Source organism: Burkholderia sp. NRF60-BP8, from assembly GCF_001522585.2.
GTDB lineage: Bacteria > Pseudomonadota > Gammaproteobacteria > Burkholderiales > Burkholderiaceae > Burkholderia.
Genome location: NZ_CP013372.1, coordinates 55,474 through 170,816 on the forward strand (window position 1 = coordinate 55,474; position 115,343 = coordinate 170,816).

General features: G+C 66.5%; 96 protein-coding genes (2 of these 96 only partly in view). 54 read left to right on the top strand and 42 right to left on the bottom strand.

The features are described 5' to 3' along the window. The 7 genes from WS54_RS00315 to WS54_RS00345 form a co-directional block, all read left to right on the top strand. Window positions 1-397, top strand: the 3' portion of a protein-coding gene (locus WS54_RS00315) for a bifunctional 3-(3-hydroxy-phenyl)propionate/3-hydroxycinnamic acid hydroxylase (RefSeq protein WP_059786341.1). 1,298 nt of this gene lie to the left of the window's left edge; only the last 397 of its 1,695 coding nucleotides appear in the window; its start codon lies off the left edge, out of view; it ends in the stop codon at window positions 395-397. Between the two features lie 7 nt (window positions 398-404). Beyond that, window positions 405-1,475 carry a VOC family protein gene (locus WS54_RS00320; protein ID WP_059503573.1) on the top strand — a complete coding sequence of 357 codons (1,071 nt, stop codon included), beginning with the start codon at window positions 405-407 and terminating at the stop codon, window positions 1,473-1,475. A 36-nt stretch (window positions 1,476-1,511) separates the two neighbouring features. After that, window positions 1,512-2,468, top strand: a complete 957-nt coding sequence (locus WS54_RS00325; protein WP_059503575.1) for a fumarylacetoacetate hydrolase family protein — start codon at window positions 1,512-1,514, stop codon at window positions 2,466-2,468. Further along, complete coding sequence (locus WS54_RS00330; RefSeq protein WP_059786343.1) at window positions 2,465-4,426, top strand: acyl-CoA synthetase; 1,962 nt, start codon at window positions 2,465-2,467, stop codon at window positions 4,424-4,426. The genes WS54_RS00325 and WS54_RS00330 overlap by 4 nt, the downstream gene beginning before the upstream one ends. A 215-nt stretch (window positions 4,427-4,641) precedes the next feature. Next, window positions 4,642-5,367, top strand: a complete 726-nt coding sequence (locus WS54_RS00335) for an OmpW/AlkL family protein (RefSeq protein ID WP_059786345.1) — start codon at window positions 4,642-4,644, stop codon at window positions 5,365-5,367. 403 nt (window positions 5,368-5,770) lie between these two features. Continuing rightward, a complete protein-coding gene (locus WS54_RS00340) occupies window positions 5,771-6,262 on the top strand; it encodes a DUF2844 domain-containing protein (RefSeq protein ID WP_059503581.1) in 492 nt (163 codons plus the stop codon). Between the two features lie 5 nt (window positions 6,263-6,267). Then, entirely contained in the window at window positions 6,268-7,515 is a 1,248-nt protein-coding gene (locus tag WS54_RS00345; RefSeq protein WP_082725202.1) for a DUF3443 domain-containing protein, read from the top strand. 120 nt (window positions 7,516-7,635) lie between these two features. Here WS54_RS00345 and WS54_RS00350 read toward each other — a convergent pair whose 3' ends face one another. The 3 genes from WS54_RS00350 to WS54_RS00360 are packed head-to-tail and all read right to left on the bottom strand — an operon-like array spanning window position 7,636 to window position 10,112. Further along, a complete protein-coding gene (locus WS54_RS00350; protein WP_059786348.1) occupies window positions 7,636-8,376 on the bottom strand; it encodes a polysaccharide deacetylase family protein in 741 nt (246 codons plus the stop codon). Between the two features lie 24 nt (window positions 8,377-8,400). Next, window positions 8,401-8,961, bottom strand: coding sequence for a hypothetical protein (locus tag WS54_RS00355; protein WP_059786608.1), 561 nt, complete (start codon window positions 8,959-8,961; stop codon window positions 8,401-8,403). Next, window positions 8,958-10,112 carry a glycosyltransferase gene (locus WS54_RS00360; protein ID WP_059786350.1) on the bottom strand — a complete coding sequence of 385 codons (1,155 nt, stop codon included), beginning with the start codon at window positions 10,110-10,112 and terminating at the stop codon, window positions 8,958-8,960. Before WS54_RS00360 ends, WS54_RS00355 begins: the two co-directional genes overlap by 4 nt. Before the next feature lie 579 nt (window positions 10,113-10,691). Here WS54_RS00360 and WS54_RS00365 point away from each other — a divergent pair. The 3 genes from WS54_RS00365 to WS54_RS00375 all read left to right on the top strand — a co-directional run bounded on the left by WS54_RS00365 (window position 10,692) and on the right by WS54_RS00375 (window position 17,540). Beyond that, window positions 10,692-11,999, top strand: a complete 1,308-nt coding sequence (locus WS54_RS00365) for a dicarboxylate/amino acid:cation symporter (protein WP_059786353.1) — start codon at window positions 10,692-10,694, stop codon at window positions 11,997-11,999. A gap of 451 nt (window positions 12,000-12,450) precedes the next feature. After that, the gene (locus tag WS54_RS00370) at window positions 12,451-14,385 is read left to right on the top strand and encodes an SMP-30/gluconolactonase/LRE family protein (RefSeq protein WP_059786356.1); all 1,935 of its coding nucleotides are present in this window, start codon (window positions 12,451-12,453) and stop codon (window positions 14,383-14,385) included. A 269-nt stretch (window positions 14,386-14,654) separates the two neighbouring features. Further along, window positions 14,655-17,540: a beta-propeller fold lactonase family protein gene (locus WS54_RS00375; protein WP_059786357.1), complete on the top strand. Its 2,886-nt coding sequence runs from the start codon at window positions 14,655-14,657 to the stop codon at window positions 17,538-17,540. Between the two features lie 111 nt (window positions 17,541-17,651). Here WS54_RS00375 and WS54_RS00380 read toward each other — a convergent pair whose 3' ends face one another. The 10 genes from WS54_RS00380 to WS54_RS00425 all read right to left on the bottom strand — a co-directional run bounded on the left by WS54_RS00380 (window position 17,652) and on the right by WS54_RS00425 (window position 28,287). Then, entirely contained in the window at window positions 17,652-18,089 is a 438-nt protein-coding gene (locus WS54_RS00380; protein ID WP_059786360.1) for a GNAT family N-acetyltransferase, read from the bottom strand. Window positions 18,090-18,131: 42 nt separating this feature from the next. Then, complete coding sequence (locus WS54_RS00385; RefSeq protein ID WP_059786362.1) at window positions 18,132-19,085, bottom strand: hypothetical protein; 954 nt, start codon at window positions 19,083-19,085, stop codon at window positions 18,132-18,134. Window positions 19,086-19,419: 334 nt separating this feature from the next. Continuing rightward, window positions 19,420-20,496, bottom strand: a complete 1,077-nt coding sequence (locus WS54_RS00390) for a MerR family transcriptional regulator (protein ID WP_059786364.1) — start codon at window positions 20,494-20,496, stop codon at window positions 19,420-19,422. 82 nt (window positions 20,497-20,578) lie between these two features. Then, entirely contained in the window at window positions 20,579-22,045 is a 1,467-nt protein-coding gene (gene xylB / locus WS54_RS00395) for a xylulokinase (protein WP_059786367.1), read from the bottom strand. Continuing rightward, window positions 22,042-22,977 carry an AraC family transcriptional regulator gene (locus WS54_RS00400; RefSeq protein WP_034205746.1) on the bottom strand — a complete coding sequence of 312 codons (936 nt, stop codon included), beginning with the start codon at window positions 22,975-22,977 and terminating at the stop codon, window positions 22,042-22,044. Before WS54_RS00400 ends, xylB begins: the two co-directional genes overlap by 4 nt. A gap of 29 nt (window positions 22,978-23,006) precedes the next feature. Further along, window positions 23,007-24,200, bottom strand: coding sequence for an ABC transporter ATP-binding protein (locus WS54_RS00405; protein ID WP_059786368.1), 1,194 nt, complete (start codon window positions 24,198-24,200; stop codon window positions 23,007-23,009). Window positions 24,201-24,203: 3 nt separating this feature from the next. Then, on the bottom strand, window positions 24,204-25,238 hold the full coding sequence (locus WS54_RS00410) for an NAD(P)-dependent alcohol dehydrogenase (protein WP_034205744.1): 1,035 nt from the start codon (window positions 25,236-25,238) through the stop codon (window positions 24,204-24,206). Between the two features lie 10 nt (window positions 25,239-25,248). Next, window positions 25,249-26,091 carry a carbohydrate ABC transporter permease gene (locus tag WS54_RS00415; protein WP_059786371.1) on the bottom strand — a complete coding sequence of 281 codons (843 nt, stop codon included), beginning with the start codon at window positions 26,089-26,091 and terminating at the stop codon, window positions 25,249-25,251. Then, window positions 26,079-27,038 carry a carbohydrate ABC transporter permease gene (locus tag WS54_RS00420; protein ID WP_230624859.1) on the bottom strand — a complete coding sequence of 320 codons (960 nt, stop codon included), beginning with the start codon at window positions 27,036-27,038 and terminating at the stop codon, window positions 26,079-26,081. Before WS54_RS00420 ends, WS54_RS00415 begins: the two co-directional genes overlap by 13 nt. After that, the gene (locus tag WS54_RS00425) at window positions 27,022-28,287 is read right to left on the bottom strand and encodes an ABC transporter substrate-binding protein (protein ID WP_442861315.1); all 1,266 of its coding nucleotides are present in this window, start codon (window positions 28,285-28,287) and stop codon (window positions 27,022-27,024) included. The genes WS54_RS00420 and WS54_RS00425 overlap by 17 nt, the downstream gene beginning before the upstream one ends. A 281-nt stretch (window positions 28,288-28,568) precedes the next feature. Between WS54_RS00425 and WS54_RS00430 the strand changes: the two genes are divergently transcribed. Further along, window positions 28,569-29,255, top strand: a complete 687-nt coding sequence (locus WS54_RS00430; RefSeq protein ID WP_034206285.1) for a hypothetical protein — start codon at window positions 28,569-28,571, stop codon at window positions 29,253-29,255. A 17-nt stretch (window positions 29,256-29,272) separates the two neighbouring features. On the opposite strand, the gene WS54_RS00435 is transcribed toward WS54_RS00430, so the two are convergent. Continuing rightward, on the bottom strand, window positions 29,273-30,358 hold the full coding sequence (locus WS54_RS00435; RefSeq protein ID WP_059786377.1) for an ATP-binding protein: 1,086 nt from the start codon (window positions 30,356-30,358) through the stop codon (window positions 29,273-29,275). Continuing rightward, window positions 30,355-31,092, bottom strand: coding sequence for a response regulator (locus tag WS54_RS00440; protein WP_034205740.1), 738 nt, complete (start codon window positions 31,090-31,092; stop codon window positions 30,355-30,357). Before WS54_RS00440 ends, WS54_RS00435 begins: the two co-directional genes overlap by 4 nt. Window positions 31,093-31,536: 444 nt before the next feature. Between WS54_RS00440 and WS54_RS00445 the strand changes: the two genes are divergently transcribed. From WS54_RS00445 to WS54_RS00535, 19 genes are all read left to right on the top strand, one after another. Further along, on the top strand, window positions 31,537-33,021 hold the full coding sequence (locus WS54_RS00445; RefSeq protein ID WP_059786380.1) for a flavin monoamine oxidase family protein: 1,485 nt from the start codon (window positions 31,537-31,539) through the stop codon (window positions 33,019-33,021). 10 nt (window positions 33,022-33,031) lie between these two features. Beyond that, window positions 33,032-33,691 carry a c-type cytochrome gene (locus WS54_RS00450; protein WP_059786383.1) on the top strand — a complete coding sequence of 220 codons (660 nt, stop codon included), beginning with the start codon at window positions 33,032-33,034 and terminating at the stop codon, window positions 33,689-33,691. A 35-nt stretch (window positions 33,692-33,726) separates the two neighbouring features. Continuing rightward, the gene (locus tag WS54_RS00455; protein ID WP_059786386.1) at window positions 33,727-34,401 is read left to right on the top strand and encodes a hypothetical protein; all 675 of its coding nucleotides are present in this window, start codon (window positions 33,727-33,729) and stop codon (window positions 34,399-34,401) included. A gap of 73 nt (window positions 34,402-34,474) precedes the next feature. Beyond that, window positions 34,475-35,095: a TetR/AcrR family transcriptional regulator gene (locus WS54_RS00460; RefSeq protein ID WP_059786389.1), complete on the top strand. Its 621-nt coding sequence runs from the start codon at window positions 34,475-34,477 to the stop codon at window positions 35,093-35,095. Between the two features lie 243 nt (window positions 35,096-35,338). Then, a complete protein-coding gene (locus WS54_RS00465; RefSeq protein WP_059786393.1) occupies window positions 35,339-36,172 on the top strand; it encodes a phytanoyl-CoA dioxygenase family protein in 834 nt (277 codons plus the stop codon). Window positions 36,173-36,189: 17 nt separating this feature from the next. Further along, a complete protein-coding gene (locus WS54_RS00470; RefSeq protein WP_059786396.1) occupies window positions 36,190-36,603 on the top strand; it encodes a RidA family protein in 414 nt (137 codons plus the stop codon). Between the two features lie 215 nt (window positions 36,604-36,818). Next, the gene (locus WS54_RS00475; RefSeq protein ID WP_034205733.1) at window positions 36,819-38,186 is read left to right on the top strand and encodes a DUF1329 domain-containing protein; all 1,368 of its coding nucleotides are present in this window, start codon (window positions 36,819-36,821) and stop codon (window positions 38,184-38,186) included. Between the two features lie 78 nt (window positions 38,187-38,264). Continuing rightward, window positions 38,265-40,109, top strand: coding sequence for a DUF1302 domain-containing protein (locus WS54_RS00480; protein ID WP_059786398.1), 1,845 nt, complete (start codon window positions 38,265-38,267; stop codon window positions 40,107-40,109). A gap of 68 nt (window positions 40,110-40,177) precedes the next feature. After that, window positions 40,178-42,538 carry an efflux RND transporter permease subunit gene (locus WS54_RS00485; protein ID WP_059786401.1) on the top strand — a complete coding sequence of 787 codons (2,361 nt, stop codon included), beginning with the start codon at window positions 40,178-40,180 and terminating at the stop codon, window positions 42,536-42,538. 31 nt (window positions 42,539-42,569) lie between these two features. Next, window positions 42,570-42,854: a hypothetical protein gene (locus tag WS54_RS00490; protein ID WP_059786403.1), complete on the top strand. Its 285-nt coding sequence runs from the start codon at window positions 42,570-42,572 to the stop codon at window positions 42,852-42,854. 31 nt (window positions 42,855-42,885) lie between these two features. Further along, on the top strand, window positions 42,886-43,854 hold the full coding sequence (locus WS54_RS00495; protein WP_059786405.1) for a WD40/YVTN/BNR-like repeat-containing protein: 969 nt from the start codon (window positions 42,886-42,888) through the stop codon (window positions 43,852-43,854). A 43-nt stretch (window positions 43,855-43,897) separates the two neighbouring features. Next, a complete protein-coding gene (locus tag WS54_RS00500) occupies window positions 43,898-45,376 on the top strand; it encodes a flavin monoamine oxidase family protein (RefSeq protein ID WP_059786408.1) in 1,479 nt (492 codons plus the stop codon). Then, a complete protein-coding gene (locus WS54_RS00505; protein WP_059786409.1) occupies window positions 45,377-46,048 on the top strand; it encodes a c-type cytochrome in 672 nt (223 codons plus the stop codon). A 173-nt stretch (window positions 46,049-46,221) separates the two neighbouring features. After that, the gene (locus WS54_RS00510; protein ID WP_034205726.1) at window positions 46,222-47,352 is read left to right on the top strand and encodes a saccharopine dehydrogenase family protein; all 1,131 of its coding nucleotides are present in this window, start codon (window positions 46,222-46,224) and stop codon (window positions 47,350-47,352) included. A 42-nt stretch (window positions 47,353-47,394) separates the two neighbouring features. After that, complete coding sequence (locus tag WS54_RS00515) at window positions 47,395-48,948, top strand: AMP-binding protein (RefSeq protein WP_059786412.1); 1,554 nt, start codon at window positions 47,395-47,397, stop codon at window positions 48,946-48,948. Window positions 48,949-48,973: 25 nt separating this feature from the next. Continuing rightward, window positions 48,974-50,215 carry a thiolase family protein gene (locus WS54_RS00520; RefSeq protein WP_059786415.1) on the top strand — a complete coding sequence of 414 codons (1,242 nt, stop codon included), beginning with the start codon at window positions 48,974-48,976 and terminating at the stop codon, window positions 50,213-50,215. A gap of 11 nt (window positions 50,216-50,226) precedes the next feature. Then, window positions 50,227-51,711 carry an NAD(P)/FAD-dependent oxidoreductase gene (locus WS54_RS00525; protein ID WP_059786418.1) on the top strand — a complete coding sequence of 495 codons (1,485 nt, stop codon included), beginning with the start codon at window positions 50,227-50,229 and terminating at the stop codon, window positions 51,709-51,711. Between the two features lie 168 nt (window positions 51,712-51,879). Further along, window positions 51,880-52,554 carry a TetR/AcrR family transcriptional regulator gene (locus WS54_RS00530; protein ID WP_179949056.1) on the top strand — a complete coding sequence of 225 codons (675 nt, stop codon included), beginning with the start codon at window positions 51,880-51,882 and terminating at the stop codon, window positions 52,552-52,554. 171 nt (window positions 52,555-52,725) lie between these two features. Next, window positions 52,726-54,015, top strand: coding sequence for an acyl-CoA dehydrogenase family protein (locus WS54_RS00535; RefSeq protein ID WP_034205721.1), 1,290 nt, complete (start codon window positions 52,726-52,728; stop codon window positions 54,013-54,015). A 132-nt stretch (window positions 54,016-54,147) separates the two neighbouring features. On the opposite strand, the gene WS54_RS00540 is transcribed toward WS54_RS00535, so the two are convergent. Continuing rightward, the gene (locus WS54_RS00540) at window positions 54,148-54,303 is read right to left on the bottom strand and encodes a DUF3309 family protein (RefSeq protein ID WP_006483086.1); all 156 of its coding nucleotides are present in this window, start codon (window positions 54,301-54,303) and stop codon (window positions 54,148-54,150) included. 202 nt (window positions 54,304-54,505) lie between these two features. Between WS54_RS00540 and WS54_RS00545 the strand changes: the two genes are divergently transcribed. The 8 genes from WS54_RS00545 (at window position 54,506) to WS54_RS00580 (ending at window position 66,922) form a co-directional block, all read left to right on the top strand. After that, complete coding sequence (locus WS54_RS00545; protein ID WP_059786423.1) at window positions 54,506-55,180, top strand: histidine phosphatase family protein; 675 nt, start codon at window positions 54,506-54,508, stop codon at window positions 55,178-55,180. Between the two features lie 19 nt (window positions 55,181-55,199). After that, on the top strand, window positions 55,200-56,231 hold the full coding sequence (locus WS54_RS00550; RefSeq protein ID WP_059786426.1) for a phosphotransferase: 1,032 nt from the start codon (window positions 55,200-55,202) through the stop codon (window positions 56,229-56,231). Window positions 56,232-56,311: 80 nt separating this feature from the next. After that, on the top strand, window positions 56,312-57,076 hold the full coding sequence (locus WS54_RS00555; RefSeq protein WP_034206284.1) for an SDR family oxidoreductase: 765 nt from the start codon (window positions 56,312-56,314) through the stop codon (window positions 57,074-57,076). Window positions 57,077-57,083: 7 nt separating this feature from the next. After that, window positions 57,084-57,842, top strand: coding sequence for an SDR family NAD(P)-dependent oxidoreductase (locus WS54_RS00560; protein WP_034205718.1), 759 nt, complete (start codon window positions 57,084-57,086; stop codon window positions 57,840-57,842). Window positions 57,843-57,881: 39 nt separating this feature from the next. Further along, window positions 57,882-59,126 carry an acyl-CoA dehydrogenase family protein gene (locus WS54_RS00565; RefSeq protein ID WP_059786429.1) on the top strand — a complete coding sequence of 415 codons (1,245 nt, stop codon included), beginning with the start codon at window positions 57,882-57,884 and terminating at the stop codon, window positions 59,124-59,126. A 61-nt stretch (window positions 59,127-59,187) separates the two neighbouring features. Continuing rightward, entirely contained in the window at window positions 59,188-60,093 is a 906-nt protein-coding gene (locus tag WS54_RS00570) for a LysR family transcriptional regulator (protein ID WP_059786432.1), read from the top strand. A gap of 146 nt (window positions 60,094-60,239) precedes the next feature. Next, window positions 60,240-61,436: a M48 family metalloprotease gene (locus tag WS54_RS00575; protein ID WP_059786434.1), complete on the top strand. Its 1,197-nt coding sequence runs from the start codon at window positions 60,240-60,242 to the stop codon at window positions 61,434-61,436. Further along, entirely contained in the window at window positions 61,433-66,922 is a 5,490-nt protein-coding gene (locus WS54_RS00580; RefSeq protein ID WP_059786436.1) for an AAA domain-containing protein, read from the top strand. The genes WS54_RS00575 and WS54_RS00580 overlap by 4 nt, the downstream gene beginning before the upstream one ends. A 195-nt stretch (window positions 66,923-67,117) precedes the next feature. On the opposite strand, the gene WS54_RS00585 is transcribed toward WS54_RS00580, so the two are convergent. The 4 genes from WS54_RS00585 to WS54_RS00600 all read right to left on the bottom strand — a co-directional run bounded on the left by WS54_RS00585 (window position 67,118) and on the right by WS54_RS00600 (window position 72,407). After that, window positions 67,118-68,245 carry a J domain-containing protein gene (locus WS54_RS00585; protein WP_059786439.1) on the bottom strand — a complete coding sequence of 376 codons (1,128 nt, stop codon included), beginning with the start codon at window positions 68,243-68,245 and terminating at the stop codon, window positions 67,118-67,120. A gap of 87 nt (window positions 68,246-68,332) precedes the next feature. Next, the gene (locus tag WS54_RS00590; RefSeq protein WP_059786441.1) at window positions 68,333-68,650 is read right to left on the bottom strand and encodes a DUF4148 domain-containing protein; all 318 of its coding nucleotides are present in this window, start codon (window positions 68,648-68,650) and stop codon (window positions 68,333-68,335) included. A 210-nt stretch (window positions 68,651-68,860) separates the two neighbouring features. After that, window positions 68,861-71,239 (bottom strand): DNA polymerase II, encoded by a 2,379-nt coding sequence (locus WS54_RS00595; RefSeq protein WP_059786445.1) that lies wholly within the window; start codon window positions 71,237-71,239, stop codon window positions 68,861-68,863. Window positions 71,240-71,423: 184 nt separating this feature from the next. After that, on the bottom strand, window positions 71,424-72,407 hold the full coding sequence (locus WS54_RS00600; protein ID WP_230624855.1) for a LysR family transcriptional regulator: 984 nt from the start codon (window positions 72,405-72,407) through the stop codon (window positions 71,424-71,426). A gap of 100 nt (window positions 72,408-72,507) precedes the next feature. On the opposite strand from WS54_RS00600, the gene WS54_RS00605 reads away from it, so the two are divergent. Further along, window positions 72,508-72,882 (top strand): nuclear transport factor 2 family protein, encoded by a 375-nt coding sequence (locus WS54_RS00605; RefSeq protein ID WP_059786448.1) that lies wholly within the window; start codon window positions 72,508-72,510, stop codon window positions 72,880-72,882. A gap of 164 nt (window positions 72,883-73,046) precedes the next feature. Here the strand turns inward: WS54_RS00605 and kdgT are convergent, their stop codons facing one another. After that, window positions 73,047-74,069, bottom strand: coding sequence for a 2-keto-3-deoxygluconate transporter (kdgT, locus tag WS54_RS00610; RefSeq protein WP_034205709.1), 1,023 nt, complete (start codon window positions 74,067-74,069; stop codon window positions 73,047-73,049). A gap of 280 nt (window positions 74,070-74,349) precedes the next feature. Between kdgT and kduI the strand changes: the two genes are divergently transcribed. The 4 genes from kduI to WS54_RS00630 all read left to right on the top strand — a co-directional run bounded on the left by kduI (window position 74,350) and on the right by WS54_RS00630 (window position 77,363). Then, window positions 74,350-75,186: a 5-dehydro-4-deoxy-D-glucuronate isomerase gene (gene kduI, locus WS54_RS00615; RefSeq protein WP_059786450.1), complete on the top strand. Its 837-nt coding sequence runs from the start codon at window positions 74,350-74,352 to the stop codon at window positions 75,184-75,186. Window positions 75,187-75,190: 4 nt separating this feature from the next. Beyond that, window positions 75,191-75,997, top strand: a complete 807-nt coding sequence (gene kduD, locus WS54_RS00620) for a 2-dehydro-3-deoxy-D-gluconate 5-dehydrogenase KduD (protein ID WP_059786453.1) — start codon at window positions 75,191-75,193, stop codon at window positions 75,995-75,997. A gap of 59 nt (window positions 75,998-76,056) precedes the next feature. After that, complete coding sequence (gene kdgR / locus WS54_RS00625; RefSeq protein ID WP_059786455.1) at window positions 76,057-76,938, top strand: DNA-binding transcriptional regulator KdgR; 882 nt, start codon at window positions 76,057-76,059, stop codon at window positions 76,936-76,938. Between the two features lie 62 nt (window positions 76,939-77,000). Then, a complete protein-coding gene (locus WS54_RS00630) occupies window positions 77,001-77,363 on the top strand; it encodes a hypothetical protein (protein WP_059786610.1) in 363 nt (120 codons plus the stop codon). A gap of 18 nt (window positions 77,364-77,381) precedes the next feature. Here WS54_RS00630 and WS54_RS00635 read toward each other — a convergent pair whose 3' ends face one another. Next, window positions 77,382-78,986, bottom strand: a complete 1,605-nt coding sequence (locus WS54_RS00635) for an EAL domain-containing protein (RefSeq protein ID WP_059786613.1) — start codon at window positions 78,984-78,986, stop codon at window positions 77,382-77,384. Window positions 78,987-79,336: 350 nt separating this feature from the next. Between WS54_RS00635 and WS54_RS00640 the strand changes: the two genes are divergently transcribed. Next, a complete protein-coding gene (locus tag WS54_RS00640; protein WP_236872723.1) occupies window positions 79,337-79,708 on the top strand; it encodes a hypothetical protein in 372 nt (123 codons plus the stop codon). Window positions 79,709-79,730: 22 nt separating this feature from the next. Here WS54_RS00640 and WS54_RS00645 read toward each other — a convergent pair whose 3' ends face one another. The 4 genes from WS54_RS00645 to WS54_RS00660 all read right to left on the bottom strand — a co-directional run bounded on the left by WS54_RS00645 (window position 79,731) and on the right by WS54_RS00660 (window position 84,080). Beyond that, window positions 79,731-80,036 (bottom strand): hypothetical protein, encoded by a 306-nt coding sequence (locus tag WS54_RS00645; RefSeq protein WP_034205704.1) that lies wholly within the window; start codon window positions 80,034-80,036, stop codon window positions 79,731-79,733. Window positions 80,037-80,152: 116 nt separating this feature from the next. After that, window positions 80,153-81,778, bottom strand: coding sequence for a histidine-type phosphatase (locus WS54_RS00650; RefSeq protein WP_059786458.1), 1,626 nt, complete (start codon window positions 81,776-81,778; stop codon window positions 80,153-80,155). A gap of 182 nt (window positions 81,779-81,960) precedes the next feature. After that, window positions 81,961-82,395, bottom strand: a complete 435-nt coding sequence (locus tag WS54_RS00655) for a phosphatase (RefSeq protein ID WP_059786461.1) — start codon at window positions 82,393-82,395, stop codon at window positions 81,961-81,963. Window positions 82,396-82,721: 326 nt separating this feature from the next. Beyond that, window positions 82,722-84,080: an NAD(P)/FAD-dependent oxidoreductase gene (locus WS54_RS00660; RefSeq protein ID WP_059786464.1), complete on the bottom strand. Its 1,359-nt coding sequence runs from the start codon at window positions 84,078-84,080 to the stop codon at window positions 82,722-82,724. A gap of 100 nt (window positions 84,081-84,180) precedes the next feature. Between WS54_RS00660 and WS54_RS00665 the strand changes: the two genes are divergently transcribed. Beyond that, window positions 84,181-85,134 (top strand): LysR family transcriptional regulator, encoded by a 954-nt coding sequence (locus WS54_RS00665; protein ID WP_059786465.1) that lies wholly within the window; start codon window positions 84,181-84,183, stop codon window positions 85,132-85,134. A 46-nt stretch (window positions 85,135-85,180) separates the two neighbouring features. Here WS54_RS00665 and WS54_RS00670 read toward each other — a convergent pair whose 3' ends face one another. Then, on the bottom strand, window positions 85,181-85,375 hold the full coding sequence (locus WS54_RS00670; RefSeq protein WP_059786468.1) for a hypothetical protein: 195 nt from the start codon (window positions 85,373-85,375) through the stop codon (window positions 85,181-85,183). A 192-nt stretch (window positions 85,376-85,567) separates the two neighbouring features. Between WS54_RS00670 and WS54_RS00675 the strand changes: the two genes are divergently transcribed. Further along, window positions 85,568-86,485 carry an AraC family transcriptional regulator gene (locus WS54_RS00675; protein WP_034205698.1) on the top strand — a complete coding sequence of 306 codons (918 nt, stop codon included), beginning with the start codon at window positions 85,568-85,570 and terminating at the stop codon, window positions 86,483-86,485. Window positions 86,486-86,811: 326 nt separating this feature from the next. Further along, the gene (locus WS54_RS00680) at window positions 86,812-87,699 is read left to right on the top strand and encodes an NAD(P)H-binding protein (RefSeq protein ID WP_059786471.1); all 888 of its coding nucleotides are present in this window, start codon (window positions 86,812-86,814) and stop codon (window positions 87,697-87,699) included. A 23-nt stretch (window positions 87,700-87,722) separates the two neighbouring features. On the opposite strand, the gene WS54_RS00685 is transcribed toward WS54_RS00680, so the two are convergent. Then, window positions 87,723-88,925, bottom strand: a complete 1,203-nt coding sequence (locus WS54_RS00685; RefSeq protein ID WP_059786475.1) for a benzoate/H(+) symporter BenE family transporter — start codon at window positions 88,923-88,925, stop codon at window positions 87,723-87,725. Window positions 88,926-89,114: 189 nt separating this feature from the next. Then, window positions 89,115-90,140: a fatty acid desaturase gene (locus tag WS54_RS00690; protein WP_059786478.1), complete on the bottom strand. Its 1,026-nt coding sequence runs from the start codon at window positions 90,138-90,140 to the stop codon at window positions 89,115-89,117. Between the two features lie 244 nt (window positions 90,141-90,384). On the opposite strand from WS54_RS00690, the gene WS54_RS00700 reads away from it, so the two are divergent. Then, window positions 90,385-91,209 carry a phosphate/phosphite/phosphonate ABC transporter substrate-binding protein gene (locus tag WS54_RS00700; protein WP_059786482.1) on the top strand — a complete coding sequence of 275 codons (825 nt, stop codon included), beginning with the start codon at window positions 90,385-90,387 and terminating at the stop codon, window positions 91,207-91,209. 45 nt (window positions 91,210-91,254) lie between these two features. Here the strand turns inward: WS54_RS00700 and dbpA are convergent, their stop codons facing one another. The 7 genes from dbpA to WS54_RS00735 form a co-directional block, all read right to left on the bottom strand. After that, window positions 91,255-92,652 carry an ATP-dependent RNA helicase DbpA gene (gene dbpA / locus WS54_RS00705; RefSeq protein ID WP_059786486.1) on the bottom strand — a complete coding sequence of 466 codons (1,398 nt, stop codon included), beginning with the start codon at window positions 92,650-92,652 and terminating at the stop codon, window positions 91,255-91,257. Continuing rightward, entirely contained in the window at window positions 92,649-92,846 is a 198-nt protein-coding gene (locus WS54_RS00710; RefSeq protein WP_006483193.1) for a hypothetical protein, read from the bottom strand. The genes dbpA and WS54_RS00710 overlap by 4 nt, the downstream gene beginning before the upstream one ends. A 448-nt stretch (window positions 92,847-93,294) precedes the next feature. After that, the gene (gene mqo, locus WS54_RS00715; RefSeq protein WP_059786489.1) at window positions 93,295-94,941 is read right to left on the bottom strand and encodes a malate dehydrogenase (quinone); all 1,647 of its coding nucleotides are present in this window, start codon (window positions 94,939-94,941) and stop codon (window positions 93,295-93,297) included. Between the two features lie 744 nt (window positions 94,942-95,685). Beyond that, window positions 95,686-96,120, bottom strand: coding sequence for a TA system VapC family ribonuclease toxin (locus tag WS54_RS00720; protein WP_218921213.1), 435 nt, complete (start codon window positions 96,118-96,120; stop codon window positions 95,686-95,688). Continuing rightward, window positions 96,117-96,344, bottom strand: a complete 228-nt coding sequence (locus tag WS54_RS00725; RefSeq protein WP_027781942.1) for a DUF2191 domain-containing protein — start codon at window positions 96,342-96,344, stop codon at window positions 96,117-96,119. Before WS54_RS00725 ends, WS54_RS00720 begins: the two co-directional genes overlap by 4 nt. 544 nt (window positions 96,345-96,888) lie before the next feature. Continuing rightward, entirely contained in the window at window positions 96,889-97,311 is a 423-nt protein-coding gene (locus WS54_RS00730; RefSeq protein WP_059503706.1) for an NUDIX hydrolase, read from the bottom strand. A gap of 289 nt (window positions 97,312-97,600) precedes the next feature. Then, on the bottom strand, window positions 97,601-98,470 hold the full coding sequence (locus WS54_RS00735; RefSeq protein WP_059503708.1) for a mechanosensitive ion channel family protein: 870 nt from the start codon (window positions 98,468-98,470) through the stop codon (window positions 97,601-97,603). 303 nt (window positions 98,471-98,773) lie between these two features. On the opposite strand from WS54_RS00735, the gene WS54_RS00740 reads away from it, so the two are divergent. The 4 genes from WS54_RS00740 to WS54_RS00755 all read left to right on the top strand — a co-directional run bounded on the left by WS54_RS00740 (window position 98,774) and on the right by WS54_RS00755 (window position 105,981). Further along, window positions 98,774-100,147, top strand: coding sequence for a M23 family metallopeptidase (locus tag WS54_RS00740; RefSeq protein WP_059786493.1), 1,374 nt, complete (start codon window positions 98,774-98,776; stop codon window positions 100,145-100,147). Window positions 100,148-100,523: 376 nt separating this feature from the next. Continuing rightward, window positions 100,524-101,597 (top strand): catalase family peroxidase, encoded by a 1,074-nt coding sequence (locus WS54_RS00745; RefSeq protein ID WP_059786615.1) that lies wholly within the window; start codon window positions 100,524-100,526, stop codon window positions 101,595-101,597. After that, window positions 101,594-102,160: a cytochrome b gene (locus tag WS54_RS00750; protein WP_059786496.1), complete on the top strand. Its 567-nt coding sequence runs from the start codon at window positions 101,594-101,596 to the stop codon at window positions 102,158-102,160. Before WS54_RS00745 ends, WS54_RS00750 begins: the two co-directional genes overlap by 4 nt. 539 nt (window positions 102,161-102,699) lie before the next feature. Continuing rightward, complete coding sequence (locus tag WS54_RS00755; protein ID WP_059786499.1) at window positions 102,700-105,981, top strand: autotransporter outer membrane beta-barrel domain-containing protein; 3,282 nt, start codon at window positions 102,700-102,702, stop codon at window positions 105,979-105,981. A 211-nt stretch (window positions 105,982-106,192) separates the two neighbouring features. On the opposite strand, the gene WS54_RS33475 is transcribed toward WS54_RS00755, so the two are convergent. The 3 genes from WS54_RS33475 to WS54_RS00775 form a co-directional block, all read right to left on the bottom strand. After that, on the bottom strand, window positions 106,193-106,507 hold the full coding sequence (locus WS54_RS33475; protein ID WP_157692771.1) for a hypothetical protein: 315 nt from the start codon (window positions 106,505-106,507) through the stop codon (window positions 106,193-106,195). Window positions 106,508-106,956: 449 nt separating this feature from the next. Further along, on the bottom strand, window positions 106,957-107,691 hold the full coding sequence (locus WS54_RS00765) for a fucose-binding lectin II (protein ID WP_059786502.1): 735 nt from the start codon (window positions 107,689-107,691) through the stop codon (window positions 106,957-106,959). Between the two features lie 438 nt (window positions 107,692-108,129). Next, complete coding sequence (locus WS54_RS00775) at window positions 108,130-108,519, bottom strand: fucose-binding lectin II (protein ID WP_050017095.1); 390 nt, start codon at window positions 108,517-108,519, stop codon at window positions 108,130-108,132. A gap of 954 nt (window positions 108,520-109,473) precedes the next feature. Here WS54_RS00775 and leuA point away from each other — a divergent pair. After that, window positions 109,474-111,183, top strand: a complete 1,710-nt coding sequence (gene leuA / locus WS54_RS00780) for a 2-isopropylmalate synthase (RefSeq protein ID WP_179955205.1) — start codon at window positions 109,474-109,476, stop codon at window positions 111,181-111,183. A 71-nt stretch (window positions 111,184-111,254) separates the two neighbouring features. Here the strand turns inward: leuA and WS54_RS00785 are convergent, their stop codons facing one another. Continuing rightward, window positions 111,255-111,968 carry an autoinducer binding domain-containing protein gene (locus WS54_RS00785; protein WP_059786508.1) on the bottom strand — a complete coding sequence of 238 codons (714 nt, stop codon included), beginning with the start codon at window positions 111,966-111,968 and terminating at the stop codon, window positions 111,255-111,257. Window positions 111,969-112,163: 195 nt separating this feature from the next. On the opposite strand from WS54_RS00785, the gene WS54_RS00790 reads away from it, so the two are divergent. Further along, entirely contained in the window at window positions 112,164-112,979 is an 816-nt protein-coding gene (locus WS54_RS00790; RefSeq protein WP_059786511.1) for an AraC family transcriptional regulator, read from the top strand. A gap of 27 nt (window positions 112,980-113,006) precedes the next feature. Here WS54_RS00790 and WS54_RS00795 read toward each other — a convergent pair whose 3' ends face one another. Then, window positions 113,007-114,353, bottom strand: a complete 1,347-nt coding sequence (locus WS54_RS00795; protein ID WP_059786513.1) for an aspartate aminotransferase family protein — start codon at window positions 114,351-114,353, stop codon at window positions 113,007-113,009. Between the two features lie 56 nt (window positions 114,354-114,409). Then, window positions 114,410-115,343, bottom strand: partial view of a condensation domain-containing protein gene (locus tag WS54_RS00800; protein ID WP_059786516.1) — the 3' portion only. 428 nt of this gene lie beyond the right edge of the window; only the last 934 of its 1,362 coding nucleotides appear in the window; the start codon falls outside the window, past its right edge; its stop codon occupies window positions 114,410-114,412.

Here is a 115,343-nt window from a genome sequence, read left to right on the forward strand (position 1 = left end):
GGGATGGCTGCGCAGGCACGATGGGACGATCTGCCTGAGCGACGACGTGTTCGGTAGTGGTCTCGCGCTGATCGGATTCGGACGGGATCCAGGCGTCGAACTCGACGCCGGCGCGCGAGCCGCGTTGATCGCGGCGGGCGGTGTCGTGGTGCAGGTCGTGCACCGCGGGCAGCGCCTTCATCGCATCGAGGACGACGGATGGGAGGACCTGGACGGTACGTTCATGCCGGGTGTCGTGCGGTTTGGCTGGGCGGCCGTGATTCGGCCGGACAAAACGGTCCTGCACGAAGGCCCGGTGGCCGACTCGACCCGTCTGGTTCTCGAATCCCTGCGATTGCTTGGTGCTCGCACCTCGTTGTCGTCGCTGTCCGATCACATTGCCCAGCCGATTTCCTGAGGCCCCCATGAAGCTCACGACTGCACAACCCGCACGGAGTCCCCAGCCGACGACGAAGGCTCGGGCGCTTTCCTATTTGATGTTCGAGCGTCCCGATCTCGAACGGGCCGAACGATTTCTCAACGATTTCGGCCTGCGAACGGTATCCCGTGACGGCGAATATCTGTTTCTCCGAGGCACGGCCGCCACACCGTTCTGCTATGTCGTCCGGCAGGCTGAAAAAAATCGTTTCGTCGGCTTCGGGCTTGAAGTTGACGGTATCGACGCACTGCGAAAGCTTGCCGACGTGCCGGGCGCGTCGGATGTGGAGCCGTCGCCGTGGCCCGGAGGCGGCCATCGCGTCACGCTCGTCGATCCGTCGGGTTTTCGTGTCGACGCGGTCGCGGGACAAGCGCGGGCCGGCGCCCTGCCGCACCGGTCGGCGTTAGCGTTCAACTCGCCCGATTCCATCGTTCGCGTGAACGATACCCAGCGTGCGCCGCTGGCGGCGCCGGAAGTGATTCGCCTCGGTCATGTCGTGCTCGAACTCGCCGATTTCCAGGCGACTTGCGCGTGGTACACGTCTCACTTCGGTTTCATCCCGAGCGACGTTCAGGTGTTGCCGGATGGATCGCCCGCCGTCGCGTTCTTGCGGCTCGATCGCGGGGCGACCCCCACGGATCACCATACGCTGGCATTGGCACAGGGATTCGCAGCGCTTTACAGCCACTCGGCATTCGAGCTGGTGGACGCGGACGCCGTCGGGATCGGGCAGCGTGTGTTGAGCGAAAAAGGATGGACGCACGCATGGGGGATGGGTCGTCACATTCTCGGCAGCCAGGTCTTCGACTATTGGCAGGACCCTTGGGGCGACAAGCACGAACACTATTGCGATGGGGACATGTTCACGGCGGACGTGGCGACGGGCATCCACGAAGTCAGCCGTGAAGCGATGTCGCAGTGGGGCCCCCGGATGCCGCGCAGCTTCACCAAACCGAAGATCACCGCCGCAAGCATCGCATCGCTGATCCGAAACCTCCGGGCCAGTCCGGACGTCACGTTTGCGAAGCTGCGCACGCTCGCGAAGCTGTTTGCGTGACCTTCATCTTCACTCAGACCTGTTCGAGGCATCTTCATGGCATTGCACGTCTTGCACTACCGGCATCAGGGGCGCGCCCAATGGGGCGTGGTGAGGCACCACCGGATCACGCCGATACCGGGCGACTACCCGACGACCGGCGAATTCGTGCGAGCACATCGGATCGATGACCTCGCCGCGCTCGACGGAGAAACGATTCGCGAATCGGACGTCGAGTGGCTGTCGCCGGTCACGCGCAATCAACGGTTCGTTTGCCAGGGCGCCAACTATCGCCAGCACATGATCGAGTCCGGCATGAATCCGGATGCGAAGTCATTCAACATGATCTTCACGAAGGCGACGAGCTGCATCGTCGCCGCCGATTCCGACGTCATCCGGCCGCAACATGTGCGGTTTCTGGACTACGAGATCGAACTGGGGCTCGTGCTTCGCCGCGATATCACGTCCCGGCAAGCCATCACGGACACGAACCTGCACGAGTACGTGGCGGGCCTCGTGATCGTCAACGACTATTCCGCACGCGATATCCAGATTCCTCAAATGCAGTTTTACAAGGGAAAAAGCTATCGGACGTTCGGGCCCGTGGGGCCGTATCTGTGCCTGCTGGATTCAAGCGATATCGCGCGGCTGCGCGCGCTGACACTGACGCTGACCGTGAACGGGGAAGTGCGCCAGAGCGATTCGACCGCGAACCTCGTGTATGGTCCGGCCGAAACGCTCACGGAGCTTTCGGGGGTTCAGGATCTGAACGCCGGTGACTTGCTTGCAACGGGCACGCCGTCCGGATGCGCGCTCAGCATTCCGTCGCCGGCGAAGCAACGGGTTGCCGCGTTGCTGCCGGAGCACATGAAGTGGCGGATCTTCGCGAAGGTTCAGGCTGCGCGCCCGCAGTACCTGAAGGCCGGGGATCTGGTCGAGTCGCGGATCCGGAGCAGGGACGGGGCAATCGACCTCGGTGTGCAACGCAACCGAATCGTGGACGAGCTCGCATGAACGCCATCGCAACCGAAGCGGACGTGCTTCGGATCGAAAACCAGGGGCCGCCCGCCGACCTCCCGGCCAGCACTTACGAGATGATCGGCCGTGGTGCGGCGATCGACCCGACCGCGCCGGCCTTGTCATTTTTCCTGCGCGCCGACGATCATCGCAAGCCATTGCGCTGGAACTATGCGGCGCTTCTGCGGGATATCACCCGCGCCGCGAACATGTTTTCACGCCTCGGTATCGATCGCCACTCGGTGGTCGCCTACGTGCTGCCGAATTTGCCGGAAACGCATTTCGTCATCTGGGGAGGCGAAGCGGCCGGGATCGTGTGCGCGATCAATCCGTTGCTGGAGGGGCCGGCGATCGCATCGCTGCTCAAGGCCGCAAACGCAAAGGTGCTGGTGACGCTGGCGCCTTTTCCGGGAACGGATATCTGGTCGAAGATCCAGCCCATCCTGAGCGAGGTGCCATCGCTGCAAAGCCTCGTCCTGATCGATCTGGCCGAGCGTGTGCAGGGGTGGCGCCGAATTGCCGCCCGCGCGATGCAGCGTCGAGAATGCAAACGGTTGCACGGGCGCGCGGGCGTGCGCGGTGCCGTTCCGCGCCACGTCGAGATCCATGACTTCGACAGTGCGATGTCGCGTGAATCCGGCGATTCGCTGCTGAGCCCACGGCGTTTTGAAGCCGACGACATATCGTCTTACTTCTGTACGGGCGGCACGACGGGATTGCCGAAAATCGCGATTCGCCGGCACGGCAACGAGGTGGCCAATGCCTGGAGCGTCGGGCAGGTCGTCGGCGCCGGGATGGGCCCGGGGAAGACCGTGTTCTGCGGACTGCCGCTGTTCCATGTCAATGCCGTGCTGGCAACCGGCCTGGTGCCGTTCTCGCGCGGCGCACATGTGGTGCTGGGTACGCCACAGGGCTATCGCGGCGACGGCGTCGTCAAACGATTCTGGGAAATCGTCGAGCACCACAGGATCAATTTCTTCAGCGCGGTGCCGACCTTGTATTCGGCGTTGCTCGACGTGCCCGTCGACGGCCGGAACATCGACTCGCTGGAATATGGACTTTGCGGTGCCGCGCCGATGCCCGTGGAAGTATTTCGCCTGTTCCAGGATCGCACCGGGGTCCGGATCCTCGAAGGCTACGGGCTCACCGAGGGCGCATGCGTAAGCAGCGTCAATCCGCCAGGCGGCGAACGGCGTCTCGGTTCGATCGGCTTGCGCATCCCCGGCCAAATGATGAAGGCGGTGATACTCGACGACGCCGGCCGCTACGTGCGCGATTGCGTCGAGAACGAAGTCGGTGTGCTGACGATTTCCGGGCCGAACGTGTTCGCGGGCTATCTTCAGGAAGATCAGAACAAGAGCCTGTGGCTCGATCTCGGCGACGGCCGGCAGTGGCTCAACACCGGGGATCTCGCGCGACGCGATGCCCAAGGCTACTTCTGGCTCACGGGCCGCCGCAAGGAGCTCATCATCCGGGGAGGTCACAATATCGATCCGGCGACGATCGAAGAACCGCTGCACCGCCACCCGGCAGTGCAAATCGCTGCGGCAATCGGACGTCCCGACGTGCATGCTGGCGAGCTGCCAGTCGCATACGTGCAGTTGAAAGCCGGCGCAACGGCAACCGAGACGGAGCTCGACACGTTCATACGCAGCATGATCGGCGAGCGCGCCGCGATACCGAAGCGGATTCATATCGTCGATGCGATGCCGCTTACGGCGGTCGGCAAGATCTTCAAGCCCGAACTCAAACGATGGGAGACGTTCGACGCGCTGGTCTCCGCGCTGAAGGATGCCGGCGTCGAGGGTGCGCGGGTGAGCATGGTGGACGACCCGTCGCGCGGGCTCACCCTGCATGTGGCGCTGAGCGATCACGCGCAGATTGCGAAGGCCAATACGGTGATGGGCCGCTTCCCGTTTGCCTTTTCGACTTCTGTCGAACCCGAACATCACTGATTGTCGATTCTCGGAACGTTTGGGGTTGAAGTAAGCAAATAAATTAGGAATTCGAAGTTAAGGAAGAAAGGGATTTTTCTTGACGAAGCAGCCCCCGATGCTTTTGGCCTCGTGTGTCATAAGCGCAGGACCAGCCCGAAAGTCATGCCTGGCGCACGAGGATGAAGACAGGTTTCACGATTCTTGAACACCAACACCAAAATCTGGAGACAAACATGAAACGGATCAGCGCAGGAACCGTCGTACTGGTCGCGGCCATCTCTGGCGCGCATGCCCAATCAGCCGGTCAGTGGGTGGTCAATGCCGGCTGGTCCCATTTTGCGCCGCAGGGGGCGGCGGATCCGCTGACCGTCAATGCGCTTGGCCAGTCACAAGTGATGACCGGCAGCGGTGGGGAGATCGCAAGCGGCGATACGTTCGGAGTGACCGCAACGTACTTCCTGACCGACCATATCGCGGCGACGACAGTCATGGGTTTTCCGCCGACATGGCACTTGAACGGCGCAGGTACGCTCAGCGGTTTCGGCGAGCTGGGGACCGCGCGGGCCTGGAGTCCGGCGATCATCTTCAACTACTACTTCGGCCAACCGAATGCACGGTTCAGGCCGTATCTGGGCGCCGGCGTCACCTACACGTGGTTCAGCAACATCAAGCTCAGCAATCCCGTTTCCACCGGCCAGATCTATTTCTCGCCGACCGTCGGGACCGCGCTCGAGGGACCGACATCCGTGTCGCTCAGTCATTCCTTTGCGCCCGTCGTCAACGGCGGCCTGACCTACAACATCGATTCTCACTGGTCGATCAATGCGTCGGTGGCGTATTCGTGGGTATCGACACGCGCCACGCTCACTACCCGGTCATCCGTCGGCACGGTCACGAGCACCAGCAAATTCCGGGTCAATCCGATCGTGACGTTCCTGTCGGTCGGATACCGCTTCTGAACCGCATTAGCCAGGACACGTCGCACGCATGTTGCAGTCGCCGCCCAGCGCGGCGACGTGACGATCGCCGTCGAGTTTCAGCGGCGCATGGCCCGACCGCGGACGTTTCGTGATCCTTGCTCGCGACATGCGTCGAGTGCGATCGGAATGTTGAGGATTGCTAACCCGAAAGATGAATATGACACCGACGTTAGGAAACGTTGGAGCACGCGCTCTATCGACATAAATGACAAAAGTATCAATATTGAGTTTAATGTCAATAAATGTTGTGGCCGGCCCCTGTGGGGCGCCTGGTTACCGATCGCGGCGACCAAGGCGTCGAGGGTTACTTGATTCCAAGGGAGCGCACTCGCAGCGGAGGCGTCCCGAACCGTCATACGCGGGTGTTGCTTGGGAGGGAAATGTGAAGTCGATTAGCTATGCTTACGCCGCTGCGCTCATCGCGGGATTGGCAACGCCACATGCGCATGCCGAACTGGGCGGCGCACCGATATCGCTGCCCGCCGCCGATCAGGCCGCGAAAGTGCGTGTGATGCGGCCTGCGAATCGAGCGGCCGATGGCCTGACGGCGAATCCAGCCGTTTACATCGTCCGTGAAACTACGCTCGGATCGGGAACCGTGATTCGCGAATACACATCGGGCGACGGAATCGTCTTCGGCATAGCGTGGCAAGGGCCGACGATTCCCGATCTCGCGTCGTTGCTCGGCGGTTATCTTCGCGATTACAGCGCGGGCGTGGAAGCCGCGCATGCACTTCGTGGCTGGCGTACGCCGGTATCTGTTTCGGCGCGCAATCTCGTGATCAAGACAGGAGGGCACATGGGGGCATTTTCCGGGCAAGCCTGGTTGCCGCCCGCGCTTCCGCCCGGCCTGACCGGCAACGATATCCTGTAACTCCCATGAAAATGATCATGAGCATTTTTCGTACGGTCGTCCGGTGGTTCAGCATATTCAGCTTGATGACCGTCTCGGCAGCTTTCCTCGTTGCGTGCGGCGGCGGCGATTCAGGTTCCGACGAAACGGGCGCCAGTAGTTCTGGCGCATCGGACGGCAACACCGGAAATACCGCAATCGTTACGGTTGCGCGAGGCGTTGCACGCGTCGTCAACATTCCGACCGTCAACATCAAGATTTGTGCGCCCGGAACGTCACGCTGCCAGGTGGTGTCCAATGTGCTCGTTGACACCGCATCGTATGGCTTGCGGATCGTACGTAATGCAATTCCAAGCGTTATCGACAGCCTGCCTAAAACGACTACAAACGACGGATCGACGCTTTCCGAATGCGGCAAGTTCGTTTCGAGTTATACGTGGGGCACGGTTCGAACGATTGACCTTTCCATTGGCGATGAACGTGCGAGTTCCTTGCCGGTGCAGATCATCGGCGATCTTGCCACGGACAACGTGCCAAGTTCGTGTACAAACGGGAATGAAGCTGCGAACTCGGCCACGGCTCTTGGTGCAAACGGCATTCTTGGAATTGGTCCGGCGCCCTATGATTGTGGTGCACCCTGTGTGAAGGTCGCGTCGTTGAGCAACTACTACTCGTGCGCGGACGGAAACTCGAGCTGCGTACAAGTCACCGTGCCGCTATCGCAACAGATCAGCAATCCTGTCGGTCAGTTCGCCGCAGACAACAACGGCGTGATTGTAAAAATGCCGCAGATTTCGGAAGACGGTCGGGAAAGCGTGACGGGCTCGTTGATTTTTGGCATCGGCACTCAAGGCAACAATGCATTCGGCGCCACCACGAAGCTGATGTCAACGACGACGGGTGATGTGCCAGGAGCGTTCCTTTCCAGAAAGGTCACCGCGTTCTTCGATACTGGATCAAATGCGAATTTCTTCGATGACTCGGCGCAGATTGCGTGTGCCAAGAACACGCAATTCTACTGCCCGTCAACGACGACCACCTATGCTGCGACTCTGGTTGGGCTCGACGGCACAGTGAGCATGATTTCCCTGTCCGTTGCTAACGCAGATACGTTGTTCTCGAGGAGTTCAACATATGCATTCAATGACGTCGCAGGTCACTTCGGCTCGTCCTCTTGGCTAGATCTCGGGCTGCCATATTTTTACGGTCGAACGATCTATTTTGGCCTGGATCGTTCGGCGGAAGGCGGCTCTGCGCCTTACGTCGCATACTGATGCCTTGAGGCGGGCCGGCAACCCATCAAGATACTTGTCATTGATCTGCAATCGGTTGGAAATTGAGTCGCCGAAGGAGATGGGTATTGGATCGGGGTGACACCGGCTCGTCCAGTCGATCTACTCAAGCGCGCACCCTGTTATTCGCCCCTTCATGCACTTGAACCACAGCCTCACAGCCCCGACCCCGCCCGCCACCGGAATCCGCGGCAACAGAAACGGATCGTCGGCCGCGCCTGCGCATCCGCGCCGGGTCGTCGTCGCATTGTCGTAGCCGGCAGCGATGACCTGATCGCGCACGCGTGCGTCGAGATCGCCGTACGGATAACAGAACGATTCGACGCATTGGCCGCTCAGCATTTCGAGCTGCCGCTTCGATTCGGTCAACTGAAACGCAGAGACAGGTGCAGACACATGCGACAGCGCGACGTGATCGAGCGTGTGCGAGCCGATTTCGTGGCCGTGATCGCGCCACGCGAGCATGTCCGCGCACGTCATCAGCGGCGAGCGCGCGGTCGGGGCGCCCGCGTCCCAGTCGTTCGCGCCGCCGAACCGGCCGGCGACGAAGTAGCAGGTCGCGGTGAAGCCGAGCGCGTCCAGCACGGGCATCGCATGCGTCAGCACGTTGAGAAAGCCGTCGTCGAACGAAATGCCGAAGACCTTGCCCTGCCGCTCCCCGCGCAGGTACGGCTGCAGTTCGCGCACGCTCAGGCCGCGGTAGCCGAGCCGCTTGAACAGCGTCATCTGGCGGCGGAATGCGTCGGGCGCGACGCTCAGGCTGCGCAGCCGGTCGCTCGGCGGCGGCAGCGGGCGGATCTGGTGATACATCAGGATCGGATAGCGTGGGGTGTGCGCAAGCATCGGGCGGATCGCAGGAAAGCGGGGTTACGCGGCCTTGCGGAAAATCCGCAGGGACTTGAAGTCGCCGACCTCGGCGAAATCGGCACGAGCGGCCCATTGCGCGATGATCGGCTCGGCCTTTCGGTAGGCCGACGAGCCCTTGTAGAACAGCAGGTGGCCGTTGGGCGCGGTATGACGTGCGAACAGGTCGAGCACGGCTTCGTCGGTCTTCGCGCCGTAGCGGCTGTTCGCTTCGTCGCGGAACTCGCACGGATGAAACAGCGTGACGGCGTCGAACGTCGGCAGCAGGCTCGAATTGCTCGTATAGATGTCGCCGAAATACGCGAGGTAGGTCTTGCTCACCTCGGGCTGCCGCGTGACGAGATCGACGTACGACTTGTATTCCTTCGGCGATGCCGTCACGCCGAAGACGGTGTTGTTCAGATGCGGCCGCGCGCATTCGACGCCTACGTGGTGGTGGCCGCCGGTACCGAAGTGATAGATGCGGATGCCCTTGAGGCGCACGGATTCCAGCCATTCGACGAAGTGCACGTCGCACGGACATTCCTGCGTGCGCAGGTCCCAGTACTTCTTCCAGATATTCATCGCCATTGCGTGGATCGCAAGGAGGTCGCCCAGCGGTACGGGTTGTGTCGAACCGATTTCTGATAGACGGACAAGGTCGCGTCGACGAACGCGTCGAACGAGAATTCACGCTTGCCTTTCAGCCGCGCGCTGCGCCCCATCGCACGGACGCAGCCGGGTTCCTGCACGATCGCGCGCAGGATCGCTTCGATCGCCGCGGGCTCGCGCGGCGGGACGACCCAACCGTCCACGCCCGGTTCGACGTTCTCGGGCAGCCCGCCCACGCGCGTCACGATCGCGGGGCAGCCGAGCGACATCGCTTCGCGGCACGCGTACGACAGGCTCTCGTGGTACGACAGCACGAACGACACATCGATGATCGAGAACGGCGCCTGCACATCGTCGAGCCGTCCGGTGAACGCGGTGCGCGACGCCATGCCGTGCCGCGCGAGTTGCGCGCGCTGCTCGCCGGACGGTTCCGCGCCGACCAGCAGCACGCGAAACCGCTCGCGCTCGGTTTCGGGCAGGCGGCCGAGCGCGGCGATCAGGTCCATCCAGCCTTTTTCGGGCGCGGTGCCGGCGCTGCTGCCCAGCACGATCGCATCCGCGCCGGCCGCGCCGAACAGCGCGATCTTGCGGCGGCGGATCTCGTCGGCTGCGAGTCGTTCGGCAGCCGGCCGGCGCACGCCGTGCTTGACGACCGTGACGTTGTCGTACGGCGAGCGCAGCGCGAGCATGCTCGCGACGTAGTCGCTGACCGCGATCGTATGGTCGGTCGCCAGCCGCGCGCGCAACTGGTTGCCGAAGCTGTTGGCGCGATAGGTGTTGTGCTTGGTCAGCACGACCGCGGGTCGATACCGGCACGCGAGCAGCGCCAGCATCACCTGCCGGTGATCGGCGGACCCGTTCACGTGGATCACGTCGAAGCGCTCTGCGACGATCAATCGACGCAGCCGCAGGATCTCCCGGCACAGCCGGTTCCAGCGCGGCTTGAATTCCATGTCGAAGATGCCCACGTCGGGGCTGTCCTTCAGCAGTCGCGACAGGCGGCTGCCTTGCGGCGACGCCACGGTCACGCGGTGATGGCGGCTCATCGCGACGGCGAGATCGCGAACGTAGGTGTCCTGGCCGCCGCCATAATCGCCGTGGAAGTTGGTGTACAGAATGTTCATCACGATGCCGCTTTCTCTCCGCCCTTCATTTACAAGGATTACTGATGAAATGAAGGACTCGACCTGATGGAACGGAAGCAATGACGCGAACGCGATGTCGCGTCTCCGGCTCGAGATTGCGTGTCGACGTCAAGACATGGCGTCAACGCCAATCATTTCCAAATATTACAGATCGTTTACGTGACGTAGTGTCGAGGTCTGCGCATCTTTGTGCGAATGTGTCGCGATCGCTGGATCGTGTCGTCTCCTATGTGACGATCTCCGGCGATCGCGACCGGCACGGCGGTCCCGACCGGTACCTTCCCGCAACCCGAATTCCCCGGCATCCGACCGCGCCGAAAGCAGGCCGGACCGGCGACACGATCCTTTTTGCGGCGACACCAGGACGCAAATCAACCGATGTCGCTTTCAGATTTGAAAGCCGGCCCACCATTTGCGTTAGAATGCCCCCCCTTGTCCGCCCAGGCGATCGCCCGAAGCGGACAAGTCGCCCGCTTGGAGACACAGGTTTCGATTCGCAGCCGGACGCGAATGATGGGCCAGCCGTTAGCAACATACGCTTTGTAATTTGGATCACTAATGAAAAAGAAGCACAACATTACCAAGTACATCGTTGTCGCGATGATTCTTGGCATCGCCGTGGGTTACGCCTGCCATAGCGCGTTTCCCGACCCGAAGATGGCGAAGGAGGTCGCCGGTTACGTGTCGTTGCTGTCCGATGTGTTCCTGCGCCTGATCAAGATGATCATCGCGCCGCTGGTATTCGCGACGCTGACCGTCGGCATCGCGCAGATGGGCGACGGCAGCGCGGTGGGCCGCGTGGGCGTCAAGGCGTTCGGCTGGTTCTTCATCGCGTCGTTCACGTCGCTGCTGCTGGGTCTGCTGACCGCGACGCTCCTGCAGCCGGGCAGCCACCTGAGCCTGCCGCTGCCGCCGTCCGATGCGGCGCTCAACCTGAAGACCGGCGCGTTCACGCTGAAGGATTTCGTCGTGCACCTGGTGCCGAAGTCGATCGCCGAAGCGATGGCGAACAACGAAATCCTGCAGATCGTCGTGTTCTCGATCTTCTTCGGCACCGCGCTGTCCGCGCTCGGCGAAGCGGGCAAGCGACTGACCGCCGTGATCGACGATCTCGCGCAGGTGATGCTGAAGGTGACGGGCGCGGTGATGGGGTTCGCGCCGGTCGCGGTGTTCGCCGCGCTGGCGTCGACGATCACGACCGAAGGGCTCGGCATCCTGCTCACGTTCGCGAAGTTCATGGCGAGCTTCTATCTGGCGCTCGCGCTGCTGTGGGCCGTGCTGACGCTGGCCGGCGTGACGTTCCTCGGCAAGCGTGCGTTCACGCTGCTGCGGCTGATCCGCGAGCCGTTCCTGCTGTCGTTCGCGACGGCCAGCTCCGAGGCCGCGTATCCGAAGCTGCTGGACGCGCTCGACCGCTTTGGCGTGAACCGCAAGATCTCGAGCTTCGTGCTGCCGATCGGCTATTCGTTCAACCTCGACGGCTCGATGATGTACTGCACGTTCGCGGTGCTGTTCATCGCGCAGGTGTACGGCATCCATCTGCCGCTCGGCACGCAGATCACGATGCTGCTGATGCTGATGGTGACGTCGAAGGGGATGGCGGGCGTGCCGCGCGCGTCGCTGGTCGTGATCGCGGCGACGCTCAACCAGTTCAACCTGCCCGAAGCCGGATTGCTGCTGATCATGGGCGTCGACATGTTCCTCGACATGGGGCGCTCGGCCACCAACGCCGTCGGCAATTCGATCGCGGCGGCCGTGGTCGCGAAGTGGGAAGGGCAGCTTGGCGAGCCGCGCGACGAGGCGGATTCGGATGGCGACGCCGGGCTCGAGCAGGCGCAAGTGCGGGAGACGGCGACGTCCGCATGATGTCCTCGCCTGGCAACTGATGCGAGCCGGCCGGGATTCGACATGGATTCCGGCCGGCGCGCGACACGCTCCGCCGGTCGTTCCCGCGACCGCATCCGGCGATTCGCCCGATTCGCCGAGTCAACCCTTCGTTCTATCCGCCTTTGCCATATCGATACGTCGCACCGACTCAGCGGCGTTATTCCTGCAGGCAAAAGCCGGATTTTCCCGATCTCGAGTCGTGCCGTAAGTGAACATTCACTGCATCGGCGACACACGCCTGTTCGGGCGGTCCGCAATTTTTTTCGATTTATATGACGTTATGCTCGACGTGGCCGAGTATCGAATGCGTGCCCGATGTAATACCGACCGGGCCGGATGATTCAGCGGAAGTATTTACGTGTGACCGATTTTCAAACCATCCGGCCGCCCCTTCATGTGAATGACGCCACCATTCAGGAGAGCATCCGCCATGGTCGTCCGAAAACCGATTCGGGCCGTACTGCTTGCCGCCGCGATTGCGACGATCGCGCCGGTCGGATATGCGGGCAATACCACCGACTGGATCGCCAACACCTACGGCACGCTCGCCGCCCATGTCGGCAACGTCGCGCGTTCGATGTGGGTCGCGCCCGAAGGCGTGATCTACACGGCGTCGATGTGGGACGAGGATGAAGGCGGCGTCGCGATCTACCAGAACGGCAAGAGCATCGGCTCGATCGGCGCGCATTCGGAATTCCAGGGCAGCGCGATCACCGGCAACGCGACATCGCTGTTCGTCGCGCTGCAGCCCGGCAAGACGTACGGTAGCGGCGCGGTGGGGCGCTACAACCGCGCGACGAAGTATCGGGACCGCGTCATCCAGATCAGCGCGGCGACGAACCAGCCGCGCATCGACGTCGTGACCGGGCTCGCGACGGCCGGCTCGTTGCTCTATGCGAGCGATTTCTACGGCAATCGCGTGCGCGTGTTCACCACCGATGGCGTGTGGCAGCGGGACATCGACGTGTCGGCGCCGGGCGCACTCGCGGTGGACGGCGCAGGCAACGTGTGGGTCGCGCAGAAGAATGCGGGCTCGATCGTCGGCTTCAGCCCGGCCGGCGCGCTGCTGAATACGATCCGGATGCCGGCCGGCTCGCACCCGTCGGCGCTGTATGTCGATGCGGCGGCCGGGCAACTGCTGGTGGGCGACGAAGGCCCCGACCAGAACATCAAGCGTTATTCGATCTCGGGCCGGCCCGCGCTGGCCGGCACGTTCGGCGTACGCGGCGGCTATCTCGACACGACGACGGGCATCAAGGGGCAGGTCGGCCCGCAACGCTTCACGCGCATCGTCGGGATCGGCAAGGATAGCGGCGGCAACCTCTATGTGCTCAACAACCCGTGGGGCGGCAGCTGGGATCTCGGCCGCAACGGCGCGACCGACATTCATGCGTACGGCAGCGGCGGCAATCTGCGCTGGACGCTGCAGTCGCTGAACTTCGAAGGCATCGCCGCGCCGGACCCGGTCACGGACGGCGCGCTGTTTTACGGCAGCACGCACGTATACAGCGGCAGCGCGGGCGGCAAGTTCGTCGCGAACACCGTCGATCCGTTCACGTATCCGTCGGACCCGCGCATCAACATGAGCGATACGCAGCGCGACGAACACTTCGGGTTGCTCACGTCGGTCGGCGCGAACCGGATCCTCGTCGCGGCCGGCCAGAATCCGCCGGTCTTCTACTTCTATCACTTCAACGCGGCGAACGGTTACATCGCGATTCCGGACGGCTCGATTCCGGGCCCGGCGTTCAACACGACGCAGCGCGTGACGGGCGGCTTCAGCCTCGACAGCCAGGGCGGCGTATGGGCCGGCCTCGACAAGACCGGCGCGATCACGCATTACCCGCTGACCGGCTTCGACGCGAACGGCAAGCCGTCGTGGGGGCCGGGCGTCGCGACCCGCATTCCGGCCAGCATCCAGCCGCTCACGCGCATCGTCTATCTCGCGGACAGCGACACGATGGTGCTTGCGCAGGGCGCGCTCGGCAGCAACGACTGGACGTCGATCGGCACGCGCATCGAGGTGTATCACGGCTGGCGCGCGGGCAATACGACGAAGCCGGACCCGGTGATCACGCTGCCGCACAGCGGCGCGAAATCGATCGACGCGGCGGGCAACCACCTGTTCGTCGGCTACTGGTTCAGCAGCAGCGGGCCGCTGTGGCCGAACGTCGACGCGTTCAATCTGACGACCGGCAATCTCGACACGACGCTCATCAACACGAGCCCCGCGACCGTCGACACCAGCAGCGCGATCGATGCGATGTACAGCATCCGCGCATACCGTCGGTCGAACGGCGAGTACGTGGTGATGAAGAACAACGTGAAAGGGAACAGCATCACCGTGTACCGGTGGACGCCGTGACGGGCAAGCGCCGATCTCGGCGGTGACAATACGATGGCTGTCATCGAAACGCCTTTGCTGTAACGATGTGTAATTGTCCGGGCCGCAATGGAACCGGTCACGTGCTTGACATTGGGTGGCGATGTAATTCCCGCACGTCGACGATCGCCGACGCGCCGTATTTCGATCGATAGTACGGGCTCCCGCCGCTGCGCGATACGGCCAGACGACGCCATGGTTATGCCGGACACGTCAGACGATACTCGCCCCCACCAGTACAGAGGATTCCTATGAAAGATATCCAGGTCAAGCGCGCGCTCCGGCTCGGCGCGATCATGTCGGCCGTGCTGTTTGCATCGCAGGCATATGCGGACGGGTTCAACGCCGCCGATGCCGCCCGCGTGCCGAGCGGCCAGTTCGTCACGCCGCTGGCCGTGCGCGGCGCGGTGCGGCAATTTCTGAATCCCGGGCTGACGGCCTATCCGCATTTCGTCGCGGGGGAGGCCGTGCGCTCGCAATTGAGCCCCGACGGCAAGACGCTGGCGATCATCACCGCTGGTCAGAACTCGCTGTACAAGCCGGACGGCTCGGTCGATACCGCAGCGTCGACGCAGTTCATCTTCCTGTACGACGTCGCGGGCGCGAACAAGACGCACCCGGCGCTCAAGCAAGTGCTTCAGCAGACCAACGCGTTCGTCGGCCTGGTGTTTTCGCACGACGGCAGCAAGCTCTATGCGACCGGCGGCAGCGACGATGCGGTTTACGTGTATGCGCAGCACGGCGGCGCGTGGGCGCTGTCGACCACGATCGCGCTCGGCCACGGCGGCAAGGGCGTCGGCATTCGCGTGCAGCCGAACGCAGCCGGTCTCGCGCTGTCGGCCGACGGCAAGACGCTCGTCGTCGCGAACAACTACAACGATTCGATCAGCGTGATCGATACCGCGACCGGTAGCGTGCGCTACGAGCATGACTTGCGTCCGTTCTTCTCCGGCAACGAAGGCCGTAGCGGCGATGCCGGCGGCACGTTCCCGTTCGCGGTCGCGATGAAGGGCAACGGCATCGCATACGTATCGTCGGATCGCGATCGCGAAATCGTCGCGGTCGACGTGTCGTCGCCGTCGCATGGCCGCCTCGTGAAACGCATCAAGCTGGATGGCAACGCGCTCGGCATGACGCTCGACGCGTCGCAGTCGCGGCTGTTCGTCGCGCAGGACAACGCCGACCAGGTCGCGGTGATCGACACCGACAGCAACGCGGTCGTGAACCGGATCGATGCGCGCGCGCCGGCCGGCGTGCTCCCGCACGGCAAGGCGCATACGGGCGCGGCAACGTACGCAGTGACGCTGTCGCGCGACGGTCGCACGCTGTATGCGACCAACGCCGGCGCGAACGAAATCGCCGTCATACCGCTCGTCGGCGAGCGCGCGTATCGCGTCACGGGCTTGATCCCCACCGCGTTCGAGCCGCACGACGTGACGTTCAGCGCCGACGGCACGTGGATGTACGTCGTGAACGGCAAGAGCACGACCGGCCCGAACCCGGATCACCTGTTCGGCGCAACGCCGGCGCAGGCAGCCGCGTCGCACGCGTCGAACGAATATCAGTTCCAGCTCGAGCGCGCGTCGCTCGTGAGCGCGCCGGTGCCGGCGGCCCATGAACTGCCGACGCTCACGCAGCAGGCGGCCCGCAACAACTTCTATCGTCCGGAAGACAACGACCGCGACAACGAAGTGATGGGCTTCTTGCGCCGTCACATCAAGCACGTGATCTACGTCGTCAAGGAAAACCGCACGTTCGACCAGGTGCTCGGCGACATCGGCAACGGCGCCGACGGCGATCCGCGGCTGGCCCAGTTCGGCCGCAACATCACGCCGAACTTCCATCGTCTCGCGAGCCAGTTCGTGACGCTCGACAATTTCATGAACCCGGGCGACGGCAGCATGGACGGCTGGTCGTGGGCGCTGCAGGGGCGCGTCACCAACACGGAGACGATCACCCAGCAGATCAACTACGCGGCGGTCAATCGCGGCCTGTCGTACGAGAGCGAAGGCACCAACCGCAGCGTGCCGGTCAACTGGGAAACGGTGCAGCAGCGCGACGCGGTGGCCGGCCCGGCCGGCACGACGAACTACAGCAACGCGGCGGCGGCCCTGCCGGGCGGTGCGGCGAACCTGCTGCCCGGCACGGGCAACCATGCGTCGTCCGATGCGCCGTTCGGCCGTCAGCGCGGCTACATCTTCGATGCGGTGCTGGCCGGCGGCGGCACCGTCCGCAACTACGGCTTCCTCGTGAACAACGTCGGCAGCATCGGCACGGCCGCGAACCCGATCGTCGATCCGCATGCGGCCGGTGTCGTGCAGGCCGCCGCGCTCGATCCTCGGCTCGCGCCGATGACCGACGTGTACTTCCGCGGCTTCGACCAGACGTATCCGGATCAGTGGCGCCTCAACGAGTGGAAGCGCGAGTTCGACCAGTACGTCGCGAGCGGCAACCTGCCGACGCTGTCGCTGGTGCGTCTGTCGCACGATCACATGGGCGCGTTCGGCACGGCGTTCGCCGGCGTGAATACGCCGGAAACGCAGCAGGCGGACAACGATCTGGCCGTCGGCCGGCTCGTCGAGGCCGTGGCGAAGAGCCCGTATGCGAACGACACGCTGATCGTCGTAACCGAGGACGATGTGCAGGACGGTCCCGATCACGTGGATTCGCACCGCGGGCCCGCGTACATCGTCGGGCCGTATGTGAAGCAGGGCGCGGTGATCCGGACGCGCTACAGCCAGGTCAACGCGCTGCGTACCATCGAGGACGTGCTCGGTACGCAACACATGAACCTGAATACCGCGTATCAGCGACCGATGACCGACGTGTTCGACGTGCATGGCCCGGCGTCGTGGAGCTATACGGCCGTCGCGTCGACGGCGCTGAAGGGCACCGGGTTGCGCGTGGCCGAAGCGGGGGGCGAGAACGCGCTGCAATACGCGGCTGGCCCGGACGTCACGCCGACGCACGACGCCGCGTACTGGGCGAAGGTGACGGCGAAGTTCGACTTCGACGATGCCGACGAAGTGCCGGCGGATCAGTTCAACCGCGTGTTGTGGAAGGGGATGATGGGCGCGCGGCCGTATCCGAAGCTGCGCGGTGTAACGCAGAAGGTCGCGAGCCGCGACGACGATTGATCGTTCGGGCGGTCGAGGTGGAAGCGGGCCCTTCCGTCGGGAGGGCCCGTGTTTTTAGCGAGGCGCGTGGCAACTGAGGATATCGCCGGCTTCTGATGGGGCCGCGCGACGTCACGCGCGCCAGATCATGTTCGCGCTCGTGTCGGTTTCCGATGCGACGCGAAAGCCGAGTCGCTCGTAGAGCCGCCGCGCCGGGTTGCCGTGCAGCACGCTGAGCGCTACCGGCACGCGCGCATGCGCGGCGTCGGTCAGCAGCGCGTGCAATACGGCTTCGCCGATTCCCTGCCGCTGGCGCGCGGGGTGGATCTGGATCTGATGGACGTGCCATTCGCCGACCGCGCGCGTCACCTTCAGCAGGCCGATGGCGTCGGCGCCTTCGCAGACGATCATCGCGTCGTCGAAGTTCGCGCGGATGCGCCGGTCGTGCGCTTCATCGTCGGTCGGCGCGCCGACGCGCTCCAGGTGCTCGGTCATCGTGAGCCGACGGAGCGTCAGCAGGAACGGAAGATCTTCCCGGGAGGCAGTACGCAGATGGATTGCCGGTTTCATGAGTGGTGAGCGGTTGCGTCGCGCGCGAGGCTTCGACGTGGATCACAGGCCCGGCAACGGAATCTGCAGGCCAGCCGGGCGATGTTCGAGGACATCCGTGACCTCGTACTCGGTTTTTGCCCCGTCCGAAGTGTGCCACTGCTGCATACGGACATTGCACAGGAGCACGTCCCCCTTGCTGAAACTGATCTGGCTGTTGTTCACGCGCGACAGGAAGCCGGCATCCGTGATCGTCGCGTGAATCGTCGACGTGCCGTCGTACAGGCGCCATTTGTTGTCGTCCTTGAACGCAAGCGACACGATCGAGAACGCCATCTTGCGATGCTCGTCGAGCAGGAGCGCAGCGGTTGGCTCGGGCGCGTGAAACCATGGCATCTCGTCGCGGGTGACCGTTTCGTACACCTCCGTGTCGGTGCCGGCCGCGAACATCTCGATGCCGTCGCGCGCGAGCGGCGCAAGCACTTGCGCGGTTGCATGGCGAACGCGGACGTCGCGCAGCAGCGTGAGCACGGGCAGGTCGATTTCGAGGGCGTCGCCGTCGACGTGCAGCACCGCGGTGTGGTCCTGCATTCGCACTTGGGTGATCTCGCGCCCACGCAGCCATTTGAGGACCGCGAAAAGCCCGCTCCTCGCTCTTGGCGCGGCGATGCCGAGCGCGGTCAGGATCGTGACCGCGTTGGCGAGTGCCGTGCCTTCGTTGCCGCTCAACAGATCGCGCATGCGGCCGAGCAGGGTGGTCGCGAGCGTGAAATCGATGCCGAAGCTGCCGGTCTTGAAGCTGCCGCGCACGTTCACCTGCGGCCGAACCTGATCGCCGCACAGCGCGCGCGTCGACGCATCGAGCAAATCGCCGAAGGCGAGCAGCGCGGGCGCGAGTTCGCGCACGTCCATCTCTGACGATTCGAGCGCGGGCCCGTCGTAGGTGACGCGAAATCGGCTCATCGCGTCGCAGGGGCCGATATCGGCCGGGCCGGTACTGTTTCCATTTGCGGTCATGTGGCGTGCTGGCAGGAAAGGTGGACGATACCCGAAACGAACGCTTTCGGACGTCCTTCATGTTGAACGCGAATGACCGTTTGCGCGCGATTTTGGCCATCAGGACAAGACGACTTGCCGACGTGTCCCGACAGCGGCCGACAAGCAACGAACTTGTCCGATAGCGTCAATCCGGACGCGAATCCATGTCAGGTTGCTGCGACCATGAATCGGTTTGAAGCGCTGCGCGCGTAGATCGGGGCAATGCAACGCCAATTGAGCGGCGAGCGATTTCTCGCGCTTCGCATCTACCGGCAGGATGCGTACATCTATCGGTTGTCGCGCGCCATCACGTTCACCGATGGGCAGATCGCGAAGTATTCGTTTCCTGCTCCGGACGAAGCATGACGGCGCGCGCTTCCGGCCGCCGCGCAATCCGCTCTCGGACCTCCGGCGCCGCGAGGCACGTGGCCACGGCTTCATACCCCGGCGCACCCGGGTAAGGCGCCACGCGCGCAGGCGGGCTGTGATTGGCCGGGCACAACAGGATGGTTTCGTCGGGGCCGACCGCTGCCAGATCGAGGATCGCCGTCGAGCGGGTCAGCAGGAACAGCGGCCGCATGCCGGCGGCCGCGCGTTCGCGTAGATGCGCGATCAATGCCAGTTGCGTGGCGCGGTCGAGGCCTTGTTCGATCATGTCGACGATCCGCACGCGCGGGCTTTCCGCTTCGAGGCTGACGAGCAGTGCGGTCAGCGCCGCCGACGGCGTCGCGCCGTTGTCGACGAGCAACGCCGACGTGCGGTCGACGCGCGACTTCAGTTCCGGATCGGCGCGCAATGCGTCGGATGCCGCGGCGCAATCGTCGTCCAGCCGATCGAGGCCGACGAACACGGCGCCGGGCAACGCATCGGCCAGCCGAAGCGCGAGCCGCGTCTTGCCGCTCCCCAGCGAACCGATGATGTAGTTCAACGGTCGGATATCGCGACACTCGAACCGTTCGCCGCCCCACGGCCACGGCAGGCTGAACGCGACACCCGCGTCCGTTTCGCCGAGCAGCCGCGTCAGGTCGCCATCGGCCGGCATCCGGCCGCGCGTGAGGTCGGCGCGCATCGCGCGCACGCCGTCGAGCTTGCTCACGAGCGCTCGAATCCCGTGATCGAGCGCCGCTTCGTGAGCAGCCAGCACGGCGTCGAGATGGCGCGCGTCGCCGTCGAGGACGCTCGCCACTTGCGCGAGCCCGAGGCCGAGCTTGCGCAGCGCCGCGATGTCGGCGGCACGCGCGAGATCTTCCGGGCCGTACGCGCGGTATCCGGCCGGCGTGCGTGCTGGCGTAACGAGGCCCTGCCGCTCGTACAGCCGCAGCGCCTTGATCGAGACGCCGAGCCGAGCGGCGGCGGCCGATGCGTTCAAACGGGGTGTGTCCGTACCCATCCGTCACCTCTTTGCCGACGATTCGTTGCGCTCAGCATAAAGGCGATCCCAAGGGTCGGGTCAAGCGCGATCGCGCGAACGTTCAGTCGGCGGCCGCGAACTCGTCCCGCAGCGCGCGATACAACCGCCGATAGCGCGCGAGCCGCCCCGCCAGCAGGTCGGCCGACGCGGCATCGGGCACGACCGTCTCCGCGACGGGCGGCGCGACACAGACGTCCTCCAGCGTGTCGCCCGTCGCCGCGAGACGCGCAAGGCGCGCTGCGCCGAGCGCCGCCCCGACCGCGCCGTCCGCATGGCGCAGCATCGCGAGCCCCGTCGCATTCGCGCACAGCCGCGCCCAGAACGCGCTCTTCGAACCGCCGCCGATGAACGACACCGCGTCGAGCGTCGTGCCGGCCGCGCGCAGCGCGTCGTAGCCGTCGGCCATCGCGAACGCGACGCCCTCCATCACCGCATACGCGAGATCGTCGGCATCGTGCTCGTTCGACAGCCCGAAGAACACGCCACGCGCATGCGCGTCGTTGTGCGGTGTGCGCTCCCCGCCGAGATACGGCAGGAACAGCGGCGCGCGAGCCGGATCGGCGCGTTCGGCGCGCGCCGCCAGCGCGCCGGCGGTCGTGCCCTGCGCGCGCGCGAGCCAGTCGAGGCTCGCGGCGGCCGACAGGATCACGCTCATCTGGTGCCAGCGCCCTTCGACGCAGTGACAGAACGCGTGCACGGCGGCGTCCGGGTTCGGCGCGAAGCGGTCGTTGCCGGCGAACAGCACGCCCGACGTGCCGAGCGACAGGAAGCCGCTGCCGGCGCCCGTGACGCCCATGCCGATCGCGGACGCCGCGTTGTCGCCGGCGCCGCCGGCGATCGTCACGGGCCCGGCGATACCCCACTCGCGCCGCAGCGCGTCGCGCAACTGCGCCGCGGCCGCGTTGCCTTCGACGAGGCGCGGCAACTGTGCGCGCGACAGGTCGGTCGCGGCGAGCATCCGGTCGGACCAGTCGCGGCGCGCACAGTCGAGCCACAGTGTGCCCGACGCGTCGGACAGGTCGGACACGAATTCGCCGGACAGGCGCCAGATCAGGTAGTCCTTCGGCAGCAGCACCTTGTGCACCGCGCGAAACACGGCCGGCTCGTATTTCGCGAGCCACAGCAGCTTCGGCGCGGTGAAGCCGGGCATCGCCATGTTGCCGGTGATCGCGCGCGATTCCGGCACCAGTGCCTCGAGCTCGACGCATTCGGTGCCGGCGCGCGTGTCGTTCCACAGGATCGCGGGGCGCAGCACCTGGTCCGCGCGGTCGATCAGCGTCGCACCGTGCATCTGGCCGGACAGTGCGATGCCGCGCAGCGCGGCGAAGCCGGCCGGGTGCGCGGCGCGTACCGACGCGATCGCGTCGAGCATCGCGTGCCACCACGCCTGCGGGCTTTGTTCGGACCAGTGCGGATGCGGCCGGCTGATCGACAGCGTGGCCGAGCCGGTCGCGAGCGGGACCGATCGGGAATCGGTGAGGAGAACCTTGACCTCGGACGTGCCGAGATCGATGCCGAGATATGTCACGTATGAAGCGTCCTGTCTGGGGCGCGCGGCGGCGCGCGTCGCGGGGGCGGCGCGTCGTCGCGGCCGTGCGGTTCGTTGAGCCGGTGCAGCGCGCGGAACTTCGACGGCGGCACCTGCTTCATCGCGAGAAACTGACGGTTGAAGTTCGACAGGTTGTTGAAGCCAACCCGGTAGCAGATGTCGGTCACCGTCAGGTCGGAAAACATCAGCAGCTCGCAGGCCTCGTTGATGCGCAGCCGGTTCAGGTAGCGCACGAACGACGAGCCGGTGTGACGCCGGAAAAACCGCGTGAAGGTGCTGACGCTCATGCCGGCGAACGCGGCGACGTCGGTTTCGCGCAGCATGCCGGGCAGGTTCTGCTGCAGGTACGACAGCACCTGGTTGATGGTCGACGACATGTAGTGCTGCGCGTCGCTGCGGTAGCCGGGCCCCGCGAGCACGCGCCGCTCGCGGCACGACGACAGCCGGTCGAACAGCGACATCAGGATCTCGACGCGCCGGCAGCCGTGCGCGTTCGCGAGTTCGAGCATCAGCGGCGCGACCTCGATGCCCACGCGGTCGGGAAACTGCACGCCGCGCGCCGCGTCGTCGATCAGGTCGATCACCGGCTGCAATTCGCTGAACGCGCCGACCATCTTCTCGATCGCATCGCGCGAGAACTGCAGCACGACGTCGCGCGACGGCACGCGTTCGCCGTCGGCGAGCTCGCTGACCCAGTTGTGCGGCAGATTCGGCCCGGTGACGATCAGGTTGCCGGGGCCGAAATCGCCGATGTGGTCGCCGACGAACACCTTGCCGCGCGACGCCTGGATCAGATGAATCTCGTACTCCGGATGGAAGTGCCACTTCGCGACCGAATGCGGATAGTCGTGGACCCACGCGCGGAACGATTCGTCGCGGTGGGTGGGAACGATCTCGAGATCCGGGTTCATCGTGTGCTCCGTCGGGGCAGGCCGGCGTGCTACGAACGGGACGTCGACCAGCCCGTCGCGGCAGGCGGCGTGGCGCGCGTCGCGGCCGCCGGCGCCGCCGCGTGCGCGATCGGGTTCGCATCCGGCAGCGCGACGTTGCGCTCGGTGCCGGCGTCGAACAGATGCAGGGCTTCTTCGTCGAAGCGCCACGCTACCACGGCGCCCGGCGCTGGAGCCATCGGGGCCGGCACGAGGGCCGCGCACGGCTGGCCGCGCCAGTCCAGCGTGACGAGCGCCTCGGCGCCGAGCAATTCGACGAGTTCGACCGTGCCGGTCAGCGTGAGCGTACCCGGGGTCGGATCGCCTTCGGAGACGAGCCGCAGGTGGTTCGGGCGAATCGCGGCCTTCACCTGCTGGCCGTCCTGCAGCCGCGCGAAGCGTGAGGACGCGAGCGGCCAGCGCGTGCCGTTGCAGTCGAGCAGCACGGTCGTGCCGACGCGCGCGATCGTGCCGTCCGCGAAGTTCATCGCGGGCGTGCCGACGAACCCGGCCGCGAACACGGTATGCGGCTGGCCGTACAACTCGGCCGGCGTGCCGATCTGCTCGATGCGGCCGCCGCGCATCAGCACGACGCGATCGGCGAGCGTCATCGCTTCGAGTTGGTCGTGCGTGACGTACAGCGTGGTCGTCTTCAACTGCCGATGCAGCCGCTTGATGTCGCCGCGCAACTGCGTGCGCAGCTTCGCGTCGAGATTCGACAACGGCTCGTCGAACAGGAACACGTCGGGCGTCTTGATCATCGCGCGCGCGATCGCCGCGCGCTGCTGCTGGCCGCCCGACATCGCGCGCGGGCGGCGCTCGAGCAGCGCGTCGAGGCTCAGGATGCGCGCGACGTCGCGCACGCGGCGGTCGATCTCGTCGGCCGGCACCTTCAGGCGCCGCAGGCCGAACGCGATGTTGTCGTACACCGTCATGTGCGGATACAGCGCATAGTTCTGGAACACCATCGCGACATTGCGCTCGCGCGGCGGCAGGTCGTTGACGACCGCGTCGCCGATCGCGAGCTCGCCGCCGGTGATCGCCTCGAGGCCCGCGATCATTCGCAACATCGTCGACTTGCCGCAGCCGGACGGGCCGAGCAGCACGATGAATTCGCCGTCGGCGATCTCGAGGTCGAGCGGATGCAGCACGGCGGGGCCGCCGTCGTAGTGCTTCGACAATGCGTGGCAGACGATTCGGGCCATGGCTCAATCCATTTCGATCTGAATCTTGACGTCGCGCGGCTGCCCGCTCGCCGCTTCCTCGAACGCGCGCACGCCTTCGGAAAACGGGAATGTGCGCGAGATGAACGGCTTCACGTCGATCGCGCCGGATGCGATCAGCGCGAGCGCGCGCGGGAAGATGTTCGCGTAGCGGAACACCGATTCGATGCGGCCTTCCTTCGCCTGCAGCGCGACCACGTCGAGCGGCACCGGCGCCACCGGCATCCCGATCAGCACCGCGCAGCCGCCGGGGCAGATCAGATCGACGAGGCCCGCATACGCGTTCGCGCTGCCGCTTGCCTCGAACACGACGTCCGCGCCCCAGCCGCCCGATGCGTCGGCCACCGCGTCGGCGAGCGGCTGCGTGCGCACGTCGACGGTCGTGACGGCCGGATTGCCGGCGAACAGCGCGAGCTTGTCCGGCACGACGTCGGCGAGGATCACGCGCGCGGCGCCGCCGGCAAGTGCGGCGAGCGCCGTCATCGCACCGATCGTGCCGGCGCCGATCACGACCGCGAGGTCGCCCGGTTTCATCGCCGCCTTCTTCGCGGCCTGCAGGCCGATCGACAGCGGCTCGACGATCGCGCCTTCGGCGAACGACACGTTGTCGGGCAGCCGGTACGTGAACGCGGCCGGATGTACGACGAACGGCGTCAGGCAGCCGTGGACCGGCGGCGTCGCCCAGAAGCGCACGTCGGGATCGAGGTTGTAGAGCCCGCGCAGCGTCGCGGGCGAATCGAGGCGCGGCACGCCGGGCTCCATGCACACGCGGTCGCCGACGCGCAGGTGCGTGACGTCGGCGCCGGTCTCGACGACGGTGCCGGATGCTTCGTGACCGAGCACCATCGGCGCATCGACGCGGAACGGGCCGATTCCGCCGTGAACGTAGTAATGCACGTCGCTGCCGCAGACGCCGACCGTATGGACCTTGATCCGGACGTCGCCGGGGCCGACCTCTTGCGGCAGGTCGATGTCGCGCAGCGCGAGCTCGCGCGTGCGTTCGAGTACGAGCGCTTTCAACGTGTTCTCCTTATTTTCCCTTGACGATCGAATTGAGCAGCCGGCTCAGCATGCCGACGAATACGAGCGGCGGCAGCGCGAGCAGCACCGTCGACGCGTTGATCACGCCCCACGGCACTTCCTGGCCGAGCGACGTGAACGCGGACGCGACCACCGGCAGCGTCGCGCTGCGCGACGACGTGAGCGCGAGCGCGATCATCAGTTCGTTCCACACCAGTACGAAGCTGAACACGATGCCGCCGAGCAGCGTGCTCGCGCACACCGGCAGCGCGATATGCCAGAACACCGCGTACGGGCCGTAGCCGTCGAGCGCGGCGGCTTCCTCGATCTCGCGCGGCAGCCGGCGAAAGACGGGAATCGACAGCCACGTGATGGTCGACAGCGTGACGAGCAGGTACGTGACGATCATCGACAGCTTCGTGTCGTACAGCCCGAGATCGACCCAGATCGCGATCAGCGGCAGCGCGACCGCGACGGGCGGCAAAAAGCGCAGCGACAGCAGGAAGAACTGGATGTCGCGCTTGCCGCGCACGGGGTAGCGCGCGATCGCATACGCGGCCGGCACGCCGAGCAGCGCGCCGATCAGCACGGCCGCGCCGACGATCGCGATGCTGTTGCCGAGGCCGATCAATACTTCGGGGCTCGACAGCACCTGTTCGTAGTTCGCGAGCGTCGGCGTGAAGAAGAAGCGCGGCGTCGGCGTGACGATGTCGAGCAGGTGCTTGAGCGAATTGAGCACGGCCCAGAACAGCGGGAACGCGGCGACGATTAGGATCGCGCCGGCGATCGCGACGGTGGACACGGTGGCGGCAGGGCCGCGGCGAGCCATTCGGCGTGCCGTCAGTCGTCCCATTTGTTGACCCTCTTCCAGATGAGCGTGAAGACGAGCGTGGTCGCGACCATCATCAGCACGGCCATGCCCGACGCATACGACACCTTGCCGGCGAGGCCGATGCCCTGCTGGTACGCGTAGAGATCGAGCGTTTCGGTCGCGATGCCGGGGCCGCCCTTGGTCATCACGTAGATCAGGTCGAACGAGCGCAGCGATTCGACCATCTTGATGAACACGAGGCTCACGAGCGGCGCCTTGAGCATCGGCAGCGCGATGTACGCATGCACCTGCCACGTCGTCGCGTAGTCGAGCCGCGCGGCTTCGAGCGGCTCGGGCGGCAGCGTCTCCAGCAGCTTCAGGATCACGACCGCGAAGAACAGTCCCCACTGCCACACGTCGACGAGCGCGACCGCATACAGCGCAAGATGCGGATCGGCGAGAAACGCGGTGTGCTCGACGCCGAGCGTGCCGAGCAGCCAGCTCAGGATCCCGGTGAGCGGCGCGTACATGAACTTCCAGATGAACGCGGCCGACACGCGCGGCAGCAGCACCGGCATGATCAGCACCAGCGACGCGACACGGCGCCAGCGACCGTGCACGCGCTCGAACAGGAACACCGCGAGCGCGATGCCGACCAGCACCGCGCCGGCGACCGTGACGACTTCCCACAGCACCGACACCTCGATCGCGTTCAGGAAGCGCCGGTCCGACGCGAGCCGGACGAAGTTGCGCAGGCCGACGTATTCGCTGTCCGGGTAGCGCAGCACGCGGTTGCGCAACGCGAGGTTGATCGCGGCGATCGTCGGGACGAGGCTCAGGACCGCGAGCAGCGCGAGCGTCGGCGCGAGGAACACCCACGGCAGGCTCGTGCGGTCGCGGCGCGCGCCGGCGCGCCGGGCCGAGGACGGGGAAGGGGCGGGGCGGACGCCGAGCGCGCGTCCGCCGGCGCCGTCATTTGCGAGCGACATGTTCGAGCGCGTCCTTCGCGTACTGGTCCGCGTCGTCGAGCGTGCCGCGGATGTCCGTCTGCGTGCCGGTGAACACCTGTTCGAGCGCGATGCCGAGGTTGTCGCCGATATCCGGCCACTGCGGCGTACGCCAGATCGTCACCTGCGTGACGGGGTTGGTGTCGTTCAGCCCGGCCTGGATCTGCGGCGCGACGTGTTGCTTGAAGTACGGGCTGGCGATCGTGCTCGAGCGGTTGTAGTCGCTGAACACGCCGTTGCGCAGCCGTGCCTGCTCCTGTTCCTTGCTGGTCGCCCATGCGATGAAGCGGCCGGCGGCCATGCGCGTGCAGTCGTCCTTCGCGCCGACGGCCGAGATCGCGAAGCCGTGGCCGTACGCGGCCGACGGCAGCGGCGCGGGCGGCCGCGTGTAGCCGACCTTGCCGGCCACGCTCGACTTGCTCGCGTCTTCCATCCAGTCCGCGAACGGCGTCGACTCGATCATGAACGCGACCTTGCCGGAGCGGAACGCTTCGAGCGCGTTGCTCCAGTCGTAGGTGGCGGCGCCCGGCGGCGCGTACTTGAACAGGTCGCCGTAGAGCTGCGTGGCCTTCACGGCGGCCGGCGAATTGAACGCGGGCTGGCCGCCCTTGTCGGTCCACGCGCCGCCCATGCCGAGCATGAACGGCGACCAGCGCCACACGTTCATCCCCGAGCCGCGCTGGCCGCGCGCGACCCAGCCGTACAGCTTCGGCGGCGCGTTGAGCTTCTTGATCGCGGCGACGAGCTGGTCGAGCGTCTTCGGCACGGGGATGTGCGCGGCGTCGAGCAGGTCGCGGCGGTAGAACAGGAAGTCGCCGCCGCCGATCAGCGGCGCGAAGTACGCGACGCCGTTGTAGCTCGCGACCGCGCAGCGGCCGGGCAGGAAGTCGTCGTAGTCGTATTCCTTCGGGTAGTACTTGAGGAGCGGCACGATCCAGTTGGCCGACGCGAATTCGGCGACGTTCGCCTCGTCGACGTAGTAGATCTGGTAGGAGCCCGCGCCGGTCGACGCGTCGAGCCGCGATTTCGCGCGGCGGTCGTTCTCGCCGAAATAGCTGATCTCGACCTTCGTGCCGCTCTTCTTCTCGTAGTCGGCCAGCGATTTCTCCATCACCGACAGGCCGAGGCTCTTCTGCGCGAGCACCCGAAGGGTCGGCACCTTGCAGACCTGCGCGGCCGCGACGCCCGGCAGACAGGCGCCGAGCAGCACGCCGGCTGCGACGATTCGCATCTTGTTCACCCGTGTCTCCTTGATTCTGCTTGTTCGAATGCCGCCGATGACGGCAGGAACAATGGTGTGACGCGGGCGATGCGATCACCACATCAAAAGAGTTCGCGAACCGATACTTTTTGCTCAGGTTGGGTCGTGCGATGCACAAAATGTGGTGGTCGGGCGGTGGAGCGCCCTTTCGCGCCGCGCCGTGCATCTGGGAGAATGCGGCTGCGGCCGTGCGGATTCACGGCCCGCGTGCCGGCCTCGCCGACACGGTGCGAGATTCGACAGGTGGGAAATTGACCGACAACGACGAACTTTCGCTGCGCCCGGAGAGCCGCTTCTGGCAGCTCGCGCCGGTGAGATGGTGGATCCGCGGGCACGGCCGCGACGGCTATTCGTTCCGCCTGCTGCTGTGCCCGCTCGCGATCGTGTTCGTGCTGGAATTCGTCTGCGTAATGGCCGGCGCGCTGTACACCAGCATCGCGATCAGCGCGGTCGCGACGCTGTTCCTCGGTATCGCCGGTTTCTACGGTGCGCAGCGCGAATGGCTGATGACGTCCGAGACCGCGCGCGCACTCGTGAAGGCGCTCATGAAGAAGGCGGCCGAGCGGCTCGCGTCGCTCGGCGTCGGTGCCACCGTGCTCGCGATCTTCGTCGCCGCGACGTCGCTGTCGCTCGTGATGTCGGGCCAGCCGGTGCTGGACAGCGTGTCGAAGGACGCGGTGTCGATCTTCATCGCGCTGGCGTTCCTGCCCGTGTACGTGTCCGGCGCAGTACGCAAGCTGGCGATCGCGCGGATCGAGGAGCTTGAGGCGTTGCGCCACGCGACCGTCGGCACGCGGCTGACATTCGACCGCGCCGGCGCCGTGCGCGCGGTGATCGTGCAGGGCGCGGCCGGCAAAGGGAGGGTATCGGTGATGGAGTACACGGTGCTCGGCTTTCGCCCACCGCTCGAACAGGTCGGGCGCGAACCGCGCGCATGAGCGGCAAGGCCCGCGCGTCAGGTCGGGAAGCGCTCGCCGTCGGCCGCCGGCACGAGATCGTCGGGCCACTGCACGTCGAACCGCGTGCCGCCCGCGCCGGTCGGCACGCACAGCGCTTCGCCGCGATGCGCATGCGCGATCGCCGCGACGACGGCGAGCCCGAGGCCGGTGCCGCCGGGTTGCGACTCGTCGACGCGCCGGAACGCCTGGAACACGTGCGGCGCGAACTCGGCGGGAATGCCCGGGCCGTCGTCCTCGACGCGCAGCCGGCACATGCCGTTCTCGATGCGCGTCTGGATCCGGATCGCGCCGGGCACCGCATGGCGGCGTGCGTTCTCCAGCAGCGCGAGCAACGCCTGGCGCATGCGGACCGGGTCGCAGCGCATGCGACGCGGGTCGAGATCGAGTTCCGGATGCTGGCCGGCGGCCTGCAGCGCGTGCGCGAACACGTCGACCACGGCGCGCACTTCGGCGGCGAGATCGGTGTCGCGGATCTCGATGCTCAGGTGGCCGCTGTCGGCGAGGCTGACCACGCGCAGATCCTCGATCAGCCGCGTCAGCCCTTCGACCTGCGCGAGCAGGCTGCGGTACAGCGCCTCGCTCGGCGTGAACACGCCTTCGGCAAGCCCCTGCAGCCGGCCGCGCAGCACGGTCACGGGCGTGCGCAGCTCGTGCGCGATCGCCGCGTTCCAGAAGGTTTGCTCGTCGGTCACGCGCTGCAGTTCGCTCGCGAGCGCGTTGAAGTTGTCGGCGAGCAGCGCCGCTTCCTTCAACGAACGGTCGCCGGCGACCGCGCGTGCGCCGAGATCGCCGCGCGCGACGCGGCGGATGCTGTCCGTCACCGAATTCAGCGGCACGAGGATGCGGCGCGACAGATTGATCGCGACGATGACGGCAATCAGCAGGCCGACCAGCGTGGTCGAGATGATCCACACCCACTCCGGCCCGCTCGGGAGCCAGCTCTGCGGCTGGAACGACTCCGGCGAGTACTGGTACAGCAGGTAGTAGAACGCATAGGCCGTCACGACGATCAGCACCGTGATGCCGAAGGCGATCGCGCCCATCGTCAGCGCGATCTGGCGGCTCAGGCCATCGAGTCTCACTCGCCGCTCCACAGTTTGTAGCCGACGCCGCGCACGCTGGCCGGCACGCCCGCGACGCCGAGATCGTCGAGTTTCTTGCGCAGCTTGCTGACGTGGCTGTCGACCGTGCGCTCCAGCGCGTCGCCTTCCGGCAGGCAGGTCGCCATCAGCTCGGCGCGGCTGAACACGCGGCGCGGCGCGCGCGCGAGCTGCGCGAGCAGCTTGAATTCGGTGAGCGTCAGCACGAGCGTGTGGCGCGCGCCGTCGACTTCGACCGTCGCTTCGTGGTGCTCGAGATCGATCTCGAACGGCGCGGCGCGCAGCACGCGCTGCTCTTCCTGGCGCGAGCCGCCCATCGACCGGCGCAGCACCGCCTGGGCGCGCGCGACGACTTCGGCCGGGTTGAACGGCTTGACCACGTAGTCGTCGGCGCCGATGCGCAGCCCGGTCAGCTTGTCGATGTCCTGGTCGAGCGCGGTCAGCATGATGACCGGCGTATCGCCGCGATGGCGGATCTCGGCGAGCACCTTCCAGCCGTCGACGTGCGGCATCTGCACGTCGAGCAGCACGAGGTCGGGCTTCAGCGACAGGTGGAGTTCGAGCGCGCGGCGGCCGTCGGCGGCGTGCACGGTACGCAGGCCGTTGCGCGCGAAATAGGCGGTCAGGATCTCGGCGATCTCGGGTTCGTCCTCGGCGATGAGGACGAGCGCCTGTGCGCGCTGGCCGGCGCCGGGAGATGAAGAAAATTCGGGCATGGCCACTCGTTCGGATCTATCGGGGTTCCATCGAATCGCCATACTACCGCACGGCCCGCGCAACCGAACGGAGACGGGCGAGACCGGGTCGATCGCCGTTGCGTGCGCCGGCTTTCCGCGACCTTTCGGAAGCGCTGCGATGCATTGCCCGACAGGGGAATACCCTGTCTTTTTTTTTCGATCTTGTTTTATGTATCATGACCTAACTTTTGCAACATGTACTAATTAGAGGCGCCGGAAAATCCATATCGGTACGGAGCAGTACGGCGTGTGTCCAGGCAGGAATGCGAACCGGATTCGCGCGCCCCGTCCGAGGGGCGCTCGGGCCGGCGGCAGGTGAAGCGGATCGGGATCGCATCCCGTCGTCAGACTCCGCGCGAACGATGGCCGCTTCCCGGCACGGGGGCCGGCGTTCGCGCCCATTGCAGGCGTCATTTACCGATCATGTCCAGGAAGTCATCCATCAGCGGGTCGGCCGACCTGCAGCGCAGGCAGTGGCTCAAGGTCGCGGGTGCGTCGGTCGCGGCGGGCGGTCTTGCACTCGGCGCCGCGCGGGCGAAGGCCGATTCGGCGCCTGTCGCGGGCCAGGACGGCGACGTCGTCGATGTCGCGATCGTCGGCGCCGGGCTGGCCGGCCTGACGGCCGCGCGCGACCTGCGCTACGCGGGCTGCGAATCCTTCGTCGTGCTGGAGGCGCGCGACCGCGTGGGCGGCCGCACGCTGAACTACGACGTCGGCGGCGGCTTCGTGACCGAAGTCGGCGGCCAGTGGATCGGCCCGGGCCAGACGGCGATCGCCGATCTCGCCCGCGAGCTGGAAGTCGGCACGTTCCCGAGCTACTACGCGGGCAAGACGGTGATCCTCGGCGGCGACGGGCGCGCCGAGATCGACCTGGCTGGCACCTTCGGCACCGACGAGGCCGTCGCGGCGAAGCTCGGCAAGTTGTCGCGCGACGTGCCGTCCGGTGCGCCGTGGACGTCGCCGAAGGTCGGCGAGCTCGACCGGCTGTCGGTCGGCGACTGGCTCGCGACACAGGGCATCAAGGCGGAAGACCGGATGGGCTGGAACGCATCGATCTCGCTGTCGGGCGGCGTCGCGCCGGCGAAGATGGGGCTGCTGCACTTCCTGTCGATGATCAACTCCGCCGATTGCGATTACGCGCAGCTCGACTCGATCAAGCACAGCGCACAGGAAACGCGGTTCGTCGGCGGCTCGCAGCGCCTGAGCATCCGGATGGCGCAGCAACTGGGCGACAAGGTGCGGCTGTCGTCGCCGGTGCGGCGGATCGTCGGCTGGGATCGCGACGTCGTCACGTTGCAGACCGATCGCGGCACGGTGCGCGCGAAAAAGGTCGTGATGGCGCTTCACCCGGCGCTGTGCCACCAGGTGCAGTTCGATCCGCCGTTGCCTGAAAGGCGCCACGCGCTGCAGCGCGCATGGCCGGCCCATTCGCCGGCGCGCAAGACGGCGATGGTCTATCGCCGCCCGTTCTGGCGCGACAAGGGCTTGAACGGCCACATCTTCCAGACCGACGGGCCGATCTTCTGGGCTTACGACAATTCGCCGCCGGGCGGCGAGATCGGCGTGATCAACGCATTCGTCCGGAATGCGCTGATGCCGTCGGATCCGCAGGCCGCGCAGCAGATGCACGTGGATCTCTATGCGCAGGCGTGGGGCGACGAAGCGCGTGCGCCGGTGTCGTACCACGATCGCGACTGGGGGCTCGCCGACCCGTGGACGATCACGTGCGTGTCGGCGATCCCGCCCGGCTTCTGGAGCGCGCACGGCGACGCGCTGCGCGCGCCGTGCGGCAACCTGATCTGGTCGGGCACCGAGACCGCGAACATCTGGGCCGGCTACATGGACGGCGCCGTGCGCGCCGGTCACCAAAGCGCGCTTCAGGCGCTCAATGCGCTGCGTCGTGCTTAGGAGAGCGAAGATGAAGAAACGCATGCTGCTCGTCGCGGCGCTCGTGGCGATCGGTGCATTGCTGGCGCTCTACGGCCCGACGCTGCTCGGCTTCTATCGCCTGCAGCGCCATATCGATACGGCCGCGCAAGCCGATGACGCCGACGGCGGCCCGTGGCCGCGCGTGACCGACGCGTGCATGGGCTGCCACGGCGTGAAGGGCACGTCGCTCAGCCAGGCGTATCCGAGCCTCGCCGGCCAGCCGGCGCAATACGTGGCCGCGCAGCTTCGCGCGTTTGCGGGCGGGCAACGCACGAACCCGACGATGGGCCCGCTCGCGATGACGATGAGCGAGGCCGAGATCACGCGTGTGGCCGGCTATTACGCGAAGCAGGCGCCGCTGGACAACCGCTATTTCAAGCCGAATGCACGACTGCGCACGAAAGGCGAGCAATTGGTAACGGGCGGCGCATGCGCGGCCTGCCACGGTGCGCGGTTGACGGGGCAGGCGCAGTTCCCGCGGCTGGCCGGGCAGGGTTACGACTATCTGCTCGCGCAGCTCGACGCGTTCGCGATGGGCTCGCGCAGCGAGGCGACCGGCACGATGCAGCGCGTCGCGCAGGCGATGTCGGCGGACGATCGGGCGGCGGTGGCGACCTATCTTGCGAGCCTCGCCCCCGCCAGGCAGTGAATCAACGGCAGCAATCGACTTCGGGAGTTCGAACCATGGATCACAGATCACTTGTCCTTTGTCTTGCCAGCGCGACGCTTGCGATGACGACCGGCGTCTACGGCTTCAAGTTCGTGCGCAAGCGCAACTTCCTGCTCGGCTTCGAGTGGTGGATCGTGACGATCTCCGCGTCCAACGCGGTGATCTTCTTCGCGACCGAATCGCCGGTGTCGTACTTCATTTCGCACTTCCTCGACGCGTTCTCGCGCGGGTTCGGGATGCCGGTGATCGCGGTCGCGGGCCTGATGGCCGTCACGCACGGCTACCGGCCGTCGCTGCGGCAGGACGTGACGCTGTTCGTGCTCGCGACGCTCGGGACGGTCGCGCTCGTGGCCGGTGTGTTGCAGCACGCGCTGCCGTACTTCTACGTGGCGATGTGGACGCTGATGTCGATCTATCTCGCCAGCTTCGTGTGGCGGCTCGTGCGTGCCGGCCATACGCTCCATGCGCTGACGACGACGTTCGCGCTCGTCGCGTCGCAGGCGATCGCGTGCATCTACGATTTCTACAAGATTCCCGGCGAGGAAACCAACGTCGTATTCAACTTCTACGTACTGGCGTTGCTGACCTGGTCGTACCTGACCGCCGCGCTCTATCACGCGTATTGCGCACTGGAGCGCGATGCCGGGCCCGGCAACGTGAACGCGAGCGTCCTGTCGTATCCGAAATGAGTCGCGCCATCGCGGAAGCGGACGCGGCTCGCGCCGGTTGCAGGTCCGGCCGCGGCGATCGCGGAGCGCACGGATGGACCGGGTTCGCCTGACCCGCGCCGAGCGGCGCGATGCGACGCGCGAACGCCTGATCGACGCCGCGCGCGCGATCTTCGCGGAGAAGGGGTATGCGGCCGCGAGCGTGGAAGACATTGCCGCGGCGGCCGGGCATACGCGTGGCGCGTTCTACTCGAACTTCCGCGGCAAGGCCGACGCGCTGTTCGAGCTGCTGCAGCGCGATCACGGCGAGGCTGCCGCGGCATTGCAGCGGATCGTCGGTTCGCATGACCCGGCCGACGACGCGCAGCACGCGATGCTCGCGTACTGGCGAAGGGGCACGACCCGCTCTGCAGCGCGCCTGATGTGGCTCGACGCGCAGCTCCAGGCAGCGCGCGATCCGCGGTTCCGCGCGCGCTTCGGCGCGTTGCTGCGCGAGCGGCAGGCGCTCGCGGCCGCGTGCATCGACGCGTATGCGGCGCGGGCCGGCGTGTCGCTGCCGTTGTCTGCGCCGGTGCTGGCGCTCGGCCTGACCGCGCTGTGCGACGGCTTGCAGTCGTGCGTCGCGGCCGACGCGCGAAGCATGGCCGACGCGCTGGCCGACGCGGTGCTGGTCGGCTTCGTCACGCACACGGTGTTCGACCGCGTGCGCGGATGAAGGCGCGAAGAAGCGGCGGCCGTGCGCTGTCGTGTGCGTGTATGAAGGCCGAAAGCCGATTGTCATGACGGGCCGGCGGCGGGCGGCGACATACATTCGATCATGCAGACGAAACAGGGAATACCCCGTCTTTTTCTTTTCTTTATTTTTGTCATGATGACCTAACATAGTCATCATGTTCTACTGGTGGCCGGCGATGAAGGCGAACCGCCGGCCGTGGCTGAACGAATCGGGAGATGAACGATGGATGCAATGACGCGCAAGGCGTTCTTCGAGGACGGAGCCGTGCTCGTGGAAGGGGTGCTCGACGACGAACAACTCGCGCAATGCCGCGCGGTGTTCGACTGGGGGATGGAGAACCCGGGGCCGATGGCGACGACGCTGCTCGACGGCACCGAATACAAGTCGCACAACGACAACGCGAACCCGTATGCGAAGGCGCGGCTCGACGCACTGGTCGGCACGCTGCCGTTCGGGCAGTTGTTCGCCGACCTGTGGGGCTCGAAGCACGTGTGGTACTTCGCCGAAGAGCTGTTCATGAAGGCCGGCGGCAAGAGCGCACGCTCGCCGTGGCACCAGGACACGTCGTACCTGCCGTGGCAGGGGATGCATTTCGGCAACGCGTGGATCAGCTTCGAGCACGTACCGAAGCGCAATGCGCTCGAGATCGTGCGCGGCTCGCATCACGGTGTGCGGCATGACGGCACGACGTTCCAGAACGCCGACGATCCGACCGACCCGTTGCATGGTGGCGACGTGTGGCCGCGCTTGCCGGACATCGAGGCCGAGCGCCGTGCGGCGCCGGATGCGTACGACATCCTGTCGTGGGAAACGAAACCGGGCGACGTGCTGCTGCTTCATCCGGGCGTGCTGCACGGCGGCGGCGCGGTCGACGCCGATTTCCCCGATCGCCACACGCTCGTGCTGCGCTTTTTCGGCGACGACGCGGTGTTCAGTCCGCTGCCGGACGAAAGCCGCTCGGGATTCACGCCGGCCGGCGTGCTGTTCGTCGAGGAACTCGCCGCGCTGAAGGCCGGCGATCCGTTCCGCGCGCCGTGTTTCCGTCAACTCGTCTGAACCGGGAGATTTTCATCATGACAGCCACTCCGAAGCGGCAATCGATCGTGCCGGCAGCGTTCCAGCCGTGGTACGACGCGTACCACTTCTCGCCGGCGACGCGCGTCGGCGACACGATCTGGGTGTCGGGCCAGGTCGGCCTCGACGCGCAGATGCAACCGGCCGACGGCGTGCAGGCGCAGGCGCGGATCGCGTTCGAATGCCTGAAGACGATTCTCGAGGAAGCCGGCGCGAGTCTCGCTGACGTCGTCGAACTCACGACCTTCCATACGGATCTGCAACGCGAGACCGAAGGCTTCGCCGCGGTCAAGGACGTGTATTTCCCCGACCGTTACCCGTCGTGGACGGCGGTCGGCGTCACGCAACTGGCGCTGCCGGGGCTGTGCGTCGAGATTCGCGCGGTGGCAGTGGCCGGGTCCGGCAAGGGCTGACGGAAGGCACGAGGGTTTTTCGCCGATTCTGCGTTCCATTCGAATCGCAGTCCTGACGAAAAATACCGCAATGGCAGTCGAGCGGCAAGCGATCGGCCGGAGAAACCCCGGCCGGTGCGACCAGGTGCGACGTCGTCGTCGACTGACGGCGACGATCGAAACAAACGAGGTTTCGTCCGGAACGGGCGAGCGAAGGCGGAGCAGCAAGGAGAACCATGATGAAGAAGCATCGTTTCTGGACCACGTCCGCGATCGCGGCCGCTGCATGTGTCGCGATCGGCACCGCCGTCGCGGCGGACGATCTGACGCCGGCCGGCGCCGACCGCTCGGCGAGCAAGGACGGCGCGGTGCCGGCTTATGCGGGCAAGCAGTCGCCCGACGCCGGCTGGGAGTGGGGCAAGGTGCGCGGCGATTTCTGGAAGCATCGCAACGAGAAGCCGCTCTACTCGATCGACGCGGCGAACGTCGACAAGTATGCGGACAAGCTGTCGCCCGGCCAGGTCGCGCTGATCAAGCAGAAGAAGGGCTACCGGATGGACGTCTATCCGTCCCATCGCGAATGCCAGTTGCCGGATGCCGCCGAGCAGAACTCGAAGGCGAACCTCACGGCCGCGAAGCTGGATGCGAGCGGCGAGAACCTCGCCGCGGCCGCGTTGCCCGGCGTACCGTTTCCGCAACCCAAAAGCGGCATCGAAGCGATCCTGAACTACGAGATGCGCTATCGCGGCGAAGGCGTCGAATGGGCGCAGGTCGTCACGAGCATTTCGCCGCGCCCCGGCAGCAGTGAATGGATCGACGCGGTCGGCCCGCAGACTTTCTACTTCCCGTCGGCCAAGCTCGGCAAGACGTCGCCGCAGGACGTCGACCAGTTGAGCGCCGCCGTCTACTTCCAGATGAACTCGCCGGCCGCGCTGGCCGGGCAGGCCTTCGTCCAGCGGCAGTACTTCAACAAGGACTCGGAGACCTACTACTACTTCCCGGGCCAGCGCCGCGTGCGACGCATGCCGGCCTATACGCACGACGCGCCGTTGATCGGCTTCGAGAACCAGTACCTGATCGACGAGGCCAACATGATCAACGGCTCGCTCGACCGGTTCAACTGGAAGCTGGTCGGCAAGAAGGAAATGCTCGTCCCGTACAACGCGTTCGGCATGTACCGGTTCAAGAGCAAGCTGCACGACGTCGCGACGCCCGACGGCCTCGCCGCGGCGAACCGTCGGTACGAGACGCACCGGGTGTGGGTCGTCGAGGCGACGCTGAAGCCGAGCGCGCGACACGTCGCGTCGAAGAAGGTGTTCTATCTCGACGAGGACAGCTGGCTTGCGCTCGTCGGCGAGGACTACGACGCGCAGGGCAAGCTGTGGAAGGTGCGGGAAAGCTACCCGATTCCGGTGTGGGAGCTCGGCGGCACCTGCGACAACGAACCGCTCGCGCAGTACGACATGATCAACGGCCGCTACGTGTTCGATGCGTCGTCGATCGGCCAGGGCAAGGACATTCGCTGGTTCGGTCAGGCCGACGATCCGCGCTTCAAGCAGGATTTCTACACGGCGGAATCGCTGCGCTCGGTCAGCGAACGTTGACGGAGACCGGCTGACGGATACAAGGGCCGGCGCGCGCAACGATCGTGCGCCGGCATCGAACAGGGGTGGAGGCGGATCATGGAACCGGCACGGTTATTCAGGAATACTACGATATCGTTGGCGATGGCGGGCGCCGCGACGTCGAGCGCGTATGCGTACGATTTCACGGCGGGCGGCGGCGCCGTGCAGGGCTCGTGGGTGACGAACCTGACGGCGGGAGCCGGCATCCGGACCAAAAACCCGAGCTGCTCGCTCACCGGCGATCCGAACGCGTTCGGCTGCGGTGCGGGCGCGAACACGAACCAATGGGGCTACGCGGACGACGGCGACCTGAATTATCGCAAGGGCCAGCCGTTCAGCACCTACGTCAGCGCGACCAGCGAGCTGCTGCTGAAGATGCCGGGCGAAGGGTTGAAGTTCATGGTGCGCGGCACGGGCATGTACGACTTCATGGCCAGGAACACGAATCGCACGCCGTTGTCGAGCACGGCGGCCGCGCAGGTCGTCTACAACGCGCAACTGCTCGACCTGTGGGCGCAGAAGGATTTCACGATCGGCGGGCGCAACGCGCACGTGCGGCTCGGCAACCAGGTGATCAACTGGGGCGAGAGCATGTTCGCGCAAAGCGGCATCAACGCGACGAACTCGATCGATGCGCAGAAGCTGCTGATTCCCGGCTCGCAGCTCAAGCAGGCGCTGCTGCCCGCGCCGATGGCGAGCTTCGCGGCCGACCTCTCGCACGGGTTCAGTACCGAGGCGTATTACCAGTTCCAGTGGAACGGCAACCGCTATCCGCCGGTCGGGTCGTACTGGTCGGTGACGAACGGTTTCGGCCGCGGTGCGGAGCCGTTCACGATCAACACGAACAACCTGAACGTGACCGGGCCGAGTGCGGGCACGATCGCCAACGCGATCGGCGGACCGGGCGCGGCCGGCAACCAGGACACGCTCAACGCGATCAGGAACGGGCTCGTGAACGGCGCCTACGCCGGGCCGCCGTTCAACGACATCGGCCTGCCGAGCACGACGACCCTGCCGGCGAAATACCGGCCGCAGTTCGGCGTGAAGTTCAACTACTCGCCGCGCGCGTTCGACGCGAACTTCGCGTTCTACTACCTGAACTACACCGACAAGTCGCCGGTGCTCGCGTCGCTCGCGAACGGCACCGAGCAATGGTCGTATCTCGGCCGGCGCCAGTTGTTCGGCGTCAGCGCGAACTTCGGCGTCGGGCCGTGGGCGATCGGCACCGAATTGTCGTACCGGCCGCGCGATGCGGTCGCGCTGTCGGGGTGCTACGGCGCGGGCGGCCCGCTCGACCTGAACACGAACGGCGTGGCCGGCGTGGACTGCCAGCAATGGGTCGACAAGAAGAAGTTTCAGTACGACATCAACGGATTGCTCGCGCTCACGCGCAGCGAGTACCCGTTCCTGAAGCTGCTCGGCGCCGATTCGGCCGCGCTGACGTGGGAACTGACGTGGATCTACTACCCGGGGCTGAGCTCGAGCGGCGTCACGCGCACGGTTGGCGGGCAGACCGTCACGCAGGTGCCGCAGACCGGCTACCTGCCGTGGCTGAACAACGGGTCGGCGGCCGGCTATCCGATCGGGATGGGCCAGGGCACGTCGAGCTCGGTGGGCGCGACGATCGACTTCAACTGGACCTATGACGGATCGCTGATTCCAGGCTGGCAGGTCACGCCGGGCGTGACGTTCTCCGACGGCCTGTACGGCTACACGCCGACCTTCACCGCGAATTACATGCAGGGCGCGAAGTCGCTGAACGTCTACGTGCTGTTCAACCAGAACCCGCCGAACTGGCAGGCTGGCATCAACTTCACCGCGTTCTGGGGCGGCCACAACACGGTGGGCCAGCCTTATGCGGACCGTAATTTCGTCGGCTTGTTCGTCACGCGGAATTTCTGACGGCGGCGGATGGCAAGCGGCAGGTGGCAGGTGGCGTACGCCACCGGAATACATGAAGGGGTAACGTCGTGCTCAATCGTCTGGTCAGTCGCCTGGAAAGGCTTTTCTTCGGTCACCGCGCGATCGTGCTCGCGGCGATCGCGTTGTTCACCGTCGCGATGGCCGTGTTCGCCGTGCAACTGCGCATGGATGCCGGCTTCGACAAGCAGATGCCGATCGGGCACGAGTACATCCGCACGTTCCAGCAATACCGCAACGACCTGCTCGGCGCGAACCGGATCACGGTGGTCGTGCGCGCGAAGCACGGGTCGATCTGGTCGAAGCAGGGGCTGACGCGGCTGTACGACGTCACGCAGGCCGTCACGTACCTGCCGAACGTCGACCGGATCGGCGTGCGCTCGTTGTGGACGCCGAACGCGTTCGTCAACGAAGTGACCGACGAAGGGTTTCGCGCCGAGCCGATCATTCCCGGCACGGTGACGCCCGACCAGTTGACGCCCGACATCGTGGCGCGCGTGCGCCGCGCGACGACGCTCGGCGGCTACGTCGGCACGCTCGTGTCGCACGGCGAGGACAGCGCGATGATCACGGCCGAGCTGAACGAGCGCGACAGCGCCGGCAAGGTGCTCGACTACGTCGCGTTCAATCGCCTGCTCGAAGACAAGATCCGCAAGCCGTTCGAGGATGCCGGCTACGAGATCCAGATCATCGGCTTCGCGAAACAGATCGGCGATATCGCCGACGGCGCGACGGCCGTGCTCGGCTTCTGCGCGATCGCGCTCTTGCTGACCACGCTTGCGGTGTACTGGTACTGCCATTCGGTGCGCTTCACGGTGCTGCTGGTCGCGTGCTCGCTCACGTCGCTCGTGTGGCAGTTCGGCACGTTGAAGCTGCTCGGCTTCGGCCTCGATCCGCTCGCGGTGCTCGTGCCGTTCCTCGTGTTCGCGATCGGCGTGTCGCATGGCGTGCAGCAGGTGAACTTCATCGTCCGCGAGATCGCGCACGGGCGGAGTTCGTTCGATGCGGCGCGCCACAGCTTCAGCGGCCTCTTGATACCTGGCGTGCTCGCGCTGATCACCGCGTTCGTGTCGTTCATCACGCTGCTGCTGATCCCGATCCCGATGGTGCGCGAACTGGCGATCACCGCGTCGCTCGGCGTCGCGTACAAGATCGTGACGAACCTGATCCTGCTGCCCGTCGCGGCATCGTGCTTCAACTTCACGAAAATCTATGCGGACGCTTCGCTGAAGCGCGCGCAGCAACGTGCGAAGCCGCTGCGCGTGCTCGCACGCGTGGCGGAGCCGAAGGTCGCGGGCGTCGCCGTCGCGCTGACGGCGGCTATCTTCGCGCTCGCCGCGTGGCAGAGCCGCGACCGCGTGATCGGCACGCTGCAGCCGGGCGCGCCGGAGCTGCGCGCGGACGCCCGCTTCAACCGCGACGCGACGTCGATCGCCGGCAACTACGACATGGGCCTCGACTGGCTGACGGTGGCAATCGAATCGACCGGCAACGCGTGCGACAACCCGGCGGTCGGGCTGTACGAGGACGACTTTTCGGCCGCGATGAGGACCGAGCCGGGCGTCGTGTCGGTGCAGTCGTATTCGGCGATGCTGCGCGCATACAACCAGGGCTACAACGAGGACTTCCCGAAGATGAACGTCGTGCCGATCGCGCCCGAGAACTACGGCGCGGTGTCGGTCGACGTGTCGCGCCTGAAGGGCTTCATGAGCCGCGACTGCGGGATGACGGCCGTGCACCTGTACCTGACCGATCACAAGGCGACGACGATCAACCGCATCCTCGACGACGTGAAGCAATACCGTGCATCGCATCCGTTCCCGGGCATCGCGGTGCGGCTGGCCGCCGGCAACGCGGGCGTGCTCGCCGCGACCAACGACGAAGTCGAGAAGAGCGAGCTGCCGATGATGCTCTACGTGTATGCGGCGATCCTGGTGCTCGTGTTTCTCGCCTATCGCGACTGGCGCGCGATGCTCGCCTGTTGCGTGCCGCTGTCGGTCGCGACCTTCATCGGCTACTGGTTCATGAAGGAACTGCAGATCGGGCTGACGGTCGCGACGTTGCCGGTGATGGTGCTGGCGGTGGGGATCGGCGTCGATTACGCGTTCTACATCTACAACCGGCTGCAGGTGCATCTCGCAGGCGGACAGGACATCGTGAAGGCCGTGCAGCACGCGATGCTCGAAGTGGGCGTCGCGACGATCTTCACCGCGATCACGCTGGCGATCGGCGTCGCGACGTGGAGCTTCTCGGCGCTCAAGTTCCAGGCCGACATGGGCAAGCTGCTCGCGTTCATGTTCATCGTGAACCTGGTGATGGCGATGACCGCGCTGCCCGCGCTCGCGTCGCTGCTCGAGCGCTGGTTTCCGCGCCGCAAGCCGGCTCGCGCACCGGGCCTGTTCAGCCACTGAAGCCGACGAACATTCCGACGGAGATCCAGTCATGGTCAAGACCTTTGCTGTGTGTGGCGCCCTTTGCGTCGTGGCGACAGGCTTCGCACGCTTCCACGAAACGGTTGCGCAACAGCCTGCGCCGGCCCACGCGTTCGCGACCGACGTGAAACGCGTCAGCGTGCGCCACGCCACGGGTGACGAAACGGCTGCGTCGCCGTCGTCGAACGACGGCGACGCCGGGCGTCAGACGGCGGCCGAGCAGGGTGCCGACAAGCCCCCGGCCGTCGCGCTCGGCGTCGCGCATGCCGGCTGGTCGGTGCTGTTCAGTCACTGATGCCCGCGCACACCATCACGGAGGTTCATCGATGATCAAGACACTCGTTGCCTGCACCGCGCTCTGCGCGGCCACCGCGGCCGTTGCGCAACCGCAGGACGGAACGGTGGCGGCCTGGGCCGCGAAACCCGCGCATGCATGGGCCGCGCCGACGCACCGGATGCTGATGGACGCGGCGCGCGCCGGCGCGCGGATCGTCGCGGTCGGCGAGCACGGCATCGTGCTGCTGTCCGACGACGACGGCAAGACCTGGCGGCAGGCGCGACGCGTGCCGGTATCGGCGACGCTGTCGGCCGTGTCGTTCGCCGACGCGAAGCACGGCTGGGCCGTCGGCCAGTGGGGGGCGATTCTCGCGACCGACGACGGCGGCGACACGTGGATCACGCAGCGGCTCGATACGTCGGTCGATCAACCGCTGTTCTCGGTGCTGTTCACGAACGCGCGCGACGGCATTGCCGTCGGCCTGTGGTCGCTGATGCTGCAGACGCACGACGGCGGCAAGACGTGGGCGCGCACGACGCTGCCGAAGCCGCCGGGCGGCGGCAAGGCCGACCGCAATCTCTATCACGTGTTCGCCGACGCCGCGCAGGCGCTCTACATCGTCTCCGAACAGGGGATGGTGCTCAAGTCGGCCGACGGCGGCGCGAACTGGACCTATCTGCCGACGGGTGGCAAGGGGACGTTGTGGTCGGGCGTCGCGACGCCGGACGGGCGGATCGTGGTGGGCGGGCTGCTCGGCAGCCTGTTCGAGAGCCGCGACGGCGGCGCGACGTGGGCGGCGCAGCACACCGGCACGCGCAGCTCGATCACCGATCTCGTCGCGACCGGCGGCGGCCTGACCGGCGTCGGGCTCGACGGCCTCGTGCTGACGCAGCGCGTGGCCGGCGGCCCGTTCGACGTCGTGCAGCGCGCGGATCGCGCGACGCTGACCGCCGCGCTGATCGACGCGCGCGGCAAGCCGGTGCTGTTTTCGCAGGACGGCGTGCTGGCCGCGCCATGAGTCGAATCGATCGATAAAAACGAGGAAGCATGGAGCATTCGAAATGAAGCGCAAGGACAAGCCGGACATGCAGGCCCGGCGGCGGATATTGCGCGCCGCGGCCGCGGGCGCCGCGTCGCTCGCGGCCGGCGAGGTGTCGTTCGCTGAAGGCGCGGCGTCGGCATCGGCCGATCGCGGTGTGTTCGATGTCGTCGTCATCGGCGCCGGGCTCGCGGGGCTGACCGCCGCGCGCGACCTGAAGCGTGCCGGATGCGAATCGTTCGTCGTCGTCGAGGCGCGCGATCGCGTCGGCGGGCGGACCTACAACCACGATCTCGGCCGTGGTGTGGTGTCCGAAGCCGGCGGCCAGTGGATCGGCCCGGGGCAGACGGCGATCGCCGATCTCGCCCGCGAACTCGGCGTCGATACGTTCCCCACGTATTACGCGGGCAAGACCGTCGTGCTGGCGGGCGACACGCGTGTCGCCCAGGATTTCCACGGCGGCTCGGGCGGCGACGACGCGATCGGCGCGAAGCTCGGCGCACTCGCACGCGGCGTGCCGTCGCGCGAACCGTGGACCGCGCAGCACGCGGCGGAGCTCGACAAGCTGACCTACGGCGACTGGCTGCTCAAGCAGGGCGTGACCTACGAGGACGGCTACTTCCTCGGCCTCGCGGCAAAGCTGTCGCTCGGCGGCGCGCCGGCGCAGATCGGGTTGCTGCACTACCTGTCGATGATCAACAGCGCCGATTGCGACTACGCGAAGCTCGAATCGACCAAGGGCGGCGCACAGGAAACGCGCTTCGTCGGCGGCTCGCAGGTGTTGAGCCTCCGGATGGCGAGCGAACTCGGCGCGAAGGTGCGACTGTCCTGCCCGGTGCGCAAGATCTCGGGCTGGGATCGCGACGTGGTCGCCGTGCAGACCGATCGCGGCGTGCTGCGCGCGCGGCGCGTGATCGTCGCGCTCAACCCGGCGCTGTGCCAGCAGATCGCGTTCGATCCGCCGCTGCCGGAAGGCCGCGCGCAGTTGCAGCGGAACTGGCCGGCGAATGCGCCGATGCGCAAGACGGTGCACGTGTACGACCGGCCGTTCTGGCGCGACGGCGGCTACAACGGACAGATCTTCGAAGTCGGCGGCCCGGTGTTCATGGCGTACGACAACTCGCCGCCGGACGGCTCGGTGGGTGTGCTCGCCGCGTTCGTCGCGCCGGGCGCGCTGCCGGCCGAACCGAAGGCGGCCGAACGAACGCTGTCGGCCATCTTTGCCCGCGCACTCGGCGACGAGGCGCTGCATCCGACGCAGTTCCACGACTACGACTGGGGCCGCGTCGATCTGTGGACGCTGCAGTGCATCCACCCGCTGCCGCCCGGCTTCTGGACGAAATGGGGCAAGTTTCTGCGCCCGGAAGTCGGCCGGCTGATCTGGTCGGGTACCGAGACGGCCGACCTGTGGCCCGGCGCGATGGACGGCGCGGTGCGCGCCGGGCATCGCGCGGCGTTGCAGGCGCTCGGCAAGCTGGCCGGCCGCGGCGGGGAGGCCTGAATGAAACGAACCTGGATGATCGGCGCCGCGCTGTTGTTGGCGGGCGGTGCGGCGGCCGGCGTGCTGTACGGCCCGAACCTCGTCGACGGCATGCGTTACCAGAAGGCGATGGCCGCGATCGGCGAAGCCGACAAGGCCAACGGCGGCGCGTGGCCGCAGGCTCAGGAGACGTGCTTCTTCTGCCACGGCGCGCATGGACAGTCGCAGAACGCGTGGTATCCGTCGCTGTCGGGCCAGCCGGCCCCGTATATCGCCGCGCAACTGCGCGCGTTCGCCGCGGACCAGCGCCGCAACGCGTACATGGGGCCGCTTTCGCGCGAACTCGACGACGCGAAGATCGACGCGCTGGCGACCTACTTCGCGCGACAGGCGCCGGCGCGCAACGAACCCGTGCCGGCCGACGCGGCGCTCGACAAGCGCGGGATGGCGCTGGTCGACGCGCGAAGCTGCCGCGCGTGTCACGGCGCGGCGCTGACGGGCAAGGACCCGGCGCCGCGTCTTGCCGGCCAGGGGCAGCTTTACCTGGAAGCGCAACTGACGGCGTTCCGCTCGGGCGAGCGGCACGATCCGACCGGTGCGATGAACGCGTTGGCCGCGACGTTGTCGGGCGACGACACGCGTGCCGTTGCGCACTATCTGGCCGGCCTGTCGCCGGACGGGGCGGCCAGATGATGCGGGAAAGGCGTGAGGGCCGGGAATACCCTGCCTTTTTCTTTGCCGCTTACTTTGTCATAGTGACCTAAGATTGGTAATGTGTTCTACAAAAGGACGCGCCGGATACGAAGCAGCAGTACCCGACCTCGAACCGAACCGGTTCTCGACAATTCACGTTTCAGGAGACAAGCATGGCTAAGCACCCCGTCGTCGTTTATGGCGCAAGCGGTTACACCGGCATGTTGATCATGGACTGGCTGATCGACCAGAACATCCCGTTCACGGCGGTCGCGCGCAATGCGGCCCGCGCGAAGGACATGATGGCGCAGCGCGTCGTGCGGCTCGAATCCGCGCAATACGAAATCATCGAAGCGGAGCACGACGTCGATGCGCTCGTGAAGGCTTTCCGCGGTGCGAAGGTGGTGTGCAACACGGTCGGGCCGTTCTCGAGCTTCGGGCTCGTCGGCGTCGAGGCCGCGCTGAAGGCCGGCTGCCACCACCTCGATACGACCGGCGAACAGTCGTATATCCGTGCCGTGCGCGACGAATTCGGCGAGCAGTATCGCCAAGCCGGCCTGCTGGTGTCGTCGTCGAACGCCTACATGTACACGTTCGCCGAGATCGCCGCCGAGCTCGCGCTCGAAACGCCGGGCATCGATGCGCTGGAGACGGCCACGCTGACGCGCGGCCCGCGCGGTGCGGCCGGCGTGAGCATCGGCTCGACCGCGACGATCTTCGACGGCGCCCGCCACGAGTCCTGCTACCTGTGGGAGAAGGCGCTCGTGCCGCACGCCGCGGACGCATCGTTTACCGTCGCGACGCCCGAGCTGATGCAGCCGGTGTTCTGCCTGCCGTGGGGCGGCACGTCGCTGCCCGTCTATTTCGAGCACGATGCGCGCGTGCGCAGCTGCATCTCCTGCGTGGGCTTCTACGACAACAACGTGATGAAGCTGGTGCACCAGTTCGGGCAAAAGTGGGAAGCCGAATACAAGCACCTGCCGCGCGAACAGCAGGACGAGGTGCTGAAGCAGGTCGTCGCGTCGACCACGCCGACGATGCCGCCGCGCGAGCGCACGACGATCCAGCGCAGCGTCGATGTCGCGATCGGCCGCGGCCAGCTCGCGGCGGTGCGCGCGACCGTGCACGGCGTCACGCCGTACATCTCGACCGGCGCGATTCACGCGGCCGGCGTGCTCAAGCTGCTCGACGGCGACACCGCGCGCACGGGCTTCGCGTCCGGCTCGAAGGCATTCGGTCATCGCTACCTGCTCGGCTTCCTCGAACAGCGCGGGCTCGCGCGCGCGACGGTCACGCAGCTGTGACGGCCGCCGTCGCACCGGTACAGACCCAACGGAACTTGTGACATGGCCATTATCGATTTCTACGACCGCGGGTGGCGGCTCAATCCCGACGGCATCGCGTACATCCAGGACGAGCGCAACTACACGTTCCAGGAGATCGGCGAGCTGTCGTGCCGCATCGCCAACGGCTTGCTCGCCGCCGGCTTCGCGAAGGAGGCGAAGGCGGCGGTGTGGGCCGACAACGACGTGATCGGCTGGAGCTGCGCGCTCGGGATGTGGCGCGCCGGGCTCGCGTACATCCCGGTGAACGGCCGCAACGCGGTGGCCGAGAACCAGTACGTGCTCGATGCGTTCGACTGCGAAGTGCTGTTCTTCCATCAGGCGTTCGCGGCCGCGATCGATGCGCTGCGGCCGAGCCTGCCGAGGATCCGGCTGTGGGTGTGTCTCGACGCCGACCTGCCGTGGGCGCCGTCGCTGGCGGCGTGGAGCGAGCGCCAGCCGGCGACGCCGCCGGTCGTCGATTACGCGATGGACGACGTCGTCGCGCTGTCGGCCACGGGCGGCACGACGGGTGCGCCGAAGGGCGTGATGAACACGCATCGTTCGCTGCAGACGTACTTCGCGCAATTCATGATCGCGATGACGTACGACGATGTGCGCCCCGTGAATCTCGCCGCGGCGCCGATGACGCACACGGCCGGCATGATGTCGCTGCCGTGCACCGCGCGCGGCGGCACGGTGGTCGTGCTGCCGAAGCCGGACCCGGCGTTGCTGCTCGGCGCGATCGTCAAGCATCGCGTGACCGAGTTCTTCCTGCCGCCGACCGTAATCTACCGGCTGCTCGATATCCCCGGCATCGAGCAGGTCGATTTCTCGTCGCTGCGCTACTTCCTGTACGGTGCCGCGCCGATGTCGGTCGAGAAGCTCAAGCGCGCGATCGACGTGTTCGGCCCGGTGATGACGGGCGGCTACGGGCAGACCGAGGCGCCCGCGTCGATTTCGTACCTGACGCCGGCCGAGCATTTCGTCGACGGCAAGCTTGCGCCCGACACGCGACTCGCGTCGGTCGGCCGCCCGAATCCGCTGGTGCGCGTCGAGATCGTCGGCGAGCGCGGCGAGTTGCTGAAGCAGGGCGAGACCGGCGAGATCTGCGTACGCGGCGATCTCGTGATGAAGGGCTACTACCGCGCGCCGGACAAGACGGCCGAGACGATCGTCGACGGCTGGCTGCACACCGGCGATATCGGCCATCTCGATCGCGATGGCTATCTGCACATCACCGACCGCAAGAAGGACATGATCATCAGCGGCGGCTTCAACGTCTATCCGAGCGAAATCGAGCAGGTGATCTGGGCGCATCCGGCCGTGCAGGACTGCGCGGTGATCGGCGTGCCCGACGACAAGTGGGGCGAGGCCGTGAAGGCGGTCGTCGAGCTCAATGCCGGGCAGCAGGTGAGCGCGGAAGAGCTCGTCGCGCTGTGCAAGGAGAAACTCGGCTCGGTGAAGGCGCCCAAGAGCGTGGACTTCGTCGCCGCGCTGCCGCGCAGCACGGCCGGCAAGGTGTTGAAGAAGGACCTGCGCGAACGGTACTGGCAAGGCCAGCAACGCAGGATCTGAACCTGCTTCATACGGATTCCATACGATGAGCAACATCTACATCGCCGGCATCGCGATGACCGTGTTCGGCCGGCATCTCGAGCGCAACCTCGACGACCTGGCGAGAGAGGCGCTGCAGCGCGCATTGCGGGACGCCGGCTGCCATGCCGACGCGATCCGCGCCGCGTTCTACGCGGGCATCACCAACGGCGCGCTGCAAGGGCAGCTGTCGATTCCCGGTCAGGTCGTGTTCAGCAAGATCGGCCTCGAAGGCATCCCGGTGTTCAACGTCGAGAATGCGTGCGCGTCGGGCAGTACGGCCGTGCACCTCGCCGTGCGGCAGTTGCAGTCGGGCGCATGCGACGTCGCGCTCGCGCTCGGCGCGGAAAAGATGAACGTCGCGGACAAGGCGAAATCGTTCGCGCTGTTCGAGGCCGGCTGGGACGTGTCGCGCGTCGACGAGAATTTCGCGATGCTCGCGCGGCTCGGCGAAGGGATCGAGCCGCCGCCCGGCTCGGAATCCGACCGCCCGTACAGCCGCTTCATGAAGATCTACGCGGCGCTGTGCCGGCATCACATGCACACGTACGGCACGACCCAACGGCAGATCGCCGCCGTGTCGGCGAAGAACCACGGGCATTCGGTGCACAACCCGTACTCGCAGTTCCGCCAGCCGTTCACGATCGACGAGGTGCTGGCGGCCGCTCCGATCACGTACCCGATCACGCTGCCGATGTGCGCACCGCTGTCGGATGGCGCGGCGGCCGCCATCCTCTGCACGGAAGAAGGGCTGGAACGCATCGGCGCCGACCGCAGCCGCTGCATCCGGATCGCCGCGAGCGTGATCCGCAGCTTCACGCGGCGGCGCATCGACGAGCCGCACAAGCACATCGGCCGGCTCGCCGCATTCCAGGCGTACGAGCAGGCCGGCGTGGGGCCGGAGGACATGGACGTGGCCGAAGTGCACGACGCGTCGGCGATGGGCGAAATCATCCAGGCCGAGAACCTCGGCTTCGTGCCGTTCGGCGAAGGCGGACCGGCCGCCGAGCGCGGCGAGTTCACGCTCGGCGGGCGCATCCCGATCAACACGTCGGGCGGCCTCGAATCGAAGGGGCATCCGCTCGGCGCGACCGGCATCGGTCAGTTATACGAACTGGTCACGCAGTTGCGCGGCGAAGCGGGCGCACGGCAGGTGGACGGCGCCCGCCATGCGATCCAGGAGAACGGCGGCGGCTTGCAGGGCGTCGAAGAGGCGGCACTGGCGATTCACATTCTCAGCAGGGATTGACGGAGACGGACATGGGCGACGCACACGGCGCAATGGCGCTCGGGCAAGTGGCGCAGACAGGGCGGACGACGCGACCGGCGTCGGGCGGGGTCGGTGCGGCAGCGGCGATGCAGGCGGCGGGCACCGATGCGGGCGGGGTGCTCGTGCGCTGGGGCGAGGAAATGCGCGCCGACGCCGCGTTGCGGAAATATCGTCCCGTCGGCGGCTGGATCGAACCGCCCGAGCGCGCGCAACCGGCGCTCGAAGGCGACGTGCAGGCGGACGCGATCGTCGTCGGCGCCGGCTTTGCCGGCCTGTCGACCGCGCTGGAGCTGGCCGCGCGCGGTGCGAGCGTCGTCGTGCTCGAGCGCGGGTTCGCGGGCTTCGGCGCGAGCGGGCGCAACGCCGGCTATCTCGCCGGCGGCCAGGGGCTCGAATACGAGCTGTTTCTCAAGCGGGTCGGCCACGAACAGGCGAAGCGGATCGTGGGCTTCTACGACGAAGGCGTCGCGTACGTCGAACGCAAGCTCGCCGAATACGCGATCGACTGCGACTACCGCGCGTCGGGCATCATTCGCGCGGGCGTGCATCCGTCGCAGGAAAAGCGCCTGCGCGAGAGCATGGCCACCGGGATCGAACTCGGCTCGCCTGCGGAGTTTCTCGATGGCGCGGCGATGCGCGAGCGCGGGATTCCGCCGGCGTTCCTGTTCGGCGCGTACGTGCCGGGCGGCGGCACGCTCGATCCCGGCAAGTACGTGACGGGCTTGCGGCGGGCTGCGCTGGCGGCCGGCGTGAGACTTTACGAGAACACCGCGCTGCTCGGGTTCGACGCGGGCGAGACGGTGCGCGTGCGCACCGCGCGCGGCAGCGCGAGTGCGCCGGTGCTGGTGCTCGCGACCAATGCGTACACGCCGCAACTCGGCCTGCTCGGCGACAAGGTGATGCCGCTGCGCGTGTCGGCGCTCGAGACCGAGCCGCTGTCCGACGCGCAGCTCGAGACGCTCGGCTGGCCGAATCGCGAGGGCATCGTCACGCCGCATCTGACGATGGAAAGCCACCGCCTGACCGCGCGCAACACGCTGTTGCTGACGACCAAGCGGCTGCACTACGTATACGGCTCGCAGACGCCGAACGTGCCGGACGGCGACACGTATCGCGCGCTTCTGAAGACGCTGCACGCGCGCTTTCCGCAACTCGGCGACGTGCCGGTGCGTGCTTGCTGGAGCGGCTACATCTCGTTCGCGGGCGATGCGTTGCCGGTGGTCGGCGCGGCCGGCGCGCACGGCAACGTGTTCTACACGGCCGGGTGCTCGGGGCATGGCGTCGGCACGCAATCGCTGATCGGCCGCGTGCTGGCCGAGCGCATTCACGACGGGCGATCGCCGCTGCTCGACGCGTTGACGCACAAGACGCCGTCGGTGCCGCCCGAGCCGCTGCGATGGTGTGCGATGACCGCGATGCTCGGCGTCGCGAACCTGCTCGACGAACGCGTGAATCGCAAGGTGCGGCCGATGTAGCGGCGCATGCGGTCGTCGCGACGCGAAAACGCGCATCCGGCCGGGCCACCCGACGGAAGGGGCGGCTCGATGGAAAATGCAGCTCGCATCGGGTATAGTCGTTGGCGCTCCGTAAGGGACGGAGCGTCCATTCGACGAAGCCGAAACGCCCTCTTCACGACGAACACGATGACAGTGTCCAACGAGCCGCGCAGCACGAAAAAGCGACGCACCTCGACTCCCGCCGCCGCAGCCGGCAACACCGACGGCTTGCGGGCGCAGGGCCTGCGCACCCGCAACACGATCATTCGCGTCGCACGCAAGCTGCTGCTCGACGGCGGCCCGCTGGAATTCTCGCAGCGCGCGGTTGCCGCGGCCGCCGGCATCAGCGTCAGCAATCTGCAGTACTACTTCCCGACCCGCATCGCCGTGTTGCGGGCCGTCATCGAACCGGTCATCGACACCTATCTCGACGACATGAAGCGCGCGATGAGCAGCGAAGCGTCCCCGCGCGACGTGTTCGAAGAGATCATGCAGCGCTCGATCGCCGATGCGAAGGATGCCAAGTACAACGCACTGTTCCGGCATTTGCTGTCGTTTGCGGCTACCGATGCCGAATGTTTCAAGCTCTACGACGAGTGGTACACGACGCTGACGCGCGACCTCGCGCAACTGCTGCGCGCCGTCAATCCGGCGTTCAGCGCGGCCGACAGCCGGCATGCGGCGACGATGCTGATCGCGCTGGCCGACGGCCTCGCAATGCAGTACGGCACCGGGCGGCTGACGCAGGCGCTCGATGCGTATTTCCTCGCGACGTCGCGCGCGATCGCCTACGGCACGCTGACGGGGCCGGCCGGCAAGTAACCGCACGCGCCTGCAGCGGCCAAGCGAACCGGGACAGGGGAATACCCTGTCTTTTTTTTGCTTCCTGTGTTTGTCATGATGACCTATGTTTGGTATGTGTTACTAGATGTGGGATGGCCGGGCGCGTCCGCTGCCGGGCCGACATGATTCGAGTCCAGGAGGAGAACGGAGATGATTCGTCTGAACAAGTCCGCGGCGCTGCCCGCGGTCGGCATGACCGGCTTCGAGACGCCGCTGAGCGAAGAGGAAAGCGCAATCCAGCACACGGTTCATCGTTTTGCGCGCGACGTGCTGCGGCCGATCGGCCGCGAGCTCGACCGGATGACGGCGGAGGACGTGATTGCCCCCGGCTCGCCGTACTGGGCCGCGATCGTCGAGAGCGCGAAGCTCGGGCTCGATCCGCAACTGATCGCGCAGTTTCCGCCGGAGACGGCCGTGCGCATCGAGTCGTTGATCGGCGAGGAGCTCGGCTGGGGCGATTCGGGCCTCGCCGTGTCGATCGGTGCGGCCACGATGCCGTTGATGATGGCGCACACGGTCGGCAACGCCGAACTGATCGAGATGTGCGCGGGCAAGGTCGGCTGCTGGATGAACACGCAGCCCGATCGCGGGTCGGATGCGGCGATCCTGTATCGGCAGGAGCTCGCCGGGAACGGCCGACAGCCGGTCGGCAACGTGACCGCGAAGGTCGGCGCCGACGAGATCGTGATCAACGGGCAAAGCTCGGCGTGGATCTCGAACGGCTCGGTCGCGCAGGTCGCGCTCGCGTACATGGCGGCCGACTACGGCGACGGCTTCTACGGCGAAGGCGAGCGCAGCGCGTTCACGAACGGCATCGCGATGATCCTGCCGCTCGATCTGCCCGGCGTGTCGCGCGGCAAGCCGCTCGACAAGATCGGCCAGCGCGCGTTGCCGCAGGGCGAGATCTATTTCGACAACGTGAAGGTGCCGAAGCGCTTCGCGGTCGCGCTGAAGGACGACTATCTCGGCAACCTCGCATCGACGTGGTCGTATGCGGGCACGCACATGTGCCAGGTGTTCGTCGGCGCGGCGCGGGCCGCGTTCGAACTGGCGCTCGCGTATTGCCACGAGCGCAAGCAGGGCGGCGCGCTGCTGATGGATCACCAGATGACGCACCTGCGCATCGGCGAGATGCTGCGCCGGCTCGAAATGGCGCGCGCGATCGCGCGCCGCAGCCTCGCGTTCTCGCGGATGTCGCCCCAGAGTCATCCCTATGCGACCGCGCAGGCGAAGGTCAGCGTGACCGAGGAGGCGATGAAGATCACGCACGAGGCGTTTCAACTGTTCGGCGGCAACGGCACCACGCGCGAATTCCCGATCGAGAAGCTGTTCCGTGACGTGCGTTCGGCCCTGATCGAGGATGGCGAGAACTACATCCTCGCGTCGCGTCTCGGCGTGCTGGCAGGCCAGCTTTACGAGAACGGATGGACGCGCGAATAAGCGGGGGCCGAACGGGCCGCGCGGCCGGGCTTTCCGTTGCGGCTTACTTTCGCGTGTAAAGAAGACACGGCGGCCGGATCGGCCCGCTGGAACGGAACGCGCGTGCCCATGCAGCGGCACGCGCGTCCGGACTCAGATGCGACCGAGCAGCACCAGTATCACGACAATGACGACGATCAGCCCGACGGTCCCCGACGGCCAATAACCCCAGCTTCGGCTATGCGGCCATGCGGGAAATGCTCCGATGAGCAACAGAATCAGAACGATGATGAGGATCGTACCGAGCATCGCATCCCTCCTGGATTTATTCGACACGGTGTGCGCCGACGCAATTCGCGTGCCGCGCCGGCGTGCAGGTGAAAGCCGGCGCAAGCGCATTGTCTGAATCCTGTGAATTCATGCGATGAATACCGGTCAATTCAGAAAATAAATTTCAAAAATGCATGCCCGGTCGCTATGCTGGGCCTTCGGTTTCCCTCGGGCGAGCGCAATGGCTGAACTCTTTCTGGTACGGCACGGGCAGGCGTCGTTCGGCACCGACGACTACGACCGGCTGTCCGCGGCGGGCGACCAGCAGGGCGTCTGGCTCGGCGAATACTTCGCGCGGCAGGGCCTGACGTTCGACCGCGTGATCTGCGGCACGATGAACCGCCATGCGCAGACGGTCGCCGCGATCCTGCGCGGAATGGGCCGCGAAGGCGTCGCGGTCGACCGCCATCCGGGCCTGAACGAATACGATTTCCACGGGCTGTTCGCCGCAGCCGCCAGCGACTATCCGGAGATCGCGCGGCTCGCGGCCGGCTCGATGAAGGAACACTTCCGCGCGCTGCGGCAGGTGCTGCACCTGTGGACCGAGGACAAGCTCGGCGACGCGGCCCCCGAAACCTGGGCCGATTTCCAGCAGCGCGTGGCCGACGCGCGCGCCGCGATCCGCCACGGCGGCGGCCAGCGCGTGCTGGCGGTGAGTTCGGGCGGCCCGATCGCGGTCACCGTGCAGCAGGTGCTCGCGGCGCCGCCGTCGAGCGCGATCGCGCTGAACCTGCAGATTCGCAACAGCAGTCTTTCGCAGTTTTTCTTCAACGCCGACGCGTTCCATCTCGCGTCGTTCAACGGCATCCCGCATCTGGAGGATCCCGAACGACACGCGCTGCGGACCTACGGCTGACCCACGAACGATCGCGACGATGACGAACCCTTCCCCGCAACTCGACGTAGCCCGCCTCACGCGCTATCTGGAAACGCATGTGCCGGGCTTCGAAGGCCCGGTCGACATGGAGAAGTTTGCCGGCGGCCAGTCGAATCCGACTTTCCTGCTGAAGGCGAAGAGCGGCCGCTACGTGCTGCGCCGCCAGCCGCCGGGCGAACTGCTGAAATCCGCGCACGCGGTCGACCGCGAATTCCGCGTGCTGCGCGCGCTGTCGGGCACCGCAGTGCCGGTCGCGCATCCGTATCACCTCTGCGAAGACCGCGACGTGATCGGCAGCCTGTTCTACGTGATGAGTTTCGAGGATGGCCGGATCTTCTGGGATCCCGCGCTGCCGGAACTGCCGAAGGCCGAGCGCGCGACCTGCTACGACGCGCTGCTGCAGACGATGGCCGCGCTGCACGACGTCGATGTCGACGCGGTGGGCCTCGCCGACTACGGCCGCCCGGGCAACTACTTCGAACGCCAGATCGGCGTGTGGACGAAGCAGTATCGCGCGGCCGAAACCGGGCGCCTCGACGCGATGGAGACGCTGATCGACTGGCTGCCCAAAGCGTGCCCCGAGGACACGGGCCGGCCGGCGCTGGTGCACGGCGATTTCCGGATCGACAACCTGATGTTCGCGCGTGACGGCTATCGCGTGCAGGCCGTGCTCGACTGGGAACTGTCGACGCTCGGCAACCCGCTCGCCGACCTCGCGTATTTCTGCATGTGCCTGCGGCTGCCGTCCGGCGGGCAGGTGCGCGGGCTGGCCGGCCAGGATCGCGCGGCGCTCGGCATTCCTGACGAAGCGGCGATCGTCGCGCGCTACTGCGAGTTGCGCGGCATCGCGCCGATCCGCGACTGGCACTTCTACCTCGCATTCAGTTTCTTCCGGCTCGCGGCGATCGCGCAGGGCGTGAAGGCGCGCGCGCTGCAGGGCAACGCATCGAGCGAGCAGGCGCTGCGCGTCGGCGAAATGGCCGGCTGGCTGGCCGAAATGGCCGTCGGCGCGATCGACGCGCATCGCTGACGGCGCCGCGAAGCGCTACGAATTGCCGCGAAGCGCCGCACGGCGACACGACATCCCAATCAATGGAGGAGCACAGCAACATGGCAACGAACCTGTTCGACCTGACGGGCAAGATCGCACTGGTGACGGGCGCGAGCCGCGGCATCGGCGAGGAAATCGCGAAGCTGCTCGCGCAGCAGGGCGCGCACGTGATCGTATCCAGCCGCAAGCTCGACGACTGCCGGGCCGTGGCCGATGCGATCGTCGCGGCGGGCGGCCGCGCCGAGGCGCTGGCGTGCCACGTCGGGCGTCTGGAGGACATCGCCGCGACGTTCGAGCATATCCGCGGCAAGCACGGCCGCCTCGACATCCTCGTGAACAACGCGGCCGCGAACCCGTATTTCGGGCACATCCTCGATACCGATCTCGCCGCGTACGAGAAGACCGTCGACGTGAACATCCGCGGCTACTTCTTCATGTCGGTCGAGGCCGGCAAGCTGATGAAGACGCACGGCGGCGGCGCGATCGTCAACACGGCGTCGGTGAACGCGTTGCAGCCGGGCGACCGGCAAGGCATCTACTCGATCACGAAGGCGGCCGTCGTCAACATGACGAAGGCGTTCGCGAAGGAATGCGGGCCGCTCGGCATCCGCGTGAACGCGCTGCTGCCGGGCCTCACGAAGACGAAGTTCGCGGGCGCGCTGTTCGCCGACAAGGACATCTACGAGACGTGGAAGGCGAAGATTCCGCTGCGCCGCCACGCGGAGCCGCGCGAAATGGCCGGCACCGTGCTGTATCTCGTGTCGGATGCGGCGAGCTACACGAACGGCGAATGCATCGTCGTCGACGGCGGCCTGACGATCTGAGCGCGCGATGAAACTCGACAGCTACGCCGGGCAGGCCGTGATGATCACCGGCGCCGCGAGCGGCTTCGGCGCGCTGCTCGCGAGCGAACTCGCCGCGATGGGTGCGCGGCTCGCGCTCGGCGACCTGAACGGCGAGGCGCTCGAGCGCGTGGCCGCGCCGCTGCGCGCGGCCGGCGCCGACGTGATCGCGCAGCGCTGCGACGTGCGCGTCGAAACGGACGTCGCGGCGCTGGTGCATGACGCCGTCGCGCGTTTCGGGCGGCTCGACGTCGGCATCAACAACGCTGGCATCGCACCGCCGATGAAGGCGCTGATCGATACCGACGAGGCCGATCTCGACCTGAGCTTCGCGGTGAACGCGAAAGGCGTGTTTTTCGGGATGAAGCATCAGATCCGCCAGATGCTCGCGCAGCGCGAAGGCGTGATCCTGAACGTCGCGTCGATGGCCGGGCTCGGCGGCGCGCCGAAGCTGGCCGCGTATGCGGCGTCGAAACATGCGGTGGTCGGGCTCACGAAGACGGCCGCGCTCGAATACGCGCGCCATGGCATCCGCGTGAATGCGGTGTGCCCGTTCTACAGCACGACGCCGATGGTCACCGACGGCGATATCGGCGAGCGCCAGGATTTTCTCGCAAAGGGCTCGCCGATGAAGCGGCTCGGCCGGCCCGACGAAGTCGTCGCGGCGATGCTGATGCTGTGCGCGAAGGAAAACACCTATCTGACCGGGCAGGCCGTCGCCGTCGACGGCGGTGTCTCGGCCTTCTGAACCGAACGAACGGAACACGACAATCTCGAGGAGTCGATCATGGACTTTGGCTACACCCCGAAAGTGGAAGCGCTGCGCGAACGCGTGCGCGCGTTCATGGACGCGCACGTCGTGCCGCGCATCCGTCAGTGGAACGACGAAGTGCACGCGGGCCGGTATCCGGTGTCGTTCATGGAGGAACTGAAGGAGCGCGCGAGAGCGGAAGGCCTGTGGAACCTGTTCCTGCCGCACCTGAAGGACGACGAGCCGGGCACGGGCCTGACGAACCTCGAATACGCGCCGCTCGCCGAGATCATGGGGCGCGTGAGCTGGGCGTCGGAAGTATTCAACTGCAACGCGCCGGACACCGGCAACATGGAGCTGCTGCACATGTTCGCGACGCCCGAGCAGCGCGAACAGTGGCTGCTGCCGCTGCTGCGCGGCGAAATCCGTTCGGCGTTCGCGATGACCGAGCCCGACGTCGCGTCGTCGGATGCGACCAACATCACGACGCGTATCGAGCGCGTGGGCGACGAGTACGTGATCAATGGCCGCAAATGGTTCATCACGAACGCCGCGCATCCGAACTGCAAGATCTTCATCGTGATGGGCAAGACCGATCCCGATGCCGAATCGCACCAGCAGCAAAGCATGATCCTCGTGCCGCGCGACACGCCGGGCGTGACGGTCGTGCGCAACATCACGGTGGTCAATCACCACGCGCCGGAAGGGCACTGCGAGATCACGTTCGACGACGTGCGCGTGCCGGCGCGCAACCTGCTCGGCGAGGAAGGCAGCGGCTTCGCGCTCGCGCAGGCGCGCCTCGGCCCGGGTCGCATCCACCACTGCATGCGTTCGATCGGCGCGGCCGAGCTGGCGCTGGAACTGATGATCGACCGCGCGCAGTCGCGCGTCGCGTTCGGCAAGCCGCTGAACCGGCACGGCACCGTCGGCGAATGGATCGCGCGCTCGCGCATCGAGATCGACCAGGCGCGCCTGCTGGTGCTGAAGGCCGCGTGGATGATCGACAAGGTCGGCGCGAAGGCGGCGCGCAAGGAGATCTCGATGATCAAGGCGCTCGTGCCGACCGTCTACACCAACGTGTGCGACCGCGCGATGCAGGTATTCGGCGCAGCGGGCTTGAGCCCGGATACGCCGCTGGCCGACCTGTGGACCTGGGGCCGCGCGCTGCGCTTCGCCGACGGCCCGGACGAGGTGCACCTGCAGGCGATCGCGCGGATGGAGATCAAGGACGGCGAGCCCGGTGCGACGGCGCCGTACCTGACGCCGCCGCCGCGCGGCTGAGCGGGGCGACGTGGACGAACGAACGGCGCCCGCCGTAAGATCTCGGCAAGGAGATCCGGCGATGCGCCTTTCGAAGATTGATCTGAACCTGTTCGTCGTATTCGAGGCGATCTACAACAAGCGCAACCTGACGCGTGCGGCCGAGGTGCTGAATCTCACGCAGCCGGCCGTCAGCAACGCGCTGGCGCGGCTGCGCAAGACGCTGAACGATCCGCTGTTCGTCAGCACGCCGGCCGGGATGATGCCGACGCCGATGGCCGAGAACATCGTCGGCCGCGTGCGCGAGGCGTTGCAACTGCTCGATTCGAGCGCGCACGAAGGCGACGTGTTCGATCCGGCTTCGTCCGAGCGCGTATTCCGGCTCAGCATGAGCGACCTGACCGAAGCGCTGCTGCTGCCGGCGCTCGGCGAGTTGCTGCAGACGCATGCGCCCGGCATGCACGTGCGCAGCTACACGATGGATCGACGCGAAGTCGCGACCGCGCTCGCGAACGGGTCGGTCGACCTCGCGATCGACGCGCCGCTGATCGGCGACCCGCACCTGCACCAGGCGCTGCTCGTGCAGGACCGCTACGCGTGCATGATCCGCGACGATCACCCGTTCAAGGGCGATACGCTGACCATGGACGACTACCTGTCGATGGGCCACATCCACGTATCGAGCCGGCGCAAGGGCAGCGGGCACGTCGACGCGGAACTGATGCGGCTCGGGCTGCGCCGCAACATCCAGATGCGCGTGCAGCACTACATGGTCGCGCCGCTGATCGCGATGCGCGGCGATCTCGCGCTGACGGCGCCGCTGCGGCTGCTGCGGCGCTATCCGGCGCGGATTCTCGAACTGCCGTTCGAGATGCCGGGGCTCGACTACTTCTGCTACTGGCATCGCAGTGCCGATCAGGATCAGGGCAGCCGGTGGCTGCGCGAGCAGTTGATGATGCTGATGGGCGGGATGGGGGAGGGGCGGTGAGGGAACGCCGTGCATGCGGTCGTCGCCGTCGACGCGATCGGTCGCGCGCACCGTCCTGAGCGGTGGTCCTCGATAAGGCGTTTTTCGACAGTTGCGGCGACGTCATCCGTCGGTAGAATCGGTACTTCCCTACCGGAGTGCCTCGCATGGACTCTCACGCCCCGAATCGCCACGCGCTGGCGCCGCTCGCGTACCACGAAACCGTAGCCGACTATTTGCGCCGGCACGAGCCGGACGTCTGGCGCTGGACCGGCGAGCGCCAGACGCATGCCGAACAGCTCGAATCGCTGCGCGCTTCGTTGCTGCGGGAAACCTACCGGATCGACGCCGATGCGCACGGCAACGTCCATGCCGCCCTGGCGCTGGCGATGGAGCGACTCGGGATCGTCGACGTGCCGGCCACGCTCTATCAGTCGCCAGGCACCCAGATGAATGCGTCGCTCGTATTCGTACCGGGCGAGATCCACATCCTGTTGCAGGGCCCCGTTCTGGAGCGGCTGGCACCGGAGGAGCTGCTGGCGATCCTCGGGCACGAGCTCGCACACTATGTGCTGTGGTCGCTCGACGGAGGCCGGTTCCTGACCGCGGACCGGATCCTTAGCGATGCGGTGGCCGCTCCCGGCGGAGCCGACAGCCATCGCGAGACGTTTCGGCGTTATGCATTGCACACCGAACTCTTTGCCGATCGCGGGGGCGCATTGGCTGCGGATGCGGTGGCGCCCGCCGTTTCGACGCTCGTGAAGGTGCAGACGGGCATCAGCACGGTGGATGCAGCGGCTTATCTGCGTCAGGCCGCCGAGATCGAATCGAACGAATCGGGCGCCAGCGCGGCATTGAGCCACCCCGAGACTTTCATCCGTGCCCGTGCGCTTGCGCTGTGGTGGGACGGCGAGGCAAGCCTCGACAGCTGGATCGACACGCGCCTGCACGGCCCGCTTTCGCTGGAGCGGCTCGACTTGCCGGGTCAGGCGCGCCTGCAGGCGCTGACGCGCGGATTCCTCGCGCATTACCTCGACGGCGCGTCGCTGGCCAGCGACGCCGTGCTGGCCCAGGTGCGCATGCTGTTCCCGGACTGGCGCGACGATGAGCCCGTCGCCGGCCCGGATGCATTCGACGCGGCAGGTGTCGACGACAGCGTGCGCAGCTACCTGAACGCCCTGATGATGGATCTCGCGCTGGCGGACCCCGATCAGCGCGACGTGGCGTTGTTGCGCGCCGGGCAGGTTGCCCGGTCGCTCGGCAGTCTCGACGCATTGCAGCTCAACCTCCGGCGCGACGCGGGCCTCGGCAAGCGCGAACTCGAACGCTACAAGCGGCAACTGGCCGAGGAGAAGGACGCATGAACGACAGGATCGCCGACGGTGCGCCGCGCACGCTGCGTACGCTGATTGCCGCGCAGGCCGGCGCGGCATTGTCGACCGACGACGTGCTCGTGCTGGTGCTGCCGTTGTTCGCGCAGGTGGCGGAACTTCACGCGCAGGGCAAGGTGGCGTCGCTGGACGCGGACAGCATCGTGATCGACGAAGGGGGCGGCCTGGCGCTGCGACGCCCCGACGGCGAAGCGCCGCAGATGGACGTCGGCGCCGTGCATCGCGTCCAGCCGCACCCTGCGTCGGGCCTGAACATCGTCGGTGCGCTGCAACTGGAGCACACGCCCGATGGCCATCACAGCCAGACCGATCTTGCATTGCAGCTTGACGCAGCGGCTCCGGTTGTGCGGCCCGTCTATTTGCCAGGGTACGCGAGCTGGGAGCGATCCATCGGGCATCACGACGAGATCACCGACGTGTTCATGCTGGGGATGGTGCTGGCCAGCCTCGCATGCGGGCTGAACTTCGAAACCGAAAGCGACCTGCGCGCGTTCGTCGAGCATCGACGCAATCTGTTCGTGCTTCATGAACGGCTGCATCCGATCGTTGCGGCGGCGATCGTCGAAATGACGGAAGTAAACCGCCATGATCGCGCGACCGACGTGGCCGCGCTTGCGATGCGCCTGCGCACCTGGCGCGAGCAGCCGCTCGGCCTGGACGTCGAGCGTGCATTGGCCGGGGCGACAGGGGCGGCGTCGCGCCGCGGTGCAGTGCTGACGCACCTGCGCGACCGCTTGTTCGATCTGTCGCGTCGCAACCGGCTGCTGCATTTCCGGCCGACCGCGGCGACCGTCAACCTGACCGTGGCCAGCGTGCCGCTGATGCTGCATATCGAAAGCGTGCGCCCGGAGCACATCTGCACGTGGGGCGGACCGTTCGCCGCCGACCTCGTGGCCGGCAAGGCGGTGGCGTTACAGCAATGGCTGCGGTTCGACGATCAACCGTACCTGCCCGCGTCGCTGGACCGGCTGATCGCCGATACTCGCCGCGAACGGGCCGAATTCGGCTTCAGCAACCTGCGTCTCGTGATCGCGTTCCTGCGCTGGCACAACCTGAAGGACGCCCCCGACGAGCGTATCGTCTCGCCGCTGCTCTGGTTGCCGGTCGAACTCGTCAAGCGCAAGGGCGTGCGCGATCAGTACGTGATCCAGTGCGCTGGCGGCGACGCCGAATTCAATCCGGCGCTGCGGCACCATCTCAGTCAGCTCTACGACATCCGGTTACCCGAGACGGTCGACCTGGGCAAGATCACACTGGCTGAGATTCATGCGGATATCCTGACGCAGATCCGGAGGTCGGAACCCTCGGTCGAGCTTCGGCTCGTCGACAAGGCGTCCGTACGGCTGGTGCGCCAGAAGGCACAACAGCGCATGCAGCAATACCGACGGCGGAAGCCCGCGGCACGTGCAGGCGGTTCGCACGGCGGTCGGCTGCCCTCTTTCAGCTATGCGCAAGACGATTACCGACCGCTCGGCCGCGCGTTGTTCGAGGAATGGGTGCGGCCGAGCGAACTGCCGCAGCGTTTCGAGGCCGGCGCCACGCCGGGCGCCAGCCTGCGTCGGCCGCAGATGGCGGGCGCAGCGGCAGAGGCCGTCGACGAGCGGCAGGGTTACGTGCTGCAGGAATCTGACGGGCATCGCTATGCGTGGGATTTCGATCTGACGCAGGTCACGCTGGCCAATTTCAACTACAGGAAGATGTCGCTGGTGCGTGACTACGCGCAACTGCTCGACGAGACCACCGCGAATCCCGCCTTCGACCGGGTGTTCTCGATCGAGCCGCGCGAGGTCGAAGCGTCGGCGGCCGCGCCGCTGCCGGCAGGAGAGCAATGGAACGTGGTGGCTTCCGATGCGACCCAGAATGCGTCGGTGAGCCTGGCGCGCAGCCAGCGCAGCTTCATCATCCAAGGGCCGCCGGGCACCGGCAAGTCGCAAACCATTACCAATCTCATCGCCGATTACGCGGGGCGCGGCAAGCGTGTGCTGTTCGTATGCGAAAAGCGTGCGGCGCTGGACGTGGTGTTCCACCGGCTCAAGCAGAGCGGGCTGGACGCGCTGTGTTGCCTCATCCACGATTCGCAGTCGGACAAGAAGGCGTTCGTCGCCGATCTGAAGGGCTGCTACGAGCGATGGATCGCCCAACCGCACGACAGCGAAGCGCTGCACGCACGACGAGCGGCGTTGATCGATGCGCTCGACGTACAGCAGCGACGCATCGATGCATTCGAAGCGGCGATGGCGGCTGCGCCCGACGCGCTGGGTGGCAGCGTGCGCACCTTGCTGCGGCGGCTGGTCGCGCTGCCGGCGGTACCGGATGTCGGCTTTGCTTTGCGCGAGCGCTTGCCGGCGCTGGCCGTTTGGGACCGGCATGGCGAGCTGACCCGGCGCGTGCATCGTGCGATGCGCGAACGGTTCGGCGCGAACAGTCTGGCCTCGCAACCTTTCGCACGGCTGTCTGCGGCGCTGCTGGCCGACGAGCGGGCATTCGGGCGGGTCGAGCAACTGTGCCAGGACGCCGACGCGCTGTTCGACGCGCTCGATCCGGTGCTCGACAGCACGGTGGCGTCGATCGGACACGCCACGGCGCTGTCGCGCGCATGCGCGATCGCAGCCGATTGCCAATGGCTGATCGATACCGGCCTCGCCGCGCATCTCGACGTGCTCGATCCGGCGTCGTCCGCGCAGACGGTATTGCGAGAAGCCCGCGATGCGTTGTCCGCGCACGCAGACGCGCTCACGGCCGCGCAGGCTGCCACCGTGCACTGGCGAGACAAGCTGTCGCCGGGCGATACCGTGTCGGCGCTCGCACTCGCGCGCCGGCTCGAGGCGTCGGCGATGCGATGGCTGCAGCCGGCATGGTGGCGGTTGCGCGGCGAGCTTCGGCGTCGCTACGACTTCGCGCAGCATGCGGTGCATCCCGGCTACGTCAAGGTGCTGGAGCAGCTTGCCGCCGAGCAGGCCGCGGCTGCGGCACTCGACGCAGCCGATGTCGAGTGCCGCAAGCGCTATGGCGTGAGCGAAATGGCGGCGTTTCTGCGCGCGCTGGCCGAGCTGGAGGCGCGGCTGGCGTCGGACGGCGATCTGCGCGAACGGATCGCGAATCTGCGTCAGGCGGTCGATCCGCTTGCTGCCGCGCGTATCGATGCCGGCGCACGCGAGGCCCTCGACAAGCTCGAGCGTCGCATCCGCGACAACCTGGTCATGGACGATGACGTGTCGCTGGCTGAAATCGCCGAGGCGCTGCGCGATCTTCGGGAGGGACTGGACGACCTGCCTGATTTGCTGCCGCTGTTGCGTGCGGTCCACGCGGCCGACCCCGCCTATGCGGCGACGCTGCAGTCCGTCGACCTCGCGCCCGCGGAGCTGGAGGCGCTGATTGCCGACGAGGCGTTGCGCCGCCTGGAGCGCGAGAATCCGGTGCTCGCGCGATTCGGCGGCGTGGCGCTCGCACAGGCCGCGCGTGCCGCGGCCCGGATCCAGCGCGAATTGCTGACCGTGAATGCCCAGGTCGTGAGCGCGACGTTGCATCGGCAGTTTGCCGACCACGTGCGCCAGTCGTCGTTATCGGCGACGCAACTCGATGCCGACGGCAAGACCTTCAAGAAGCGCTACGCAACCGGCCGGCGCGAGCTCGAACACGAGTTCGGCAAAAGCATGCGCCACCGTTCGATCCGCGATCTCGCCGATGACGAAACGGGCATGGTCGTCAACGACCTGAAGCCGATCTGGCTGATGAGCCCGCTATCCGTATCCGATACGCTGCCGCTGTCGCCCGATCTGTTCGACGTGGTGATTTTCGATGAGGCCAGTCAGATTCCCACCGAGGAAGCCGTGCCTGCGCTCAGCCGTGCCCGTCAGGTCGTGGTGGTCGGCGACGAGATGCAGTTGCCGCCGACGAGCTTTTTCACGGCAGCGGGCGCGGATGGCGACGACGAGATCGTGATCGAGGAAGAGGGCGAGCGCATCGCCATCAATCTCGACTCCGACAGCTTGTTGAATCAGGCGGCGCGCAATCTGCCCGCGACGCTGCTGGCGTGGCATTACCGCAGCCGGCACGAAGCATTGATCAGCTTCTCCAATGCGGCGTTCTACGACGGTCGTCTCGTTACGATTCCGGACCGCGTGCTGGAGCGCGCCGACGAGGACGGGTGGTCGGTGCGGTCGAGCCAGGACGATGCCGGCATCGTGGGCGCCGACGCGTTGCTCGCGCGGCCGATCAGTTTTCATCGGCTCGACGACGGCGTGTACGTCGAGCGGGGCAACGTGCCCGAAGCGCGCTATATCGCGTCGCTCGTACGCGAGATGCTGCGCCGGGAGACGGGCCTGAGCCTCGGCATCGTCGCGTTTTCCGAGGCGCAGCAGAACGCGATCGAAGCGGCGCTGGAGGCACTGGCGGCCGAAGACGCCGACTTCGCCACGCGGCTCGAGCGCGAGTACGTGCGCGAGGACGACGACCAGTTCAACGGCCTGTTCGTGAAGAACCTGGAAAACGTTCAGGGCGACGAACGCGATGTGATCATTCTCAGCATCTGCTACGCACCGGGCCCGGACGGCAGGATGCTGATGAATTTCGGGCCGATCAACCAGCGTGGCGGCGAAAAGCGTCTGAACGTCATCTTCAGCCGCGCAAGGCACCGGATGGCGGTGGTTTCCACGATTCAAGCCGATGCGATCACGAACGTGCACAACGACGGCGCGGCCGCGCTGCGGGCATTCCTGCAATTTGCGCAGGCGAGCGCCACAGGCCAGTTCGACCGTGCACAGGCGGTGCTCGGTGCGCTGAATCAGGGTGCGCGCGATGCGTTCACGCGGCGGACATCGCCTGACGCCATTCGCGATGCGTTGGCCGAAGCACTGCGCGCACGCGGTCACCAGGTCGATATCGACGTCGGCCGTTCGCAATTCCGCTGCGACCTGGCGATCGTCGATTCGTCGAAGCGGGACTACGCGCTTGCGATCCTGCTCGACAACCCAGCCCATGTCGTGACCGATACGGCGGAGCGCTATGTATTCCGGCCCGGCATCCTGCGCGGCTTCGGCTGGCGTGTGCTGGACATCCCCGGGAAAGATTGGCTTGATGACCCGGCCGCGGTGCTGGCGCGCATCGAGGCAATGCTTGCTGACGGTGAAGATCGAGCACTCGATCAGGAAATCGAGCTGCCGACGCCGGTTGTTCAGACGCCCGCGCAGGAGGCTGAAACTGTGCAGGGCGAGACTGCAGCGGCGACTGGCGTGCCGACGGAACGCGTGAGATCGCTGCGATTCGAGCAAGGCCCTTCCAGCAAGTTCTGGCGCGCCAGCCTGCGGGGCACGGAGCTGAACGTGACGTACGGTCGGATCGGATCGGCAGGACAAGCCAACCTCAAGCAATTCGAAACCGTCGAGCGTGCACAGCGCGAGATGGACAAGCTGGTGGCGGAGAAACTGCGCAAGGGCTATGTCGAAGACCCGGCCGGGTGACGGCCGGCGTTCGATCCGCCGTTCATGCACGCGTTCCGCACGCAGCTGTGGTGCGACTTCACGTTTTCCGCGTTCCGCGCGTGAATTGGTGGCGTGTTCGATTTGACCGGGTGAAGCGGAGCCGATCTCGGGACACCGGGCATCACGCGGGGGATGAACGGGGATGGCGGCGTGCACATGCGTGCCGCCGTATCGTCAATACGAATCGTCGTCGAAGCGAGACGCCGCCGGCCGGCGCTTCATGTCCTTCAGCCAGCGCCTGACGTTGTCCGGATCCTCGAATTCGCGCAGCGCGACGGCCAGGTCCTGGTTGCTCCGCTGCATGCCGGCAATGTCGCGCGTCAGCATGCGCAGCACGGTATCGGGCGCGACCTTGGTGGACGACGCGATCCCGTACGTGCCCCTGAAATCGTTTTCGACGTGCACGATCTCCCGATCGAGCTCGCGCAACTGTTCCTCGAGGATGCCGTTGTAGCGCGTCAGCCGCGCTTCGCCGAGGCCGTCGATCGCGCGCCGGTCGATCTGTTCGATTTTCAGCTGCAATTCCAGCAACTGCAGCAGGTTGCCCTTGTCGTAAGCGTGATTGACGCGCTGCATCAGCGCGGTCTTGCGTGCCTGTTCGTTCGGATCGGATTCGCGATCGGGGTGCAGCGCGCTGGCCAGCTTGCGATAGATTTCGCGGATCGATTTGTTCGATTCAGCCTGTTCGGCCTGGATCCGCGCCTGCGCGGCCGATTGCTTCGGTGCTTTCTTGCGCTTCGCACGCTGCGCCTCGCGGGCCGCGTGAGCGGCCATGTCGCGCTCGAACTGGGCGTCGAGTTCGGCCTGCATCCGCTCGGCGAGTTCGTCGGGGGACAGCGAGTCGAGATCCTCGGGCGAGGGCGACTGCGATTCGGGTTCCCGTTTCGGTTTCGTCGGCTCGGGAGCGGCCGTTGCGTGGCCGACGCGGTCGGATCCGGCATGCCGGTGGTAAATCACCTTCAACGCCGCGTCGTCGCTGGTGTGCAGCAAATCGCGCGCCATGTCGGCGATCAGGTCGGACAGCGTGCGCTGCTCGGCTTTGCTCAAGCCCTTCTGCAGGAACGCGTCGTCGAGCAGATGGATCAGCCGGATGCGCAGCGCCGTTGCCTCCTGTTCGAGCGGCAACAGCCCGTCGACGAACTTCTTCTGGAACGCCGGCATGACGGCTTCCCACGCACCGAGACGTTCGCGCCGCTTTTCGATTTGCTCGACGAGCGTATTGAACGTCTTCTGGGCTTTCGACAGGCTGGCTGTCTCGTGGCTGGGCGCGATGGCGACCGCGGCACCGCGACGTGCGGTCATGATCGATGTCCTCCGGCCGCGGCAGGAGGCGCGGCAGGCCGGTATTTTAGCCGGATGGGTGCGCCCCCCGAAACGGCTCGCGGCGCGTTAGCGCTTCATCGTCGCAGCCGCCGGCGCGCCCGAGTCCATGCCCGGTGCGCCGTTCGCCCCGTAGGCGGCTTCCGCGCTTTTGCGTTCCGCGAGGCGCTTGGCGGCGAGGCGTTCCTGCGCGGCGACGATGTCGCCCGGATAGTTGTCGCCGTCACCGGCGACCGGCTCGTAGCCGACCGACTCGAGATCGAGCAGTTCCTGGCGCACTTGCGCGCGCGTGAGCGTCGAGTGCGACGACTGTGCGTACGACGCGGCCGGTGCGGTGAGAAGGGCGGTAGCGGCGACAGTGGCGATGGCGGCGATGATGGATTTCACGGTTTCCTCGGACGATTTCGTTGCGGTTTGCTGAACCGACGAGGAAAGTTTAGGAACCTTGACCGGCCTGATAAATGGCGATTCCGGGCGAACTGTGTTCCAGAATGAGCGAGAGTGCGCGATGCTGACGGAACGCGATGGAGATCGACGTCATGTGAAAGCGCGATGCGACGACTGCGCTGACGCGTGTTCCGGCGCGTCATCGTTCCGTCAGTCGCCGAACAACTGCCCCTGCCCGGAGATCACGCGTTCGAAATCGTCGCGCAGGAACGGCAGGATCGCATCGGCGACAGGCTGAAGCTGACGGCTCAGATAGAACGCATAGTCGATCGGCGAACGCATCGTCTCCAGCGGCTCGGGGCCGGCCGTCGTCATCACGTAGCTGATCCAGCCGCCGCGCTGATACTGCAGCGGCCGGCCCTGCGCGAGGTTGAACTCGTCGGCGATGCGCGCTGCGCGCACGTGCGGCGGCACGTTGCGTTCGTACTCGCGCAGCGGCCGGCGCACGCGCTTGCGGTAGACGAGCTGGTCGTCGAATTCGCCGGCGAGCGTGCGCCGCACGTAATCGCGAATGAAATCCCGGTACGGCTCGCGCCTGAACACGCGCCGGTACAGCTCGCGCTGGAACTGCTGCGCGAGCGGCGTCCAGTCGGTGCGGACCGTCTCGAGCCCCTTGAACACGAGATCCTCGCTACCGTCGGCCGTCGCCGCGAGGCCCGCGTAGCGCTTCTTGCTGCCTTCTTCCGCACCGCGCACGGTCGGCATCAGGAACCGGCGGTAATGCCGTTCGTACTGCAGCTCCAGCGCGCTGTCGAGGCCGAATTGGTCGCGCAGGTGCGCATGCCACCAGCGATTCACGTGCTCGACGAGCGCGCGGCCCTTGGCGCCGGCTTCGTCGTCGTCGTGCGCGCGGCCGAGCCACACGAAGGTCGAATCGGTATCGCCGTAAATCACTTCGTACCCCTGTGCTTCGATCAGCTTGCGCGTGCGATGCATGATCTCGTGTCCGCGCATCGTGATCGACGACGCGAGGCGCGGGTCGAAGAAGCGGCAGCCGGTCGAGCCGAGCACGCCGTAAAACGAATTCATGATGATCTTCAGCGCCTGCGACAGCGGCGCGTTGCGCTGCCGCTTCGCGTCGTCGCGGCCCTCCCACACGCGGCGCACGATGTCGGGCAGGCAGTGCGCGGTGCGCGAGAAGCGCGCGCCGAGAAAGCCGGGCACCGATGCGTCGTCGCCGGGATTCGCGAGCCCTTCGATCAACCCGACGGGATCGATCAGGAACGTACGGATGATCGACGGATAGAGGCTCTTGTAGTCGAACACGAGCACCGAGTCGTACAGCCCGGGGCGCGAATCCATCACGAAGCCACCGGGGCTGTTCTGCCCCGTCACGTCGCCGAGGTTCGGCGCGACATAGCCGAGCCGGTGCATGCGAGGCAGGTACAGGTGCGTGAAGGCTGCCACCGACCCGCCGGTGCGGTCGGCCGCGAGCCCGGTGACGCTCGCGCGTTCCAGCGCGAAGGACAGCAGGTCGGCCTTGTCGAAGATGCGCGTGACGAGTTCGCAGTCCTTCAGGTTGTAGCGCGCGAGCGCGGGCTTGTCGTGATCGAAGCGGCGCTGGATCTCGTCCATGCGCTGGTACGGATTGTCGATCGACTTGCCTTCGCCGAGCAACGCTTGCGACACGTATTCGAGGCTGAACGACGGGAACGTCCACGTCGCCGATTTCAGCATGTCGATGCCGTCGAGGATCAGCCGGCCGGCCGCGCCTGCGAAGAAGTGGTCGGGCTGCTGGCCGTGCGCGCGCCAGTCGAGCACGCTGCCGCCGCGCCCGAGCTTGAGCGGCACGCCGTATTGCTCCGCGTGCGCATGCAGGATGCGCAGGTCGAACTGCACGAGGTTCCAGCCGATCACCGCATCGGGATCGTGTTCGTCGAACCAGTCGTTCAGGCGCGCGAGCATCGCGGCCCGGGTGTCGCAGTAGTCGAGGCGGAAGTCGACGGCGCTCGCGTCGGCATCGCCGTTCGGCGGTCCGAGCATGTAGACCTGCCGTTGTCCGCAGCCTTCGAGCGCGATCGAATACAGCTCGCCGTGGACGCTGGTTTCGATGTCGAGCGACACGCAGCGCAGCGCCGGGCGGTAGCCGGTCGCGGGCTTCAGCTCGGCGCCGGTCAGCGTGCCGTCGCGGCCGGGCTGGCCGCGAAACTCGACGCATGCGGTGATGAAGCGCTCCATCGCATAGCGATCGGGCGGCTGCACGTCGGCTTCGTAGACGTCGACGCCGGCCGCCGCGAGGCGCTTCTGCAGCCCGGACAGATGGCGATAGCGCCGGCAATAGAGGCCGACGACCGGGCGCCGGCTGAAATCGCGCAGCGCGAGCGGGCGCAGTTCCGCGTCGCGTTCGCCGGCCAGCGTGCGTTCGGCGAGCGCCTGCTGTTCGGCCGGAATGAACGCGACGGCTTCCTGCGGGCGCAACCGCACGCGGCGCGGACCGCGTTCGGTCGCCAGCCAGAACTCGATCTCGATACCGGATGCGGTGTCCCGCCAGTGGCGGGTAAGGATGAAACCCTGCTCGAACGCCGTCAAAACGCTTGCTCGTCGTGGATGCCCAAGCGGCGGATTTTAGCGCTTGAACGGCTGTCGTGCCGCTGCGGGCGCTTGGCAACAGGCGGCAGGAAGCCGTCGAGCGATGCGGATGCGGCGCAACGGAAGCGACGGCATGGCGATGACGGCCGAGGTAGACGGCCAGGCACCCGACGGACAACGGACGCTATTCGCGACGCAGCGCTTCGAGCACGGTTGAGGGCGACCGCTGGCCGGCGCCATAACCGTTCGACTGTAGCCTGGGCATCATGCCGACCACGAAGTCGATGAACGCCCTTACCTTGGCCGGGACGTGGTTTCGACTGGGATAGTAGACGTAAAGAGGAAACGTCTCGTCGCACCAGTCCGTCAGAACCGGCTCCAGCGTGCCCGCACGCAGGTGCGTGTCGATTCCGAGGTCGATCACCTGGGCGATCCCGAAACCGGCGAGGCAGGCGCCGATTTTGGTTCCCGCATCCGTGACGGTCAGGGTGCCGCTGACGGCCACTTTCACTTTCTCGTCGTCGCGCCAGAACTCCCAGTCGAAGGGGCGGCCGGTAGCCGGGTCGATCGCGAGGATGCATTCATGGCCGCCGTCGACGAGATCCTGCGGCGACCTCGGCCGACCGCGCTGCTCCAGGTAGGACGGCGCGGCCAGAGTCAGTACCCGCGGACTGTATAGCCTGCGGCAGACCAAGGTCGAAATGGACGGCGGTCCAAATCGGATGGCGAGATCGAATCCCTCGCTGACCAGGTCCGAGAGATCGCTCCGGGTTTCCAGCTTCAGGTGAAGCGCGGGGTGATCCTTCATGAACCGGGTCAGCTCCGGGGCCAGCACGAGGCGTGCGAACACGGCATCGCATGCGACACGGAGCGTTCCGTTGACGACCGAGGTCTGATCGGAGGCGTCGACGGCCGCCTCTTCGATTCCCTGGAGTAACGGCAGCACTTTCGACAACAACGCATGGCCGGCGTCCGTCACTTCGACGTGCCGGCTGGTGCGATGCACGAGCTTTGCGCGCAAGCGGTCCTCCAGTCGCTGGATGGCGCGACTGACCGCCGGCTGAGTCTTGCCCAGACGCGATGCCGCACGGCCGAAACTGCCGGATTCAGCCAGGGCTGCCAGGACGAGCAAGCCGCTGACCAGTCCTCCATCGAGGTCTTCCATCATCCATGTGTTCCTGTAATGGCAGCGATAACCGGGTCGCCGTAGCAGAGAGCGGGAAGGATCGCTCACTATACGAGCCGTTCACTACCGAGGAAAGCCGACAATGACCCAGACCCAAGCCGTCGTCGCTTTGATCGACGATTATTTCAACCTCGCTTATGAGCCGCAGAGCCGTGACTTCGACAAGATTTTCCATCTGAACTGCTTCGTTCAGTGGCTGGATGAAGGCCAGTTGCGCACGCTGTCGTCGTCGGAGTACGCGGCGCTCATTCACGGGAGGCCCAGTCCTCGATCGACCGGCGCGCCGAGAGACGAGGCGATCCTCTCGATGGAGCACGTCTCCGACAGCCTTTCAACGGCGACGGTGCGGGTGCGGATCGGCAACCGGCTGTTCAACGATCACTTCGTCATGCATAAGGTGGAGGGCGACTGGCTGATCTCGACCAAGGCGTCCGCCATCGTGCGTACGTTCGACTGAAGCGCAGCGCGGCAGTGTCCGGTTTCGTCGGCGTGCGACAAGATGTGCGCCGACACCGACGAATGAAAACCGCGGGAAATTCATCGATTTCCCGCGGTTTTCATGCTGCCGAGCATTGACCGACTTGAAGCGGGCGCCTGAGGCCCGACTCGAACCGGCACTTCTCAAACATGCCCTTCATGCTCGATCGGGCTGCCATGCGCGGGCCGTGCGGCCAGCGACGGCAGCGGCGCACCGCTTGCCCGCGCCGCCCGCTTTGCCCACATCGCCGTCAAAATCGGCACGAGTATCGCCGTCACGAGGCACGCGGTCGCGACGATCGCGGTGGCCGCCGGCACCATCGGCTTGAACTTCGGAATCATCTCGCCGATGATCGCCGGGTTCGCGACCGCGGCGCCCGCCGTCGACGACGCGGCAAGCCCGGCCGTCCCGTTGCCGCCGCCCAGGACCTTGTCGGCGAGCATCAACGGCACGCCCGTCACGACGATCACCGCGAGCCCGAGCGCGATGCCCGGCAGCCCGCTCTTCGCGATCACGTTCAGATCGATGCCGTTGCCGAGCGCGAAGCCGAAGAATGGAATCAGCGGATGCACGCAGCGTCCGAACAATTCGCGCAGCTCCACATCGAGGTTGCCGAGCGTGAAGCCGATCAGGAACGGCAGCACCGCGCCGACGAAGAGCCGCGTCTCGAACACCGCGACGCCGGCCGCGCCGAGAATCAGCATGCTGACGAGCGGCCCCGATTCGATCGACATCAGCACGAACGCGCCGGCTTCTTCCCGGGTGCCGTACTGCTGCATCACGGCCGCATAGAGGCCGCCATTGGTCATGTCCATCGACGTCGTGATCGCGAGCAGCGACAGGCCCGCGAACAGGCCCGTGCGGATGCCGTCGTCGGGGATGAAGCGCGCGGCGATCACCGTCGCGAGCCATGCGACCGCGATTTTCGTCGCGAGCAGCGTGCCCGATTTGCGCAGCACGACGCCCGTCGCGCGCAGGTCGATCGTCGCGCCCATGCAGAAGAACCAGACGGCGAGAATCGGCACCGTGCCCGCGATCAGGCCGTTGGTGAAAGAGCCGAAGTATTTCCCGGCGTTCGGCGCGAACGTGTGCACGCACGCGCCCAGCAGCATCGGGACCAGCATGAGTCCGCCCGGAATGCGGTCGATGGCCTGTTTCAGCTTCACGTCTCCTCCGTGGACGTCGATGCGTCCCGTTGTCGAATGATGTCTGCTGACTGACTATAGGACAGGATTCGGAACGATGGTCCGTTTTTGTGAGTTTCGACGGTAGTCGTATACCCGTAATGCTAAATAGAGCTGATTTGAAAGGAATTTATCGATCCACCAGACGAGATCGAAAATCCGGATCGACGTTCCGAATTCAAGAAATGTGTGCTTCAATCCTCATCGGGGCGACCGGCGGCGACGGTGCCGGCGGCGGCCCCCTTCCCGATGGAGAACCGGCATGGACGTGCGGCATGGCATTCACGGCGAACACGCGAAGACGCTCGACACGGCCGGCCTGCGCCGGCATTTCCTGGTGGAGAAGGTGTTCGCGCCGGACGCACTGTCGCTCACCTACAGCCATATCGACCGCATCGTCGTCGGCGGCGCGTGGCCCGCGACGCGGCCGGTCGAGGTGCCGGCGTCGCTCGGCGCCGCGATGGGCGTGAGCCATCTGCTGGAGCGGCGCGAACTCGGGGCGATCAACATCGGCGGGCCCGGCTGGGTCGAGGTCGACGGCCAGCGTCATGCGGTGGGCACGGAGGAGGCGATCTACATCGGGCAAGGCGGGCAGGGTATCGTGTTCGGCAGCGACGATCGCGCGCAATCCGCGAAGTTCTACCTGAACTGCGCGCCCGCGCACACGGCCTATCCGACCCGCACGATCACGCTCGCGCAGGCATCGCCGGAAACGCTCGGCGACGCGGCCACGAGCAACCGCCGCACGATCTACAAGTTCATCGTGCCCGATGTATTGCCGACCTGCCAGTTGTCGATGGGGATGACGAAACTCGAGCCCGGCAGCGTGTGGAACACGATGCCGTGCCATACGCACGAGCGGCGGATGGAAGTGTATTTCTACTTCAACCTCGCCGCCGACGCGGCCGTGTTCCACATGCTCGGCGAGCCGCAGGAGACGCGTCACGTGGTGGTGCACGACGAGCAGGCCGTGATCTCGCCGAGCTGGTCGATTCATTCCGGCGTCGGCACGCAGGCGTACACGTTCATCTGGGGGATGGCGGGCGAGAACCAGGTGTTCAAGGACATGGACCACATCGCCGTTGCCGACCTGCGCTGACATCATGAAACGCGATACGCCCGATCTTCCCGCCGCCGATGCGCATGCCGTGCTCGCCGGCCTGTTCGACCTGACCGGCAAGGTCGCGATCGTCACCGGCTGCAACACGGGGCTCGGCGCGGCGATGGCCGTCGCGCTCGCGTCGGCCGGGTGCGACATCGTCGGCGCGAACCGTTCGTCGTCCGATGCAACGTCGGCGCGCGTGGCGGCCGCGGGGCGGCGTTTCGTCGACGTGCACGCGGACCTGTCGACGCTCGAGCCGGTCGAGCGGATCGTCGGCGGCGCGCTGGATGCTTTCGGCCACGTCGACATCCTCGTCAACAACGCGGGCATGATCCGCCGTTGCGATGCGCTCGAGTTCACCGAAGCCGACTGGGACGCCGTGATCGACGTGAACCTGAAGAGCGTATTTTTCCTGTCGCAGGCGGTCGCGCGGCAGATGGTGCGGCAGGGGCGCGGCGGCAAGATCGTGAACGTCGCGTCGATGCTGTCGTTCCAGGGCGGCATTCGCGTGCCGTCGTACACGGCGTCGAAGAGCGGCGTGCTGGGCCTCACGCGGTTGCTCGCGAACGAATGGGCCGCGCGCGGGATCAACGTGAACGCGATCGCGCCCGGCTACATGGCGACCGACAACACCGCGCCGTTGCGCGAGGACACCCGGCGCAGCGACGAAATCCTCGCCCGCATCCCGGCCGGCCGCTGGGGCGTGCCGGACGATCTCGCGGGCGCGGCGGTGTTTCTCGCGTCGCGCGCGTCGGACTACGTGCACGGTCATACGCTCGCCGTCGACGGCGGATGGCTCGCGCGCTGACCGGATCGCGCGACGAACGCGTTATGCTCTCCCGATTCGCATCTCACGGATTCACGGACATGACAGCAACGCCCAGGCAGCGCAAGCGCGATCAGGCGAACCAGGAAACCGGGGCGGACCTTGCGGCGGCAGGCGCCGTCGAGAAGCCCGATTCGGTTGCCGCCGTCGGCAAGGTCTTCACGATCCTCGCCGCGCTCGGCGAGCGCCGCGAGATCGGCATCAGCGAACTGTCGCACCAGCTCGGCATGTCGAAGACGACGGTGCATCGCTTCCTGCAGACGCTCAAGGCGCTCGGCTATGTCGCGCAGGAAGGCGAGACCGATCGCTACCGGCTGACGATCCGGCTGTTCGAGCTCGGCAGCAAGGCACTGGAGAGCGTGGATCTCGTGCGCGAGGCCGATCTCGAGATGCGCCGCATCGGGCAACTGACGCGCGAAGCCGTGCATCTCGGTGCGTTCGACGAGGACGCGATCATCTACATCCACAAGATCGACGCCGATTACGGGCTGCGCATGCAGTCACGCATCGGCCGGCGCAATCCGCTGTACAGCACGGCGATCGGCAAGGTGCTGCTCGCATGGATGTCGCCAGCCGACGCGCGGGCGGTGCTGGCCGGCATCGAGTTCAGGAAGTCGACCGCGAAAACGCTCGCGTCGGCGGATGCGGTGATGAGCATCCTGCCGCACGTGCGACGGCAGGGCTACGGCGAGGACAACGAGGAGCAGGAGGATGGGCTGCTGTGCCTCGCGGTGCCCGTGTTCGATCGTTTCGGTCGCGTGATCGCGGGGTTGTCGCTGTCGTTTCCGACGATGCGGTGCGGCGCGGACACGAAGGCGCATTACGTCGCGCTGCTGAAGGAGGCCGGGCAGGCGATCTCCGCGCGGCTCGGGCATCATCCGGAAGCGGCGGGCGTCGAAGCGACGACGGTCGCGCAGGATTGAGCGTGGGCCGGACGCGAACCGGCAAACCGAAAAAATACGGCGTTCACGAACGAACCATGCAGATGAAGACGACGATGCGCATCGGCATCGCGATGCTGGTGCTCGGCGCGAGCCTGGGCGCGCATGCAAAGAGCACGGTCGATTGCGGGAAGCTCGACGCAGCCGCGAGCGGCCCGGACGACAACTTCCGACCGCCGGCGTCCGGCACGGTCGTCGGGGCGGGGCGCGCGTATTTCTACTCGGCGCCCGACGCGCAGTGCGTCACGAAGCGGACCTTCATCGTCCCCGGCGATTCGGTGACCGTCTACAAGTCGCACGGGCGCTGGTACAACGTCATGTACGTGAACGGCAAGACCGGCGACGACGTCGAAGGATGGATCGAGCAGGGCCGCGTGCACCTCGGCGGTCAATACGGCGCGCGGTAGTCGCCGTTTGCGGCGCCGCTACACCGTCGCCGACGCGAAATCCCGCGTCAGGTGCGCCGCGCGCATGGGTCGCTGATACAGGTAGCCCTGCGCGTACTGGATTCCGACCGCATGCAGCGCGCGATGCTGCGCTTCCGTCTCCACGCCTTCCGCGATGATCTTCAGGCCGTAGTGATGCGCGACGGCCGCGATCCCCTCGATCAGCCCCGCGCTGCCATGGTCCAGCTGCGAGACGAACTGTCGGTCGATCTTCACGTAGTCGAACGGAAAGCGCGACAGCATGTCGAGATTGCTGTGATGCGTGCCGAAATCGTCGATCGCGAACTTCGCGCCTTTCGACCGCAGCGCCTGGAAGATCTCGGTGGTTCGCGCGTTCTTCTCGAGCAGGATGCGCTCGGTGACCTCAAGCACCAGCGTGAAGCCGGGCGGCAGCGCGCGGATCGCTTCCTCGACGACGGCCACGAACCGCCCGCGCTCGAGGTCCTGCGGTGCGACGTTCACGGCGATGCGCAGCGGCGCGGACGGCGTCAGTGCGGTCAGCTCGGACACGGCGGTGCGCAGCACGAATTCGGTGACCTTCGGCAGCACGGTGCTCGATTCCACCTGCGGGATGAACACGGCCGGGCTGATGGCCCCCCACTTCGGATGGTGCCAGCGCAGCAGCGCTTCGACGCCGACCGTCCTGCGTGTCTGCACGTCGACGATCGGCTGGTACACGACATGGAATTCGTTGCGCCGGAGCGCCTGACGCACCGCCTTCAGCAACAGCCGCCGCGGCGCCATCGCGAGCAGGTAGGCGGCCATCACGAGGCTGTCGGCCAGCAGCACGATCGTCGCGCAGATCAGCCGGTAGTGGCGCTGGACCTGTGACGCGTAGTGCGCCGAGGCGACGACCGACACCGTGAACGGCCAGTGCTGCGAAGCAATCGTGCTGCCGCCCGCGGGGCCTGCGTTCGTTTCCGGCGTGAACTTCCCGTGCTGATCGAGACGGCCCGAGCCCGCGATCGACAGCACGGCCGTCGCCGCTTCATTGCCGGTGCCGTGGGCGAGCGCGTCGGCCACGTAGTCGCCTTCGATCAGGTACAGGACGCCCGCGCCGCGCGCGGTGGCGCGAAACGCGGACAGCACCGGAATGTCGTGCTGGAACGGCGTCTGGCGCAGCAGCGTGACGATCGTCGATCCCGGTTCGGGTTCGCGTGCATAGGCGGCGAGCGGCAGGTCGATCGAACCGAGCGCCGACGAGCACATGACGCGCCCGTCGTTCACCAGCGCGACCGCACGCAAATAACGCAGGCGAGTGCCCACTTCGGCCAGCGTCCGGAACACCGTCGCACAGGGCCGCCCGACGAGTGCGGTCAGCTCGTCCGCGTGCCGAAGTCGAACGCCGTCCAGGATGCGGTCCACGGAGGTCACGATGTCGTTTGCCACGACGCGCTCGTGCGCGGTGACGGCATCGCGCGCGTAGCGGTCGGCCAGCACGATTGCAAACGCGGGCACGAGCACGCAGATGATCGCGGCGGCGAGAAACACGACGCGAGGCCACGCGCCGCTGCGCTGGAAAACGGGTTTCGAGCCGCGGGGGCGTGCCCACGGTCCTGCGGTCGCCTTTGGTGTTGTACGCATGGCGCGGCAAATCGAACCGGTCGATGTGCAAACGGCGCGCATGCCGCATGCCTGATTCGGGCCATGCGGCTCGCGCGCCGGTTTCGGGACGCCGGTCGGGTCGGCCGTTGCGACGGGCATCGGCACGAGCCTGTCGCGATCGACCATCTATCCGGCAGCATTCCGTAATAACATGCTCGCATCGAGCATGTATATGGACGCAGCGTACCGAAAAAAGCCCCGGCCGCACAGTGTGTGCAGCCGGGACGAAAGACACCGTCTCTTGGCACGAGGATGGTGCGCGGCAAGTATAAGATGCGGCGCGCCATTGCGAAATATTGTTGTCTAAATATTGATGAGATTTCGCGATTGTGTCTCAAAAAGAAACATTTTCATGTGGTGTCGTTGTCGGCCGACTGCCGCCGGCGTGTCAAAACCGGAGCGTTGCGATGGAGAAAATGCCGCCCCCGGTCATCGTGACCGACGGCGCCGCCGCGGCGGACGGTGGTTCACTGTGGATTCGGATCTCGGTGGACGGAGCTGCTCGCGACTATTCGCTCGATCGCGCGCTCGCGTCGCGCGGTACGCCGCGTTACGACAGCATCCGCGGCGCGCATGGCGTGCTGTCGAACGAAGAACGGCAGGAATTGCGGGTGCTGCTGGAACGCATTGCCGACCCCGGGATGTGGGCCGGCATCGTCGGCGCGTTCATCCAGGTGCTGAACCGCCCCGACGCATCATGAACGATGCGGTGCCCGCGGCGCTTCAGAAATCGTTGCGCATCTTGTGGAGCAGGCCGCTGGGCGACTGGTGCGTGTCCACGGCGGTGAGGACATCGGTCAGGAACCACGGCAGGTTCAGTTGCGTGTCGGAATCGCCGACGCAGACGCGGATCGGCGGCGCGCTGGAGGGGGAGCGGGCGCCTTGCGACGCATCCCGCGACGGCACGCAATTCTTTGCGTATGCCTGAGTCGGGGCCGCCGAGGCGGCGCCGGATGGCGCGCCGGCGATAGCCGGCACGCCGATGGTGGCAAACAGGGTCAGGACGGCGGCAAGCGCGACGCGTTTCATGAGAGTCCTCCGACGATGCTCGTTCGACCGACCGAGCCGCCGCGAGTTCGTTGGCGCGAGATGCCGGCCGGCCGCACCGCTGCAGGCTGCGGCGCTGCGCTTCACTTCACTTCACTTCACTGATACCCGTAACACTGCTTCAGCCCCGCGTAGTCGTAGAAGTGGCTGCCCGGCGCGATCTTCGCGCCGTCGCACGCGGCCTGGAAATCCGTCTCGCGCTCGTTGTACAGCATCTTCACGATGAGCCGCGACCCGTTGCGATAGACGTCCCACTGCATGTTCGCGGCCATCGGCGACACCTGGTCGCCGCGCCACGGGTTGTTCGCATACGTGTACGTCTGTGCCTGCGGTGTCGGCACGAACACGTTCTTCAGATTCATGATCGACGCGAACGGAATCACGATCTCCGCATGCGTGAAGCGCAGCTTCGCGGCGTGCGTCAGGTCCCCGCGCGCGATTGCGTCGACTTCGCCGAAGAAGTCGTCCTGCAGCACCTTCGCCATCCGGTACGTCACCGGGTTCACCTCCTGGATGCCGGGCCCCTTCTGATAGTAGTCCTCCACATCCTGCAGATACGCGAGATACTGCGCCTGCTCGGCGCCGATGTACTTCTCCATCGTGACGCCGCCGGTTTCCGCGGTCATGGCGGGCGCAACCTGCAACAGGTTGTACAGCACGTTCACCGCGTCGACGGCCGTCGCGATCTTCGTCTTGCCGTCGCCCTTCAGCGTGTTGGTGAATTTGCCGTCCGACGACGTGAACGCATAGGTGCCGGTGTTCGCGAACGTGTAGCCGTCGGAGCCGAGCTTCGCGATGAAGGCCGGCGACACGAGTGCGGACAGCACCGTCTGCGCGACGTCGGCCGCCTGCGGCGCGGCCTTGATCGCCTTCAGCTTCGCGGCCACCGTCGCGTCGTTTGCATAGGCCTGGTACGCCTGGCTCGCCTGATAGGTCGCGTAGTACGGATCGCTCGTGTCGGTCACGAGATCGGTGGCCGGCTTCAGCGAGTGGAAATACAGCAGGAAACGGTTGGTGCCGGCCGGCTGCGCGACCGGTGCGCTCGCCGGATAGCCGGCCGGCGCGGCCGGCAGCGTGATGGCCGGCGCCAGTGCCGGCTGCGCGGCGACGAGTGCCGCCGAGAAATACGTCGAGCTGTCGACCGCGCGATCCTGGCCCGAGTTGACGACGACCACCTGCCGGTTGCCCGAGGCGAACAGCGCGGGCAGCCGCTGCGCGAGACGCGCGGCGAGTTGCTGATGTTCGCGGATGCCGGTTTGAGTCAGGTTGCCGTAACCGGGCGTCGAGATGCCCTGCACGCCGTAGCCGAGCAGCGCATTGGCCTTCATCATCGCGTACGTGTCGGCCTTGAGCTGCGCGCCGAGCGTGGTCAGCGCGCCGTCGGCCTCGGCCTTGGCCAGCATTGCGTAAATCGCGCCGTCGTACTTGAAGCCCGACAGCCCGCGCGAGCCGTGACGTGCGACGAGTTCGGTATAGACCGGCGCGTAGCCGGCCGGCGGCGCTTCGTACGTTGCGGCGTCCTGCTGCGGGCGGTACGGCGTCTTCGTCTGGTAGTAGGTCGCGGGTGTCGGGGCCGGCGCGGGCTCAGGCATGGGCTGCGGCGCGGGCGCCGTGCCGTTGTTGTCGGCCGACGTGGCAGGCGGCGTCGAGTCGTCCCCGCCGCAAGCGGCGAGCAACAGGCAGGCAATCGTGAGAGCGGCGGCGGTGCGGATCGGGCGTGTCATCGTGGCGGGCAACGGACGGGACGATGCGCATGCGCGTCGTCCCGTCGCCGGGGGAATGTGGTTGAGCCCCGCAGTGTTGCAAGCGACTTTGACAGCAGAATGTCAGGATGCGGTCGGGCAATCGTCGGATTGCCGCCGGATCGACGATGATGGCCGACTCGAGCGGGCCCGGGGTCCGGCGTTCAGTGCAGCTCGGCCGATGCGATCGAGCGCACCGTGTCGGTGATGTTCACACAGCGCGAGAACCCGAAATGCTCGGCTTCGCGGCGTTCCGGTTCGCTGCTCGCGATTCCGACCGCGCGCTCCCTCGGCACGCCGAGCGCCTGCAGCGCGACGTCGAACGGATGCTGATTCGATCGGGAGTCCTGTTGATCGGTGTCCGTGACGACGACCGAGAAGCGGTCGAGGTTCGCGCGGCCGAACTGGCCTTCGAACATGTCGTTGAGCCGCGCGGCCGGCAGCGTCGTGACGAGGCCGAGCCGATATCCTTCTTCCGATGCCCGGTCCAGCCAACGGAGGATCGCGTCGCGTTGATGGCGCGACTCGCGCGAATCCGGCGTTGCTTCGATCTGCGCGAATGCTGCGTCGAGACGGGTGACGATGGCTTCGATGACCACGGTGATTCCTTTTCAGAAACGTGATGATCCGTTCGCCGACGGGAATGCCACACACCTTAGCGTCGATGCGGAAAACGCGACCAATCAATATTTATAGCCGACTCATACGATTCGACTAATGAATGGGGCGGCAAGCCAGAGCGGGCGCGGGATACGCGTCGCACGGCATTTCACGCACGCATCGCATCGTATCGACGGCCTTCGATGCGATGCACCGGCGTGGCGCACATTCCGGCTGCATCGCGCATATCCATATGGAAAAACGGCATATCGGACGATGCTCGCCCGATATGCCGCGCTGCGAGGCTGCGTGCGGACTGCGACGATTAATGCAGCTTGATCGACGGCTGGTTGCGGCTTTGCAGCCAGTGGCTCAGCGACTGGAACAGCGCGCGCTTGATGCCGACCACGCTGAACAGGTGCTTGCGATACAGGAACTTGTACAGCCCGATCGCCGCCAGTCCGTCGACGATCAGCGAGCGCGAGCGCATGCCGATATCCGCCTGATACACGGCGCCCGCATGCCCGAGCGACACGACGGTGCCCGCATCGCGGAACGTGAAGCCGGGCACGGGCTTACCGGCGACGCGGCGTGCGAATGCGTCGGCCAGATACACGGCCTGCTGATGCGCGACCTGCGCACGCGGCGGCAGGAACCCGCCTGCACCGGCCGACGGGCACGCGGCGCAGTCGCCGAACGCGTACACGTGCGGATCGTCGGGCGTCTGCAGCGTGTCGGTCACGATCACCTGGTTCGACCGGTTGAGCGCGATGTCGCCGATGTCCCGCAGCATCGCGGGGCCGGCGACGCCGGCTGCCCAGATCGTGATGTCGCTCGCGAGGCGTTCGCCGGTTGCGGTCGTCACGGCATCCGCGCCGACTTCCGCCACGCGCGTATCGGTCAGCACGTCGACGTTCAGCGCGCGAAGCTGCGCGTGCATCTTGCCGGACAGCCGTTCGTCGAGCGCCGGCAGGATGCGCGGGCCGCCTTCGATCAGCCGGATATGCACGTCGCGCGCGGACACCAGCGCCTTGAAGCGATACGTCGTCAGTTGCTGGACCGCATGCCGCAGCGCGGCGGCCAGCTCGACGCCCGTTGCGCCCGCACCGATCACGTTGATGCAGATCGGCGCGCCGCGCCGTGCCGGCTGCTGCTCGGCCAGGTGATTCGCCTTCGTGCAGGCAGCAAGGAACTTGCGGCGGAAATCCTCGGCCTGGTCGAGGTTTTCGAGCGGCAGCGCATGATGCGCGGCGCCCGGCACGTTGAAGTAGTTCGTCACGCTGCCGACCGCCAGCACGAGATCGTCGTAGTCGAGCACGCGTTGCGGCAGGATTTCCGTGCCGTCCGCATCCTGCACGGCCGCGATCGTCGCCGTGCGCGCCGCGCGATCGACCCGCTGCAGCGCCCCCTGCACGAAGCGAAAGCCGTGGCGCTTCGCCTGCGCCGCGTATTCGATCGTGTGGGATGCCGGATCGCGATGGCCCGATGCGGCTTCGTGCAGCAGCGGCTTCCAGAAATGCGTCGGATAGCGGTCGACGAGCACGACCTCGGCCTGCCCGCGGCGTCCGACCGTATCGCCGAGACGCGTCGCGAACTGCAGGCCGCCGGCGCCGCCGCCGACGATCACGATGCGCGGCAGGCGCGGTGCGCGGTCCGTTGCAAGGTGGGGCGTGGTGTAGTCCATGTTCGGCTCCCGCTGAATGACGATTCGGATGACATTGCTCAGGAACCGACGATATAGTTTCGAACCCACTCGAACAATTTAATGTTTATAAGCGACTCATATGTATTCACTTATAGGAAAGACCGCGACGTTCCGGCAGTTGAAGGCGCTGGACATGATTGCGCGGCTCGGCAGCGTGTCGCGCGCGGCCGAGGAACTGAACCTGACGCAGCCGGCCGTGTCGCTGCAGGTTCGGCTGCTCGAGGAGGCCGTGGGCGCCGCGTTGCTGCAGCGAGTGGGGCGCGGCGTGCAACTGACCGCGGCCGGCGAGATCGTGGCGCGCTATGCGCGCGAGATCCTGCATCTGTGGAGCGAGGCCGGCGACGAAGTGGCCGCGCTGACGGGCGATCTCGGCGGCACGCTGCGGATCGGCGCGATCACGACGGCCGAATACCTGATCCCGCCGCTGCTCGTCAAATTCACTGCCACGCGTCCGCACGTGAAGACGTATTTCAAGGTCGGTAATCGCGACGACATCATCCGCATGCTCGCGACGCATGAAATCGATCTCGCGGTGATGGGCAGCGCACCGAAGGAGCTGCGTACGCATGCGGTCGAGTTCGCGAAGCACCCGATGGTGTTCGTCGCGGCGCCCGACCATCCGCTGATGCGGCGCAAGCGCGTCGCGCTGAAGGATCTTGAATCCGCGCACCTGCTCGTGCGCGAACGCGGCGCCGGCACGCGCTCGACCGTCGAGAGCCTGTTCAAGAACGCGGGCCACCGCTTTCATGTGGGCTCCGAACTGTCGAGCAACGAGGCGATCAAGCAGATGGCCGAAGCCGGGCTCGGCGTCGCGTTCCTGTCGTTGCACGCGTGTGCGCTCGAACTGCGCACGGGGCTGCTTGGGCAACTGCCGTTTCCCGGCAACCCGATCGAGCGCGAATGGTATGTGGTGACCCTCGCCGACCGGCGCATCTCGCAGGTGACGGGGTTGTTTCGCGATTTCCTGATCAAGCAGGGCGCGCCGGTGATCGACGGCGCGACGGTGGCGCCGCACGAGCGGCGGCGCAAGTAGGCGACGTAAGTAGGCGACGTAAGCAAGCAGGGTGTCGACCGGCCGGTCAGACGAGCCCGAAGTCGTCGTTGCTGTCGGGAATCGACGCGAGCAGCCGTTCGAGCCGGTACCAGCCGACGATCCGCAGGCACCACGCGGCGACGGCGGGGCGGCCGCGGCGTGCGTGGGGGCCGGATGAAGGGCGGGTGGCGCGGGGCGAGCGTGCGACGAACGCCGCGCGTTGCGGACAGTAATGGGGCATGACGGGCTCCGTAGGTGTCGGATGAGCCGATCGTAAGCGGCGCGGCGCCCGTCGGCGCGCACGCAAGGATCGTCCCGAGCAGAAACGGATGATCTTTTTGTGCTCGATGCGCAGACGGCCGGGCACGGCCGGCACACCGGCGCGAAACGCGTCACAATGCGCATTCGTCACCCGATCTGGTGGAGACCCTCGATGAGCGATCCGATTCTTGCCGCGCCGACGGACAACGGCGTCCCGGTCAGCCTGCGCTCCAGCCGCGGGCTCGGCTGGCAGGGCTTCGGCGCGTCGCTGCTGGAGATCCGCGCGGGCACGTACCGGATTCCGGCAGCCGAGCATCACCGGATCGGCGTGCACATCGGCGCGCCGGTGCGGGCGGATTGCGTATGCGACGGCGAGCGCGTGTCGCGTATCCAGGCGCACGGCGACGTCGACGTGATTCCGGCCGGCCTGCCCGGCCAGTGGACCGACAGCGCCGACTGCCGGATTCTGCACATCGCGCTCAGCGACACCTTCGTGCGGCGCACGGTCGAGCAGCTCGAACTGAAGCCGTCGCACGCGCAGATCCGCCGGCGGCTGCAGGTGCGCGACCCGCGGCTGCAGCACATTGCATGGGCGATGGCCGCCGAACTCGAAGCGGAAGACGCATCGGATCCGCTCTATGCGGAAAGCCTGTGCACGGCGCTCGTCGCGCGGCTGGTCGACGGCCAGCCCGCGTTTCGCGAACGCCGGCGCACGCTCGCGCCGAAGGCCGCTGCGCGCGTGATCGACTATGTCGAAGCGAATCTCGACCGGCGCATGACACTGGCCGAGCTCGCGGCGCTCGTGTCGATCAGCGTGCCGCATTTCAAGGTACTGTTCCGCGAAACGCTCGGGATGCCCGTGCATCAGTACGTCGTGCGGCGGCGGGTGGAGCGCGCGAAGGCGCTGCTGCTCGAAGGGAGGCTCAGCATCAGCCAGATCGCGCTGGAAGCCGGGTTCGCGCATCAGAGTCACATGGCGAACTGGATGAACCGCGTGCTCGGCGCGACGCCGACGGAGATTGCGCGGTCGGGCGCGCGGGGCGGGTTGCGGCTGGCCTATGACGGCGAGGATGGAGGCAGGGACGCATAACGGAACAGCGATGCACGGGCGTTTCGTTCGATCCGACGGCAATTGTCCGACAGGGTGTTGGACAATTGCCGCGTTCGCTTCTCCGGCGCCCACGAGCGCTGTCGAAGCGCGACGCGTCGGATGTGAGCGGCGGTTCGTTTCAGGTGGGTTGTGCCTCGTGATCGGCAGATCGCCCGACCCGACGCGATCGGTGTCGCATCCAGCAGCGCGCATGGCAACGGCCGTTCATCCCGCCATCCTTTTCTGCTCGATTCATCCGTCCGTGCGCGCCACCCGGGCCGCGCATGCCGACAATCGCAGCACTTCCATCCCCCAAGGAGCGAATCGTGTTCGTGATCTTCGGCGCATCCGGCAACGTCGGCCAGTCGACCGTGACGACTTTGCGCAACGCAGGCCATTCCGTGCGCGCGGTGCTGCGCGACGCACGCCATCGTGAACGCTTCGTGCAACTCGGCTGCGATGTCGCGATCGCGAACCTGACGGACGCGCACGCGATCGCCGCGGCGATCGACGGCGCGCAGGCCGTGCAGATGCTGTGTCCGGTGCCGGTTGCCGACCCCGATCCGGCCGCGACGATGACGCGGACGATCGACGCGGCGACCGCCGCGCTCGCAGCGAATCCGCCGCCGGCGTTGCTCGCGTTGTCGGACTACGGTGCGGAGCTTGAAGGCAATACGGGTATCACGCGCCTGTTCCATGACTTCGAGGAACGACTGAAGACGGTTCCGACCCAGTTGACGCTGCTGCGCTCGGCCGAGCATGTGCAGAACTGGGCCCGCGTGCTGCCGGTCGCGCTGGGCACCGGTGTGCTGCCGAGCTTCCACCATCCGGTCGACAAGGTATTTCCGACGGTCTGGGCGCCCGACGTGGGCGTCGTCGCGGCGCGGCTGCTGCTCGATGCGCCGGAAGGCCGTGGCGGGCCGCGTATCGTCAGCGTCGAAGGGCCGCGGCGGGTGAGCGTGACGGCGATCGCGGATACGTTGGGCGCGGCCGCGGGCCGTGCGATCGTCGCGCACGAGCTGCCGCGCGACACGTGGAGCGCGACGCTGCTGCGTGCCGGGCTCGGCGAACGCCATGCGCAGCTGATCGTCGATTTGTACGACGTGCACAACGCGGGGCGGATCGACGTCGAGGCCGACGTGTCGGAGCGGGTGTACGGTACGACGCCGCTGGAGGAGGCCCTCGCGCAACTGGTGCGCCGGCATGTGCGTTGAGCGAAGCGTCGGCGCGCGGCGTGTCACGCAGGCCGTCGCACCTTGTTCAACACCGCAAACGACAGGGATCCGATCACGATCCCCCAGAACGCGGACCCGAGCCCGAGCCACGTCATTCCCGACGCGGTCGCGAGGAACGTGATCACCGACGCTTCGCGATGGTTCTCGTCCTCGAAGATCCCGTGCACGTTCGCGCCGATCGCGCCGATCAGCGCGAGCCCCGCCAGAATCGCGACGAACGCCTTCGGCAGTGCGAAGAACACCGTGACGATCGTGCCGGCGAAGAGGCCGCCGATCAGGTAGAACGCGCCGTTCGCGAGCCCGGCGACGTACCGTCGGTCCGCGTCCTCGTGCGCGTCCTTGCCGGTGCACAGCGCCGCGGTAATCGCCGCGACGACGATCGTGATCCCGCCGAAGCACGCGACGACCAGCGACATCACGCTGGTCGCGGTAATGATCGGGCGCGCCGGCGTGCGATAGCCGGACACGCGCAAAATCGTCATCCCCGGCAGGAACTGGCCGGTGAGGCTGACGACGACGAGCGGCAGCGCCAGGCTGAGCGTCGTGCCGAGCGTCCACTCGGGGGCGATGAAGATCGGCCGCGCGAGGCTCGGCGACACGTTGCCGAGATGCGTCATCCCGAGCAGCGTCGCGAGCGCGGCGCCCGTCAGCAGCACGAGCACGATGCTGTAGCGCGGCAGCAGGCGCCTGAAGATCACGTAGGCCGCGATCATCCCGAACGCGAGCGCGGGCTGCGCGGACGCGGCCGAGAACGCATGCATGCCGAACGGCAGCAGGATGCCGGCCATCATCCCGCAGGCGATGCCGCGCGGGATGTGGCGCACCAGCCGGTCGAAATAGCCGGAGACGCCGATCGCCAGGATGATCAGCGCAGCCGTGATGTACGCGCCGACGGCCTGATTGAGCGTCAGTTGCGGAAACAGGCCGACGAGCAGCGCGGTGCCGGGCGCCGACCACGCGGTGACGACGGGCACCTTCAGCTTCCAGCTGGCGACGAGGCCGGACACGCCCGCGCCGATCGAGATCGCCCAGACCCACGACGACACCATGTCGTTGGACGCATGCGCGGCCTGCGACGCCTGGAAGAAGATCGCGAGCGGGCCTGCATAGGAAATCAGGACCGCGAGAAAACCCGCGGTGATCGCGGAAACGGACCAGTCGTGGCCGAGCGTGCGGATCGCGCCGGGTGGGGTGTTCGGTTGCATCGTCGTCGGGGAATGCGGCGCGCGGCCGGGCGGCGGAGCCGGGGCGAATGATGGTTGGAAGCCCGGATGAGCCGCCATTCTGGACATTGCCGACGCAATTGGCAATTCGGGCGCGGCCGAGCGGCATTGTCGCATTTCGTAAGAATTGGCGCGCAAGCCCGGAGGGTCGACAGCGCGTGCCGGGCGACGTCACGTGCTGATCTGCAACACCTCGTCGACCACCGCCACTTTGATCCCGCTGCCCGTCGACAGCGACGCCGTGCCCTCGCCGAACGGATGCACGGGCGGATCGGTCGGCGTCCACGCATGGCGTGCGAGCAGTTCGCGATAGCCGCCGCGGATCACGAAGCCCCCGCATTTGCGCGCGTAGGCGTCGCGTCGCATCCGGTACGCGCGCGGCAGGTCGTACCACGGCAGCTTCGGCAGGTCGTGATGGACGAGGTGATAGTTGTTGTTCAGGTACAGCAGCCGCATCGCGAAGCCGGCTTCGTTGATCGCGATGCGCGCCTTCGGATGCGGTGCGGCGCGATGCTCGTACAGCGAGCGGATCATCGCGAGCGACAGCGCGGGCCATGTCACGAGCAGCAGGTAGTACCACCACGGCACGCCGATCGCGCAGTGCAGCCACGCGAGCAGCGCCGCCACGCATGCGGCATGCGTCGCCCACATCGGCAGATAACGAAAGTCGCCGCGCCGGAACGCGGCGAACGCATCGCCGAACGTCGCGGCGATGGCCAGCGGCGGCCCGACGACGATTCGTCCCACGAAAGTCTTGCGCGCGACCGTCAGCGCCCGGCGCCAGCGTGGCAGCCGCGCCCAGCGTGCGCGCGTCACGTAGTTCGTTTCGGGATCGATGCCCGGCACGGTCAGGTCTTCGTCGCGGTGATGGTCGAGGTGCGTGTCGCGATACAGCGTGTACGGATACCAGACGGTCAGCGGCGGATAGCCGAGCAGCTTGTTCACGAACGCGGAACGCGTCGGGTGGCCGTGCAGCAGTTCGTGCTGCAGCGACAGATGCCACGCGCCGAGCAGGATCAGCGGCGGCGTCGCGGCGGCGAGCGACAGGTGCCCGTCGCGCACGAGCAGCAGCACGGCGAGCCAGCCGCCGTAGATGACGACGACCAGCAGCCAGGTCGGCCACTCGGTGCGGGCGGTGAAGCGGGCGTCGAGCGCGGCGATCGCGCGCGCGTGGTCGACGTCGAAATATTCGGCCATGGCGTTGAGGCGGGGTGGATCGGGCAGTGCGGGGAACGAGCGAGGGAACCGGTGCGCTCGGCCCGGGTACGCTGGTGTCTCGCGGATCACGGTCGACCTGCACGGCGTCGCGCGCGGTGGCGGCGCCGACAGGCATTCGAACGGTACCGGGGCGGGGCGGCGACGCCAACCAATCGATTCGCATTTGCTTATCGTGCCGGCGCCGATAAGCATCGGGGCCGCCGCCGATGCGTAGAATGTCCGCATGAAGCCCTGGATCGCCGTCTTGCCGATGTACAACGTGACGCCGCGCCACACGGCCCTGTGGCGCGCGCTGCTGCGCGACGCGCTCGATGGGTTCGCGAAGGCGGGCGGGCCCGCCGGCGTCGTTTTGCCCGACGCGCCGTTCGACGACCTGCATGCGCTATGGCGGCGCGACGATCTGCTGCTGTCGCAGACCTGCGGCTATCCGTACCGGATGCTGGGCCTGCGCGATACCGTGCGATTGATCGCGACCCCGGTGTTCGACGCGCCCGGTTGCGACGGTGCGCGCTACAGCAGCGTGCTGGTCGTGTCGGCGCGCGCGCATGCGGGCGGCGCGACGACGCTCGCCGCATGCCGCGGATTGCGAGCTGCCTTCAACGGCGAGGATTCACACAGCGGGATGAATGCATTCCGGCACGCGATCGCGCCGCATGCGCGCGACGGCCGGTTTTTCGGCTCGGTCACGCCGTTCGGTTCGCACCTGAACGTGCTGCGTGCGCTGGCGTCGGGAGAGGCCGATTGCGCGGCGATCGACTGCGTGACGTTCGCGTACGTGCGCGACGCGCTGCCCGGTCTGCTGACGGATATCCGGATCGTCGGCGCGACGGCATCCGCGCCGGGATTGCCGATCATCGCGTCGCGGGCGCTGGCGGACACGCAGGTCGGCGCGTTGCAGGATGCGCTCGATCGCGCGGTCGCGGCCGATGCGCAGCGCGCGCGCGTGCTGAGGCTGAAGGGATTCGACCGGCTGTTGCCGGCCGACTACGACGCGATTGCGCGGTTCGAGCGGGAAGCCGTCGCGCTCGGCTATCCCGAACTCGCGTGACGCACGGGGCGCGGCGGCGCCGCGGCCGTCCGCCTCGCGGCCCGCTTACTCCTCGTCCATCAACCGGACCTTGACCCGCTTACCCTTGATCTTCCCGGCATTGAGCTTGCGCAGCGCGTCGCGCGCGACGCCGCGCTCGATCGCGACATAGGTCGAGAACTCGGTCACGTTGATCTTGCCGATCTGCTTGCCGTCGAACCCGGCGTCGCCGGTCAGTGCGCCGAGCACGTCGCCCGGACGAATCTTGTCCTTGCGGCCGCCGAGAATCTGCAGCGTTTCCATCGGCGGCAGCAGCACGCTGTCGTCCGCCGGCGTCAGTTCGGCGAGCGGATGCCATTCGACGTCGCGCTTCTGCGCCTGTTCGATCGCGCCGACGCGGCCCATCTCGTCCATGCTCGCGAGGCTCAGCGCCCAGCCGTCCTGATCCGCGCGGCCCGTGCGACCGATGCGGTGCACGTGCACTTCGGGGTCGGGCGTCACGTCGACGTTGATCACCGCTTCGAGCTGCGCGATGTCGAGCCCGCGCGCGGCGACGTCGGTCGCGACCAGCACCGAGCAGCTGCGGTTCGCGAACTGGATCAGCACCTGGTCGCGCTCGCGCTGATCGAGCTCGCCGTGCAGCGCGAGCGCGTGAAAGCCCTGCGCGTGCAGCACGGCAAGCAGATCGCGGCACTGCTGCTTGGTGTTGCAGAACGCGATCGTGCTCACCGGCCGGTAGTGGTTCAGCAACTGGCCGACCGCATGCAGCCGCTCGTCCTCGGTCACTTCATAGAAGCGCTGGCGGATCTTGCTGTCGTCGTGGCGTTCCGCGAGCTTGATTTCCTTTGGATTACGCAGGAACTGCTGGCTCAGCTTCGCGATGCCGTCCGGATAGGTCGCGGAGAACAGCAGCGTCTGGCGCGTCGTCGGGCACATCCGCGCGACCTTCGCGATGTCGTCGAAGAAGCCCATGTCGAGCATCCGGTCGGCTTCGTCGAGCACCAGCGTAGTCAGCGCGTCGAGCTTCAGATTGCCGCGATCGAGGTGATCCATGATGCGGCCCGGCGTGCCGACGACGATATGCGCACCGTGCTCGAGGCTCTGCGCCTGCGGACGCATCGGCGTGCCGCCGCACAGCGTCAGCACCTTCACGTTTTCCTCGGCGCGCGCGAGGCGGCGCACTTCCTGCGCGACCTGGTCGGCGAGCTCGCGCGTCGGGCACAGGATCATCGCCTGCACGTCGAAACGGCGCGCATCGAGGCGCGCGAGCAGCGCGAGCGAGAACGCGGCGGTCTTGCCGCTGCCCGTCTTCGCCTGCGCGATCAGGTCCTGGCCGGCCAGCGCGACCGGCAGGCTGGCCGCCTGGATCGGCGTCATGTCGACATAGCCGAGCTGCGCGAGGTTCGCGAGCGTGGCGGGCGTCAGCGGCAGCGCGCTGAACGGCGTGGCGGTCGGTTGGGTCAAGACAAGTCTCCGAGGTAGGGGCGGCCTTCCATCTGCTCGTAGACGACGTTGCCTTCGTCGTCCTCGAAGCGTTCGAGATAGTTGCGGGCGCCGCACAGCGGGCAGCGGAACAGCAGCCCCTGGCCCTCGTCCTTGATGACGACGTCGGACTGCTCCCACTGCGTGCCGCAGCTCTGGTTTCGGCAGGTAAACACGGTCTTTCTCCAGCTGAATTCGGTTGTGCGCCCTTTGCGGGCGGGCGCGGGCGTCGCACGGCCGCGGCGGTCGCGTGCACCCGCGGGCGCGGGGCGGTGCGGACGGGGGCGTAAGGGTGCGGCGCTGCGGATGATGGATCGGGAGGGCGATTCGGGATCGCGCGTGCCGCAATTCTAGCGGATACCGCGCGCCACGCCGGGCCGGATGCGGCGGAACCGGCGCAATCGGTCGATTTCGCCCGGGGTGTCGCGGTCGTGTGGCCGGTGGTGCGCACCGGCCGCCGGCCGCCGGGCGCCGACGCAAAAACGGCCATCCTCCCGGATGGCCGCAGATCGCCGGCTGCCGCCCCATGCACCGGAGCGAGGGCCTGTCCGCCTTTCAGGCGAACAGGCCGGAACGGGCAACGGTCGCCCGTCTGGTTCGGGTGGCGTGTCGCGGTTCGGCGCGTTACAGCGCCATGTCGGCGGACGCCTTCGCCGGGCGGGCCGGCGCGGCACCGGCGCCGGACGGAGCCGGCGCGCCCAGGTCGATCTTCGGCGGCGGCGCGAGTTGCAGCACGTCGCTCGTGTAGGTCCATTCCTCGACGACCTTCGCCGGGCTGTCGTTCAGCTTGGTGCCGTAGCTCGGCACGATCTGGCGGATCTTCTGCTGCCACTCGGGCGTCGCGACCTTGTCCTTGAACACCTTCTGCATCAGGTTCAGCATGATCGGCGCGGCGGTCGATGCGCCCGGCGACGCGCCGAGCAGGCCCGCGATGCTGCCGTCCTTCGAGCTGACGATTTCGGTGCCGAGCTTCAGCACGCCGCCCTTGACCGGGTCGCGCTTGATGATCTGCACGCGCTGGCCGGCCTGCCACAGGCGCCAGTCTTCCTTCTTCGCGTTCGGGAAGTATTCCTTAAGCGCGTTGAAGCGGTCGTCGTCGGACAGCATCAACTGGCCGGCGAGGTACTGCACCAGCGGGAATTCGTCGACGCCCACGCGCATCATCGGCGCGACGTTGTGCAGGTTGGTGCTCTTCGCGAGGTCGAAGTACGAGCCGTTCTTCAGGAACTTGGTCGAGAACGTTGCGAACGGCCCGAACAGGATGATCTTCTTGCCGTCGATGATCCGCGTGTCGAGGTGCGGCACCGACATCGGCGGCGAGCCGACCGACGCCTTGCCGTATGCCTTCGCGAGATGCTGCTTCACGACCTCGGGGTTGTCGGTCACGAGGAACGAGCCGCCGACCGGGAACGCGCCGTAGTCCTTCGCTTCGGGGATGCCCGACGTCTGCAGCAGGTGCAGCGCACCGCCGCCCGCGCCGATGAACACGAATTTCGCGTCGACCGCTTGCGGCGGTTCGTCCGAGTGCAGCTTGACCCACGACACGTGCCACGTGCCGTCGGCGTTGCGCGAGATCTCGCGTACTTCGCTCGACAGCGACAGCGTGAAGTTCGGCTGCGTCTTAAGGTAGCCGACGAACTGGCGCGTGATCTCGCCGAAGTTCACGTCGGTGCCGATCGGCGTCCACGTCGCGGCCACCTTCTGGTTGCGATCGCGGCCTTCCATCATCAGCGGCACCCACTGCTTGATCTGGTCGTAGTCTTCCGAATACTGCATCCCGCGGAACAGCGGGCTGGCCTGCAGCGCTTCGTAGCGTTTCTTCAGGAAGCGGACGTTGTCGTCGCCCCAGACGAAGCTCATGTGCGGCGTCGAGTTGATGAACGAATGCGGGTTCTTCAGCACGCCCTGTTTCACCTGCCACGCCCAGAACTGGCGCGAGATCTGGAACGACTCGTTGATCTCGATCGCCTTCGAGATGTCGATCTTGCCGTCCGCCTTCTCCGGCGTGTAGTTCAGCTCCGCGAGCGCCGAGTGGCCGGTGCCGGCGTTGTTCCAGCCGTTCGAGCTTTCCAGCGCGACGCCGTCGAGGCGCTCGACCATCGTCATCGACCAGTCGGGCTGGAGTTCGTGCAGCCAGACGCCGAGCGTCGAGCTCATGATGCCGCCGCCCACCAGCAGGACGTCGACCTTCTTCGTGTCGGCGGCGTGCGCGGACGATGTCGCGACGCACAGCGCGAGCGCCGACAGTATTACCCGTAACGTTTTGATCACAGCAGATCCCTTTTTCAACTTGGATGCATCGGTTTGCCATGCCGCCCGGCGCGCGGTTCCCGCGGTTTCGTTACGCCGAAACACGGCTCCGGAGATCCGGACCGCGAATCCGGAACTCCGGATCGACGCTGCGCGCCGTTGCATTTGCGCACGCGAAGCCATTCGGAAGGACACCTTCGGATCGGCTTCCCGCGAGCCGGCAAGCGCCCGCGTCGCAACGGTGCGCCACGCGTCCGGGCCGTGGCGGCAAGCCCGAGCGGACGGCGCTTCGGGCCGCGTCGAAAGAGGCCGCGTGCGACGCGTTTTGCCAGGGCGGGACGGCAAGGGGCGCGTAATATAACCGAACTCGGACAACGTGTCGCAGACGCTGAATATCCCTGTTTTTGTGGGGTTTTTCGTGCGTCCGGGTTTCCGGAAAAGGGGGGCGGGAAAGCGGGATTTCGCGGGGAGCGCAGTGGCGTCGGGCGGCCGACGTCAATGCTTCGCCGGCGAGGTTGACCGGCTGCGCCGTGCGATGGCTGAAGGGGAGCGCAAGCGGCGGACTCGAGCCGTATCGTGACCGGCGCGCGCGGCTACGATGGAGAGTGGGTCGAATCCATCTTTGCGCAAATTACTGGATGTGGCGAGTGCCGGTTGACGTGCCGTCGCCTCCCCTTCCGCCCGCGTCGCTTCGAGCGAAACGAGTCGGAACGGCTGAACGAAACCCGACGTTCGTCGCAGCCTCGCTTTTTCTTCGACTGACGTTCAAGAAATCAATTCGAAGTGTTTTCTGCCGTTCGGCACTGCATCGACGACAAGTCGCCGATCGAAGCTCGCGAGCTTGCCGCTGTGCGCGCGAGCGAGCGCGAGCAGATACGTGTCGGTCAGCTGCGCAGAGGACAACAAGCGAGTCGCATCGACGTGTTCTGCGTCGAGCAAGCTCACATCGTCCGGCCAGAAAGTATGGCCTGCGTGGCCCCGCAGTTGCGCGACGAGCGGCGCAACGGATACCGGCGAACCCATCGTATTCGGATATTTTGGATGACCGATGATCCGAAGAACGCCGTTCTCGGTCAGGGGGCATGTGGCCCAGCTAGCGTATCCGACGCGACCGAACCATGCGTGCGCGGATTCGTGCTGAACGTGCGAAGGGTCCAGCAATGCAATAAGAACATTGACGTCGAGAAGGTAGGTGATCAAAGCGAATCGTCACGAAGTTGATTAACAGTATCAAGCGTGACCGGGTGGGCTGACGACGAGACCGGCATCAGAGGTAACCCGTTGCGGCTCGTCTGGTTGGCCGGCGTTCGCTGCAATGCGGCGCGAGCGAGTTCGGAAATGACCTTGCCGATACTTGTACCCGGCCTTGCACGTTCCCGGGCGAATGCGAGGACGTCGTCATCGATATCGATCGTGGTACGCATGAGGTGGTTCTCCCATTCAGCATCAAACAGCTCCATTTTACTACAATTGCATCAAGCATCAAGCATCAAGCATCAAGCATCGAAGGGCTTCGAAGGTATGGCAGGGCCTTTGATTTACGGGAAATTTGCTCCAGGAATTCAATCAAGTATTTGATTTGTAAGGAAGATTGTTGTGCGCCTCGTGCCGGGAGCGATCGATCTGGTTCTGCATGCTGGCGCTGCGTCGAGGTGCGAAATGACCGGCGCAAGAACCTTCGCTATCTGTCACGGGTGCGTATGCCGACCTGATGCACAGGATCCGCACCTTTGAGAGGGGCGGTCAGCCGCAGGGGCGCCTGCAATCGCGCTCAGGCTACCGCATCCGCGTAACGACGCCAGAAGCAGCGACATCGGGACGGATACGTCCGTCCTCACGCCGCAGGGCGACCTGAAGCACGGCGCGATCTCTGTGTTCACGTACAAGAGTGGCAGGAAGGCGCTGCTCGACAGCGTCAGGATGCAATGCGGGGCGGCCGGTATCGCGCGCCGGCCGCAGGCGAAGACCTCAGGCCGCGATATCGGCGAACACGTCGCGGTCGACTACACCGGGCACGAGGCGCGGCTGCCGCAGCCATTCGAACGCGAACTCGACGATCATCGGCGTCGGCCGGCTGCAATGTAGCGACGTGAGCGATTCGCGGTCGATCCACGCGCAGTGTGCGATCTCCTGCGCGGGGTGCGCGATCGCAGCCGGATCGATCTCGGCGAGAAACACGTGATGCAGCTTGTGCGTGCCCGCGATCCGGAACAGATAACGGGCGTGGCCGCATGTGAGGCCGGTTTCTTCCAGCAGCTCGCGCCGCGCGGCGTCGCGCAGCGATTCGCCGTCGTGCGGCTGGCCGCCGGGCAGCGCCCAGCGGGCATTCAACCGGGCGACCAGAAGGATCCGGTCGCCGCGTCGACAAAGGACGGTGGCGCGTTCTTTCATTTCGGTTTCCTGATTGCATGCCCGCCGTCGAACGGCGGACAAAAAGACGCCGCCCGCGAAGGGCGGCAAGGTAAGGACAGGTTCGCTACTGCGTGCCGGACGAGATGACCGTTTCGTCCAGCATGGCCATTGTCGCGAGACGACGTCGCGCAGTGAATCAGACGGGTCCGATTCGAAGGCGGATCGGGCGAAAACTCGACCCGGGGGCGGTTGCGTACCGCGATGCGGCGATCGCCGCCGTGGTCGTGATGGCGGCGGGGTGCTCCGGGCACGCCCGCCGCCGCGGCGATTACACGCGTCGGACGCGCGTGCTGTCCGCGCGACGCTCCGCGTCGTGCACGATGTGCAGCTCGCGCGTGCGGATCGGCAGCGCGCAGTTCGCATCCGCGAGCGCCTTGCGCGCCTGTCGCGCGAGACGCCAGCGCATGTCCCAGAACTTGTCCGTATGCGTCCACACGCGCATGTTCGCGACCGCGGTGCTGTCGTCGAAGCGCATCACCATGACGTTCGGCTCCGGATCTTGCAGCACGTCGGGATCGGCGAGCGCGAGCCCGCGCAGCGCGTCGAGCGCGCGGTCGATGTCGTCGTGCACGGACACTTCGACTTCGAGGTCGAGGCGGCGCGTCGGATTGCGCGTGTAGTTGCGGATCGCGCTGCCCCACAGCGCGCTGTTCGGCACGTATTCGCAGATGCCGTCCGGTTTCGTCAGGCGCGTCATGAACAGCCCGACCTCGTCGACGGTGCCGGCCACACCGGCGCCGCCGTCGATGTAATCGCCCACCTTGAACGGGCGCAGCAACAACAGCATGATGCCGGCCGCGATGTTCTGCATCGTGCCTTGCAGCGCGAGCCCGATCGCGAGGCCGGCCGCGCCGAGCACCGCGACGATGCTCGCGGTTTCGATGCCGAGTTGCGACAGCGCGCCGACCATCGCGACGATGCGGATACCCCATACGGCGACGTCGCAGAGGATCGGGCGCAGCGTGTCGTCGACGCGCTCCTTGTTCGAGAGCAGCCGGTTCAGCCAGTTGCCGATGCGCTTCGACAGCCACCAGCCGGCGACGAGCAGCGCCAGCGCAGCGCAGAGTTTGATGGAGAGCGTGGACAACGCGTTCCACAGGAACGTCCAGCGTTCCGGGTGAAGTTGATCGAGAGACATGAACGGATTCCGGTTGGGTGAAACGATGCGCGGCGCGCATGAGCGTGCGCAGGCAGCGTTCGACCATGCAGGGCGCGCGATGGTTCGCACGCGTGTGTGAAGGCGGAGTCGACGCCGTGTCGGATGAAGGGCGCATCCGGATTTCGTTACAGTACTAAACGATGTTCCATAAAAATAGGATTGGTCCTATTTGCCCGTTTCAAGCCGCCCGATACACTCGATTTCATGTTGCCGGATCGCGACGCCTGTTCCTCCGCGATACCCGGTTTTCCCGAATTTCCATTGATAGCGAGTGACGACGTCATGCGGTTCGACCTGCGTTCCCGTCTCGCACGCGAACAAGGTCGATCCGTCCGATGCGGCGTCGTGCGTTTCCCGATGTACCGCGCGCTGTTGCGCGGCGTCATCGCGGCAGCTTGCGTGGCCGGCGCTCAGAGCGCGCCAGCCCAGGGCGCTCACGATGTCGCCCCCTTCGCATTCGCGACGGCGGAAACGGCCGATCTTGTCGACGTGCCTTTCTTCAATTCCGCGCGCACGACGTGGGGCGACCTGCGTGCATCGGCGGCCGCGCCGCTCGACGTCGCGTATGCGTCGCGTGCGTTGAACGTGTCGGCAGATGCGGAGCGCGACGATCCGGTGGCGCGCTTCGGCGCCTGCGTTGCGTATCGCGTGCTGTGCGAGATCGCACGCGGTGCGGTCGAGCGCGACTATGCGTCGCGGTTCGATTACGGGCTGGCGTCGGCGTTGCCCGTGACGAGCGCGCAATCGGCGTTTGCGCACGGTCCCGTCGATCTGGCATCCGCCGAGCCGTTCACGCTCGCGCAGCCGGATCGCGGCACGCGCGCCGGCGCAATCGTCGGCAGCCTGCACGCGTCGCTGGCGCGCGCGGATCTTCCGGAGGGCGTTGCCGCGCAGATCGTCCGCATGCTGGCCGGGCGCGTCGATCCGAAGCAGCGCGCCGCGCATGGCGATACTTTCCGCGTGGCGTTCGAGCCCGACCGCGACGCAACGCAGCCGGGCCGCGCACGCGTGACGGCGCTCGACATTCGCTTTCGCGGGCAGCACGTCGCGGCCGTCTGGTTCGTCCCGCAGGCCGGCTCGTCGGGCGCCTATTACGACCTCGGCGGCATGCCGCTCGCCGGCGCACACTTCGCGATGCCGGTTGCCGCGACGCGCATCAGCTCGCGATTCGGCACGCGCGTGCATCCGGTGACCGGTGCGCGTCACGTGCATTCCGGCGTCGATCTCGCCGCACCGACGGGACGCGCCGTCCATGCGTCGGCGCACGGCGTCGTGACGTTCATCGGTACCGAGCCGCGCGGCTACGGCAAGTACGTGGTGATTCGGCATGACGGCGGCTACGCGTCGTACTACGCGCACCTGTCGGCGTTCGCGCCGACGCTGCGAGTCGGGGCGCGCGTCGTGCGCGGCCAGCGCGTCGGCGCGGTCGGCAGCACCGGGACGGCCACCGGCCCGCATCTGCACTTCGAGGTGCGCCGGCATGCCCGCCTGGTCGATCCGATCGAACTCGTGCACGCATCCAGCGCGGCGAAACTGACGGGCGCACAGCGCGTGGCGTTCAACCGCGTGGCCCGTGACGCACGTACGCAACTGGCGTCGGCCACATTCGCGCAGCCGGTTGCGATGTCGACGCCTTCGGCGCCGCATGCCGGCTGAATGCCGGCGCGCATCGGCGACGTCGGGCCGATATCGCTACATGGGGGATGGAGCCGATACGCACGGTTTCGTCCGTATCGCACTCGAGCACGCGGGACGGTACCGCGCGCGCTTCCGCCGGACTGGTCCTACACGCGGTCGGCGATTTCAGCCCGGTCTGATGGTCTCGCTTTTACCCCGTCGCTAAGATTTTCGTATGCATCGCGCGTAGCGATTTCCGCAGCGGATCGTCGCTACCCGTTCGTACTTCAATCGACTCGATCGTGGGCGCCCGATGGCGCCCGTGAGCGCGGCCACGCGCTTCATGCATCGACGCCCGCGCTATGCGAAATCCGGCGCGGCACGCACGACGACACAACGGGATGAAAAACCATCTATGTCAAAACTGGATTTCACGTCAAAACGCACGTGGGGGGCGCTGGCGGCGATCGCCGCCGTTGCGGGCGCGCTGACGTCCGCCTTTGCGTGGACGGCCGGCTGGATCGGCTCGCGCACGACGAGCGTATCGCTGGTGTCGGAAACCCCGCAGCCGTTTCCGCCCGGCTTTCGCCGCGCGCACGGCAAGGGCGTCTGCTTCGCCGGCATCTTCCGTCCCGACCCTGCGGCTGCATCTTTGTCGACCGCGCGCGTCTTCAGGCAGGCGGACATTCCGGTCGTCGGGCGGCTCTCGATCGGCACCGGCAGTCCGTACGCGGCGGACAGTTCCACGACGACGCTGAGCATGGCGCTGCTGCTGACGACCGACGACAAGCAGCAATGGCGCATGGCGATGAACAACCAGCCGTACTTCGCGACACACGAACCGGAGGGCTTTCTGGCCATGCAGCAGGCGACCGCGCCCGATCCGGCCACCGGCCAGCCCGACCCTGCACGGGTTTCCGCGTTCCTGAAAGCGTACCCGGAGGCGGAGAAGTTCATGAAATGGGCGGCGCGGGAGTCGGCCCCGGGCAGTTTCGCGGGCGCGACGTTCTACAGCGTCAACGCCTTCTATCTCGTGGCCGCCGACGGTCACCGGCAGCCGGTGCGCTGGATGATGCGTCCGCATGATCCGTTCATGCCGATGAGCGACGCACAGCGGCAGAAGGCCGACCACGACTTCCTGTTCGAAGGCGTGCGCGAGCGCCTCGCCCGGAAGCCGCTCTATTGGGACTACGTGCTGCAACTGGCGCAGCCGGGCGATCCCGTCGACGACGCGTCGCAGCCGTGGCCGGCCGATCGCAAGCAGCGCGTCGCCGGCACGCTGGAGATGACGCGCGTCGTCGAACAGGCCGAGGGCGCGTGCCGCGACATCAACTTCGATCCGTCGATCGTGCCCGCGGGCGTCGAGGTGTCGAACGATCCGATCCTGAACGCGCGTTCGGGGGCATACGCGCATTCGTTCAATCGCCGAGAGCGGGAAATTGGCTACGGCAAGGCGACCGACGCGGTCGGCAAGCAGGAGGTCAAATGAAACCGCGCAAGATCACGAACGGCGGCGCACCGCGCCACTTCAACGCGCTGGCGCGCGGTCTGCACTGGCTGATGGCTGCGATGATCCTGGCCATGCTGTTCATCGGCGCCGGAATGATGACGTCGTTGCATCACCGGATCTGGTTGATCGACCTGCATCGGCCGCTGGGTATCGCGATCCTCGTACTGGCGCTGCTGCGCGTCGCGAACCGTCTGCGCAGCCGGCCGCCGGCACTGCCGGAGCGCTTGCCGTATTGGCAGGTACTCGCAGCGAAAGCGTCGCACTGGGCACTGTATGCGCTGATGCTGGCATTGCCTCTGATCGGCTGGGCATTGTTGTCGGCGGGCGGCTTCCCGATCGTGCTGTTCAAGGGCGTCAACCTGCCCGCGATCGTACCGGCCAGTCCGACGCTCTTCGCATGGTTGCGCGACGCGCATGGCTTGTTGGCGCGGCTGCTGTTCGTCGTCGTGCTGGCCCATCTGTCGGCCGCCCTGGTTCATGCGTGGATTTACCGAGACGGCGTTTTCTCCAGCATGGCGCGAGGTGGGCGGCAGTGCGGCTGAGCAGCGCGTCGTGTGATCGTCGTCGGGGCGCGTCGAATGGCGGCTCCGACGGCGGTTGTCCAGCTATCGAAGTATCTGCCGGCGGGATCGTCGAGCGCATCGACTAACACTTCCGGCCAAGCAGTCGTCCGAAAGCGGGCGGCCTTGCTTCGTGCAAAGCAACATGACCGAATTATTCATGTTGTTTTGTATGGTCCGGCGATTGCGGCATCGCGTCATATTTTCCTATTCGCCCGAATTTCGCCGTCACGGTTTTCGTGAATTTCGTGACAACCGGAAAATTAAACCGATTCGCTTTCGTTCGCTTCCGCGAGGCCCGTCGCGCAGCATTTTCCGCGACGCAACAACGCGGCTATTTCCCTTATTTCCCGTTCCGCAATGAATTGAGACGTGATTTCCGATATCGCACCGCTGGAGCTTGCGATTATTTCGAGACAGGTGATATAACCCGTTTCACGCACCGATTTGCAGCAATAACGTCACCAATAAATGCGAGCGGAAAAATGAAAAGAAAGGCGCGGCAACTGGGTTTGGGTGGAATGGCGATTCTCACCGGCGCGGTGCCGGTCGGCGCGTATGCGGCGTGCTCGGCCACCGCGCCGGGCAGCGGTACGACGGTGACGTGTACCGGCGCGAATGCGCCGTCGGTCGTGGCCACGACCGGCAGCACCAACGTGACGATTAACCTCGATTCGACCGTGACGGGCAGCTACGTGCTGACGTCCACGCCGACGCCGTTTTCGGTCGACTCGTCGAGCGCGATCACCAACAACGGCAACCTGTCGATGTCCGGCAACGGCACGGGCGTCGCGAACCGCGGTGCGGTGCTGCTCGGCGTGAACAGCGGCAATACGCTCACCAATGCGGCGACCGGCGCGATTTCGACGTCGGGCACTTACAACGACGGGATGGCCGCGAACGGCAACAACAACACGCTCGTCAACAACGGCACGATCACGACTACCGGCAACAACGCGTACGGGATGACGGCCGCGTGGGGGCAAAGCAATCCCGGCGCATCGGGCAACCAGATCGTCAACACGGGTACCGTGGTGACATCCGGCAACAACGCGCGCGCCGCGTCGCTGCTCGGCGGCAACGGTACGATCACCAACAGCGGCACGCTGACGTCGAACGGCCGCGATGCGCCGGCCGTCTACATGCAGGGCAACAACGACACGCTGGTCAACAGCGGCACGATCCAGACCACCGGCACCGCGACGAGCGGCGGCAGCGTCGACGCGGTCGTGTCGAACACGCTCGGCAGCTCGTTTACCGCGACGATCACGAACCAGGCCGGCGGCCGGATCATCAGCAACAACGGCATCGGCGTGCGCTCGACCAACGGCGCGACGACGATCACCAACGCGGGGCTGATCCAGGGTGGCGGCGGCACCGCGATCCAGGGCGGCAGCGGCAACGTGACGCTGATCCTGCAGACCGGCTCGCAGATCGTTGGCACCGCCAACGGCGGCGCGGGCACCAACACCGTGACGTTGCAAGGCAATGGCACCGCATCGAATGCGTTCACGAATTTCCAGAGCCTGACGATGGCCGGCACCGACTGGACGTGGGCCGGCACCGGTACGTTCTCGACCGCGCTCGTGCAGAGCGGCACGCTGAATCTCACGGGCACGCTCGGCACGACGACGGCGTCGGTCGTCGCGACCGTCAACGCGGGCGCGACGCTGCAGGCGAATGCGGCGAACCTGCCACTGTCCGTCACAGACAACGGGCTCGTGCGTTTCCAGCAGGACAGCGCCGGCACGTACACGGGGACGATCGGCGGTTCGGGCGCGGTGGAGAAAACCGGCGCGGGCACGCTGACGCTCGCGCCGTCCGCGGCGGGCGGCAATACGTATTCCGGCGGCACGACGATCACGCAAGGCACGCTGTCGGTTGCGGCGGACAACGCGCTCGGCGCTTCATCGGGAAGACTGACTTTCAACGGCGGCACGCTGCAGTTCGGCAGCGCGTTCAATCTCGCGTCGAGCCGCGCGATCTCGACCACTTCGAACAACGGCGCGATCGATACGCAGGGGTTCAACACGACGATCATGCAGGACATCACGGGTTCGGGCGGACTCACCAAGCTGGGAGACGGCACGCTGACATTGAATGGCGTACACAGCACTTATTCGGGCGGAACGAACGTGGCTGCCGGCACGCTCATTGTCGGTGATCTCGATGCGGCGGCGGGACTGCGGGGCGGTGGCCCCTTGACCATCGCGCCCGGTGCGACGCTTGGCGGGTATGGCAGTGTGACGGGTAACGTGACGAACAATGGCACGATTTCAGTCGCGAATGCGCTGCCTAGTCTGGCCAGCGGTTTGCCGGGAGACTTCCGGATATTCGGAACCCTGACGAATGCGGGAGTTGTTGAGCTCCGTGGGCGCGTTGTCGGTAACGGATTGGCCGTGTCGGGCAATTATGTCGGGCAGAATGGAGCGGTCAACATGAATACGACGCTTGCCGGCGACGGTGCGCCATCGGACACGTTGATGATCGGTGGTGTGCCGGCAGCGGCGACGGCAAGCGGCAAGACGACACTGAACGTAACGAACGTCGGTGGTGCCGGTGCGCTGACCAAGTCCGACGGTATTCGGTTGGTTTACGCCGTGAACTTTGCAAATACGGGTAACGCGTTTACGTTGGCGGGCGGTACGGTCAGCGCTGGCGCTTACTCCTATTATCTGGTGAAAGGCGGGGTTACCGCCTTGACGGGGGAGGACTGGTATCTGCGCAGCACGGTTCCTCCGCGGCCGGATCAGCCAACGCAGCAACCGCCATTCAGTGTTGCCGACGGTACGCCGGAATCGATCGTCGAGGCTGTCAAGAACGCGGCGCCCGACGCCAAGCCGGAACCTGTTTACCGTCCCGAAGTCCCGCTGTACTCGGAAGTGCCGGCTGTCGCGCGGCAGCTTGGATTGCTGCAGATCGATACCTTCCATGATCGCCAGGGCGAACAGGGACTGCTGGCCGAAAACGGCTCGGTGCCCGTGTCGTGGTCACGTGTATGGGGCGGCTACAGCAACATCAAGCAGAATGGCGATGTGACGCCGTCCTATGACGGAACGGTATGGGGGATGCAGGTCGGGCAGGATCTCTATGCGGACAACCGGCCGAGCGGACACCGTAACCACTACGGCTTCTTCCTCGGATTCTCGCGCGCGATTGGGGACGTGAACGGCTTTGCGCTCGCGCAGCCGGATCTGGGCGTGGGTTCGCTGCAGGTGAATGCGTACAACCTCGGCGGATACTGGACACACATTGGCCCGGGTGGCTGGTATACGGACGCAGTGGCGATGGGGAGCGTGCTGACCGTACGCACGCATTCGAGCAACAATGTGAGTGGTTCGACGGACGGCAACGCGGTCACCGGTTCGGTCGAAGCGGGCGTGCCGATCTCGCTCGGCTATGGGCTGACGCTGGAGCCGCAGGCGCAGTTGCTGTGGCAATGGCTGTCGTTGGCCCGATTCAACGATGGCGTGTCGGACGTCACGTGGAACAACGGCAACACGTTCCTCGGCCGGATCGGCGCGCGGCTGCAATACGCGTTCGATGCGCGCGGCGTGAGCTGGAAGCCGTACCTGCGCGTGAACGTGCTGCGCTCGTTCGGTGCCGACGACAAGACGACGTTCGGCGGCGCGACGACGATCGGCACGCAGGTCGGGCAGACGGCCGGGCAGATCGGCGCGGGGCTCGTCGCGCAGCTGACGAAGCGCGGCAGCGTGTATGTGACGGTCAGCTATCTGACGAACCTTGGCGGCGAGCACCAGCGCACGATCACCGGTAATGCAGGGGTGCGGTGGGCGTGGTGACGACGAGGCGCGTCGATCGGCGGCGATTGGCCGTGGCACGGTCGCCTGGTTCATGCGTGGATTTACCGGGACGGCGTTTTCTCCGGCATGGCGCGAGGTAAGCGGCAGCGCGGCCAGGCAACCCGTCGTTTGATCGTCGTCGGGGCGCGTCGAATGGCGGCTCCGACGGCGGTCGTCCAGCGATACGAACTATCTGCCGGCCGAGTCTATTTCACGACTTCTTTGTTAGTCGTCCGATTGATGAATGAATCATGCCAAGCAGGGAAAGAAGCGTTCCGATGCAGGTGAATGATATTGAAATTATCGCCAGATGCGCTGTCGATGCAGAATTTCCCATGTTGCCGGCAGATTTCAACGGGAACATCAGGATGTAAGCAGTACCTATCGTCCCAGCGAGTGACATAAATGCGCAGGTCATCCAGTACCATTTGCGTAGGCCATCGTGCTGAATGGCTTCGATGATCGACGCGATAATAATTAAAGCGACGACGAGTATTTCGAAAATGAATAATGCTCCGTTGAACATCTATTTTCCTGGTGATTTGAATGGAACGGTCATGTTCGACTGGAGTGATCGTCGTGCCGGCGCGACTTCGGGAAAGAATATAGTCTCGCGATCTGTATGTCCAACCTGTATGGCGGATCGAACCGGCCGATGCAGCGCACTAGAAAAACGACATGGCGCAGTCGTCCCGGATTCCGATTCGATCGAATGAGTCCGGCGGTTCCATCGCCTTCCCGTGAAGACCGATGGCGGACGGGGCAGAACGAAGCCTCAACCAAACTCTCGCGCCGTCGTCGGCAGTGCACCAAGCAACTCGGTCCTGTCGACGAGCTTGCTGGCGATCAGATGCCGTCTCGGACGATCAGCGGGACCGACCACGTCGGGGGCTTGGGCCCGTGGATGGCGAGGGCGCGAGGAGGATCGATCGCCACGCCGGGCGGCGTGGCGACACTCGTCGGGCGGCCGCGTCCTCAACCCAGCGGCCAGTTCAGGATCGCGATGCCGTCGTTGTAATCGCCGTCGCCGCCATCTTCGGATCCGACCAGCCCGAAGTAGGTCTTCTTGAAGATGTCGACCTGACGCGAGCCGATCTTCGACGGCTTGCCGTTCGCCGTCACGACCACCCGCACCTTCCCCTTGCCGGAGTTCACGATCTGCGTGTTCAGGTTCGCGTCCTGCGTGCCGGCGCCCTGGAACGTCGCGGCCGGTGTCGGGTTGTCGTCGACGAAGACCTCGATCGTCTGCTGCGCGGACGAATTGACCAGCGCGGTCACGCCGAAGGCGATGTTCGGCGGCAGGTTGAAGACGCCGTCGCGTTCGCCGCCGCCGCTCGGCACGGGCGTCGGCGGTACGGGTTGCGGCGTCGCTTTCGAGAAGTAATTGACCACCGCGCCGACGCCGAACTTCGCCGCCGCACCGGGCAACACGCCCGGCGCGCCGGCCCACGTCACCGTGCAGGCAACGACCTGGCCTGCCGCATCGGCTTTCACCTTGTTCTGCCAACTGCCGACGTCGAAGCTGTACGGGATCGTCGCGATATCGACGAACACGTCATATTGCGGCAATTTCTCGACGAGCTGCGCGGTCATGAACTGCCGCATCCGGTCGAGCACGGCCTGATCGCTGTTGGTCTGCACGGCAGTGGCGTCGTTGCCCGCGAGTTGCAGCAGTGCGTACAGGTCGTCGTGGGTAAAGGGTTGTGACATGTCGTCCTCGTCTTGATGGATGGTTTCGCATCGCGCGGCCGGTGATCGGTTTTCATCGGGCCGCGCGAAGCAAAGCGTGGAACCGCTCGAACGATCCGCAATGGGTGGCTGGCCCCGTCGCCATTGCGATGTTTCGCGACGGCCGCGCTCAGCCAAGCGGCCAGTTCGGGAACACGGTGCCGTCGTTGCAATCGTCGTCGGCAGTTTCCCGTCGCGACTCTCGGCGTTCGAGATGTCGATGTACAGGCCCGGGATGTCGACGTAAGTCGCCGACGTCACGACGGGTCCACTGACGAGCGAAGCCGAAAGGAAGGGCATGGACGTCTCCGGACGGAGGGCGGGGCCGGTGGGGCGACGCGCCGCCGTACCCGGGGCAAAACGCCGGCCAGCGCGCATGCGGAGCGGCCGCCTGCGGTCGGTCGTCGATCGCGTATCAGGTCAGCCGATCGGCCACTGGAGCACGACGATCCCGTCGTTGTAGTCGCTATCGTGGCCGTCTTCCGACACGACGATCCCGAAGTTGACCGTGAACGGCGAGCCGTCCGACTTCTTGCCGTTGATCGGCGCGAGGCGTGCATCGGTCGCCGACTTCTTGCCGTTCACCGACACTTCGAAACGAATCTTGCCGTTGCCGGAATTCAGCGTGGCTTCGCGCGGGCCGTCGCGCGTCGTCAGCTTATGGTACGCGGCGGGTTCCTGGCTGTCGCCGATGAACAGTTTGATGTGTTGTTGCTCGGCTGCATTCGCGAAGAAAATCGCGCGGAAATCGGTATTCGGCGGAATCGAAAACTCGCCCGCGCGGTTGGATGACGTTTGAGAGTCGGCCATGCTTTTCTCCTTTGGAGTGTTGGATAAGGCCAGGGGCCTTGTCGCGCAAACGTTTGCCGTTTGAAACGCGACATACAAAGCATGGCGAAAAATAAATAAAAAAATATTCAGTCGAGAATGATTATTGTTCAGTAAACCGAAAAACAGCGTTAGCCGATTTAATGGAGTGTAATTGACGGCATCGATTTCGATATATTCGATGAATTATATCGATGTGTGTATCGCTTTCCTGAACGATGCGCGAGTGCGCGAGGCGGGCGCAGAGGCGGGGCAATCGGACTTCGGAGCAGGCGCTCGGCGTTCGCATATGGCAGCGTTTCGTTTCAACATCAGCATCTCTGCCGTGGCCGCGCCCACCGGCCACCGTCGAACGCCTGCACCGAAGCCCGATTGCAGGGGAGGGGGTATGCGGCGACCGGCGAAGAGGGTGGACCGACTCACTCCGAACATGAATAGGACCTCACCGGCGCCGCACCCGTGAAGCATATCGACGTGGGAAGCCGCCGCCTATCGGACGGGGCTGATTCTGCGCAAACGCGCGTTCAGCGGGCGACGCGGAATAAATGCGCACCCGGTTGACAGACGCGGCCACCCTGTGATTTGATGCCGGTCATGCACGCCGCCCAGTTCCTTTTCTCGCTACGACTACTAGCCCGCTTCTCCGGGCTGGGTCTGCGGCTGCGCGCTTTCCATCTGCTTCTTTCCTGAAGCGCTAGATTTTCCCCGCATCACCGACCTGGCCCCGGTTGTCGACCGGCGCCCGAGTTCGTCTTTTCTTCCGTCTCCACTCCGCTCCGTCCCGGTCGCTCAACCGCCAAGGCCGTCGTTTGCCGTACCGCTTTGCCGTTGTGCCGCTTTTTTGCCGTTTTTACCACTGCGCAGATATCCGGCTCATCACGCCGATGGCCGTCGCGCCGCGCTTCACCGACAAACAGACCGAGGACCGACATCATGATGCTGAAGAACCCCGCGACCAAATACCGACCGTTCACGCCCGTCAACCTGCCCGACCGCACGTGGCCGTCGCGCACGATCACGCAGGCGCCGATCTGGATGAGCACCGACCTGCGCGACGGCAACCAGGCGCTGTTCGAGCCGATGGACGCCACGCGCAAGATGCGGATGTTCAAGACGCTGGTGGCGATCGGCTTCAAGGAGATCGAGGTCGCGTTCCCGTCCGCGTCCGAAACCGATTTCAACTTCGTGCGCGAACTGATCGAAGGCGGCCACATTCCCGACGACGTGACGATCGAGGTGCTGACGCAGGCGCGCGACGACCTGATCGAGCGCACCTTCGCATCGCTGCGCGGCGCGAAGCGCGCGATCGTGCACCTGTACAACGCGACCGCGCCGGAATTCCGCAAGATCGTGTTCGGCCTCGATCGCGACGGCGTGAAGCAACTGGCGGTGAACGCGGCGCGCACGATCAAGCGGTGCGCCGATGCGGCGACCGACACGCAATTCACGCTGCAGTACAGTCCGGAAACCTTTACCGCGACCGAACTCGATTTCGCGAAGGAAGTCTGCGACGCGGTGTTCGACGTATGGCAGCCGACACCCGAGCGCAAGTCGATCGTGAACCTGCCGGCCACGGTGGAAATCGGCACGCCGAATTACTATGCGGACCAGATCGAGTGGATGCACCGCAATCTCGCGCGCCGCGATTCGCTGATCCTGTCCGTCCACCCGCACAACGACCGCGGGACCGCGGTCGCGGCGGCCGAGCTCGCGGTGATGGCCGGCGCCGACCGGATCGAGGGCTGCCTGTTCGGCAACGGCGAACGCACCGGCAACGTCGATCTCGTCACGCTCGCGCTGAACCTGTACACGCAGGGCGTCGATCCGGGCCTCGATTTCTCGCAGATCAACGAAGTCGCGCGCACGTCCGAGGAATGCACGCAGTTGCCGGTCCACCCGCGCCATCCGTATGTCGGCGACCTCGTGTTCACCGCGTTCTCCGGTTCGCACCAGGACGCAATCAAGAAGGGCTTCGCGGTCCAGCGCACGGATACCGTATGGGAAGTTCCGTACCTGCCGATCGATCCGAACGACCTCGGCCGCACGTACGATTCGATCATTCGCGTGAACAGCCAGTCGGGCAAGGGCGGTATCGCGTACCTGCTCGAACAGGGCTACGGCGTCGTGCTGCCGCGCCGCATGCAGGTCGATTTCAGCGCGGCCGTGCAGCGCCTGACCGACGAGAGCGGTCACGAGGTGACGAGCGCGCAGATCTGGGCGCTGTTCCAGCAGGAGTACGTCGAAAGCGACACGCCGCTGCGCTATGTCAGCCACGAGCTGACCGAGCGCGACGGCCGCGAGACGATCGTGCTGACCGCCGACGTGCATGGCGAGCGCCGCGTGCTGCGCGGGGAAGGCAACGGCCCGCTCGACGCGCTGATGCACGCGCTGCACACGCCGCTGCGGATCCAGCATTACGAGGAGCGCGCGCTGTCGCAGGGCGCCGATGCGAAGGCGATCGCGATCGCCGAGCTGGCCGGCACGGGCGTGCGCGGCAGCGCGTTCGGCGCCGGCGTCGATGCGAACCTGACGACTGCGTCGATTCGCGCGGTGATCAGCGGCGTGAACCGCGCGTATGCCCGCGCGGATGAGGTTGCACAGGCAACCTTCTTTGCCGGACAGCCGGCGGTGCAGGCCGTCGCATAAGCGGGTCGAAACCCGGGCGGCAGGGCCGGCCCGGGTTTCTTTTTCAGGTCACGGCACGCGCGTGTGCGCCGTCAGGGCAACAGCCCGAGCATCGCAGCCTTGGTGGCCGCATGCGTTTTGTTCATCGCGTCGAGCTTCACGACGGCGTTCTGCAGATGGAACTTCACCGTTCGCTCCGCGATCCCGAAGATCATCCCGATTTCGTAGGCCGTCTTGCCGTCGGCCGTCCACGCCAGCACCTCGCGCTCGCGCAGCGTCAGCCCGGTGCCGACCGGCGCGATCGGATCGGCGAGGCGCGGCATCAGGTACGCGTGCGCCGCATGCGAGAGGCTTGCACAGGGTGCGCGCAGCCGCGAGATCTCGTCCGCATCGAGCGGTGTCGTGTCGCGCACGAGCGTCAGCACGCCGAGGTTGCCGGCCCGATCGTAGCCGCCGTGCGACCAGCCGTAACGCATCCCGAAGCACGCCGCGTCGTGCCAGAACGCGGTGTCGCCCGGTTCGTCGAACGCATTCCATACGACCGGCCGCGGCTGGCTCGCGACCCGCTTGATGATCGGATCGATGGCGACGTAGCCGAATTTCACATAACGGTGTTCCCATTCGCGTGGATGATTGCCGACGATCTGTATGTCGGGCCGGGCGAGCGGCAGCGTGCGGCGCAAGCCGTACACGCAATACCGGAATCCGAGCGCGGCCGCGGCGGCTGCAATCGGCGGGAACGCGGCTTCCGCGGTGGGCGCGCGCTGTAGTGCGTCGAAACAGTCGTGCAGTATTGTCAGGTCCATCGGTGATCCTCGTCGGTGTGGGCGGGCCGTGCATTGCGGCCCGCGCGTATCCTGTTCAAAAGGACAGTTTTGAGGCGAAGCCGACGCCGGTTTAATGGCGGCTGTTCGCACGACGGGCCCGCTTGTGCGGGCACCTGTCCCCCGTCGTTTCACGTGTTGCGGTACCCCTCCGGTTTCGTATCAGGACGATCGACCATGACCAGCGTTCAAGACGTGCCTCTCCTCGCGCGCGCCGGCGCGCGCGCGTTCGCCTTCGGCGGGATCCGCGCGATCGAACCGCCCCGCGCGTCGGCCCCCGCCCGCGCGCTTGCTCACGAGTATGCACCGCATGCGCATCAGGCCGGGCAACTATTGTTTACGACGCGCGGCGTATTAGTACTCGACGTCGAAGGCCAGCGCTGGATCACCCCGCCGCTGCGCGCGATCTGGATTCCGGCGCGCACCGTCCATGCGATGCACGTGGCCGACGACGTCCAGTTCTGCTCGCTCTACCTCTGCGACGCGCTCAGCGCGCGGCTGCCGGCCACGCTGTGCGCGATGACCGTATCGCCGCTGCTGCGCGAGCTCGCCACGCGGGTGTCCCATCCGTTCGATTGCAGCATCGAGCACGACCCGCTCGCACGCCTGTTCGCCGACGAGCTGCGCGAACTCGCGCAGACGCCGCTCACGTTACCGCTGCCGCGCGACCGGCGCCTGCTGAAGCTGTGCGAGCGGCTGCAGCGCGAGCCGCACTGCGAATTGCCGCTCGACACGCTCGCACGCGACGCCGCGCTGAGCGCGCGCCATCTGGCGCGCCTGTTTCGCAGCGAGACCGGCATGAGCGTGGCCGCGTGGCGCCAGCAACTGCGGCTGTCGATGTCGCTCGCGCTGCTCGCGAGCGGCATGCCCGTCACGCAGGCCGCGCATCAGGTCGGCTATCGCAGCCCGACCACTTATGCGGCCACCTTCAAGCGTGCGTTCGGCGTCACGCCGAGCCAGTACCTCGCGGCCGCGGAAGCGGCGGCGCGCTGAGCGCCGCCACTGCCCCCGCTGTCGCGCTCAGCGTGCGGTCCAGCGCGGCACCGTTTCGAACGCATGCTCGACCGCATGCACGATCCGGTCGACGTCCTCGCGACCGATCACGAGCGGCGGCGCGATCGCGAGCCGGTTGCCGAGCGAGCGGATCAGCACGCCCGCATCGCGCGCCGCGTCGGCCAGTGCGGCCGTATAGCCGTCCGACGGCTCGATCGATTCGCGTGTCGCCTTGTCCTTCACGAGGTCGATGCCAACCAGCAGCCCCTTGCCGCGCACGTCGCCGACCACCGGATAGCGGTCGACGAGCGGCTGCAGCCGCTCCAGCAGGTACGCGCCTTCGCGCGCCGCGTTGCCTGCGAGGTCCTCGTCGACGATGATCTGCAGGTTCGCGAGCGCGGCCGCGCAGACGATCGGGTGGCCCGAGTAGGTGTAGCCGTGCATCAGCGTGCCGATGCCGCCCGGGTTGGACGCGAACGCGTTCTCGATGCGGCGGTTGACGACGGTCGCGCCAAGCGGCAGATACCCTGAGGACACGCCCTTCGCCAGGCACATGATGTCCGGCGCGACGCCCCAGCCGCGGCTGCCGAACGCGGCGCCGGTCCGGCCGAAGCCCGTCACCACTTCGTCGGCGATCAGCAGCACGCCGTGGCGGTCGCACACCTCGCGCACCAGCGGCCAGTAGTTCGCGGGCGGCACGATGATGCCGCCGGTCGCCTGCACCGGTTCGGCGATGAAGGCGGCCACGGTGTCGGGTCCCTGGAACAGGATCTCGCGCTCGACGAGCGACGCGCACAGGCGGCCGAGTTCTTCTGGATCGTGCGTGAACGGGTTGCGATAGATCCACGGCGTCTCGACGTGGAAGCAGCCGGCGAGCGTCGGCTCGTAGTTGCGCCGGTAGACGGTATTGCCGGTGACGGAGCTGCCGCCGAAGTGCGAGCCGTGATAAGCCTGGCGCAGCGCGATGAACTTGGTGCGCTCGGGCTGCCCGGACACCTTCCAGTACTGCCGCGCGATCATCAGCGCGGCCTCGACGGCGTCCGAGCCGCCGGAGCCGAAGATCACGCGGCTCATGTCTTCGGGCTGCAGCATGCCGATCAGCCGCGCCGACAGCTCTTCCGCGCGCGGATGGCTGAATCCGGCGAACACCGGGTGATATTCGAGTTCGTCGAGCTGCCGGACGATCGCTTCCTTGATTTCCCGCCGGCCGTGGCCGACGTACACGTTGAACAGCGACGCGACCGCGTCGAGATACGGCCGGCCGGTGTCGTCGTACAGATAGCAGCCTTCGCCGCGCGTGATGCGGATCGGTTGGCGCGACGCGGCGAGCGGATGTTGCCGGGGATGCCAGAAGCGCGATTCCGAATAGGACATGACAGGACTCCGTAGTGATCAGGTTGGACGGGGCAACACGGTGACGCAGGTGACGCTCAGCCGGCGAGCGCCGCCGGTTGGAAGTCGAGCCGGCTTTCGAGCGCGCCGAGCGTCGCGAACGGTTCGTCGAGCGCGACACGCATGAAAGTCAGGAACTGACCGACGTGGGCGTTCAGTGCGTCGCGGCTGTAGTACTGCGGGCTCGCGTCGAAGTCGAAGCGCAGCGGCTCGCCGTTGCGTCGGTCGGTCAGGTTCACCATCAGGTCGTCGGTCGTGCCGACGGACAGGTTGTGCGACGTCGTCACGCAGTCGCCGAACCGCAGGTCGTAGTCGAACGCCATGATGTTGATCTCGGGGCCGAACACGCCCTGGCCGTTGTCGAGCGACGTCAGCTCGCGGTGCAGGTCGCCCATCCGGTATCGCTGGTGCTGGCGCAGCGCGATCATTTCGCGGTTCGCCTGGCGGCACAGATCGTCGAGCGTGTGGCCCGGCTCGACGTGCAGGCGCAGCGGCAGCATGTTCGCGCACTGCGCCGGCGTGCGGCGCTCGCGCGCCGACGTGCGCGCCATCGCGGCGACCGACAGCACGATGTCGTGCGCGCCGGTGTTCAGGTACAGGTACGCGGCGGTCAGCGCGGTGATGAGGCGCGGCACCGTCGACGTGAAGAGATTCCTGGCGACCGCCTCGATGCGCGCGCTTTCGGTTGCGGAGGCGACGCGTGTCTCGCGCAGGTCGGGCCCGTCGTCGCGCTCGGGAAAGCGTGCGGGGCCGGCGAGCGTGACCGTGCGCGGCTGGTCCGCGAAGCGCTCGAGCCAGTAGCGGCGATCGTGCGCGAACTGTTCGGACGCGCGGTACGCGTCTTCGTCCAGTTGCAGTTCCGCGAGCGACGCGAAGCGCGCGGGCGGCGCCTTGGCGCCCGATGCGAATGCGTTGTACAGCTCGGCGGCGCGCGTGGCGATCAGGCTGCCCGAATAGCCGTCGACCAGGATG

Coding starts and splice junctions, on each gene's coding strand:
- WS54_RS00750 (WP_059786496.1), top strand. CDS start 101,594: ATGAAACCGCGCAAGATCACGAACGGCGGCGCACCGCGCCACTTCAAC.
- WS54_RS00755 (WP_059786499.1), top strand. CDS start 102,700: ATGGCGATTCTCACCGGCGCGGTGCCGGTCGGCGCGTATGCGGCGTGC.
- WS54_RS00465 (WP_059786393.1), top strand. CDS start 35,339: ATGGATGCAATGACGCGCAAGGCGTTCTTCGAGGACGGAGCCGTGCTC.
- WS54_RS00500 (WP_059786408.1), top strand. CDS start 43,898: ATGAAGCGCAAGGACAAGCCGGACATGCAGGCCCGGCGGCGGATATTG.
- WS54_RS00675 (WP_034205698.1), top strand. CDS start 85,568: ATGAGCGATCCGATTCTTGCCGCGCCGACGGACAACGGCGTCCCGGTC.
- WS54_RS00415 (WP_059786371.1), bottom strand. CDS start 26,091: ATGGGACGACTGACGGCACGCCGAATGGCTCGCCGCGGCCCTGCCGCC.
- WS54_RS00505 (WP_059786409.1), top strand. CDS start 45,377: ATGAAACGAACCTGGATGATCGGCGCCGCGCTGTTGTTGGCGGGCGGT.
- WS54_RS00635 (WP_059786613.1), bottom strand. CDS start 78,986: ATGCGTACAACACCAAAGGCGACCGCAGGACCGTGGGCACGCCCCCGC.
- WS54_RS00440 (WP_034205740.1), bottom strand. CDS start 31,092: ATGCCCGAATTTTCTTCATCTCCCGGCGCCGGCCAGCGCGCACAGGCG.
- WS54_RS00420 (WP_230624859.1), bottom strand. CDS start 27,038: ATGTCGCTCGCAAATGACGGCGCCGGCGGACGCGCGCTCGGCGTCCGC.
- WS54_RS00375 (WP_059786357.1), top strand. CDS start 14,655: ATGAAAGATATCCAGGTCAAGCGCGCGCTCCGGCTCGGCGCGATCATG.
- WS54_RS00580 (WP_059786436.1), top strand. CDS start 61,433: ATGAACGACAGGATCGCCGACGGTGCGCCGCGCACGCTGCGTACGCTG.
- WS54_RS00530 (WP_179949056.1), top strand. CDS start 51,880: ATGACAGTGTCCAACGAGCCGCGCAGCACGAAAAAGCGACGCACCTCG.
- WS54_RS00730 (WP_059503706.1), bottom strand. CDS start 97,311: ATGAAAGAACGCGCCACCGTCCTTTGTCGACGCGGCGACCGGATCCTT.
- WS54_RS00575 (WP_059786434.1), top strand. CDS start 60,240: ATGGACTCTCACGCCCCGAATCGCCACGCGCTGGCGCCGCTCGCGTAC.
- WS54_RS00670 (WP_059786468.1), bottom strand. CDS start 85,375: ATGCCCCATTACTGTCCGCAACGCGCGGCGTTCGTCGCACGCTCGCCC.
- WS54_RS00325 (WP_059503575.1), top strand. CDS start 1,512: ATGGCATTGCACGTCTTGCACTACCGGCATCAGGGGCGCGCCCAATGG.
- WS54_RS00380 (WP_059786360.1), bottom strand. CDS start 18,089: ATGAAACCGGCAATCCATCTGCGTACTGCCTCCCGGGAAGATCTTCCG.
- WS54_RS00660 (WP_059786464.1), bottom strand. CDS start 84,080: ATGGACTACACCACGCCCCACCTTGCAACGGACCGCGCACCGCGCCTG.
- WS54_RS00685 (WP_059786475.1), bottom strand. CDS start 88,925: ATGCAACCGAACACCCCACCCGGCGCGATCCGCACGCTCGGCCACGAC.
- WS54_RS33475 (WP_157692771.1), bottom strand. CDS start 106,507: ATGTTCAACGGAGCATTATTCATTTTCGAAATACTCGTCGTCGCTTTA.
- WS54_RS00795 (WP_059786513.1), bottom strand. CDS start 114,353: ATGTCCTATTCGGAATCGCGCTTCTGGCATCCCCGGCAACATCCGCTC.
- WS54_RS00570 (WP_059786432.1), top strand. CDS start 59,188: ATGCGCCTTTCGAAGATTGATCTGAACCTGTTCGTCGTATTCGAGGCG.
- leuA (WP_179955205.1), top strand. CDS start 109,474: ATGCTGAAGAACCCCGCGACCAAATACCGACCGTTCACGCCCGTCAAC.
- WS54_RS00690 (WP_059786478.1), bottom strand. CDS start 90,140: ATGGCCGAATATTTCGACGTCGACCACGCGCGCGCGATCGCCGCGCTC.
- kduI (WP_059786450.1), top strand. CDS start 74,350: ATGGACGTGCGGCATGGCATTCACGGCGAACACGCGAAGACGCTCGAC.
- WS54_RS00460 (WP_059786389.1), top strand. CDS start 34,475: ATGGACCGGGTTCGCCTGACCCGCGCCGAGCGGCGCGATGCGACGCGC.
- WS54_RS00600 (WP_230624855.1), bottom strand. CDS start 72,407: ATGATGGAAGACCTCGATGGAGGACTGGTCAGCGGCTTGCTCGTCCTG.
- WS54_RS00495 (WP_059786405.1), top strand. CDS start 42,886: ATGATCAAGACACTCGTTGCCTGCACCGCGCTCTGCGCGGCCACCGCG.
- WS54_RS00560 (WP_034205718.1), top strand. CDS start 57,084: ATGAAACTCGACAGCTACGCCGGGCAGGCCGTGATGATCACCGGCGCC.
- WS54_RS00745 (WP_059786615.1), top strand. CDS start 100,524: ATGTCAAAACTGGATTTCACGTCAAAACGCACGTGGGGGGCGCTGGCG.
- WS54_RS00385 (WP_059786362.1), bottom strand. CDS start 19,085: ATGACCGCAAATGGAAACAGTACCGGCCCGGCCGATATCGGCCCCTGC.
- WS54_RS00335 (WP_059786345.1), top strand. CDS start 4,642: ATGAAACGGATCAGCGCAGGAACCGTCGTACTGGTCGCGGCCATCTCT.
- WS54_RS00445 (WP_059786380.1), top strand. CDS start 31,537: ATGTCCAGGAAGTCATCCATCAGCGGGTCGGCCGACCTGCAGCGCAGG.
- WS54_RS00545 (WP_059786423.1), top strand. CDS start 54,506: ATGGCTGAACTCTTTCTGGTACGGCACGGGCAGGCGTCGTTCGGCACC.
- WS54_RS00450 (WP_059786383.1), top strand. CDS start 33,032: ATGAAGAAACGCATGCTGCTCGTCGCGGCGCTCGTGGCGATCGGTGCA.
- WS54_RS00765 (WP_059786502.1), bottom strand. CDS start 107,691: ATGTCACAACCCTTTACCCACGACGACCTGTACGCACTGCTGCAACTC.
- WS54_RS00605 (WP_059786448.1), top strand. CDS start 72,508: ATGACCCAGACCCAAGCCGTCGTCGCTTTGATCGACGATTATTTCAAC.
- WS54_RS00400 (WP_034205746.1), bottom strand. CDS start 22,977: ATGAACCCGGATCTCGAGATCGTTCCCACCCACCGCGACGAATCGTTC.
- WS54_RS00365 (WP_059786353.1), top strand. CDS start 10,692: ATGAAAAAGAAGCACAACATTACCAAGTACATCGTTGTCGCGATGATT.
- WS54_RS00740 (WP_059786493.1), top strand. CDS start 98,774: ATGCGGTTCGACCTGCGTTCCCGTCTCGCACGCGAACAAGGTCGATCC.
- WS54_RS00515 (WP_059786412.1), top strand. CDS start 47,395: ATGGCCATTATCGATTTCTACGACCGCGGGTGGCGGCTCAATCCCGAC.
- WS54_RS00535 (WP_034205721.1), top strand. CDS start 52,726: ATGATTCGTCTGAACAAGTCCGCGGCGCTGCCCGCGGTCGGCATGACC.
- WS54_RS00355 (WP_059786608.1), bottom strand. CDS start 8,961: ATGAATATCTGGAAGAAGTACTGGGACCTGCGCACGCAGGAATGTCCG.
- WS54_RS00775 (WP_050017095.1), bottom strand. CDS start 108,519: ATGGCCGACTCTCAAACGTCATCCAACCGCGCGGGCGAGTTTTCGATT.
- kdgR (WP_059786455.1), top strand. CDS start 76,057: ATGACAGCAACGCCCAGGCAGCGCAAGCGCGATCAGGCGAACCAGGAA.
- WS54_RS00490 (WP_059786403.1), top strand. CDS start 42,570: ATGGTCAAGACCTTTGCTGTGTGTGGCGCCCTTTGCGTCGTGGCGACA.
- WS54_RS00630 (WP_059786610.1), top strand. CDS start 77,001: ATGAAGACGACGATGCGCATCGGCATCGCGATGCTGGTGCTCGGCGCG.
- WS54_RS00540 (WP_006483086.1), bottom strand. CDS start 54,303: ATGCTCGGTACGATCCTCATCATCGTTCTGATTCTGTTGCTCATCGGA.
- WS54_RS00360 (WP_059786350.1), bottom strand. CDS start 10,112: ATGAACATTCTGTACACCAACTTCCACGGCGATTATGGCGGCGGCCAG.
- WS54_RS00330 (WP_059786343.1), top strand. CDS start 2,465: ATGAACGCCATCGCAACCGAAGCGGACGTGCTTCGGATCGAAAACCAG.
- WS54_RS00785 (WP_059786508.1), bottom strand. CDS start 111,968: ATGGACCTGACAATACTGCACGACTGTTTCGACGCACTACAGCGCGCG.
- WS54_RS00510 (WP_034205726.1), top strand. CDS start 46,222: ATGGCTAAGCACCCCGTCGTCGTTTATGGCGCAAGCGGTTACACCGGC.
- WS54_RS00350 (WP_059786348.1), bottom strand. CDS start 8,376: ATGCTTGCGCACACCCCACGCTATCCGATCCTGATGTATCACCAGATC.
- WS54_RS00585 (WP_059786439.1), bottom strand. CDS start 68,245: ATGACCGCACGTCGCGGTGCCGCGGTCGCCATCGCGCCCAGCCACGAG.
- WS54_RS00555 (WP_034206284.1), top strand. CDS start 56,312: ATGGCAACGAACCTGTTCGACCTGACGGGCAAGATCGCACTGGTGACG.
- WS54_RS00735 (WP_059503708.1), bottom strand. CDS start 98,470: ATGTCTCTCGATCAACTTCACCCGGAACGCTGGACGTTCCTGTGGAAC.
- WS54_RS00520 (WP_059786415.1), top strand. CDS start 48,974: ATGAGCAACATCTACATCGCCGGCATCGCGATGACCGTGTTCGGCCGG.
- WS54_RS00525 (WP_059786418.1), top strand. CDS start 50,227: ATGGGCGACGCACACGGCGCAATGGCGCTCGGGCAAGTGGCGCAGACA.
- WS54_RS00790 (WP_059786511.1), top strand. CDS start 112,164: ATGACCAGCGTTCAAGACGTGCCTCTCCTCGCGCGCGCCGGCGCGCGC.
- WS54_RS00370 (WP_059786356.1), top strand. CDS start 12,451: ATGGTCGTCCGAAAACCGATTCGGGCCGTACTGCTTGCCGCCGCGATT.
- WS54_RS00425 (WP_442861315.1), bottom strand. CDS start 28,287: ATGCGAATCGTCGCAGCCGGCGTGCTGCTCGGCGCCTGTCTGCCGGGC.
- WS54_RS00725 (WP_027781942.1), bottom strand. CDS start 96,344: ATGCGTACCACGATCGATATCGATGACGACGTCCTCGCATTCGCCCGG.
- WS54_RS00665 (WP_059786465.1), top strand. CDS start 84,181: ATGTATTCACTTATAGGAAAGACCGCGACGTTCCGGCAGTTGAAGGCG.
- WS54_RS00700 (WP_059786482.1), top strand. CDS start 90,385: ATGAAGCCCTGGATCGCCGTCTTGCCGATGTACAACGTGACGCCGCGC.
- WS54_RS00390 (WP_059786364.1), bottom strand. CDS start 20,496: ATGGGTACGGACACACCCCGTTTGAACGCATCGGCCGCCGCCGCTCGG.
- WS54_RS00475 (WP_034205733.1), top strand. CDS start 36,819: ATGATGAAGAAGCATCGTTTCTGGACCACGTCCGCGATCGCGGCCGCT.
- WS54_RS00405 (WP_059786368.1), bottom strand. CDS start 24,200: ATGGCCCGAATCGTCTGCCACGCATTGTCGAAGCACTACGACGGCGGC.
- WS54_RS00565 (WP_059786429.1), top strand. CDS start 57,882: ATGGACTTTGGCTACACCCCGAAAGTGGAAGCGCTGCGCGAACGCGTG.
- WS54_RS00550 (WP_059786426.1), top strand. CDS start 55,200: ATGACGAACCCTTCCCCGCAACTCGACGTAGCCCGCCTCACGCGCTAT.
- WS54_RS00480 (WP_059786398.1), top strand. CDS start 38,265: ATGGAACCGGCACGGTTATTCAGGAATACTACGATATCGTTGGCGATG.
- kduD (WP_059786453.1), top strand. CDS start 75,191: ATGAAACGCGATACGCCCGATCTTCCCGCCGCCGATGCGCATGCCGTG.
- WS54_RS00645 (WP_034205704.1), bottom strand. CDS start 80,036: ATGAAACGCGTCGCGCTTGCCGCCGTCCTGACCCTGTTTGCCACCATC.
- WS54_RS00455 (WP_059786386.1), top strand. CDS start 33,727: ATGGATCACAGATCACTTGTCCTTTGTCTTGCCAGCGCGACGCTTGCG.
- WS54_RS00650 (WP_059786458.1), bottom strand. CDS start 81,778: ATGACACGCCCGATCCGCACCGCCGCCGCTCTCACGATTGCCTGCCTG.
- WS54_RS00470 (WP_059786396.1), top strand. CDS start 36,190: ATGACAGCCACTCCGAAGCGGCAATCGATCGTGCCGGCAGCGTTCCAG.
- WS54_RS00320 (WP_059503573.1), top strand. CDS start 405: ATGAAGCTCACGACTGCACAACCCGCACGGAGTCCCCAGCCGACGACG.
- WS54_RS00345 (WP_082725202.1), top strand. CDS start 6,268: ATGAAAATGATCATGAGCATTTTTCGTACGGTCGTCCGGTGGTTCAGC.